We start from the raw sequence: 112692 nt of genomic DNA on the forward strand, positions 1-112692 counted from the left end.
GACCTATCCTCTTCCAACCCCATCAGGTGGCGGCCCTGCGCCGACCCCGTACAGAAGCAAGACCCCGGCGGGCGGACAACGCAAAGGGATTGACTAATCGAGGCCCGTTACAGAAGGGTGGGCAAAGCGCAAGCGTCCCACCATTCGGTCCGCAAGAAAGGTGGGCACGGCGCAATGCGTCTTTGCCCACCCTACGGCATCACGAAACACTCAAACCACTTCCAGCACCAGTTCCATCGTCATCAGCACCGGATTATCGCCGCGCATCAGTTGGCCCTCGGCGATGCCGCCGAGATAATCGACCAGTGCGATATCGATCTCCGCGTGCAGCGTGCCGTCGGCGCCGGGCGCGATCGTGCCGGCCTTGATGGCAAGCTCGGTCGCAAACGGCACCACCGTTCGGCCGTCGGTGAAATGCGCACCGATGGTGGAGCCGACGCCGCCGTGAATCCGCGCGCGCAGGATGCCGTGCCGCCGGCAGAAGGTTTCCAGCGCCGCGGCAAAATCCTGATTCGGCCGCAGCCGCAGCGCAAACGCGCGGCTCTCGGCTTTCACATCCGTGCTCGCTTGCGCCACCGGACCGAACAATTTGAAATTGGTCTCGGGGTCTGGCTCGGCCGTGAAGACAGCGCCGTCGATGCCGAACGCTTCCGCCGCGAACGGTTCGGCGACGATGCTCTCCTCGGGAAGAATGTGGCCGCCGTGCAGATGGCCGTCGGTCTCGGTCCACAGCCCATGGCAATGGAAGAACGGCGCGCCGTCGCGCTCGCCGAGCGTCATCGCCCCACACTTCAGCCGCGTGATGCCGGAGGGCCGATACGTATCGCTGTAGAACGCTGCATTGGCGCCGGTCTTCGACAGCGCCGGCATCACATAGGCGAACGGGCCGAGCGCCCCTCCCCGCATACTCAACACACCGCCGGAAAAACCGGCCGCCGCAAAGCCGCGGCGTGCGGCTTCCAGCAGCGGCAGACCGGCCTCAAGTGTAAATGAAAACGCCCGTCCCCGCGCCGCGACCCATTGGATGCGTTCGGGCGCGGGCGGCCCGGGCTGCTCGATGCTTCGCATCGGCTCAGCTACCCGTCTTGGAAATGAGCTCAAGCAGTCCTCGCGCTTCCAGTTCATCGCGGACCAGCCGCTTCGGAATCTTGCCGTAGCCGGATTTCGGCAGCGCTTCCCAGAAGAAGAAGCGCTTCGGCATCTTGTAGCGCGGCACCTTCGGCGTCAGGAATGCGGCGAGCTCCGCTTCGCTCACGGCGGCAGCGCCTTCTCGCGCGACGCAGACCGCGACGCCGACCTCGCCCCAGAACGGGTCGGGCACGCCGAGCACTGCGACCTCGCCGATCGCGGGATGGGTGAGAATCTTCTCCTCGACCTCGCGCGGATAGATGTTGGAGCCGCCGGAGATGTACATGTCGGAGGCGCGGCCGGTGATGTAGACAAAACCCTCCTCGTCCATGTGGCCGAGATCGCCGGTACGAAACCAGCCGTCGCGGAACGCTTTCGCGTTGGCTTCGGGGTTGTCGTAATACCCGGCAAACACCGCGGGCCCGATTACGCAGATCTCGCCGGTCTCGAACGGTTTGAGCTCACGGCCGTCATCGCCCTGGATCGAGACCTGCATCCCCGTGCGCTCGAAGCCGCAGGTGCCGATGCGGGCCTGCGGGCCGTCCTCGATGTCGTGCAGATTGGCCGGCATGACAGTGATATTGCCGGTGACCTCGCCGAGCCCGAAATATTGCACCAGCACCTTGCCGAGCTTGCCTAGCGCGGCCTTCTGGTCCTCGCGATACATCGGCGCGCCGGCATAGATCACGAAGCGCAGCGAGGAGTGATCGAACTTGTCGACCGCGGGATGCTCGACCATCATCTTCAAAATGGTCGGCACGGTAAAAATGTTGCTGACGCGGTGCGCCTCGATCAGCCGGAACGCCTCGGCGATGTCGAATTTTTCGGTGGGTAGCAGGATGGTCGGCACCCCGCGCGCGGCCTGCACGAGCTGGTGCACGCCGGCGCCATGCGACAGCGGCGCGACCACCAGCGAGGCATCCGTCTCCGTCGTGCCCGGCATCAGATCGGCGAGATGGTTTGTCACCACAAAAGCCATCTGGCCGTGGGTGAGCACGGCTGCCTTGGAGCGTCCCGTGGTGCCGGAGGTGAAGAAGAACCAGCAGGGATCGTCGTAATCGACCGCGGCGTTCTCGATCCTTGCGCCAGCCTGCGCCGCGATCACGTCGCTCACCGCCCGCTCGCCGAGGGTGCCCTCGCCGATCCGCCAGATGAATTCGAGCGCGGGATTGGCAGCCGCCGTGGCATGATCGGGAAAATCGCCATGGCACAAAAACGCCTTGGCGCCGGAGGCGCTGGCGAGATAGGCGACCTCGTCCGGCATCAGGCGAAAATTCGTGGGCACCCAGACCGCACCAAGGCGAAAGGCCGCGAACATCGACCAGAACATCTCGTCGCAATTCTTGGAATGGACCAGGATGCGGTCGCCCTTGACGACCCCACGCGCGGCGAGGCCTGCCGCCAGCGCCGATACGGCGGAATCGATCTCGCGCCAGGTCCAGGATTTCTCACCCCAGATGAAGCCCGTGCGGTTGCCGTGGCGTCGGGCATTCTGGGTCAGCAGATGCGCAAGGTTCATCACCCGGCGCGACATCCGCGCCAGTCCGCCTCGCGGATTGGCCATGGTCTCGGCCCCGGTCATCGGAGGACTGCCCCAGCAGCCCCCTTCGGGCCGCGCCAGCAAACGGTTACGCATCGCAACGCGGACATCGAACACCTCATTCGAACGATAACAGACGGCCAGGCGACCAATGGTCTGCCGCCGGCGTCATGCTCAGCATGGTCCAGCCAGGCTCTCCCGTCCATAACCCGCCCCAACGATTTGAGGAACCAAATGGTTACCCGCCGAAACCTGATCGTATCGGGCGCAGTCCTCGTGCTGGCCGGTGCCCTGCCGCATCACGCGCGCGCCGCCGACGATCCCGCCGGCATTCTCACCGCGGTCTATACCCGCGTGGCCAAGGGCAAGGGCGATGGCGGCGGCACGTTCGTCATCGAGAACAAGGCGGCGAAAGCAAAATACCTGTCGAAATCGCTGATTGCGCTGTGGGCCAAGGCGGACGCCCGCACGAAGAAGGGCGACGGCGGACCGGTGGGGTTCGACCCCGTCACCAATTCACAGGATCCGGACGTGAAATCGTTCAAGGTGGCTGCCGAGAAGCAGGACGGCGACAAGGCGACCATGGCCGTCACGATCGAAGCCCATCAGCGGGATGCACGCGCCAATCCAGCGGACAAAACCATCCGCTACGATTTCGTCCGTGAAGCCGGCCAATGGAAGATCAACGACATCACGGGCGCCGTCGACGGCACCCCATGGTCGGTTCGCGCCCTGCTCCTCGACTCATTCAAATATTAGGTTGAAATCGAGGGCCCGCCGGCCGTGTGTGAGGCCGGCAGGCCCTCCCTCGGAATTTTACTGCGGATGGTTGGCCAGGTCCTGGTCACTCAGGCGCCAGTCCTGCCAGAGCTGGAGCGCACCGAGCAGGGCAACGATTCCGCCGAGCGTAGCGTGCCAGATCCGGAGCATCTCATCGCCGGAATAGCCAAAGATGAAGGGCGAGGCGATCAGCCAGAGGCCAAGCGCGATCTCACCCACCTCCTCCCAGCGCTGCAGCGCGACATATTCGAGCTGGGCCAGTCCGAAGATCAGCATGCCGACCACGAATGTATTGAGGATCATGGTGCTGCGTTCAGAGTCCATCACGTCATGATTGGAGAACGGAAACCACGGGGACACCACGATCAGCACGCCAAGCAGCATGCCGAGCCAGTCTTCCCACGTGCGGTGTTTACTGAAGAAATGAATGCCCGACATTGTAGACCTCCCCTTGAAAAAAGAGGCATACGTCGGCGGCCGCGATCACAGTATTTTCGATATCGATCCAGACCCGGCCACTTCGGCGGCGTATGTCATCCAAAAGACGTAGGAACGCTGCCCACCGCTGCAAGGTCCGCCTGCAGAGATCTTGCGGGCGGGAACCGTATCCGACCGCTATTGCGCCGCACCCAACCGTTGCAGGCTCTCGCTGGCGGTGCGCAGGTTTGGGCTGATTTCCAGCGCCTTGCGGAAATCCGCAATCGCGCCTGCCTTGTCGCCGAGCCGCATCCTGGCCTGACCGCGGTTGTTCCAGGAGTAGGCGTCGGCCGGGTCGTATTGCAGCGCCTTGTCATAGTCGGCCAGGCCGCCCTTGGTATCGCCCTGGAACAGCCTGATCATGCCGCGGTTGCGCCAGCCGCGCGCGTCCGTCGGCGCCATCTTGATGGCCTCGCCGTAATCGGCGGCAGCACGGTCGAGCTGTTCGCTGTCGCGATGGACATTGCCGCGGTTGATGTAGGCCAGCACGGTAGGTCTGAACTTGATCTCCGTGGTGTAGTCCGCCAGCGCGCGGGTCATGTCGCGCTTGCGGTGATAGGCATAGCCGCGATTGCCGTAGGCTGTCGCAAACGTCGGATTGTGCTTGATGGCGGCGCTGAAATCGGCGATCGCGCGATCGAGTTCACCCTTGTTGAACCAGGCGTCGCCGCGGTTGTTGTAGGCCAGCGCGAACGCGGGATCGATGCGGAGCGCTTCGTCGTAATCGGCCATTGCACGGTCGAGATCGCGCTTGAAGGCGTAGACACGGCCGCGGTTGGTGAGTGCACAGGCCGACGTCGGATCGAGCCGGTTCGATTCATTGAGGTCGGCAAGCGCGGCGTCGAGTTGCCGCTTCTCGGTCAGCCCATGGCCGCGGAAACAGTACGCGGCCGCAAGCCTCTTGCCGGTCTCGCGCTTGGCATCGATGACAGCGCCGCACGCGGCCACTTTGTCGTCCAGCGTCGTGGTGATGCTGACGCAAGCCTGCCAGGTCTGGTCATCTTCTGCGGACGCGGCGGATGATTGCGCCAACGTCACGACTGCGCCCAGCAGCGAAGCGGTCAGGCAGGTCAGAATACGCATATCAGCCAATCCCCGGCGAGCCAGTTCCTCCTTCGTCGCCGGTTTGCATCGGCGGGTTCATGCCCTACATAAAAGGGTGACTCATCCGGGAATCGCGCATGGCCGCCGTCCGCGACAACAAGACCCAAAACCGCTTCGAACTCGACGTCGACGGCGCCGTGGCGTTTGCCAACTATCGCGTCACGCCCTCGGCGGTCGTCATCACCCACACCGAAACGCCCCGCGCACTGCGGGGCCGCGGCATCGCTTCCGAACTAATCAAGGGCGCGCTCGAATTGATCCGCGCCGACGGGCGCAAGGTCATCGCCGGCTGCGGTTTTGTCGTCGATTACCTGCGCAGAAATCCGGAATTCGCTGATCTGACGGCGTGACGTCGTCATAGCCCAGATGGAGCGAAGCACAGCCCGGGATAAGTCCATCCGGGCTTCCCGTGCGTCCTACGTAATCCGGATCGACATATCAGGCAGGCCATCGAGCTTGCACAGGATCACGTCGCCCTTCACCACCGGGCCGACATTTTCCGGCGTGCCGGAATAGATGATGTCGCCGGCCTTGAGCTCAAAAGCTTCCGAAAGCTTGGAGATCTGCTCGGCCACGTTCCAGATCATGTTCTGCAGGTTGGAGTTCTGCTTGACCGTGCCGTTCACCGCCAGCGAGATCGCGCCCTTGGTGAAGTGGCCGGTCTTGGCTGCGGGATGAATAGGCCCAAGTACCGCGGAGCGATCAAAGCTCTTGCCGATTTCCCACGGCTTCTTCTCGTCGCCCATCGCCCGCTGCAGATCCCGCCGCGTCATGTCGAGGCCAAGCGCATAGCCGTAGACATGGTCGAGCGCCTGCTCCGGTGAAATGCTGGTGCCGCCGGATTTCAGCGCCGCCACCAGTTCGACCTCGTAGTGATAGTTCTTGGTCAGCGTGGGATAGGGATGATCGCCGACCGTTCCGATCGCGACATTCTGGATCGCATCGGTCGGTTTCTGGAAAAAGAACGGCGGCTCGCGATTGGGGTCTGAGCCCATTTCGCGGGCATGCGCGGCATAGTTGCGGCCGATGCAATAAATGCGCCGCACCGGAAACACGTCGGTCTCGCCCACGATCGGGATGGTCGTCGTACCCACTGGGAAAATCGATTTGGGGCCGGCCTGCGCATCGGCCGCGCCGCTCTGCACCGCAGTGCCCGCCAGCACCAGCGCACCCGTTGCCAAAATGGTCCTGCGATCGACGTTGCTCATCGGCGTCCTCCTTGTATTTTGTATTTTTCTCTTGTTGCCGGATGCGTATCTACCGCCTTTTCGAGCCGAGGTGGACATATTTTGCGCGTTGTACATTGCAAAGCTGGAATGCACCGCGTTCGATGATCGGTGCCGCCATCCGCAAACAAAAAGGCCCGCGTCACCGCGGGCCTTTCGGGTCGGTCTGGACGAAGCTCAGTGCTTGATATCAGGCGGCAGCTTGCCGCCATTGGCAGCCAGCTTGGCCATGACCTGCTTGTGCAGCCAGATATTCATACTGGCGGAATCGTTGCTGTCGCCGGTGTAGCCGAGCTCTTTCGCGAGATCCTTGCGCGCGGCAAAGCTGGAATCGATGTCGAGCGCCTTCATCAGGTCGACGATCGAGGTGCGCCACGCCAGCTTCTCTCCCTTGGCAGCGACCGCCTTGTCCAGGATGGGCGCTACGTCGACAGTCGCGGCAGCCGGTGCAGCGGCGGCCCCACCGGACGATCCGGTCCCCGCGGCCGCGCCGCCGCCCGCCGGCGCGGCGTCTGCTTTGCTGCCGAAGATCGCGCTCATGATTTTTCCGAAAATGCTCATCGTTCACTCCCAATGACTTGAGGATGGGCTTAAGTCGCCGCCGACTTTTCGACCGGCAGCACCACGCCGGATCACCGGCAAGTCTAGCCAGACCGAAGAAGCTTGCCAATGAAACATTCACCTAAGCGTGAGTGCCTTTGTCGCTGTTTGAGAGTACGCTGATGACTCGGTTCGCGACATGCCAGTTCCATCCCTCTGTCTTCGCGGCTGGCCTGATCGCGATCATTTTTATGAAACGGCGCATTGCGTCTTTCGACAGGCGCACCATGCGACCGCCAGGGAGACAGCGACCATGGCCACCTTTCACGGCAATGTCACATCAATGGCGCAGGGCGTAACCGATAGTGCTGCCGCGCCAGTCATCCGAACCATCGGCTTGTCAGACCTCCATCGCGCCCTGCAGCGTGGCTGGGAAGATTTCAAAGCGATACCAACTCACGCCATCATCCTGTGCGTCATCTATCCCGTGCTCGGACTGATGCTGGCGCGCGCCGTGCTCGGCTATTCCGTGCTGCCACTGCTGTTTCCGCTCACCGCCGGCTTTGCCCTAATCGGCCCGTTTGCCGCGCTCGGCCTTTATGAGATGAGCCGCCGCCGCGAACGCGGTGAACAGGCAACCGCCTGGGATGCGCTCGAAGTCGTTCGCTCGCCGTCGTTCGGCGCGATGCTCGGGCTCGGCGTCCTGCTGCTGGCCCTGTTCGTGACCTGGGTGGCCACCGCACAAGCGATCTACATCGCCGCGTTCGGCTATGCGGGAGCGACTGGCATTTCCGATTTCGTCACGCGCGTGCTGACTACGTCACAAGGCTGGTGGCTGATCGTGGTTGGCTGCGGCGTGGGCTTCCTGTTCGCGCTCGTCGCGCTTTGCATCAGCGTGGTCTCCTTCCCGCTGATGCTCGACCGCCATGCCGGCGCCGGCGACGCGATGGTGACTTCGCTGCGCGCGGTAGCACGCAATCCCGCGCCGATGGCGGCATGGGGATTGATCGTCGCGGCGCTGCTGGTCGTGGGAACGTTGCCGTGCTTCCTCGGCCTGGCTGTCGTCATCCCGCTGCTCGGTCACGCCACCTGGCATCTCTATCGAGAGACGATCGAGCCGGAACTCAATCCACAGCCGCTTCCGCCCCGCGCGCACCGCGAACGCAAGCCGGCCGCCGATTTCCCGGCCAACCTGTTCCCCTGGCGGCGCAAGGACGGCGCCTAGGCTGCAGGGAACCTGATCAATCAAACCGCCGGCCGGATACGACCGGCGTTTTGGCTGTTCACCGCTCACTAACGATGAATTGAGCATGTTCAACGGAATAGCATCCAGGGCCACGATTTGAGCCTTGTTTTGGCCGATCTTGCTTCGAACATTCGGCGTGACGTTGACACTAACCTCGATGACGCATCGATCGTGGAGCGAACGGCACGATGACCTCTCGCCTGTCTCTGCGCGCTCTCGCCTTGGGCGCCCTGTTACTGAGTTCTGCGGCGCCTGCACTCGCCGCGCCCTGCGGCACGGGCTCGTTCGAAACCTGGCTGGAAGACTTCAAGAAGGAAGCGGCCGCCAAGGGAATATCGGCGTCCGCCATTCAGGCCGGCCTGTCCGGCGTTACGCTCGACAAGAGCGTGCTGGCCCGCGATCAATCGCAGAAGGTTTTCAGCCAGAGTTTTGAGGAATTCTCCGGCCGCATGGTTCCGCCTCGGCTCACCCGCGGCTCCAACATGCTCAAGCAATACGGATCGGTGCTCGGGCGTATCGAACAGGCCTATGGCGTATCAGGCGAAGTGCTGGTGGCGATCTGGGGCCTGGAAACCGATTTCGGCGTCAACATCGGAAAGTTTCAGACGCTGCGCGCGCTGGCGACGCTGGCCTATGACTGCCGGCGCACCGAGTTATTCAAGGCAGAGTTGATGGATGCGCTGCGCATTGTCGAGCGCGGCGATATCGCGCCACAGGATCTGCGCGGCGCCTGGGCCGGCGAAATCGGCCAGACCCAATTCATGCCCTCGTCCTACATCAAATTCGCGGTCGATTTCGACGGCAATGGCCGCCGCGATCTCATGCGCAGCCCGCCGGACGTGCTGGCCTCGACCGCCAACTTCCTCGCCAACCATGGCTGGCAGCGCGGGAAAGAGTGGGAGCCCGGCAGCGCCAATTTCGCTGCGATCAAGGAGTGGAACAAGAGCGAGGTCTACGCCAAGACTATCGCCGCTTTCGCGACGCAGCTTTCGCGCGCGCCCTAGCAAAACTCAAAGGGCCGGCCGCAATGACCGGCCCTTTGCCACGCTCTATTTCACGCGCTCGCTTGCATCGCCCTGCTCAGATGAGCCGCACAGGCGCCAGCCTTGCCGCTCAGCATCGCATCCTGGGCAGCCGCGATTTCCTTCTGCGCGGCGATCTTCCCTTCGCCGTCCGCCATGTTCTCGATCATCGTTTCGGTCCTGCTCAGATTATCGCCGCTGCAACTCGCTTTGACTCGCGCGGCGTCGGCTGGAGAGACGGCACAGGTGCTACCGCAGTAGCCGCGAGTAGTTTGTTGAGCATCGAAATTCCCCTTTTTGATTTTTTTCACAGGCGGGCCCATCGCCGCCTGCAACAGCAATTGTTCGCCGAAGCGGGAAAACTTCGGAATGAACTTCGCGCGAGGTCATGAGCGCGGCGCGCAAGGACAAGAGAAGATTCGCGAAGGAGCGACACCTTTGCTTGCGTGAAGGCCTCAGCGCCAGGAGACCGGCGCCTGCGGTCCGATTGGCGCCGACCATGCTGACACGGCAGCTCCGTCAGACAGGTCGGTTATCTATGGGCAGGCTGGGAAGCCGCTCCCAAGCAACACTGTAATAATGAATTTATATTCATTTGCGGTCATTCAACGCATGCGATTCGCGCATAAGAAAATTCTAAGAATCAGGAGTTTTCCGCCATTTTTGTCCGCCTCGGATCGTTCTATGGCGACGTTGGCTAACAGTTCGGCAGCAAACAAGGGTTACTCGTCTTTTACGGAAAACCCGCAAATTTACGGCATTAGTTGTATAGTTTGAGACCGCCCTCGCACGCTTCGAACGGTCGATCCGCAAGCCATGCCGAAAGGTTAAGCGGACCTTATCGCAGTTATGCGTTTGACGATTAGCTGCACCGCAACATCGGAACTTCTGCACTGCAAAATCTAAGCTATATTCATTTCAACGATGAAGCTGTCCTCCAAGAGCTGAATCGTAACTGCAAGGAGACTACCATGTTGCTCTCGCTCATCCGCATGATCCAGGCTTTCCGGGATTATCAGCGCAATGTCAGCGAACTGTCCCAGCTCAGCGATCGCGAGCTGGCCGATATCGGCCTCGATCGTTCGGACATTCCGCGCGTTGCCGCCGGGACCTATAACGGCTGATCGCTGGTTCAGCCGCCTGATGAACGGATAACGCCCGCCTCCGCTGCGGGCGTTGTCGTTTGAACCTCGATCTTGACGCGTTTCTTCACGCGAACCGGTTATCCACCCACGGATCAAGTCCGAGGGCATGCTTCGCTTGAAAACGCTATTGCAGGTGCGCTTTGCGTGAAAACGCGCTAACCCTGCGCGCATGATTTCCTCTACCTCCCAAACTGACACCGTCCATGTGATTGGCGGCGGCCTCGCCGGCTCTGAAGCGGCCTGGCAAGTCGCCAATGCGGGCGTTCGCGTCGTGCTGCACGAGATGCGGCCGTTACGGATGACCGAGGCGCACCGCACCGAGGGCCTGGCCGAACTGGTCTGTTCCAACTCGTTCCGGTCAGACGATGCGGCCAACAACGCCGTAGGTCTGCTCCATGCCGAGATGCGCCGGCTGGGATCGCTGATCATGCGCTCCGCCGATGCCAACCAGGTGCCCGCCGGCGGGGCACTGGCGGTCGACCGCGATGGGTTTTCCGCGGCTGTCACGCGCGCCCTGCACGACCACCCGCTGATCGCGATCGACCGGAGCGAGATCGCCGGGCTGCCGCCTGCCGAATGGGGCAATGTGATCGTCGCGACCGGCCCCCTCACCTCGGCGCCGCTGGCAGACGCCATTCGCGAGTTGACGGATGAGAACGCGCTGGCGTTCTTCGATGCGATCGCGCCGATCGTGCACAAGGATTCCATCGACATGTCGGTGGCGTGGTTTCAGTCGCGCTACGACAAGGTCGGACCCGGCGGCACCGGCGCCGACTACATCAACTGTCCGATGACCAAGGAACAGTATGACGCGTTCGTCGCGGCACTGTTGGCCGGCGACAAGGTCGACTTCAAGGAATGGGAGACCAACACGCCCTATTTCGACGGCTGCCTGCCCGTCGAGGTGATGGCCGAGCGCGGCCACGAGACGCTGCGGCACGGGCCGATGAAGCCGGTCGGGCTCACCAATCCGCACAATCCGACGGTCAAGCCCTATGCCATCGTCCAGCTCCGGCAGGACAACAAGCTCGGCACGCTCTACAACATCGTCGGCTTCCAGACCAAGCTGAACTACGGCGCGCAGCAGCGCGTGTTCCGCACCATTCCCGGGCTCGAGAACGCCGAATTCGCCAGGCTCGGCGGCCTGCATCGCAACACCTTCCTCAACTCGCCGAAGCTGCTGGATGGCCAGTTGCGGCTGCGTGCGCAGCCACGGCTGCGCTTTGCAGGGCAGATGACCGGCTGCGAGGGCTATGTGGAATCCGCCAGCATCGGGCTCATCGCAGGCCTTTACGCTGCGGCCAATGCGCGGGCGCAATCGCTTGAACCGCCACCTCCGACCACGGCGCTGGGCTCGCTGCTCGGCCATATCACCGGCGGCCATATCGAAACCATCGAGGCGGGCACGCGCTCGTTCCAGCCGATGAACATCAACTTCGGACTATTCCCGCCGCTTGCCAGCCTGCCGACCAAAAAGGCGGACGGCACGCGGCTGCGCGGCAACGAGAAGACGGTCGCCAAGAAGCAAGCGCTCAGCGCGCGGGCGCTAACCGATCTCGATCGCTGGATCGCCGAGCATCTCGGCGTAGCGGCGGCGGCGTAATCCCATGGCTCTGCCGAAAGACGACGCCGCCACGCTGTCGGCGCGATGGACCGAAGGCGTGCTGCTCAAGCGCGACGTGTTCTCCACGGTCGAACGTGGCCGTTTTCGCGACGAAGCCGCCGAGGTCGATGCCGTGCTGCGCCGGCTCGATCAGGTGCCGCTGTGGTCCTATCCCCTCGCACGCCATCTGTTCGCCCGCGAGCGCCGCGCGCTGGCGCTGGCGCGTGATCTCGACGTCGGCCCGAAGCTGCTCTGGGCGGGACGGAAGGCACTGGTGCGCGGCTTCATCGACGGCGTCGCGCTGCATCTGGCCAAACCCCATGGCGACCTCGCCTATTTCCGCTCCGCCAAATCAGCGCTTCGCAAGCTGCACCGCGCCGGCATCTGCCACAACGATCTCGCCAAAGAGCAGAACTGGCTGGTGAGCCGCGACGGCCGGGCCTACCTCACCGATTTTCAACTGGCCGCCTGCTTTTCGACCCGCAGCCGCCTGTTCCGGATCGCCGCCTATGAGGACCTGCGGCATCTGCTGAAGCACAAGCGCAGCTATGCGCCGGCGGCGCTAACGCCGATGGAGCGCAAGATTCTCGCGCGCAAATCCTTTGTCGCCAGCCTCTGGCTCAAGACCGGCAAGAAGGTCTATCAGGCCATCACCCGCGGCCTGTTCAACTTCACCGATCGCGAAGGCGGCGGGCGCCGGCTGGTCAACGACGCGCCTGTCCTGATCGAGCTGATCCGGAAGAATCCCGATGTGCGCGATACCGCCATCGTCGCATTCGCCGACCGGCGCAGCGGCGTCGGGCTGTATGCCTTTGTCGAGGCCGACAAGGTCGAGTTGGAAAAGCAGTTGCGCAGCGAGCTTGCCGCCGCCAAGGGCATCAAGCCGCCGGAGCATATTCAAGTCGTCCACGCCCTGCCGCGCGATGCTGCCGGCAAGCCGCGCACGGAGATCCTGCAACTCGTCGCCATGAACCAGGTCGACCTGATCGAGCCGCTGATCAACAACGAAGTCGATCGTGCGTTCCTGAAGGACATTCTCGAGAGCCGAAAGAATTTGCGCGACCGGTTCAATTTCGAGAGCAGCGAGTTGAATTCGCGGTAGACGCTCCGACGTCATTGCGAGCGCAGCGAAGCAATCCGTAGTGCAGCAAGTGAGGGTTGCTTCGCTCGCAGCGACGATGCGGCGGCTTACCCGCCAAACTCCCGCGATCGCGACGCGCGCCACGATGTCCACAGAATCCGCAGTCGCGACGTCGCCTGCGGGACGAATGGATCGGCGTCGGCCCGTGACATGCGCTTCAGATCGCGGCGGATCAACGCCAAAGGCAGGAAGACTGGCCGCACCTGCGGCGGCACATGCGTGAGGAGCTCGAAGGCCGTCTCAAGATGTTTTCGGGCCTCGCCAATCAGATGATCGATCGCAGCACGCGCCTGTGGCGTCTGCTTGCCCGCAAATACCTGCTCCATGCCGCTGCCATGTTGCTGCAGCAATTGCAGCGGCACGAAAAGCTGCCGCCGCGCGGCATCGTGGGGCAACGCGATGAGTACCTGGGCTATTCCCTGCGCCAGCCCGCCATGGCGCGCAAGATGGTCGATCGCCGCCGACGGCGGCGCCGCGATCCGCGCAGCCAGCGAGAACAGCGCTGACGAGGTGTCGGTGACATACCCCTCCAGCGCGGCCATCGACGGCATGGGATCGTTGTAGAGGTCGAACTGGTGCTCCTCGATCAGCCGCAACAGCGGCTCGATCGGCAGGCGAAATTCGCCAATCGTTTGCCGGAGTTCGGCAGCGACCGGATTGCCCTCGACGCCGCCATGGCCGGCGCCTTCGAGCATGTCGGTCCACCACTGCATCCGCATCTCGCCAGGCAATGGCTGGCTGACCTGCTCGCGCACGCGCAAGATCTCGACATTGAAGGCATAAATCGACAGCAGGGCGCGGCGCTGGACCGCCGGCAGGAACAATGTCGAGGCATAGCGGACGAAGTCGTGCGTGCGCACCAGATCGGCGCAGAACGCGGCGGAATCCTTCGACGTCGCGGCCTCGCTCATGGCACTGCAATCAACGCCGCCGCGACGCGTCGCCGCTCACCCAGCATGATGTTGTAGGTGCGGATCGCAGGCCCCGTCTGCATCGCATCGAGCACCACGCGCACGGCGCGCAGCGCCTCGCGCAGGCCGCGTGGCGGTACCCACACTTCCGTGCCGGTGCCGACGATCAGCGTATCGATGGAATTGGCGGCCTTGAACACGCGCGCCAGCGAATATTCATCGATCTCGGCAGGTTTCGTCACCGGCCAGGCCCAGATCGCATCCGGCAGGCACAACAGCGACCCGCGATGCGACATGTCGGCGAAAGCGAAGCCGCCCTTGCCGTAGGCTTCGATCGGCGCCGACCTCGGAAGATGCGGAGCGTCCGAGGATGTGGCCATAGAATTACTTCTTCGCAGGCGTATCCGGCGCGTCGCGGTGCTCGCCAACACCGAGATAGATCAGGATCGGCGCGGCAATGAAGATCGAGGTGTAGGTGCCGACCAGCACCACGCCGAACATCATGACCGCCGTGAAGCTGTGGATCGCGTGGCCGCCGAACAAGAGCAGCGCAAGCAACGCCAGCGTCACCGTGACGTGGGTGATGATCGAGCGCGACAATGTCGAATTGATGGACTCGTTCAGAAGCTGCGGCATCGGCATCTTCTTGTAGCGCCGCAGCATTTCCCGGATGCGGTCGTAGATGACGACGGTGTCGTTCAGGGAGTAGCCGAGAATCGTCAACAGCGCCGCGATACTGGTGAGGTCGAAATCGACCTGCGAGATCGACATGAAGCCGATCGTCAGCACGATGTCGTGGACGTTGGCAATCATGGCGCCGAGCGCGAACTGCCATTCGAACCGGAACCAGAGATAGATCAGGATCCCGACGATCGCGACCATCAGGCCGACCATGCCGAAGGCCAGCAATTCGCCTGATACGCGGGGGCCAACGACTTCGACGCGGCGATATTCGACGGAATCGCCGAGAGCACCGCGGACCTTCTGCACCGCAGCCTGCTGCGCAGCGTCGCCGCCGGGTTGCTCGGCCACCCGTATCAGCACGTTGGCTTGACCTTCACCGAACTGCTGCAGCTGGATGTCGCCGAGCCCAAGCGTACTCAGCGTCCCGCGCATCGCGCCGATATCGGCCGCGCCGGACTTGGATTGCACTTCCAGCAGCGTGCCGCCCTTGAAATCGATGCCGAAATTCAGCCCATGGGTGAAAAACAGCACGATCGCGACGATCGAAAGCGCTGCCGATATCGGAAAGCTGATGCGGCGAAAGCGCGTGAAATCGAAGTGCGTATCGTCAGGGACGATGCGCAGCGGCGGCAACAGATCGAAGATGGCGACGATGGTCAGGATGACGACCAGAACGCCCAGCGCAATGAGAACGTATTGAGTCACGGTGGGGTTCCTAGATCGGCACGGTCTTCGGCCGCTTCCACCGTACCCAGCCGGCAACGATCAGGCTGGTGAGCGTAAACGCTGTAAAGACCGTGGTGATAATGCCGATGCCGAGCGTAACGGCGAAGCCGCGGACCGGGCCGGTGCCGATGTAGAACAGCACCGCAGCGGCGATGAAGGTGGTGATGTTGGAGTCCAGAATAGTCGCCAATGCGCGCCGGAATCCCGCGTCGATCGCCGAAATCGCGTTGCGGCCGTGGCGGAGCTCTTCCCGGATGCGCTCATAGATCAGCACGTTGGAGTCGACCGCGATGCCGACTGTCAGCACGACACCGGCGATGCCGGGCAGCGTCAGGGTGGCGTTGAGCAGCGAAAGGATGCCGAAGATCATCGCGACGTTGATGGCGACCGCGATGTTGGCGAACACACCGAACAGTCGGTAGGTCACCAGCATGAACACGATGACCATGATGGAGCCGACATAGGCCGCCAGTTTGCCCTTCTCGATCGAGTCCTGGCCGAGGCCCGGGCCCACGGTACGCTCTTCGACGACGGTGAGCGGCGCAGGCAGTGCGCCGGCCCGCAGGAGCAGCGCGAGTTCGTTGGCGGCCTGGACGGTGAAACTGCCGGAAATCTGCCCCTGCCCGCCGGTGATCGGCTCGCGGATTACGGGCGCAGAGATCACCTTGTTATCGAGGACAATGGCAAACGGCTGCCCGACATTCTCCGACGTCGCCTGAGCGAACTTGCGCGAGCCCGAAGTGTTAAACTTGAAGCTCACGATCGGCTCGTTGGTGCGCTGGTCGAAGCCCGGCTGCGCATCGGTCAGGTCGCCGCCGGAAACCAGAACCTGTCGCTTGATGACGTAAGGCACCTTCGGCGGTTGCTCGCTCATCAGGACTTCCGAATCGGCCGGCACCCGTCCCGCCTGCGCCTGATCCGGCGAGACCGACGAATCGACCATGCGGAATTCCATCTTGGCGGTCTGGCCAAGGATGCGCTTCAGCTCGGTCGGGTCCTGCAGACCCGGCACCTGAACCAGAATGCGGTCGGTGCCCTGCCGCTGGATCAACGGCTCCACCGTACCCAACTGGTTGATACGGCGTTCGACGATCTGGATCGACTGCTCGTTCGTTTGCCGTATGCGTTCGGTGATCGCCGCTTGCGGCACCACAAGGCGGATCAAGCCACCGCCGGCGTCTGAAACCTCGAGGCTTCGCTGCCCGCTGGAGCCGAGCAGCCCGCCGAGCGGCTGCGATAGCTCACGCAACTTGGGGAGTGCCGCCTGAAGGTCGCTCTCCTTGATGCGGACTTCGACGGCGTCGCCGCGCACAGCAAGACCGGTGTAACCGATCTTGGCTTCGCGCAGCACGCGGCGGGCTTCGTCGCGAACCTGATCCAGTCTTTCCTTCTTGATGTAATTGGTATCGAGTTCGAGTAGCAGGTACGAGCCGCCCTGCAAATCGAGGCCGAGCACGATGTGGCGTTGCGCCCAGACCGGCCAGGTCTTCACCCGCTCCTGGGGAAAGAAGTTCGGAACCGCGAACAGGCAGACGATCAGCGCCGTCAGAATGATCGCCAGCGCCTTCCACCGCGAGAAATACAGCATCGAGTAGACCCGTCACTTCCAGGAAAATGCGCCGCTACGAGCAGCGCGCAAAACTCAGCTCGCGGACGTCTCGTCCTTGGCCTCACTCTTTTCCTTGGCCGGCTCGCCCTTGGTGCGGACGCCCGAGATCATCTGCCGCATCTGCCGAACCCGGACGCCGTCCGAAATTTCGAACTCGATCTGGTCGTCGTCCACCACCTTGGTCACCTTGCCTACCAGGCCGCCCGAGGTGACGACCGTGTCGCCGCGGCGGATGTTTTTGACCAGCTCCTGGTGATCCTTGATCTTCTTCTGCTGCGGCCGCAGAATCAGGAAGTACATGATCACGAAGATCAGCGCGAACGGCAGCAGCGACATCAACATGCTGTTGGCATCGCCGCCGGCTGCAGCCTGGGCGTACGCAGGGGTAATCAGCATTCGAACAATCCTCGTGAGACGGAAAAGAACCGGCCATGCCTGGGCTTAGCGCCTTGGGCAAATCGCCGGTCCGGGCAAATTCGCGCGGACTATAGCGGCGGCGGGCCCAATTGCAACGTGGCCGGCCCTCTCATTTAGGCCGCTTGCGGGACCTTCCAAGGCCCGTTAAGGCTGCGCGGTCAGGAACTCCAAAAATGTCGAAAAAAGCCAAGAAAACAGCGGCTCGCGCCGCCCCCAGGGCGGCCTCGCGAGCCCTTGCAAAAACCGCGACAAAACGTCCGGCAAACAGCCTTAACGGCGCCACGGCCGAGCGGATCGCGACCGCGCTGGAGGCCATCGCCGGTCACCTTTCCGCGGCCTCTCCGGCGGCCGGAAGCCTTGAGTCGTTCGGATCTGCCGACGCCTTCGTCTGGCATCCGGACGGACGCCTTTCGCCGGTGCCGCGCGTCAGCCGCGTCGACCTCGGCCTGCTGAAGGGTATCGACCGGATGCGCGACATCCTGATCGAAAATACCGAGCGCTTTGCCGATGGACTGCCCGCGAACAACGCCCTGCTCTGGGGCGCGCGTGGCATGGGCAAGTCATCGCTGGTGAAGGCAACTCACGCCAATATCAATATCGACCGCAAGCCGGCCGACCGGCTCAAGCTGATCGAGATCCACCGCGAGGACATCGAGAGCCTGCCCGGCCTGATGGACCTCCTGCGCAGTTCCGATTTCCGCTTCATCGTGTTTTGCGACGACCTCTCCTTTGACGGTAACGACGCCTCCTACAAGTCACTCAAGGCGGTGCTGGAAGGCGGCATCGAGGGTCGTCCCGACAACGTCATCCTCTACGCCACCTCGAACCGGCGGCACCTGCTGGCGCGCGAGATGATCGAGAACGAGCGCTCGACCGCGATCAATCCGGGCGAAGCGGTCGAGGAAAAGGTATCGCTGTCGGATCGCTTTGGCCTGTGGCTCGGCTTTCACCGCTGCAGCCAGGACGAATACCTCGCCATGGTCCGCGGCTATTGCGGCCATTTCGGCATCAAGATCGCCGACGACGAGCTGGAGCGCGAGGCGCTGGAATGGTCGACCACCCGCGGCTCCCGCTCGGGCCGCGTGGCCTGGCAGTTCACGCAGGAGCTGGCGGGACGGCTGGGTGTGAGGTTGATGGGGAAGTAGGCGCTGCGAGCCCGTAGCCAGGATGGAGCGCAGCGCAATCCGGGATCAGTCTGGGCCGTTGAGAGACCGGTCCCGGATTTCGCGGAGCCTGTCATCGGGCGCGCATTCGCGCGACCCGTTGGCTCCAACCGGGCTACGCGTACACGGCTAGCCGCTCACGCCCCGTTCAGGAATTGAAGCGGGTCAACCGGCGAAGATCCCTTGCGGATCTCGAAGTGGAGCTGCGGCGACCCCACCTCGCCCGATTGACCCGACTTGGCAATGATCTGGCCGCGCTTGATCGTGTCGCCGCGCTTCACCAGCAGTTCACTCGCATGGGCATATGCGGTGACGTAACCGTTGGAGTGCCGCACTAGAACCAGATTGCCGTAACCCTTCAGCTCGTTGCCGGAATAGGCGACCACGCCGTCTTCCGCGGCCTTCACCGGCGTGCCTTCCGGCACCGCCAGGTTGATGCCGTCATTGGCCTTGCCGTTGGTCTTGGCGCCGTAGCTGGTGATCACCTTGCCGCGCACCGGCCAGCGGAAGGTCGGCAGCGCGCCGGTGGCTTCGCTGGGCTTGACCGAAGCCTGCTCGACGACGGGCTTTTCTTCCGTGACATTGGTGGTGGCGGAAGCCAGCCGCGCGCTCTGCGGCGGGCCACCGACCGAGGCCATCTTGGTGGCCGGCGCCGCAACCGGCGCGGCCGGCTGGGCGGCGGCTGCAGCGAGGACGGGCTGCGCCACGGGAGCCGCGGCCGCGGACTTCGAACCGGGCACGGTAAGCTTCATGCCAAGGCTGAGCTTGGCGGATTGATCGAGATTGTTGGCTCTGGCGAGTTCGGTCACCGGCACATTGTTCCGGCGCGCGATGCTCATCAGCGTATCGCCGCGATTGACGACATGAACGCTCGGCGCGGTCGCCGCAGCGGCAACCGGCTTGCTGGCCGGGGCTGCAGGTGCCGGCGCGGGTGTTGCCGCCGCCGTCTGCCGCGGAATGATCAGTTGCTGGCCGGGCGACAGCACGCGCGGGCCCTTGTAGCCGTTGGCCTGCAGGATCGCGGCGGCGGAAACATTGTAGCGCTTCGCCAGAATGTCGAGCGTGTCGCTGGTGCCGACGATGATCGTCGTGCCGCCCTGCTGCGCCGCAGCCGGACGGGCGGCCGCGACCGAGCGCGGCGGCACCGTGGCGGTGGTCTCGATCGGCGGATTGGACGGTGGCGCATAGGAGGAAACCCCGCGCCCTCCTCCCGACACGCCGCTCGGGCTCGCCGGATAGGCGGGCGGTGCAGCGACGGCAGGCGGCGGCAGGGCCTGGGACTGGAATTGCGGCGCCGACGACTGCGGCGGCCGGGCATATTGCGGCAGATCGCGGCGTTCAGCGGCGGGCGCGCGTACCGAACCGGTCGCTTCGGGCTGAGAGGCAAAGGGATTGGAGAACGAGCTATCGGAAAAGCGCGTCTGCATATCGGCGCTGCAGCCGGCAAAGCCGACCGACATCAGCGTCAGCACCGCGGCCTGCGGCACCCGACGCGAGCGAAGCAACTCGGCGAGACGGGACATGGTTACTCACTCGTACGCAACAAAATACTGTTTTGAGTAAACACGTACCGAGTAAATAACCGCTTAACCCTTGGAATAAGATGTTGGCGGGAACCGCCAATCCGGGATTCTACAGCTCGCGGGCTATTCCCGGCAGCGCCGGCACGAAGCGGACATCAACCAATTCCTTGCGATCAAAACCGCTGTCCGTCCTGGTCATCCGGACCAGCGTCTGGGTGCCGTGATGGGGCCCGACCGGAGCGATCAGGATGCCGCCCGGCACCAGCCGCTCCAGCAGCTTTTCGGGAATCTGTTCCATCGCCGCCGTCACGATGATGCGGTCGAAGTCACCGGCGCCCGGCGGAATGTCAAAACCGTCGCCGAGCATCACCTCGATATTGAAATAGCCGAGCGCTTCAAGCCGGTCGCGCGCCGTATCCGCCAGCGTCCGGTAGCGTTCGATTGTCAGGACATGCGTGCACAACCGCGACAGCACCGCGGCCTGGTAGCCGGAGCCGGTACCAATCTCGAGCACCTTGTGGCTCTTCTGCAGTTGCAACTGCTCGGTCATGTAGGCGACCACGAAGGGCTGGCTGATCGTTTGCCCGCAGGCGATGCCGAGCGCGCTGTCGCGGTAGGCATGATCGCGATCGCCCGCCGTCACGAAAGCCTCACGGGGCACCGCCTCCATGGCTCGCAGCACCGCCTGGTCGCTGATCCCCCGCCGCCGCAGGGTGAGCTGAAACATCATCTTCTCGGGCGGTTCTTGCGACATTGCGGTCTCGTGGCGGGACTCAGCCGCTAATCCAATGCATCAGCTTCGCCGAGATGTAATAGCGTCCGCGCATTTAAGGAACGATTTCCTCAAGATTGTGGTTCCGGCGCCGGAACCACGGGTCGCCTCCCGGCGTTAGGGCACGGAAAATTCCCTCGCAAGAAGTCCATTCGCGGGGCCACCCGTCCATGTCGACATTGCAACCAAGGACGTTTTTTGCGAACCTCGACGCTGGGAAGGGCAAGGAATCCATCATGGTAATGACACGGCCGGCGGGCTGTTCTGTTTTCCTCGTCGAGGATGAGGTCATGATCCGGATGATGGTCGCCGACATGCTGGAAGAGCTGGGCCATACCGTCGCTGCCGAGGCCGGCGAAATCGGCGAAGCGGTCAAGCTGGTGCAATCGACCGAATTCGATCTCGCGATTCTCGACGTCAACGTCAACGGCAAGGTTATCACGCCGGTGGCGGAGTTGATTACCGCGCGCAACCGCCCCTTCATCTTTGCAACCGGCTACGGCTCCTCCGGCCTGCCCCAGGAATATCGCGACCGCCCCGCGCTGCAGAAGCCTTTCCAACTGGAAACGCTGGCCCAGGTGATCGCCTCCACGCTGAAGAGTGCGCCAGTTTAGGCCGCTTCGCGTAGCCCGGATGGAGCGCAGCGCAATCCGGGATAGTTCGTCAGCTTGCGGCACCATCCCCGGATCTCGCTTCGCTCCATCCGGGCTACCGTTCATCACTTCAGCGTCGTCATCAGCTCTTCTGAAAACGCTTCATCCGTGCGGTCCAGCCGCAGCGGCGTGACCGAGACGTAGCGCGCCGCAAGCGCCGCGAGATCAGTGCCTTCGGCCGGCGTATCCATCATCGCGGCGCGCTCGAAACCGATCCAGAAATAGGGATTGCCGCGGCCATCGTGGCGCTTGTCGACCTTGAGGAAGCCGAGGTTGCGCTTGCCCTGCCGCGTCACGCGCACGCCCTTGACCTGATCGGGCGTGCAGGCAGGAAAATTGACGTTGATCACCGTGTTCTTCGGCACCCCCGCATCGATCACCTTGCGAATAATGTCAGGACCGAATTTCAGTGCGGTTTCCCACAGCGGCGCGTGACGGGTCTCGATGGAAAACTCCTGGCTCAGTGCAAACGACGGAAAGCCCAGAATCGTGCCCTCCAGCGCTCCCGCGATAGTACCGGAATAGACGACGTCCTCCGCGACATTGCGGCCCTTGTTGACGCCCGACAGCACGAGATCGGGCATCTTCTCGCCGAGGATGTGGCGCGAGCCCATGATCACGCAATCGGTCGGCGTGCCCCGTACCGCGAAATGGCGCGGACCGACTTCGCGCAAGCGCAGCGGATCGTTCAGCGACAGCGAATGCGATACGCCGGACTGATCGAGCTCCGGCGCCACGATCCAGACGTCGTCGGACAGCGCGCGGGCGATCTCCTCGACGATCTTCAGACCCGGCGCATGGATGCCGTCGTCGTTGGTGCAGAGAATTCGCATCCGTCAAAATGCCTTCTGTTTCAGATTGGGGCGGGCTCTTGCCTTTGGGCGTCGTCTTATCCGGCTATCGCGGCCGAGGCAAACCGGCCCGATTCCTCATGTTTTCTTCATCCAGACCCGCCATGGGCGCGCGAACCTGGCACCGCCATCGATTTTCATCTGCAGATCTGGCGATGCCGGTTGCGCCAATTCGACGGGCGCAGGCGGCGGTATCGCCGGCAGCGCCGGCGCCGCTTGCTCAGGATCACTGATAGCCGGCAGCTCCAGCTTCAGCGTCAGCGGTAGTGCGACGGGATCGATCGCCGGGATCGGCGCAGCTATCGGCTCCGACCCCGGGTCCGGCTGCTTGTGCCGCGTCCGCGCAACCGCCAGCCCCTTGTCGAAATCCGCAGCGTTGAGCCACTCCTTGGCACGCATCCGATCGATCAGATCGTCGTCCCACAGGCGCGCCACTTCGATGTCGAAGGCGCCCATCAGCCGCTGGTCGATCAATTGCATCCCGTGGCCAGTGACAGCCCATTGCCTCCCGATCCAAAGGATGTCGCGATGCAATGCCATTCGTGCCTTGCGCTATTTGTCCCGCTCGATGGTTTTGAGCCCGCCCATATAGGGCTGCAGCACCGCCGGCACCGCGATGGAGCCGTCTTCCTGCTGATAGGTTTCCATCACCGCAATCAGCGCGCGGCCGACGGCTGTGCCGGAGCCGTTGAGCGTATGCACGAAGCGCGGCTTGCCATCGGGCCCGCGCGAGCGTGCATCCATCCGCCGCGCCTGAAAGTCACCGCACACCGAGCAGCTCGAGATTTCGCGGTAGGCTCCGCCCTCACCCTGCCCCGGCATCCAGACCTCGATGTCATAGGTCTTCTGCGCGGAGAAGCCCATGTCGCCGGAGCACAGCGTCATCACGCGGTAATGCAGGTCGAGTTTTTGCAGTACCTGCTCGGCACACGAAAGCATCCGTTCGTGCTCATCGCGGCTGGTCTCGGGCGTTGCGATCGAGACCAGTTCGACTTTGGTAAATTGATGCTGGCGGATCATGCCGCGAGTATCGCGGCCCGCCGCTCCCGCCTCGGCGCGGAAACATGGCGTCAGCGCGGTGAGCCGCATCGGCAATTCTTTTTCGTCGACGATGGATTCACGGACGAGATTGGTCAGCGAGACTTCGGCGGTGGGAATGAGGCCGAGACGTTCGGTCTTCAATCGTTCGTCGGGCGCGACAAGCAGTTCGCCCTTGATCGCCCAGAACTGGTCGTCCTCGAATTTCGGCAATTGTCCCGTGCCGAACATGACGTCGTTGCGCACCAACAGTGGCGGATTGACCTCGGTGTAGCCGTGCTCGTTGGTATGGAGATCGAGCATGAACTGGCCGATCGCACGCTCCAGCCGCGCCAGGCCCTTCTTCAGCACGACGAAGCGCGCGCCCGACAATTTCGCGGCCGCCTCGAAATCCATGTAGCCGAGCGCGCCGCCGAGATCGTCATGCGGTTTCGGCGTGAAGGCGTAGTTGCGGATCTTGCCGTAGACGTGACGCTGTACATTGCCGTGCTCGTCCGCGCCTTCGGGGACGTCGTCGAGCGGCAGGTTCGGAAGCGCAGCAAGTTCTTTCGCCAGTTCCTCATCCGCCGTCTTCGCCGCCAGCTCGAGCTCCGGCATCGTAGTCTTGAGTTCGGCAACTTCCGCCATCAGCTTGCTGGCGCGCGCGTCGTCCTTGGCCTTCTTCGCCTCGCCGATTTCCTTCGAAGCCGCATTGCGCCGCGCCTGAGCCTGTTCGGACGCCAGGATGGCCGCCCGGCGCCTCTCGTCGATCGCAAGCAGCGACGCCGACAGCGGCGCCAGCCCCCGGCGCTTCAGGCCGGCGTCGAAGGCTTGCGGGTTGTCGCGGATCGATTTGATGTCGTGCATGGCCACAATTCCTGCGTCATGGCCGGCTTGTCCCGGCCATCCACGTATTAACCGCAAGGTCTGTAAAAGACGTGGATGCCCGGGACAAGCCCGGGCATGACGAATAACCCCTACTCGGCCGGATTGGCTTCCGGGGGCGGGCTGGCGGGCGGTGTGCCTGACGCGGCCTGCGCCGCGGCGGCGGCCTTCTTTTCCACCATGCGGACCGCGACGATCGCGCCCTCATAGAGCGCCATCAGCGGGATCGCGAGCGAGGCCTGGCTGATGACGTCTGGCGGCGTCAGCACGGCGGCGATGACGAAGGCGATGACGATGAAATAGCGCCGTTTCTCGCGCAGCATCTGGGAGGTGACGATGCCGATCCGCCCCAGCAGCGTCAGAATCACCGGCAGTTGAAACGCGACGCCGAAGGCGAAGATCAGCGACATCATCAGCGACAGATATTCGCCGACCTTGGGCAGCAACTGGATCTGCGCGCTCTCCTCGCCGCCCATCTGCTGCATGCCGAGCGAGAAACGCACCAGCATCGGCAGCACCACGAAATAGACCAGCAGCGAGCCGAGCACGAAGAAGAACGGGGTTGCGATCAGGTATGGCAGGAACGCGCCGCGCTCGTGCTTGTAGAGGCCCGGTGCCACGAACTTGTAGATCTGCGTCGCCACGATCGGGAACGAGATGAAGGCGGCGCCGAACAGCGCGAGCTTCAACTGCGTGAGGAAGTATTCCAACAGCGCGGTATAGATGAATTTCGAATTCTCGGCACCCGCGACCCAGACGAACGGCCAGACCAGCACGTTGTAGATCTGCTTGGCGAAGAAGAAGCAGAAGATGAACGCAATGCCGAAGCCGAGCAGCGCCTTGATCAGCCGCGAGCGCAGCTCGATCAGATGATCCATCAAGGGGGCCTTGCTGGCCTCGATGTCTTCGATGGTCATGACGCTTTGGCGTCCTTGAGGATGTCGGGCGCCGGCGGTGCAACGTCCTGTGGCGTGGGCTGAACTTCGCGCGTGATTGCCAGCGGCTCGGACACCGCCGCATGCGCTTCCGCCTCGACAAAGGTCTCAGGCGTTGGCGCGGCCGGTGTTGTCGGGGTGACGGGTTCGCTGATCGCACCGGCCACCTGCGCGTCGTTGGTCGTGGCCGGCTTGTCGATGTCGCCGATCTGCAGGGCGTCGTTGACGTCCTTTTGCAGCGAGGTCATGACGCTGGCCGGGGAAAGCGCGGTTGCGGTGTCCTTGACCTCGTCAAAGCTCTTCTTCAGGTCGGCCATTTCGGCCTCGCGCATGGCTTCCTGGAACTGACCCTGGAATTCGGACGCCATCTTGCGCGCCTTGCCCATCCATTGCCCGACCATGCGCAGCACGCCCGGCAGCTCTTTCGGGCCGATGGCAATCAGCGCGACGACCGCGATGACGACCAGTTCACTCCACCCGATGTCGAACATGAATTCTTCCGCTCGCGCGAGACGTCCGCGCCCCAATCCTACTTAGCAAGATTTGGGACCGCCTGCGCCTTTTCTCAACCGGCGTCTATCAGCCAAGCCCGGTTCAAGATGCCCGGTTAGACGGCCTTGCTGCCGACGTCCGTCCGCGCCGCGGTCGGCGCCGGCGTCGCATTATGATCGATGGTCTTCACCGGTTCAGCGGGCTTTTCGGCTTCCTTGGTGTCGTCCTGCATGCCCTTCTTGAAGGCCTTGATGCCCTGCGCGACATCGCCCATCAGGTCCGAAATCTTGCCGCGGCCGAACAGTAGCAGGACCACTGCGATCACGACGATCCAGTGCCAAATGCTAAGAGAACCCATCCTGCAACCCTCCAAAAGAGACGGCCGGCTTCCGGCCAAGCTTTGGCGGAAGGTAGGCCCGAGAGGTGTCAAAAACAAGGACCCCTGCCGCGGCAAATCGCTGTCGCGGCTACGTATTATGGCTACCGTTAACCCGCCTTCCGGGACAAAACGGCGCCTGCCTGGGACCGGAACATGCCCGGAAACAAAATCGCGAAAACAACCCCATGCAAAGTAGAAAGCGCCGCTCCTAGCCTTCGTCCGATGCCTCGGGCTCGGCCGCCGGCGCCAGCAAGAGTTCCAGATTGTCTCCGGCCTCCAGCGGGTCTTCGTCCTCGCGCAGCGCCACATCGTCCGACGGCGTTGGAACGCTGAAGCCGGAGGGCAGCCGCGAATCCAGTAGCCCCGTGCCCTTCAGCTCTTCCAGGCCCGGCAGGTCGCCCAGCGCCTCCAGACTAAACTGCGAGAGGAACGCCTCCGTGGTACCGAAGGTCAGCGGCCGGCCCGGCGTCTTGCGGCGGCCGCGGGGGCGGATCCAGCCGGTTTCAAGCAGCACATCCAGCGTTCCCTTTGACGTGATCACACCGCGGATCTCCTCGATCTCGGCGCGCGTCACGGGCTGGTGATAGGCAATGATCGCGAGCACCTCGATCGCCGCCCGCGACAGGCGCCGCGTCTCCGTGCTCTCGCGCGTCATCAGCCACGACAGATCGCCGGCGGTGCGGAACGTCCACTTATTCGCCACGCGCACCAGATTGACACCGCGCGGGGCATATTCGGCCTGCAACTGCGCCAGCGCCGCCTTGACGTCGACGCCATCGGGCATGCGCTTGGCCAAGGCCGCCTGATCGATCGGTTCGGCAGAGGCAAACAGCAACGCTTCGAGCAGCCGCAATTCCTCGGGCCGCGCGGCCTGATCGGTGTTCTGGTCGATGGGATGATCCTCGGCATCTTCCATGCGTTTTTCCGCCAGGCTTGCCATGGCTAGGTCTCCTTCCACTTACTCGACCGTCATATCCGGAGCGGGCATTGCTGCCTGCGGCGGACGCTTGCGAAAATACAGCGGCGCGAACGCCTCTTTCTGGTTCAGCTCCATCTCTCCTTCGCGCACCAATTCGAGCGCTGCGGCAAAGCTCGAGGCAAACACCGTCGCCCGTTGCGAGGGATCGACCACATAGCTGAGCAGGTAATCGTCGAGGCAGTTCCACTCCTCGGACTCGGCCATGCCGACCAGCCGCTCCAGCGAGGCGCGCGCTTCCGCCAGCGACCACACCGTGCGCTTGGCCAGATGTACGGTCGCCAGCACCCGCTGCTGACGCTGCGTGGCATAGGCCGTGAGCAGATCGAACAGCGTCGCGGTGAATTTTGGATGCTTGATTTCGGCGATGGTTTCCGGATTGCCGCGCGGAAAGATATCGCGCTGGAACTGGGGCCGGTTCATCAGCCGGTTGGCGGCTTCGCGGATGGCCTCCAGCCGGCGCAGCCGGTTGGCCAGCGCGGTCGCCATTTCCTCGGCGCTCGGCCCGTCAGGCGTCGGCGGTTCAGGCAGCAGCAGCCGTGATTTCAGGAACGCCAGCCAGGCGGCCATCACGAGGTAATCGGCCGCGAGCTCAAGGCGGATCTTTCGCGCTGCCTCGATGAACGTCAGATACTGATCGGCCAGCGCCAGGATCGAAATCTTGGCGAGGTCGACTTTCTGTTGGCGCGCCAGCGTCAGGAGCAGGTCGAGCGGGCCTTCATAACCCTCGACGTCGACGACCAGCGCCGCCTCGCCGTCGGTGATTTCGGCGGGCCGTCCGGTTTCAAACGATAGAATCTCAGCCGTCATGCCGTTCCTACCCGATCCATCAACGCTTCAAGTTCTGCCCGTGCCGCCTGCCGGTCGAAGGGCTCCGGCTGCTTTCGCGCGGCCAGCGCCCGCTTGGCGCGTCCCAAGGCCTCGCCTGCCAGCTCCGGCGTCTCGCGCGCCACGTCGCGCATCTCGTCGAGCTTGCCGTTGCAATGCAGGACCATGTCGCAGCCGGCGGTGACGATGGCGCGGGTCCGATCAGCGATCGATCCGGCCAACGCATTCATCGACACGTCATCACTCATCAACAAACCCTGGAACCCAATTCCGCCGCGAATCACCTGCCGGATGATTGTCGCAGAAGTCGTCGCGGGTTGGGCGGGGTCTAACGCGCTAAACACAACATGTGCGGTCATCGCCATGGGCAGGTCCGCCAACGGCTGAAAAGCCGCGAAATCGGTCCGTTCCAGCTCTTCTCGCGCCGTATCAACGGTCGGGAGCCGGAAATGGCTATCGGCAGTAGCCCGACCGTGGCCGGGAATGTGCTTCAACACGGGCAGCACGCCGCCCTGCTCCAGCCCCTCGGTTACCGCGCGAGCGATCGCTGCGACCTTGGCGGGCTGGGTTCCATAGGCCCGGTTGCCGATCACGGCGTCGGCGCCAGCCACCGGAACGTCCGCCAGTGGCAGGCAGTCGACGGTAATGCCGAGGTCGATCAGGTCGGCCGCGATCAGCCGCGAGCTCAGGCGCGCGGCTTTCAGGCCGAGTGCCGGGTCCAGGTCGTAGAGCGCGCCGAACACGGCGCCGGGCGGATAGACCGGCCAATGCGGCGGCCCGAGCCTCGCCACCCGCCCGCCTTCCTGATCGATCAGGATCGGCGCATCCACCTCGCCCACAAGGCTACGGAATTCATCAACGAGCGCAGATACTTGATCCGGCGCTTCGATATTGCGTTTGAACAGGATCAAGCCCCATGGCAGCTCGCCGCGGATGAATTCCCGCTCCGCAGCGGTCAATTCCAGTCCTGATACGCCCGTGATGAATGCGCGGCTTGTCATGGGGGCCGATTAGGCCCCTCATAGCCCCTGGGTCAAGGAAACCGCCGTTAATTCCTTTGGACGAAGCACTGCCCGCCGGCCGATTTCAGGTTGCTGCAGACCTGCGCCGCCTCCTCGGACGAGCCGAACGGGCCGGCGAAGGCGCGGTAGTAGACGCCTTTCTCGCCGAGATCGACCCGCTTCACCAGCGATGAGTGCGGGCCCAATACGCTCGGGAACTTGCCCTGCAGCGCCCGGTAGGAGGCCTGCGCATCGGCCTCGTTCTTCTGCGAGGAGACCTGCACCAGATAGCCACCGCCGGCCGCAGGGGCCGGTTGCGTCGGATTGACGGCGGCAACACGCGCAGGCGCTGCCGGAGCAGGATCGGCCCCGCTCTGGGGCGACAGAGACATCGGCGGATTGGCGCTGGCATTGGCGGATGCCGGATTACGCCCGGCCGGCGCTGCGGGCGGCGCAGTCGGGCCTGGCCCTGGAGCGGCCGCGCTTCGCGTCGTCGGTGCCGGCCGCGGAGGCGGCGCGCTGGCCCCCGCCGGGACCCCACCATTGTCGGCCGGGTCACCCTTGACGGCAAGCGTCCTGATCCGGCGCGGCTCGTTGTTCGGCATCGTGCCATTCGCCCCGCTCTGCGGCGGCAGGCCGGACGAAGAAACGCTCGAGACCGGCGGCGGGCTGTTGTTCTGGTTCAGCGGCGGAAACACCACGCGCGGCGCGCCGGACCGCGTGACATCGACCGGGGTCTCCTCGCGCGATACCAGCTTCTCGCCGCCATCGCCCGACAGCATCCGGTCAGGGTTCTTGGCGGCGCCCGCATCTGACGGCGCCGGTACCACCTTGGTCGGGCTGTTGTCGGCCCGGATGATCGGCGGCTCGCCTGAGCGGGGCGAACCGACATAGGTGCGATAGGCAAAGGCAGCGCCGGTCCCGACCACAGCCAGCGCCACCACCGCCGCGACCGTCATCAGGCCGCTCGAACGCTTCTTGGGCTCAGGCTCTTCCTCGTATTCGCTCTGGTAGGCGTAGGGATCGTCCGGATAGGCCGGATCGCGCTGATAGTCGTGCTCGCCGTTCTCCAACCGCCCGTACAGCGCATCGTCATAGCGCGATGGGTCCTGCTGCGGCTCGTCGGCATATTGCTGGTGTTGCGGAGCCTCGTAATAGTCGTCCCGCACGGGTGCTTCATGGGCAGGCACCTGCGGCGGCTGGGCCGAATAGCGATGCAACGGATGCACCGGCGATGGCTGCTGGTATTCCGGCTCGTCGTCGTAGTTGTTCTCCGGCAGCGGCGACGGAAGTGGCGGCGGCGGGGTCGTCTCCTGCCGTGCACGCTGCATCCATGCCGGCAGCGCCGGCGGCGCACTGGGCTCTTCTTCCGGCGGATCATACGCCGGCGGATCGTACTGCGGTGGACGCACATTGGCCCGCGACTGCAGCGGGCGCGGCGCCGGCTTGGCCGGCGCGTTCCCGAACTGGTCGTTTTGTCCGATCAGCCGCGCGAGCTCGGCAAGTGGATCACCCTCGCCGCGCGCTTCGTCGGCGGAGGGAAAAGGTCGGTTCTGATATCGTTCAGCCATCGTGATGATGCATCCCCTACGGGACAGCGCCAACCCGCCATGTCAAACAAGCCATGGCGAGCGAATGAGCCCCTGCCAGATACCCCCACGAACCCCCATTCGTGAGGCCTTAGCCCCTGCCTACCGCATCTCGGTTGGAGCGTGGACGCCGAGTACGGCTAAGCCCGATGCCAGAACCGAGACAACGCCCTGAACCATCGCCAGACGCGCCATCGTAATCTCTGCATCATTAGTCATAATGAAGCGTAAATAGGGCAAATCCCGCCCCTTGGTCCACAACGCATGAAATTCACTGGCCAAATCATATAGATAAAAAGCGATTCGGTGTGGCTCATGTGCGACCGCCGCCGCCTCGATTATTCGGGGATAGAGCGCCAGCCGTTTCAAAAGGTCCATTTCGGCCGGATCTGTCAGTCGCTCGACCGGGGCGGAAGCCAGCCAGGCGGACCGTGCGACATCATCCTCGGGCAGCTCGGGAACTACCTCGCGGGCGTTCTTGAAAATCGAATGTCCACGTGCATGTCCGTACTGCACGTAGAAGACAGGATTGTCCTTCGACTGTTCGAGCACCTTTGCAAGATCGAAATCGAGCACGGCGTCGTTCTTGCGGAACAGCATCATGAACCGCACCGCGTCGGAGCCGACTTCGTCGACCACTTCGCGCAGCGTGACGAAATCGCCCGAGCGCTTCGACATTCGCACCTGCTCACCGGCGCGCAACAGCCGCACGAGCTGCACGACCTTGACGTCAAGCGCGGCCTTGCCGTCGCTGACGCCCTTCACCGCCGCCTGCATGCGCTTGATGTAGCCGCCATGATCGGCGCCAAACACGTCGATCATGTCAAGGAAGCCGCGATCGACCTTGTTCTTGTGGTAGGCGATGTCGGAGGCGAAGTAAGTGTAGGCGCCGTCCGATTTGATCAGCGGACGATCGACGTCGTCGCCATAGGCGGTGGCGCGGAACAGCGTCTGGATACGATCTTCGTAGTCCTCGACCGGTTTGCCCTTCGGCGGCGCCAACCTGCCCTCGTAGATGTCGCCCTTGGCGCGCAGGAAATCGATGGTCTCGGTGACCTTGTTGTTGCCGGTCTCGACCAGCGAGCGCTCCGAGAAGAACACGTCGTGCTTGATGTTGAGCGCGGCGAGATCGCCCTTGATCATGTCCATCATCATGGCGATCGCCTTGGCGCGTACGATCGGCAGCCATGACGTGTCAGGCATCGCCTTCAATTTGTCGCCATGCTCGGCGGCAAGCGCCTGCCCGACCGGGACCAGATAATCGCCGGGGTAAAGCCCTTCGGGGATTTCGCCGATGTCTTCGCCGAGCGCCTCGCGATAGCGCAGGAACGCCGAGCGCGCGAGCACGTCGACCTGCGCGCCGGCATCGTTGATGTAATATTCGCGCGTGACGTCGTAGCCTGCGAATTGCAGCAGGCCGCACAGCGCGTCGCCGAACACCGCGCCCCGGCAATGGCCGACATGCATCGGTCCGGTCGGATTAGCCGAGACGTATTCGACATTGACCTTTGCGCCGTGGCCGACCGCGCTTTTGCCATAGGACGCGCCTTCGCGCAGCATGGTGAGCAGTTCGTTCGCCCAGACCTCTGGCTTCAGGGTGAGATTGATGAATCCCGGGCCGGCGACCTCGACGGCGGCGACCAGATCGTCAGCGCGCAATTTTTCCGCGATTTTATCGGCGAGATCGCGCGGTTTTACCTTCGCGTCCTTGGCCAGCACCATCGCGGCGTTGGTCGCCATGTCGCCATGGCTGGCGTCGCGCGGCGGCTCGACCACGACGCGGGAGAAATCGATGCCGGCGGGCCACTGGCCCTCGGCCGCGAGCGCGGCGCAGATCGCCTGCACGCGCGCCAGCGCGTCGGCGAACAGGTGTTGTGAAACTGGCTTGTCGGACATGGGCGCCGCCTAACGCAAATCCGGGGTCGAGTCAAAAAGCCTTTGGTGCTCGATTAAGGCAAAACGGTCGGTCATTCCGGCGATGAAATTACCGATCCGGCGGGCCCTTTCGCCCTCCGTTTCGCGCTCGGTGCCCTCGATCCACTCCGCCGGCAGGTCGCCGGGCGAACTCTGATAGCGTGCGAACAGATCGAACAGGATGCCTTCCGCCTCGCCCATCACCCGCATGACGCGGCGGTGGCGGTACATGTGCTGTTTCAGGAACGCCTTGATAGCAGCCTCCTCCTCCGCGACATCGGGTGGAAAGGCGACCAGCGGCTGACGGTAGTGGCGGACATCATGGGCCGATTGCGGCTTCGCCGCGGCAAGGCGCCTGCCCGCTTCCGACATCACCGCTCCGATCATGTAGGAAATCAGCTCACGCACCAGTTCCGCGCCGCGCCTGGCGTGATCGAGATTGGGATAGTGACGGTCGATCTCGCCAATGATGGCTTCGGTGAGCGGCATCACCTTGAGGTCGTCGACGGCAAACAGGCCGGCACGCAAGCCGTCATCGATGTCGTGGGCGTCGTAGGCGATATCGTCGGCAAAGGCTGCGACCTGCGCTTCCAGCGAGGCGTAGCTCCACAGCTCCAAATCGAATTTCTGGTTGAACTCGGCAATGCCGACGGGAATCCCGCTTTCGGCCGCGGCCTCGCTACGCCCGGTCAGCGGGCCGTTATGCTTGACGATACCCTCCAGCGATTCCCAGGTCAGGTTCAGCCCGTCGAAATCAGGGTAGCGGTGCTCCAGCGAAGTTACGACCCGCAGCGCCTGCGCGTTGTGATCGAAGCCGCCATGGGCCGCGAGGCATTTGTCGAGCGCCCGTTCGCCCGCGTGGCCGAACGGGGGATGACCGAGGTCATGGGCCAGCGCCAGGGTTTCCGTGAGGTCCTCGTCGAGGCCGAGCTGGCGGGCCAGCGCGCGGGCGATCTGAGCCACTTCCAGCGAATGGGTCAGCCGCGTGCGGTAGTGATCGCCCTCGTGGAACACGAAAACTTGCGTCTTGTGCTTCAGCCGCCGGAATGCGGTGGAATGGATCACCCGGTCGCAATCGCGCCGGAATGGGCTGCGGGTCCGGCTCGGCGGCTCCGCGAACAACCGCCCGCGGCTGGAATCGGGGTCGCAGCCATAAGGCGCACGGGGGGCAGCCATTCCGACCGACACGATTTTTTAGTCCTTATCCATTTGATTCCGCGAGATTACGCACTTAACTATGTCTGAGGCGCCATACCAAATGAATTGGGTATGACGCCTCTGGAGACCATGCCATGACCACTGCCATCACCGTCAGCGAGCGGGCTGCCCGCCGCATCGGCGAAATCCTCAAGGGCGAAGGCGACGGCGCGATGCTGCGCATATCCGTCGAGGGGGGCGGCTGTTCCGGCTTCCAGTACAAGTTCGATGTCGACCATGCCAAGGCCGAAGACGATTTGGTGATCGCACGCGAAGGCGCAGTGGTGCTGGTCGATCCTGCCTCGGTGCCGTTCCTCGCCGGCTCCGAAGTCGATTTCGTCGACGACCTGATCGGCGCCTCCTTCCGTGTGGTCAATCCAAACGCCACAGCGTCGTGCGGTTGCGGGACCAGCTTTTCGATCTGAAGCAAAGGCGGCGGCCCCAATCAAGATCCTCATGCCGTGCAGGCGGCTATCCAGCACGCCGCGCCCCATCCTCGTTATTGCGAGCGCAGCGAAGCAATCCATAGCACCGCAAGTGGAGGCGTTGATTGCTTCGCTGCGCTCGCAATGACAGGTGGATGCGGTTGGCGCAGCGGCCATCGGACAGGCACGCGCCCTACGCTTCCCGCGCGTAGCGCGGCAGACCGGCTTTCAGCATCTCCAACACCTCGTCCCTCACGGGATCGCGGGTGCCGCGGGTGAAGGCGGCGGCGAGCGGCAGCTTGTTCATGTCGGAGCCGGCAAGGCGGATGAAGCGAACGCCACGGGTTGCCATGCGCGACGTCCAGCGCGGGACAATCGCAACGCCAAGGCCTGTGGAGACCAGGTTGACGATGGTCTGCTTCTCGTCGGCTATTTGCGCGACGCGCGCCTCGCGCCCGGCTTCGGCGAACAGCTTCATGGTCAGGTCATGGCTGTGCGGGCGCGACCGGCGTTCGGGTACGATCAGCGGCTCATCTTCGAGGTCGGCGATGGTCAGGCGCTTGCGCTGTGACAGCGGATGACGCTCGGCGACCGCGACGACGGCGGTCTCCCGCAGCAGGAAGAGAAACTCCAATCGCTTGTCGGGCCTCTCCGGTGGGCGCACGAAGGCGAGATCGAGCCGGCCGGACAACAGCCGCGGCAGCAGGCGCACGGTCTTGTCCTCGACCAGTTGCACGGTGACATCGGGCCGAAGCTTTCGGAAATCATGCAACAGCCGCGGCAACAATCCCGCGGCGGCGCTATCGATCGCGCCAACGCGGATGATCGCGGCCCGCTTGCGGCCGCGCATGCGGAATTTTCCGGCGAGCGTATCGGCCTGCGCCAATAGCGCCCTCGCCTCCCTCAGCAGCACCGCGCCATCCTCCGTCAGCGCGACGCTGCGCGTCGTGCGCGTCATCAGCCGCGTGCCGAGGTCGTCTTCGAGCAGGCGGATAAAGCGGCCGAGCGCCGACGGCAGCATGTCGAGCCGCTGCGCGGCGCGGCCAAAATGCAGTTCCTCGGCCGCCGCCACGAAACAGCGCAATTGATGCAGGTCCATCGGTCCTCCGGGCGGGATTATATCAATTTTTTGTATAAATGGGAGGCGGTTGCTGATCAACGGCGGCGGCCGCAGGATGCGCCGAGAGCAAGGCTCGGCAAGCCGTCATTGCGAGCGCAGCGAAGCAATCCACGCCGCCGCTTGCGGTGAGATGGATTGCTTCGTCGCTTCGCTCCTCGCAATGACGGCACGATCAACGATGGCCGTTCCCAAGGAGATTTCGATGCGTGAATATTCAATCGCGGCCATCCCCGCCGATGGTATCGGCCCGGAAGTGATCGCCGCCGGCGTGCAGGCGCTGGAGAGCCTGCAGAAACGTCTCGGCGACGTGAAATTCAATGTCGAGACCTTCGATTGGGGCTCCGATTACTACCGCAAGCACGGCGTGATGATGCCGGCCGACGGCCTCGCGAGCTTGAAAAAGTTCGACGCGATCTATTTTGGCGCGGTCGGCGCGCCCGACGTTCCCGATCACATCACGCTGTGGGGGCTGCGCCTGCCGATCTGCCAGGGGTTTGATCAATATGCCAATGTGCGCCCAACCCGGATCCTGCCCGGCATCACATCGCCGCTGCGCCATGCCGGCCCCGGCGACCTCGACTGGGTGATCGTGCGCGAAAATTCCGAAGGCGAATATGCCGGCTGCGGCGGCCGCGTCCATCGCGGGCTGCCGGAGGAGGTCGGCACGGAAGTGGCCGTTTTCACCCGCGTCGGCGTCCAGCGCATCATGCGCTACGCCTTCCGCCTGGCGCAGTCGCGCCCGCGAAAACTGCTCACCGTTGTGACAAAATCGAACGCGCAGCGTCATGGCATGGTGATGTGGGACGAGATCGCCGACGAGGTCTCGAAAGAATTTTCCGATGTCACCTGGGACAAGATGCTGGTCGATGCGATGACAGTGCGGATGACGCTGAAGCCGCAGAGCCTCGACACCATCGTCGCGACCAACCTCCATGCTGATATTCTGTCAGACCTGGCCGGCGCGCTGGCCGGCAGCCTCGGTGTGGCGCCGACCGCGAACATCGATCCCGAGCGGCGCTTTCCTTCGATGTTCGAGCCGATCCACGGCTCGGCGTTCGACATCACCGGCAAGGGCATCGCCAATCCGGTGGCGAGTTTCTGGACCGCGTCGCAGATGCTCGATCATCTCGGCGAGTCCGAGGCGTCGGCACGGTTGATGCGCGCCGTGGAAAAGGTCACGGGCGACGGCATCACCACGCCCGATGTCGGCGGCACCGCGACGACAAAGGATGTCACCCAGGCCGTCGTGGATGCCATCCATAGCTCCAACGTGTGACGCCACGTCACCGGCGTGGCGGACCGTGCGCGAGGCAAAAATGCCCGTGCAATAAATCAGAACAAGAATTTGGGAGGTGCAGATGCAAATGAGAAAGACGGCCGCCATTGCGCTGGCATTCGCCATGGTCAGTTCTGCAAGCCAGGCGCAGAACTACCCGAGCCGGCCGATCACGCTGCTGGTCCCGTTCGCCGCCGGCGGCGCCACCGACACGGTGGCGCGGGTGACCGCGCAGTCGATGTCGAAACTGCTCGGACAGACGATTGTTGTCGAGAACGCCACAGGCGCCGGCGGCACCATCGCGGCGACGCGGGCCTCGCGCGCAGAACCGGACGGCTATACGATCCTGATCCACCACATCGGCATCTCCACGGCGGCGACGCTCTATCGCAAGCTCGCCTACGACACCAAGACGGCGTTCGCGCCGATCGGCCTCGTCACCAACGCGCCGATGACGATCATCGGCCGTCCCGATCTGCCGCCCAATACGCTCGCCGAGCTCGTCACCTACATCAAGGCCAATGGCGACAAGATGACCTTTGGCAATGCCGGCTTAGGGGCCGCGTCGCATCTCTGCGGCATGCTGTTCATGACGGCAGTCGGCAAGGAAATCCTCACCGTGCCCTACAAGGGTAATGCGCCGGTCATGAACGATCTGATCGCCAAGCAGATCGACCTTTCCTGCGACCAGACCACCAACACCACTGGCCCGATCGCGTCCAAGCTGATCAAGGCCTACGCCATCACCACGAAGACGCGGCTCGCGTCGATGCCCGATCTTCCGGCGGCCGACGAATCCGGGCTGAAGGGGTTTGAAGTCGCCGCCTGGCACGGCATCTATGCGCCCAAGGGCACGCCCGACGACATCATTCAAAAGCTCGCCAAGACGCTGCAAGAGGCACTGCGCGACCCCGATCTCGTGAAGCGCTTCAACGACATCAACACCGAGCCTGTGCCGCAGAACGAAGCGACGCCCGAAGCCCTGAAGGCGAAACTGATCAGCGAGGTCGATCGCTGGGCGCCGATCATCAAGGCGGCCAATCAGTTCGCGGGTTGAGGAAAGCACCTGAAAAGTTTCAGCGCTCGCCGCCGAACAGCGCGGCGTTGCGCAGCGTGAACAGAGGCGCATGAGCAAAGCCGCGCCTCACGGCACTAAATTTAGAGTGGCGGAGGCGCGGCTGTGCATAGGCCGCTTACGTACCGGGCGTTTTGACGACCAGTTTTATGTTGAAGAGGCTGACGTCCTTGAACGGGTTCGGCGCGCCTTCGATGGTGCCCGTGCCCTTGGCGTTCGCATACGCACCCGTGCCCGAGAGGATCGTATACTCGCCGTTTGACCGGCCGTCTTTGAGCGTGCCGGTGTAACGCGCCGTTATCGAGCCCTCCTCGAACGTGTAGGTGCTGTAGCCGTAGTAGGGTCCCGAGCCTTTAAGCAAGTCTGCGGAATGGACGAACTCTTTCACCCCGAGACGGCCGTCCTTGAAGACGGTGACGCCAAAAAATTTGCCGGACATGACCGCCTGTCCTTCGACGTTGGCGGCCTCTGTGACCTTGACATCGATAGGCTTGACGATGAGCTTGAACTCTAGCACCTGTTCTCCGGCTACAGCGGTCGACGCCGAAATGGCCAGAGCCACGCCAGAAAGGAAAACGGCGAGAGACTTGCGCATGTGCTCCTCCTGCGTTTGCTGATGTGGAATGCTGCCGTGCCTCGCCAGCGGCTGACGTTCCTGGGATTGTCCAGCATGCAGGCTCGGACACAACTATAGGTCCGAGCGACGGAGGAAAGGTTCAGCGCTTGATCTCGTGATCCTCACCACCAGCGGGGCGGTCCCAAAGAAGCAATTCCACGCCAACTCCGAGCGCACGGCAGCGCAAATTCTGGTGCTTTGTCGGAAACCGGAGCTTGATCGATGTCAAAGGCCCGGGAAATCTCCGGGAACCTCGTCCTCCCATTTTTCGGCGATGAAACGCCTATACAGCGTGGAACCACCAGGCCCATCGGCGCGCGTCAGATCATCTCGGAAATTAGCTTCGACGATATCGCCGGATGCGAGCTTTTGGCTGCGAGTTCATGGATTGAGGCGACCTTCGCGCCTCGCGCTCAGCGCTCGCCGCCGAACAGCGCGCGCGCATTGCCGTGCGCGACCTGCGCCGCGACCTTCGGCGGTAATTGCGTGAGCCAGGCGCGATAGCCGGCCATGATCTCGCCGTAGCTGTCCCAACGCTCGTTGATCCAGGTGTCGGAGCCGAGCAGGAAACGGTCCGGGAAACTCTCGAATAGCGCGCGCCATTCGGCGGTCAGCTTGCCGCCGCCGTCGGTGATGCCGCCGCGATAGGACAGTTCGCCCCACAGCTTCGGATATTTCGTCAGCATCTCCGCAACGCGGTCGGTCGAAAGGCTGAAGCCGGTATGGGCCCAGATGATGCGGGCGCGCGGATTGTGGCGCATCAGGATCTCGACGGCCACGTCGTCGGCATGGGCATGCAGATAGAGGTCGTGCTCTACCGCGAAATCGACGGTTTTCTTCACCCATTCGGTGTCGGCGGCCTTGCCCGAGATATGGAATTCGCCGATGCCACGGTAATAGCCGCGTTTGAACTCGTCCTGCACGAGGTCGAATATGAAGGGATCGCCGAACCAGGTCTGGATGTCGGCGCGCACCCGGTACGGCCGGATGAATGGAACGATCTGCAGGCCCTGCGGCTTCGCGTCCATCAGCGCATGCGTGCCGGTGTTGGGACGGCTGGTGGCGAGGATGCCGGTAACCCGGTGTTTTCTGAACAGCGCCAGCACCTCGTCGATGCTATAATGGGGCTTTGGCTCCCAATTGTAGTGCAGGTGGGCGTCGAAGATTTCGATCGCCTCGTCAGCCCTCGCCTGCCCGACCGTACCCGCCATCCATGCGAGCGCCATGACGGCGGCGCATCGCAATGCGGATAGAACCAGTTGCCCGATGGCGCTCATTCGGCGGCGACCACGTGCGGCCGCTCCTCGCCCGGCTCTTCCAGTTGCGGTTCGAGCTTGCGCCGCAGGCGGCGGTCAACGCGGTCGAGATAGATGTAGATCACCGGCGTGATGTAAAGCGTCAGGAGCTGGGACAGGCAGAGGCCGCCGACCACGGCGATGCCGAGCGGCTGGCGCAGTTCGGCGCCGGCGCCCGCACCCAGGGCAATCGGCAGCGTGCCGAAGATCGCGGCAAACGTCGTCATCATGATCGGGCGGAAGCGCAGCAGCGCCGCCTCGCGGATCGCGTGTTCGGCGCTCAAGCCGACGCGGCGGCGCTCCAGCGCGAAGTCGACCATCATGATGGCGTTCTTCTTGACGATGCCGACCAGCATCACGATGCCGATCATGGCAATCACCGACATCTCCATCCCGAACAGCATCAACGTCAGGATCGCGCCGATGCCGGCCGACGGCAGGCCGGAGATGATCGTGATCGGATGGATGAAGCTTTCATACAGGATGCCGAGGATGACGAAGGCGGCAAACACCGCCGCAAGAATCAGGACGCCCTGCCCGCGCAGCGAATCCTGGAACACCTGCGCGGTGCCTGAGAAGCCGGTCGCAATCGTCGCCGGCAAGTTGGACGCCTGCTCGAGTTCGGTGATCTTGTCGACCGCATAGCCCAGTGAATAGCCGGGCGCGAGGTTGAAGGAGATCGTCACCGCCGGCTGCTGGGCCTGGTGGTTGATCTGCAGCGGACCTACCGTCGGAACCAGCTTCGCCACCGCCGACAGCGGGATGGTCTGGTTGTTCTGCGTCTTCATATAGAGCTTGGAGAGGTCCGACGGATCGACCCGGAACTGCGGCTGGACTTCCAGGATGATCTGGTAGTCGTTCGACGGCATATAGATCGTGCCGACCTGGCGCGAGCCGTAGGCGTTATAGAGTTGGTTGCGAACCTGATCGACAGTGACGCCGTAGACCGCCGCCTTCTCGCGATCGATATCGACCGTCATCTGCGGGTTCTTGATGTAGAGGTCGGTGGTGACGTCGAGCAGGCCCGGCAGCTTCTCGATCTTCTCGCGCATCTCGGGCGCCAGCCGGTACAGCGACTCGGTGTCGCCGCTCTGCATCACGTACTGATACTGACTCTTGGAAATCCGGCCGCCGATATTGAGGTTCTGGATCGGCTGGAAGAACGCCTGCATGCCGGGAATCTGGCGCGCCTGAAGCCTCAGCCGGCCGATGATCGTGCTGAGATTGTCACGCTCCTTTTTCGGCTTCAGCGCGATGAACAGGCGTCCGTAATTCGCCGTGGCGTTGGGACCGCCGGCACCGACGGTGGAGTTGATATATTCGATCGCGGGATCGGATCTCAGCACGTCGACCAGCGCCTGCTGCCGCTCCTTCATCGCATCAAAGGAGGTGTCGGTGGCAGCCTCGGTCACGCCAATCAAAAAGCCGGTGTCCTCCTGCGGGAAGAAGCCCTTCGGCACGATCATGTAGAGGTAGATGGTGCCGCCCAGTGTGCCCAGCGTCACCAATAGCATCAGGAATTTGCGGGCCAGCACCCAGTCGAGCGTCCACTCATAGGCACGCAGCCAGGATTCGAACATCCTTTCGAAGACGCGGAGCACGATGTTCGGCCGCCGGGTCGCGTCATGGGCGCGCAGTACCCGGGCGCACAGCATCGGCGTCAGCGTCAGCGAGACAAATCCGGACACCACGATCGCGACCGAAATCGTCACGGCGAATTCACGGAACACGCGGCCGACGATACCGCCCATCAGCAGCACCGGAATGAACACGGCGATCAGCGAGAACGTGATCGAGATGATGGTAAAGCCGATCTCGCGGGCGCCCTTCAGCGCTGCCTCGAACGGCCGCATGCCGTGCTCGATATGGCGGACAATGTTTTCCAGCATGACGATGGCATCGTCGACCACGAAGCCGACCGATAGCGTCAGCGCCAGCAGCGTCATGTTGTTGATGGAGTAGTCGAGCGCGTACATCACCGCGCAGGTGCCGAACAGCGAGATCGGAACCGCCAGCGCTGGAATGAAGGTCGCGGATGCCGAGCGCAGGAACAGGAAGATGACCAGAATCACCAGCCCGATCGCGATCAAAAGCGTTTCCTCGACGTCGGCCACCGCCTGACGGATAGAAATGGAGCGGTCCATCAGCACGTTGATCGAAACCGACGGCGGGATCTGCGCGCGCAGCACCGGGAATTTCGCCAGAATGGAATCGACAACCGCCACGGTGTTGGCGTCCGGCTGTTTCTGGATGCCGAGCACGATGGCACGCTCGTTGTTGAGCCAGCTCGCGACCCGCTCGTTCTCGACGCTGTCGTAGATCCGCGCCACCTCGTCGAGCTTTACCGGGGAACCGTTGCGCCAGGCCACCACGATCTGGCGATAGTCTATCGCCTTGTCCATCTGGCCCGAGGCCTGCAACGCCACGTCCTGTTTCGGTCCGTTCAGCGTGCCGACCGGGGTCGAGGAATTGGCGCGCGACACCGCCGTGCGGATATCCTCGAGCGACAGCCCGCGGGCCGCGGCAGCCTCGGGATCGGCCTGGACGCGAATGGCGAATTTCTGCGCGCCGTAGACGCTGACCTGGGCGACGCCCGGAATCTGCGAGAGCGTCTGGCCGATGGTGATGTCGGCATATTCGTGGACCGCCGACAGTGGCAGCGTCGACGAGTTGAGCACGACGAACAGAACGGGGAAATCGGCCGGGTTCACTTTGCGGAAGCTCGGCGGGATGATCATCTCGACCGGCAGCCTTCGCTGCGCGATCGTCAGCGCGGTCTGAACGTCCAGCGCCGCGGCATCGATGTTGCGATTGAGATCGAACTGGATGGTGATCGTGCTGGTGCCCTGCGACGAGTTCGACGACATCGAGGAGATGCCGGCGACCGTGGAGAGCTGGCGTTCAATGACGCCAGCGACCGACGCCGCCATGGTATCCGCGCTGGCGCCCGGCAGCGTCGCGGTAACGGCAATGGTCGGAAAATCGACCCGCGGCAGCGCCGAGACCGGCAACAGGCGGAAGCCGAAGATGCCGAACGCGATGATCGACGCCGTGATCAGCGTCGTCATGACCGGCCGGCGGATGCAAAGTTCGGACAGGGTCATTGGCTAAGCCCCGGCCTTCTTGGCTCGCGGCTCGACCCGCGATCCGTCCGACAGCAGTAATTGCCCGTCGACCACCACGCTCTCGTCGCCGGCGAGCCCTTCCGAGATCACCGACAAGCCCTGCGCGGTGCGGTCGACCGTGACCGGCTGGACCTTGGCTGTGCCGTCCTTGACCACGAAGACGAAATTGCCGCTCTGGCTGCGCTGCACGGCGACCGTCGGCACCACGACCGAATCTTCGCTGCGGATGATGAGCTTGGCCGCGACCAACGTGCCCGGCCACAAGGTCTCGTTCTCGTTGTTCATGATGCCGCGCACGGTGACCATTCCGGTGGCCATATCCACGGTGTTTTCAACCATCGCGACCTTGCCGCTCTCGGAGCGCTGATGGCCGGGGATGGTGGCGGTGACGCCGGAGACGCCTTTCGCCATCGATTCACGCAAGTCCGCCAGCACGCGCTGCGGGACCGAGAAGGTCACGTAGACCGGCGCCATCTGGTTGATGACCGCAAGCGGGGTGGTATCGGCCGGACGCACGAAATTGCCGACCTTCACGTTGGCGACGCCGATCCGTCCGGAGAACGGCGCGCGGATCGTGGTGTAGCTCTTCTGGACCTTCAGATTGTCGAGCGCGGCTTGATCGGCCTTGATGGTGCCGGTCAGGATGTCGGACTGGGTCCTGGCATTGTCGACATTGACCTGTGTTGTGGCGCCCTTGCCGACGAGGTCGTTGAAGCGGCGGAGGTCGCGCTGCGCGCCCTCGAGCTGCGCCTGGTCCTTGGCGAGCACGCCCTCGGCCTGCTCGATCTGGGCGTCGATCTGGCGGCTGTCCAGCGTGAACAGCAGATCGCCTTCGTTGACCTTGGCGCCGTCCTCGAAATGAACCGCGACGATGGTGGTCTCCAGCCGCGACTTCAGCGCCACGCTGGAGATCGGCGTCACCATCCCGATGGCGTCGACATCGACCGGCATCGATTTGCGCTCCGCCTTGGCGAGTTCGACGGAAACCATCCGCGGACGCTGCGGGCCCTGGGCGTTGCTGCTGCCGCCCATCCACGAGGAGCGGGTGATAAAACCGGCCGCCGTGGCGATGGCGATAGCGCCGACGAGAAGGATTACGGAACGCTTTTTCATATTTTTTCACGCCCGCCTGTCCCGGATAAGGACGGGCAGGTCTTCTCCTAGCCCCTTGACGGCGATCTTCGCGCCTTATTTCTAAACGGTTATCACAGCCTCGCTGCACATGGTATGCCACTGCCGGAACAATGTGTAGTTACAATCCCGAGCCATTTTATGCGCGTTGCAACCTGGAACGTTAATTCGATCCGCCAGCGGCTCGAGCACCTCCTGACCTGGCTCAGGGAATGCTCGCCCGACATCGTCTGCCTGCAGGAAATCAAATGCGTGGACGATGCGTTCCCGCGGCTGGAGATCGAGGCGCTCGGCTACAACGTCGTCACCCATGGCCAAAAGACCTTCAACGGTGTCGCGCTACTGTCGAAACTGCCGTTCGACGAGACCAAATCCGGCCTGGCCGGCGACGACGAGGACGCCCACGCCAGATTTCTCGAAGGCGTGGTGACGCTCAAGACCGGGGTCATGCGGATCGCCTGCCTCTATCTGCCCAACGGAAACCCGCCGGACACCGAAAAATACCCCTACAAACTCAAATGGATGTCGCGACTTCTTGAGTATTCGAAGGAGCGGCTTAAGGCGGAAGAGCCGCTGGTGCTCGCAGGCGACTTTAACGTCATTCCAGCGGCAGCCGACGTCTATAACCCCGCCGCCTGGGGCAACGACGCGCTGTTCCGTCCGCAAACCCGCGAGGCCTTCCAGTCCCTCCTCGGCCTTGGCCTCACCGATGCGCTGCGCGCGGTGACCGACGAGCCAGGCCTCTACACCTTCTGGGACTATCAGGCGGGCGCCTGGCAGAAGAACTGGGGCCTGCGAATCGATCACCTCCTGCTGTCGCCGCAGGCGAGCGACCTGCTGACCAATGTCGGGATCGACAGCTATGTGCGCGCCTGGGAGAAGCCGTCCGACCACGTCCCGGTATGGGCGGATTTCGATCTGGAGACGGCGTGAGCGCATCAGGCGCGAAGGTTGCGATTAGGGACGCAGTGCCCGAAGATGCCGCTGCCGCCTGCCACGTCCTCAGAGAATCGATCTCGCAATTATGCATTGCCGACCACGGCAACGATCCGGTGATCTTGAACGCATGGCTGGCCAACAAGACGCCGGAAATCGTGGCGGGATGGACAAGGCAGGAGGGAAACTCGCTTCTCGTTGCCGTCGAGGGCGATGCCGTCCTGGCTGTCGGGGCCGTAACCGACGCCGGCGAGATCAGGCTGAACTATGTCGCACCCGATGCGCGGTTTCGCGGCGTCAGCCGTGCGCTGCTGAGGGCGCTCGAAGCCAGAGCCGCCGAGCGAGGCAATCGCCGTTGCACCTTGACCAGCACCGAGACCGCGCATCGCTTCTATCAGTCGGCGGGGTATATCGATGACGGCGCACCGACCAGAAAGTTCGGCACGGCTGGCGGCTATCCGATGTCGAAGGATATCGGCGCGGAGCCGTAGGGCGGGCAAAGCCAACGGATCGCACGAATGCGCGCCCGATGTTAGAATCGCAGGGTGAGCAAAGCGCGGCGTGCCCCCATTCACGCCAGCGATGTCGGAGAGATGGTGGGCACGGCGCAAAGCGCCTTTGCCCACCCAACAATCGCCCGTCAGTCCCGCTTGCCCTGCACCCAGTGCTCGAGCATCTGTAGCGCCGTGGCGCGGTCGTCGTCGGAGGCCTTGGCGAAAGCGCGGTTGTAGCTTTCGCGAATCCAGGTCTCTTCGGGCGCGGCGTTGTCGCGCGCCAGCGTCAGCCACATCAGGCCGCGGGCAGCCTGCCGCGGCAGCCGGTCGCCGTTGAACAGCATCTGGCCGAGCATGGCTTGCGCCTGATGCTGGCCCTTCTGGGCGGCCAGACCAAGCCAGCGCGCGCCATAGCGGAAGTCGTCCCGCGAGGCGTCCGGGGTCTTCAGGTAGAGCCGCGCCAGATCGTATTGCGCGTCGGCGTTGCCGAAATAGGACGCGGCATAGGAGAACATCTCCCTGGCGCGATCAGTGTCGGGCTTGATCTTGGAATTGGGAATGCCGTTGAGGTAGTAGCGGCCCAGCGCGACGAAGGCATTGGCGACGATCGCCGCCTGCGGCGCCGAAGGGCTGTCCTCGGCATGCGCGTTGGCGATGCGGCTGAAATATTCGAAAGCGCGCAGGTCGTCCTGGATGACGCCATTGCCATCGGCATACATCCGGCCGAGCTTCCACTGCGCGACGGGATGGCCACCCTCGGCGGCGTATTGCAGCGAAGTCAGCGAGGATGCGGCAACCGCCGTTGCCGTCGCGGGCGCCGGCGGAGCCTTCTTCAGGGCCTGCGCAGTGACGGCCTGCGCGGCGGGCTGATTCATCACGGGCAGCGTTGCGTCCGGCTTCACCGGCGCGCCGTCAAATGCGAATCCGGGAGCCGCCACCGGCGCGGCCCCTAGCATCAACGCAAATATGATACGCCTAGATATCCGCATAACATTGTTTCTCGTGCGCACCGCCAGGATGGGTCACAGCCCCGTCCACCGCCGGCCCAACCTGTTGGGCATATTTCCACAGCGCACCCGACGTATGGTTAGTCTGTCGAGGTGCCCATTTGGTTTTACGTTCGGCGAGTTCGGCGTCGGTCAATTTTACGTTAAGAGTCCCGACCTCGGCGTCGATCTCGATAATGTCACCATTTTGCAACAGGGCGATCGGACCGCCCACCGCCGCTTCCGGTCCGACATGGCCGATGCAGAAGCCGCGGGTGGCGCCGGAGAACCGGCCGTCGGTGATCAGAGCGACCTTGCCGCCCATCCCCTGCCCGGTCAGCGCCGCCGTGGTCGAGAGCATCTCCCGCATGCCGGGACCGCCGCGCGGCCCCTCGTAGCGGATCACGATGACCTCGCCTTCCTTGTAGGTTCGCTTCTGGACGGAATCGAAGGCGTCCTCTTCCCGATCAAAGCAGCGGGCAGGACCGGCAAATTTCAACTTCGACATGCCCGCGACCTTCACGATCGCACCCTCCGGCGCGAGATTACCCTTCAGCCCGACAACGCCTCCCGTGACGGTGATCGGGTTGTCGGCGGACCGCACTACATCCTGGTGCGGATTCCATTTCACGCTCTTGAGGTTTTCGGCGATCGTCCGGCCCGTGACGGTTAGGCAGTCTCCGTGCAGGTGGCCATTGTCGAGCAGCGTCTTCATCAGAAGCGGTATGCCGCCAACCTCGAACATGTCTTTGGCAACATAACGGCCCCCTGGCTTCAAATCCGCGACATAAGGAGTCTTTTTGAAGATTTCGGCGACATCAAATAAGTCAAACTTGATCCCGCACTCATGCGCGATCGCCGGCAGGTGCAGCGCAGCATTGGTCGAGCCGCCGGAGGCAGCCACGACGGCCGCGGCGTTCTCCAGCGAGCGGCGGGTGACGATATCGCGCGGCCGGATGTTGGCTGCAATCAGCTCCAGAATCTTCTCGCCGGCGGCGGCGCAAAACGCGTCCCGAATCTCGTAAGGCGCTGGCGCTCCTGCCGAATACGGCAGCGCCAGGCCGATCGCCTCGGACACCGTCGCCATGGTGTTGGCGGTGAATTGTGCGCCGCACGCACCGGCTGAGGGGCAGGCCACCCGCTCGATTTCGTCGAGATCGGCATCGGACATTTCGCCGACCGAGTGCTTGCCGACGGCCTCGAACATGTCCTGCACCGTGACCTGCTGGCCACGGAAATTGCCCGGCAGAATCGAGCCGCCATAGATGAAGATCGAGGGCACGTTGAGCCGGACCATTGCCATCATCATGCCCGGCAGCGACTTGTCACAACCGGCCAGCCCGACCAAGGCGTCATAGGCGTGGCCGCGGACGGTGAGCTCGACCGAATCGGCGATGCACTCCCTCGACGGCAGCGACGAGCGCATGCCGTCATGGCCCATGGCGATGCCGTCGGTCACGGTGATGGTGCAGAATTCGCGCGGGGTGCCGCCGGCGGCCGCAACGCCCTTCTTGACCGCCTGGGCCTGGCGCATCAGCGAGATGTTGCAGGGTGCGGCCTCATTCCAGCAGGACGCGACGCCAACGAAAGGCTGGTGGATCTGCTGGGTGGTCAGCCCCATCGCGTAGAGATAGGACCGATGGGGAGCGCGCTCCGGCCCCTCCGTCACGTGACGGCTCGGCAACCTCTTCTTGATGTCGGTCTTGGCGTCCATCCGTGGAACCTGTTTCCTAGCTATCTCCTTGTCGGTCTCGGGAGCAATTTCCCGTCGCCTTCGGGCCAATCAGCTTTGAAAGAAATGGTTTCATGGAGGGGTGTGGCTAAATAGCGGCGCAGGCAAGAGCCGGACGGGGTGGTTAACCAAATGTTCCCTCACTGTTGCGGCCACGCAACAATCGTGGCGCGGCGGCAACCATTATTCGGGCTTATCAGGCCCACCGTGTTGCCACTTTCGCCGGATCACCCGATTTCGAGCGCTAGACCAAGCGCCCGAGTGGACGGGTCGCAACCTGGGGGACGATCGTGGCAGAGGTCTCCGCTGCATCTCGCCTCGCCCGCTCATGCGACCAAATTGGATTCGGCGACACGACTGTGCGTCGCCGGGGAATCGCAAAGCGCAACCCGATCGACATCGCTGCAGCCGATTCCTTGATCGCCTGCCGCAGCTGCAGCGCTCCGAAAGTTACAGAGCCTGACATCAATCGCGTTCGAAGCGATCGCGTCAATTTTGTGCGGCCGATACTTTTTCCGTCAGTTTTTCGTCACGCATGATGCTTGCCGCGACAGGCGGCAGCAGCGGATTGATCCGATCATTGCCTAGACGAAACAACGTCGTACGCGATTTGTCGCGGAGGTTTGATCGCCGACACAATCGACGGATGCGCGCAAGCGCGCGGTCGCAGAGATGCCTTTCGCGTCACCATATTGCCCCTGCGAAACGCAAATCCGCCGCGCGCACGTCCAGCCACCGGCCCGTTTTCCTGCTCTTCCTTCGATGCGGGTGAAGGATCCTGCCTCACGTCCTTCCCGCGCGCATCACGCGAGGCTTTCCCAAAGTCCGTGGTCGTTTTTAGTACGTGAGGCCTCTGAGTAAGAGGTTTGAATAATGGCACGCTTCAATCTGAACAGCTTGTTCGGCAACGACCGCTTCGAAGATTTTTTCGCCAGGTTCGGCGGCGGCAGCTCCGACCACGATCATCTGAACGGGACAACGGGCAACAACACGTTGTTCGGGGGTGCCAAGGAAGACACCCTCGCCGGCATGGCCGGTAGCGACACGCTCAACGGCGGCTCCGGCGCCGACAAGGTGTGGGGCGGCTCGGGCAACGACAACCTGTCAGGCGGCTCCGGCGCTGACCTTCTCGTCGGCGGCTTCGGCGCCGACCGGATGGATGGCGGCACCGGCAACGACGTGTTGCTCAGCCGGTCGGATGCCGGCGAGATGGTCGCGGCGCAGGATGGCAAGACGCAGATCTTCGCGACTGAAACCGCTGCGTTCAAGGCCGTCAACGATACGCTGACCGGCGGCGCCGGCGGCGATACCTTCCGCTTCGAAGGCATGGTGAACGCCAAGGACGAGATCGTCGCAAAGCACGTCAATGCCGACGGCACCATCGACTGGGTTGGCGTGACCGGCGAGAACGGCGCCACTCACGATCACTGGGTCGACGGCTTCGGCAACGACGTGATCCGCGACTTCAATCGCGCCCAGGGCGACAAGATCGAAATCTCGGCGCACACCGCCGAGGTCAAGTCGATCCAGCACAAGGACAGCAATGGCGACGGCAAGAACGACTACAGCGTAATCACCGTCATCAGCCAGCAGGGCAATGCCGGCGCGCATGACGAGGATCTGCTCGGCACCATCACCGTCTACGGCAATCTGGTGAAGCAAAGCGATATCGCCGTTACCCAGACGGTGTACGGCGCTTACGAGAAGGTCGGCGAACTCGGCGGCGCGCACTTCGACCTGGAGGACGACGGCGTGCTCGCCGGTGGCGGCACCGACGGCGGCCACCACAACGAGGCCACCGCGATGGCCAACATGGCGATGTACGGCTAAGCCGAAAACAACAAGACACAATCACGGACAAGGGCCGCCTCCCGGCCCTTGTCCTCCAGCGTCCGGTGTCGATTGCAGCGTCGCCGGGCGCTGGACTGCGTCGAGAGCGTGTAGCCCGCATGAGCACAGCGATATGCGGGGCATCGTTTCCCGCATTCGCTGCGCTCATGCGGGCTACGAAGCAACGACTACGTCTCAATCCACCTTCACATTGGCGGCCTTGATCATCGGCCACCATTTTGCGCCCTCGGCCTTCTGCGAGGTGCCGATCGCTTGCGGCATTGAGCCCGTGAAGTGACGAACGGAAAGCAGCTGCGCGGCGCTTCGCTTGGGAACCTTTGAGTTCCATTCGGCCTTATTTTGCGCGCATTTGTTGCATTGACGTGACAATTGCGCTCAAGCGTTGTGGTAATCTTTCGAACAGTTCGGGGCCAAGCGCATCACGCGATCTCTTGGTTTCGACAGTGTTTGTGACGTGGCTTTCGCAGGGGGACCATGGAATGAACCGATGCTTACGCTCGTTGTCTTGTTTTTTCACGCTAGCTGGACTCGCTCTCTTCTCGACGGATGCGACCGCGCGGGCCAGCCATAAACCACACGCCAAGGCGCACGAAGCGAGCAAGAAGTCGCACGTGGCCAAGCAGGCTCGCTCCCATCGCAGCGCTGCGCACGGAAAACGCCGGCACGCCAAGCACGCTTCCTCACAACACAAGGCGAAGCGGCCGGAGGCTCCGCCTGCTCCCAAGGAGGCCGTCGCTCCGCTGACGGGCGATCTTGCGCTGGTAAAGGAAGCCATCGATCTCGCTCGCAAGGCAAAGACCGAAGAGGCAACGGAGATCAGGAACAGGATCGCGGATCCGGCGGCGCAAAAGCTCGTCGAGTGGTTCATTCTGCGCCACCCGGCGACGACAGCGACTTTCAGCCGTTACGCGTCGTTCATCGCCGCCAATCCGGAATGGCCGAGCGCAGCGTTGCTTCGCCGGCGCGCAGAGGCGCGGCTGTGGGAGCAGCGCAGCGATGCGGCGACGGTTCGCGGCTTCACCGGCGATCGGCCGACCTATGCCAAGGGCAAGTTGGCGCTGGCGCGCGTGCTGCTGGCAGAGGGCGATCGGGACGGCGCGGCCAGGCTGGCGCGCGACGCATGGCGATCGGACGAATTGTCGGAGCGCCTGGAGACCGACACGCTCGAGACGTTCCGCGACCTTCTCAATCGCGACGATCACCGAGCGCGCATGAACAAGCGCATCGGCGTCAAGGATCTCGCCGGCGCGAAGCGCGCCGCGCGGCGTCTTGGCGACGACGAGCTTGCGATCGTGAAGGCTTGTGCCCTGGTCAGGGGAAAATCGGACAAGGCGAAGGATGCACTCGACGATGTCGCAGTCGAGGCCCGGCAGGATCTCGGGTACACCCTTTGCCGCATTCAGTGGATGCTCGCCCAAAACCGCATTGACGATGCAGCCGGCCTGATGCTGGCCGCGGCACCCGAGACCATGGCGCTGCAGGACACTGATCAATGGTGGCGCGAGCGCCGTATGCTCGCCCGCAAGCTGCTCGATGACGGCAAGTTCCAGACCGCCTACCAGGTGATCCGCCACGCCGCGCTGCCGGCCAATGAATACTACCGGTCCGACTTCCACTTCATGTGCGGCTGGATTGCCCTGCGCTACCTCGACGACCCCGCCACCGCGGCCCGGCATTTCGCCCGGATCGACGAGGGACAGGTCAATCCGACCGTGCTGGCGCGGGCGAACTACTGGCGCGGGCGCGCCGCCGAAGCCCTCGGCGAGAAAGACGCGATGCGCTCAAACTACGAAGCGGCCGCGCGCTATCCGACCGCCTATTACGGGCAGCTCGCGCGCGCCAGGCTTGGCCGCGACCGGATCGAACTGCGGGCCCCCTCGCCCGTTCTCGCCTCCGCCGATGTGCCGGCCACCGACGAACGCGTACGCGCCGCCGAGATGCTCTACGAGATCGGCGAACGCGATGTCGTACTCTATTTTGCCGCCGATCTCGGCGAACAAAGCTCCGACGTAACCTTGCTCGAAGCGCTCGGCGAGCTCACCGGCCGCCGCAACGACGCCCGCGCGATGCTGCAGATCGGAAAGCCTTCGCTCGGCCGCGGACTGCCGCTCGATCATTACGCCTTTCCCACCATCGGGATTCCGCCGCACCGTCAGCACGCCCCCGAAATTGAGCTCAGCATGATTTATTCGGTGGCGCGCACGGAGAGCGCGTTCGACCAGCGCGACAAGTCTGCGGCAAATGCCGTCGGCCTGATGCAGGTGACGCCGGAAGCGGGACGCGATACCGCGAAGCGATTCAAGGTCAGCTACGACTGGGACCGCATGGTTTCCGATCCCGTCTACAACACGCAGATGGGCGCCGCAGAACTGAGCGCGCTACTGAGCGAATACAAGGGCAATCACATCATGACCTTTGCCGGCTACAATGCCGGCCGGGGCCGGGTGCGGGACTGGGTCAAGGCCTATGGCGATCCGCGGGACCCCAAGGTTGATCCGGTTGACTGGGTCGAGCGCATTCCGTTTTCGGAGACGCGAAACTATGTCCAGCGCGTGATGGAAAATTTGGCGGTCTACCGCGTGCGGTTTGACAACGACACCGTCGTGGCGTCGAAGCCCAACCAGCGCGTCAATACGCAGGAGGTGAATGCGGCACCGCCGACGGGCTCGCAGTGAGCGTACTTGGACGGCAGATTAGCGCAGCGCGCAATCCACCGCGTCACGGTGAATAAACCGCGGGTTGCGCCTTCCGCTTCGAGCCGTGCCACATCCGCCGCCGGTTTACGGAGGTGACATCAATCCACCTTCACATTGGCGGCCTTGATCATCGGCCACCATTTCGCGATCTCGGCCTTCTGCCAGGCACCGAGCGCTTCGGGTGTCAATTTGTCCTTGGGCGGCATTTGCAGTCCGAGATTTTCGAGCTGCTTGCGCACCGCCGGATCGCCCAACGCATCCACCGTCGCTGCATTCAGCTTGGCGACGACGTCCTTCGGCGTGTCCCTGGGCACCCAGAGGCCGGACCACAGCGTCATGTGGAAACCCGGCAGCCCCGCTTCGTCCACGGTCGGGATGTCGGAGGCGGATTCGACGCGCTTGGAGTCGGTGATGGCATAAGCGCGGATGTTGCCGGCGCGCACCTGTCCGATCGAGTTCGAGGTCTGGTCGACGATCATGTCGATCTGGCCGGCGACGAGATCGTTCATCGCGGGGCCGGTGCCGCGGTATGGCACATATTGCAGCTTGATGCCGGAGACGTTCTCGAAATAGAGCCCGGCGATATGGCTGCCGGAGCCGGCGCCTGCCGTGCCCGCGGTCACCGGCGTCGGCTGCGCCTTCAGCCACGCCAGAAATTCCTTCAGCGACGTTGCGGGAACCGCCTTCTTGCTGACGATGATCATCGGATTGCTCGGCAGCAGCGCAACCGGTTCAAGATCGGTGACGAGGTCATAGCCGAGCTTGTAGATCGCGCCATTGGCGACGTGGGTGCCGAGATGCCCGAAGCTGACCGTGTAGCCGTCAGGCGGGGAGCGCACCGCGCGGCCGACGCCGACCGAACCGCCCGCCCCCGTCACATTCTCGACCAGAACCTGCTCGCCGAGCGAGACCTTCATGCGCTCGGCGAGAATTCTCGTCATCGCATCCGACGGGCCGCCGGCGGAGAACGGCACGATGATGGTGATGGGGCGGGAAGGAAAGCTTTGCGCCGCCGCCGCACCGCTGAACGCCAACGCTGCAATCGCGGCCAGAATGATCTTTCGCATCTCGTGCTCCCATCACATTCCGCCGCGTGACAGTCAGAGCCTCGCGTAGTCGATCGGTTTGTGGCGATCGAGCGTGCGCGTAACCGGCGGCAGCGGATATTTAAGCCCCGTCGCGCAATTGAACAGCATGACGCGATCGTTTTTCGTCACGCGGCCCTCGGCGAGGCTTTGCTGATAGGCAGCATATGTCGCCGCCCCTTCCGGACACAACAGCAGCCCCTCCTCGCGCGCAACTTCGTTGAGCGCAGCAGAAATCTTCTCATCCGGCACCGCAATGGCGAAACCCTTGCTCTCGCGGACCGCGCGCAGGATCAGAAAATCTCCGACCGCCTGCGGCACGCGAATGCCCGACGCGATGGTGTGGGCATCCTCCCAGCGCGGCGCGTGCTCGGTGCCTGCTTCAAAAGCACGCACCATCGGCGCGCAGCCGGACGCCTGCACCGCAACCATCCGCGGGCGCTTCGATCCGATGAAGCCGATGGCTTCGAGTTCGGCGAACGCCTTCCACATGCCGATCAGGCCGGTACCGCCGCCGGTCGGATAGAAGATCACGTCGGGCATCTCCCAGCCGAGCTGCTCGGCGAGCTCCAGGCCCATCGTCTTCTTGCCTTCGATCCGGTACGGCTCCTTCAGCGTCGAGGTATCGAACCACCCTGCCTTGGCTTTGCCCTCGCCGACGATCTTGCCGCAATCGTCGATCAGGCCGTTGACGCGATAGACGGTAGCGCCCTGCAGCTCGATCTCGCTGACGTTCACCTCTGGCGTATCGGCGGGGCAGAAGATCGTGGTCTTGATGCCGCAGGAGGTGGCGTAGGCCGCGAGCGCAGCGCCCGCATTGCCGTTGGTCGGCATCGCCATGTGCTTGATGCCGAGCGCCTTGCCCATCGACACCGCCATCACGAGGCCGCGGGCCTTGAACGAGCCGGTCGGCAGACGGCCCTCGTCCTTGACGATGATCTCGCCGCCGCCGAGCTTCTTCGCAAGCTTCGGCAGCCGGATCAGCGGCGTCATGACTTCGCCGAGGCTGACGATGTCGGAGACTTTTCGCACCGGCAGCAGCTCGCGGTAGCGCCACATGTCGGCTGGGCGTTGTGCCAGAGCTTCCTTGGTCAGCGCCTTCTTCACGCCCGCGAGATCGTAGCGCACCAAGAGCGGCTTGCCGGCCTTGGAGAGATTGTGGATCTGGTCGGCTTCGTACCGATCGCCTTCCATCGCGCATTCGAGATGGGTCACGAACGTCGGTCGTTCGATGGTGAGATTGTCGTTGTCTTTCACGCTTGGTTTTCTTTCTAGTTGAGCGATCTATATCCGCGTCATTGCGAGCGAAGCAATCCATAGCGCCGCAAGCGGATAGCTGGATTGCTTCGCTCGCAATGACGGCAGAGTCACATATTCAGCACGCGGCCGTAGGCGTCGAGCACGGCTTCCTTCATCATCTCCGACAGCGTCGGATGCGGGAAAACCGTGTGCATCAGCTCTTCTTCCGTGGTCTCCAGGTTCATGGCGACGACATAGCCCTGGATCAATTCGGTCACTTCCGCGCCGATCATGTGCGCACCGAGCAACTGCCCGGTCTTCTTGTCGAAGATCACCTTGACGAGGCCCTGATCCTCGCCGAGCGCGATCGCCTTGCCGTTGCCGACGAAGGGGAAACGGCCGACGCGGATTTCACGGCCGCCTTCTTTCGCCTTCGCCTCCGTCAGCCCGACCGAGGCTATCTGCGGGTGGCAGTAGGTGCAGCCGGGAATGAGGTTCTTGTCCATGGCATGCGGATGCAGGCCCTTGATCGCCTCGATGCAGACCACGCCCTCGTGCTCGGCCTTGTGTGCCAGCATCGGCGGGCCGGCGACGTCGCCGATGGCGTAGATGCCGGGGACATTGGTCTTGCCGTAGCCGTCGATCACGACAACGCCACGATCCGTCTTGACGCCGACCTTCTCCAGCCCGAGGCCTTCGACATTGCCGACCACGCCGACCGCCGAGATCACCCGCTCGAACTCGACCGTCTGCGGCTTCTTGCCGTCGTCGATGGTGGCGACGACGCTGTCGGCCTTCTTCTCCAGCTTCGTCACCTTGGTGTCGGAGAGAATCTTGATGCCCTGCTTCTCGAACCGCTTACGCGCGAGCCCCGCGATTTCCGCATCCTCGACGGGAAGAATCTGCGGCAGCACCTCGACCACGGTGACGTCGGCGCCCATGGTGTGGAAGAACGAGGCGAACTCGATGCCGATCGCGCCGGAGCCGACCACCAGCAGCGATTTCGGCATCCGATCCGGCACCATCGCCTCGAAATAGGTCCAGACCAGCTTCTTGTCGGGCTCGAGCCCCGGCAGCACGCGCGGTCGGGCGCCAGTGGCAATGATGATGTGCTTGGCCTGGTAGGCGCCCTCGCCCAGCGCCCCCTTCGGCGCCTCGACGGCGGACTTCTTCACCGTGACCTTGCCGGGTGCGTCGATCGAGGCGTCGCCCCAGATCACCGTCACCTTGTTCTTCTTCATCAGGAAGCCGACGCCGTCGTTGAGCCGCTTCGAGACGCCACGCGAGCGCTGCACCACCGCCTTCGGATCGAACGAGACTTTTTCGGCGGAAAGCCCGTAATCCTTGGCGTGCTGCATGTAGTGGTAGATTTCCGCCGAGCGCAGCAGCGCCTTGGTCGGGATGCAGCCCCAGTTCAGGCAGATGCCGCCGAGATAGGACTTTTCGATGATCGCGGTCTTGAAACCAAGCTGCGCCGCGCGGATCGCGGTGACATAGCCGCCGGGACCGGAGCCGATGATGATGACGTCGAAGGATGTATCGGCCATTGGCTACTCGCTCGCTATCGTGCGACCATCACTATTCTTCGTCATTGCGAGGAGCCCTTGCGACGAAGCAATCCATCTTGTCGCCGGTGAGATGGACTGCTTCGCTGCGCTCGCAATGACGGTGCGGGTTACCTCGCCTCACACCATCATCATCACTGGGTTTTCGATCAATTGCTTGAACGCGCCGATTAGTTCGGCGCCGAGCGCGCCGTCGATGGCGCGGTGATCGCAGGACAGCGTCACGCTCATCATCTGCGCGATCTCGATCTTGCCATCGCGCACCACGGGGCGCTCCTCGCTGGTGCCGACGGCGAGGATCGTCGCATGCGGCGGGTTGATCACGGCGGTGAAGTGGTTGATGCCGTACATGCCGAGGTTCGACACCGCCGTGGTGCCGCCCTGATATTCTTCCGGCTTCAGCTTGCGCGCCCGCGCGCGCGCCGCAAAATCCTTCATCTCGGACGAGATGGTCGACAGTGTCTTGGTCTCCGCCTTGCGGATGATCGGCGTGATCAGGCCGCCGGGCATCGCCACGGCAACGCCGATGTCGGAATGCTTGTGCTTGAGCATGCCGCCTTCGGTCCAGCTCACGTTGCAGTTCGGAATCTTCTGCAGCGCGACCGCCATCGCCTTGATGACGAAGTCGTTGACCGAGAGCTTGTAGGCCGGCTTCTTTTCCTTGTCCTTCGGTGCGGCAGCGTTGATCTCCTCACGCGCCACCAGCAGCTTGCCGATGTCGCAGTCCATCGTCAGATAAAACACCGGCACGGTCTGCACCGAGGCGGTGAGCCGCTGCGCGATGGTGCGGCGCATGCCGTCATGCGGCACGATCTCGTAGGAGCCCTCTTCGAACAGCGCGAGAATCTGCTTGTCCGACATTGACGGCGCGAGGCCAGGACCCGCGGCGGGCGCGGCTGCCGGGGCCTTCAGGCCCTTGCCGGATTTCGCGTCCTCGACGTCGCGCGCGACGACGCGGCCATGCGGGCCGGAGCCGGTGATGCGCGAAAGATCGATCCCGGCGTCCTTGGCGAGACGGCGCGCCAAAGGCGATGAGAAGATGCGCGCGTGGCCGTTGCCCTTGGCAGGCGCTACCGCAGCCTGAGCCGCCGGCGCGGCAGCCTGTGTCGGCCCAGTTGCTGCAGGTTTTGGCGCGGGTGCCGGTGCCGATGTAGCGGCAGCGGGCTTGGGCGCCTCAGAGGCTTTCGGTGCCTCAGCGGGCTTCGGTGCGGACGCTGCTCCGGCACTAGCTGCCTTCACATCCTCGCCGTCGCCGGCCATGACCGCGATGACGTCATTGACCGGCACGTCCTGCGTGCCCTCTGGAACCAGGATCTTTGCAATCGTGCCCTCGTCGACCGCCTCGACTTCCATGGTCGCCTTGTCGGTCTCGATCTCCGCGATCACGTCGCCGGATTTGACCTTGTCGCCCTCTTTCTTGAGCCACTTGGCAAGGTTGCCCTTTTCCATCGTGGGCGACAGCGCGGGCATCAAAATGTTGATCGGCATTGTCAGTGACCTTGTTGCGACCGCGGCGTGGTGGAGCCCATGTCGGTCGGCCGGTTGATTTCGGCTTCGAACATATCGACGATGCGCGCGAGCGCTTCGTCCTCGGTGTAGCCGCTCTCGCGCGCATAGGCGCGGGCGGCATGGCGGGCGATATCGACCAGCATCAGGCCCCACATGTCAGGCTCCTCGAAAGCACGCTGGAACGCGATCGAGAGCCCGCCATCGACGACGAAGGCCCGCAGGACCTCGACGGCATCGTCCCGGCCGATGACGTCGGGCGGCAACGGCTGTTCGCTGGGGCCGGCCATCTGGACCTACCGATACGAAACGGCCTTGGCGGCCGCGACCACCTCGGCGACGGACGGCAATGCCAGCTTTTCGAGATTGGCCGCATAGGGCATCGGCACGTCCTTGCCGGACACCCGCGCGACCGGCGCGTCGAGATAATCGAAGGCGTGCTCCATGATGCGGGCGGCGATTTCGGCGCCGACGCCGGACTGCTGCCAGCCCTCCTCCACCGTCACCGCGCGGCCGGTCTTCTGCACGGAGGCGATGATCGTTTCGGTATCCATCGGACGCAGCGTGCGCAGGTCGATCACCTCGGCCTCGATGCCTTCCTTGGCGAGTTCTTCCGCGGCCTTGAGTGCATAGGTCATGCCCATCGACCAGGAGACAATGGTGACGTCCTTGCCCTTGCGCACCACGCGCGCCTTGCCGATCGGCACGACGTAGTCGTCGAGCTTCGGCACCTCGCCGGTGTGGCCGTACAGGACTTCGTTTTCGAGGAAGATGACCGGGTTGGGATCGCGGATCGCGGCCTTGAGCAGGCCCTTGTAGTCGGCGGCCGAGAACGGCGCGATCACCTTCAGACCGGGTATTTGCGAGTACCAGGCCGAATAGTCCTGGCTGTGCTGGGCGGCGACGCGGGCGGCGGCGCCGTTCGGCCCGCGGAACACGATCGAGCAGCCCATCTGGCCGCCCGACATGTACAGCGTCTTGGCCGCGGAGTTGATGATCTGGTCGATCGCCTGCATGGCGAAGTTGAAGGTCATGAACTCCACGATCGGCTTCAGCCCCGTCATCGCCGCACCGACGCCGACGCCAGCAAAGCCGTGCTCGGTGATTGGCGTATCGATCACGCGCCGCGCACCAAACTCCTGAAGGAGGCCCTGGGTGACCTTGTAGGCACCCTGATATTCAGCGACTTCCTCGCCCATGATGAAGACGTCGCCGTCGCGGCGCATCTCTTCGGCCATCGCATCGCGCAGCGCTTCGCGGATGGTCTGGGTGATGAATTCGGTTCCGGCGGGCACTTCCGGCTCCGGCTCGCTGACGGTCGTCGGCGCTGTCGGATGTTGTGCGGCCTTGGGCTGCGGCGCTTCCGCCTTGGCTTCTGCGGGAGGCGCTGATTCCGTGGCCTTGGCAGCGGGCGCCGGCGCCTTCGCGAGCTCGGCCGCGTTCTCGCCGTCAGCGAGGATCATCGCGATCGGCGTATTCACCGCGACGTCGGCGGTGCCTTCCGGGATCAAAATCTTGCCGAGCGTGCCCTCGTCGGTTGCCTCGACCTCCATCGTCGCCTTGTCGGTCTCGATCTCGGCGATGACATCGCCCGACTTGATGGTCTCGCCTTCCTTTTTCAGCCATTTGGCGAGGTTGCCCTTCTCCATCGTGGGCGACAGCGCAGGCATCAGAACTTGAATCGGCATGGTAGCTCCGGATACTTTTGGGGCTTGCGCTTAGCGGTAGATGTCGGTCCAGAGTTCGGACACATCGGGCTCGGGATCGCGCTGGGCGAAATCGGCGGACGCGTTGACGATCTCGCGGACCTCGGCGTCGATCTTCTTCAATTCCTCCTCGGTGACCTTGGCGGCCAGGAGGCGACTGCGTACCTGCTCGATCGGGTCGGAGTCGTGGCGGACCTTTTCCACCTCCTCGCGGGTGCGATACTTCGCAGGATCCGACATCGAGTGGCCGCGGTAACGGTAGGTCTGCATCTCCAGGATAAAGGGACCGTTGCCGGCGCGGCACCAGGCGACGGCCTCATCCGCGGCGGCCTTGACCGCGCGGACGTCCATACCGTCGACCTGCTTGCCGGGGATGTTGAAGGAGGCGCCACGCTTGGAGAAATCGGACTGCGCGGAAGCGCGCGACACCGAGGTACCCATAGCGTAGCGGTTGTTCTCGATCACAAAGATCACCGGGAGCTTCCACAGCTCCGCCATGTTGAAGCTTTCGTACACCTGGCCTTGGTTGGCGGCGCCATCGCCGAAATAGGCGAGCGCGACATTGTCATTGCCGCGGTAGCGGTTGGCAAACGCAAGGCCGGTGCCGAGCGAGACCTGGGCGCCGACGATGCCGTGGCCGCCGTAGAAATTCTTCTCCATGCTGAACATGTGCATGGAGCCGCCCTTGCCCTTGGAGTAGCCGCCGCGGCGGCCGGTGAGTTCGGCCATAACGCCGTTGGCGGACATCCCGCAGGCCAGCATGTGACCGTGGTCACGGTATCCAGTTATGACCTGATCGCCCTGCTTCAGGGCCATCTGCATCCCCACCACCACGGCTTCCTGGCCAATATAGAGATGGCAGAACCCGCCGATCGCACCCATGCCGTAGAGCTGGCCGGCCTTCTCCTCGAAGCGGCGGATCAGCAGCATGTCCCGCAGCGCGGCCAGCTCCTGCGCCTTGGTGAATTCCGGTGGGGACCCGCTTGCCTTCTCCTGCCCTAATTCCTTCGCGACAACGCTTTTCTTGGGTGCAGCCATGGCAATTCCGGGGTGAGAAAGAAAGACGGGATCAGCCCTCTCTATCCCAACTCAAACCGCCGTGAAAGGATTGCGTGCGCTGAAGAAAATATTGCTATGCCGCACTGCAACGTGGCGGGACATTTTCGAAATTGATTTTGCAGTTTTTTGAAATTTGCGGACCGGCAGAAAGCATCGTCCCGACAACGACGTTGTCGATGACATCGGCTTGAAAATCAGTTCGGCTTGATGGTCCGGATCAGGTCGCGCGGATTGGCGTAGTCGAGTTGGAAGCGCGCGCGCTCATCCAGCATGTCGGGGTCGACCCGGTCGGAGCGCAGTAGCGATACCCGCTGTTCGCCCTCTGCCCGCTCCCGCTTCAACCGCGCCAGCTCCGAGGTGAGCGCGATGATCTCCTGATCGAGCTCCTGGCGCGCATTCAGGCCGTATTTGCCGGTATAGGCGTTGACACCGAAATAGCTGACCATCAGCGCCGCCACCGTGTAAAGGGCGAGGCCGGTCAGGATGGACTTCAATCGGGTACGGGAGACCATGCGCCCAAGATGCGACGGCTGGGTTAATGGATTCCTAAGGCCACGGGCTTGACTGACCCCCCGTCATTGCGAGCCAACGGGTCGCGCGAACGCGCGCCCGATGACAGGCTCCGCGAAGCAATCCATCCCGCCGCGGAAAGAAAGACTGGATTGCTTCGTTGCTTCAGCGCAAAATTGCTTTGCAATTTTGTCGCGAGCTCCTCGCAATGACGGCGGGAGAGTTCGCACCTCGCAATGACGGGGATAGAAAGCGGTTACTTGTTCTGCTTCTCGATGAACGCCGCAAAGGCGTCGATATATTGCTGCAGCACCTTCTGCACCGCTTCCTTGGTGAGCTGGCCCTTGTCGTCAAAGGCGTCGCCGACGCCGTTCAAATAGATTTCGGGCTGGCCGAGGATCGGGCCGGAAATACCGGGCAGGATGTTCTGCAGATGCTTGGCCGCGCTGACGCCGCCGAGCGCGCCGGGCGAGTTGCTGACGATGCCGGTCGGCTTGCCGAGGAACGAGCTCTTGCCGTAGGGGCGCGAGCCGACGTCGATGGCGTTCTTCAACACGCCGGGGATCGAGCGGTTATATTCGGGCGTCACGAACAGCACGCCGTTCGACTTCTGCAGCTTTTCGCGGAATGCCAGCCAGTCGGCCGGCGGATTGGCTTCCAGATCCTGGTTGAAGAACGAAATGCCTTCGAGCGTGGTCACGTCGAGCTTGAGCGAAGCCGGCGCCAGCTTGGCGAGCGCATTGGCAACCTTGAGCGAAAAGCTTTCCTTGCGCAGAGAGCCGACGATGGTGACGATGGTATGGGTAGCCATTGGGTATCCCTTTTGAGAGCGAACGCGCCTGCTCTCCCTTACGCCAGATCACCAGAAAGATGCAAGTGCATGAAATGCCCTTTTTGTGGGTTTGGCCGCGCCCTTTCGGCTTGGCTCACGGCGTCATCTTCAGGGCGGCGCCATTGCTTCAAGTTCACAAATTCGAAACATGGAACCAGCAGTTCTACGGTCTAGATCGTCCCAACAACAGTGTTAGCGTGCGCCTCACTACGGAGGGACTGTCATGCGAAATCGAATGTCGGCGCAAACGCCAAGGTCACGATTTGACGTTGCGAAGGCCTATCTGGAACTGCAAAGGATCAGGCGCGCCGTCGAACTCGAGGAAGCAGCGGTGCATCTGACGCGAACGCTCCATCCAAAAAGAAAACCAACGAACGCCGGATCGAAATCACAGCGATAATTTAGGTGATACTTGCCGGGCGCGTGGACGCGCGCGCATGACATATCTCGCCGCCAGAAAATCCTTCCCTAATGCAGAACAGGCCGTCCCATCGGGCGGCCTGTTCTGTCGATGGCCGGATAAACGCGGCGTGCCGTCAGCTCTTGTTCGGGTTGATCAGGAATTTCTCGCCGGTGGAGCGCTTGTTGTAGACGGCGATATTGGAGAGCTGCAACGTCTCCTGCAGCGACACCACTCGCGTGTAGTGGCTGGCAAACGTGGTCTTTAGTTCGGAGGCCACGCGCTGGCGCAGGCGGCCGATTTCGGCGGGGCCGATCTTCTGCAGGAACGGCGTCAACAGCCAGCCACCGACGCCCCAGGTCAGGCCAAAGGCACGGCTCAGTTCGGTCGGGCGGTTGTCGAGGCTGCCGTAGATGTAGACCTGCTTGTACACGTTGGAGCCGTAGCGGCTGTACTCCTTGGCGGTCTTGTTGGCCGCCATCTCCATGCTGGTGAGGATCTGGCTTGCCAGCTTGCCGCCGCCAATGGCGTCGAAGGCGATGGTCGCGCCGGTTTCCACCAGCGCATTGGTGAGATCGTCCATGAAGGTCGGCGCGGTGGAATCGACGATATATTTGGCGCCGATATTATGCAGGATGTCGGCCTGCTCCTTGCTGCGCACGATGTTGACGAGGCCGATGCCGTCCTTGATGCAGATCTTGTTGAGCATCTGGCCGAGGTTCGATGCGGCGGCGGTGTGCACCAGCGCCTTGTGATTTTCGCGCCGCATCGTCTCGGTCATGCCGAGCGCGGTCAGCGGATTGACGAACCATGACGCGCCGTCGGCGGGCGTGGTGCCCTCAGGCAATTCCATCACGTCCCGCACCTTGATGGTGCGATACTGCGTGTACATCGCGCCGCCGATCATCGAGACGGTCTTGCCCATCAGCGCTTTGGCGGCGTCCGAGGAGCCGGTCCGGATCACGACGCCGGCGCCTTCATTGCCCGCGGGAAGCGACTGATCGAGCCGCGCCGCCATCATCCGCATCGCTGCATCCGGCATCTTCGCCGTGATGACAGGCGCATCGGTGCTACCGGACTCCTTGGCGGTCGACATGTCGGCCGGGCCGATCAGGAGCCCGAGATCGGACGGGTTGATCGGTGTCGCCTCGACCCGGACCACGACCTCGTCGTCGGCCGGGTCAGGGGTCGGGACGTTCACCAGCGACAGTTCGAGTTCGCCGCTCTTCTTGAGCAGCGTACGCAGTTGAAGCCCGCTGTTGCCGTCACTCATCGCAATCCCTCCCCTGGTGCTCGTTCTATCTGGATGCGCCGGCGCGTTACGCCAAGGCCTTCAGCGCCGATTTCCCGGCATATTTCGCCTGCTTGCCGAGCTGCTGCTCGATGCGCAGGAGCTGGTTGTACTTGGCGGTGCGGTCGGAGCGCGCCAGCGAGCCGGTTTTGATCTGGCCGCAATTGGTGGCGACCGCGAGGTCGGCGATGGTGGAGTCCTCGGTCTCGCCGGAACGGTGCGACATCACCGAGGTGTAGCCGTATTTGTGGGCCAGTTCGACGGCGGCGAGCGTCTCGGTCAGCGTGCCGATCTGGTTGACCTTGATCAGGATCGAGTTGGCGCGGCCGTTCTTGATACCGTCGGCCAGACGGGTGACGTTGGTGACGAACAAGTCGTCGCCGACGAGCTGGCACTTCTTGCCGATCAGGTCGGTCAACTCCTTCCAGCCTTCCATGTCGTCTTCGGACATGCCGTCCTCGATGGTGACGATCGGATAGCGAGAGACGAGATCGGCGAGGTATTTCGCCTGTTCGGAGCGCGAGCGGGTCTTGTTCTCGCCGCCATAGACGTAAGCGCCGTCCTTGAAGAATTCGGTCGCGGCGCAATCGAGCCCGAGCATCACGTCGCTGCCCGCCTTGTATCCCGCCTTGCCGATGGCGCTGACGACGAATTCAAGGGCTGCATCCGCCGACGGTAGGTTCGGCGCAAAGCCGCCCTCGTCGCCGACATTGGTATTGTGCCCTGCCTTCTTCAGTTCGCTCTTCAGCGTGTGGAAGATTTCCGCGCCACAGCGCAGCGCCTCGCCGAAACTCGCAGCGCCGACCGGCAGGATCATGAATTCCTGGAAGTCGATCGGGTTGTCGGCATGCACGCCGCCATTGATGATGTTCATCATCGGCACTGGCAGCGTCCGCGCCGAGGTGCCGCCGACATAGCGATAGAGCGGCATGTCGAAGGATTCGGCTGCCGCCTTGGCGCAGGCGAGCGAGACGCCGAGGATGGCGTTGGCGCCGAGCCGGCTCTTGTTCGGCGTACCGTCGAGATCGATCATGATCTGGTCGATATGGACCTGATCCTCGACGGCCTGATCACTGAGGGCTTCGAAGATTTCACCATTGACGGCCTCAACCGCCTTCTGCACGCCCTTGCCGAGATAGCGCTTCTTGTCGCCGTCCCGAAGTTCAACCGCCTCATGCGCGCCGGTAGAGGCGCCCGACGGCACCGCAGCGCGGCCGATCGAGCCGTCTTCCAGCACCACATCGACTTCAACGGTAGGGTTGCCACGGCTATCGAGAATTTCACGGCCAATGATGTCGACGATGGCGGTCATATCTGAACTTTCCTGGAATGTTGGTCCGGTTTCGGGGGCGTCTTACACGGCAAGCAAGCAAATGTGAACGCTTGACCGATGGCCTTTTCCGGACGGCCAAAACCCGTCAGGATAGACTGATTCAAGGTTGATATCGGCGTCCAAACCTTCACGTTCACAAGCCGGGGTAACGCAATGAATCGCCGCCAGTTTCTTGGAACCGCCGCCATTGGAATCCTCGCCGCGCCCGCCCTCACGCGAAGGACCGCCGCCCAGGAAGGCCCGTTCCGCGTCAAATATTTTCCGGTCGCCGCAGGCATGGGCTCGCGCGACACCACCCCTGCCCCCGACGGCACGATCTGGTTCTGCGGCCAGCGCAACGGCACGCTGGGGCGCCTCGATCCACGCGACGGCTCCTACAAACTGGTCGACCTCGGCAAGGGTGCCGCGCCACATGGCGTCATCATCGGCCCGGATGGCGCCCCCTGGGTGACCGACGGCGGCCAGAACGCCATCGCCCGCGTCGACCCCGGGGATCACAAGGTGACGCTGTTCCGCCTGCCCGAAAAGGAGGCATACGCCAATCTCAACACGGCGGTGTTCGACAAAAATGGCATCTATTGGTTCACCGGCCAGACCGGCATCTATGGCCGGCTCGACCCGAAATCAGGCGACATGACCGTGTTCAAATCGCCGCGCGGCCGCGGCACTTACGGCATCACGATCACTCCGAAGGGTGACATCTGGTACGCCTCGCTCGCCGGCAATCACATCGCCAAAATCGATCCGGCGACCGGCAACGCGACGGTGGTCGAGCCGCCGACGCCGAACCAGGGCGCGCGCCGGGTGTGGTCGGATTCTAAGGGCCGCATCTGGGTCAGCGAGTGGAACAGCGGCAATGTGTCGATGCACGATCCCGCCGACGACTCCTGGAAGGCGTGGAAGCTGCCGGGCAATAATCCCCGGACCTATGCGGTCTATGTCGACGACAAGGACAAGGTCTGGCTCACCGATTTCGGAGCGAACGCGATCGTGCGCTTCGATCCCGTGACGGAAAAGTTCAACGCATTCCCGAGCGACAAAGCGGGCGCCAACGTACGCCAGCTCGACGGCCGGCCCGGCGAAACCTGGGGCGGCGAGTCCGGCAACGACCGCCTTGTGATGATCCAGACGGTCGCGCCTGCGTGAAGTCACTCGGCGTTCTGCTGCTGTCTCTCCTGCTGCCCGCTTCCACCCATGCGGCAGAAGATGGCGCGCAGGCGTTCACCCCCTGCCGCGCCTGCCATAGCCTCGATCCGGCCGAGCGCAACCTGCCCGGCCCCAATCTCTCAGGCCTGATCGGTCGCTCGGTCGGCAGCGATGCCGGCTTCGACTACTCGCCGGTGCTGCGCAAGGCACGCGACGAAGGCTTGCGCTGGGATGCGAAACGGCTGGAGACCTTTCTAGCCGATCCCGCTGCGATGTTTCCGGGATTATGGATGTCGATGCGTGGCATCGAGAACGCCGCCGAACGGCAGGCGCTGGTGAAGTTTCTCGCCGACCCCGCCTCGCGCTGACAGTTGACGGCCGCGCCACTTGCGTCCATGTCAGCCGTCGCAACAGGACGATCATGATGGCCAAGAAATCATTGCCGACATCATTGCAACTCGGTCGCGCCGTGGAATGGCCGGATAGCCCGGAAAAGGCAAAGCTCGACCGCGTGCCCAACCCGCAAACGGGCACCAATTATCTGGTTCGCTTCACCGCGCCGGAATTCACCTCGATCTGCCCGGTCACGAGCCAGCCGGACTTCGCACATCTCGTGATCGACTACGTGCCCGGGCAATGGCTGCTGGAGTCCAAATCGCTGAAGCTCTATGTGGCGAGCTTTCGCAATCACGGCGCCTTTCACGAGGATTGCACCGTCATGATCGGCAAGCGCATCGCGGCCGAGATCAAGCCGAAGTGGCTTCGCATCGGCGGCTACTGGTATCCGCGCGGCGGCATCCCGATCGACGTGTTCTGGCAAACCGGCAAACTACCCAAGGACGTGTGGGTGCCGGATCAAGGCGTCGCGCCGTATCGCGGGCGGGGTTGATCCATCGCATGTCCTCCCCTCAGATCCTGCAGGCACTTCGCAAGAACGCCACTGGCGGATCAGAGATCAGGATCGAACCAGAAGTCGTGAGGCAAATCGGTTAGATCATCCGTGACGCCGGTTGCACCCGTGAAATCTTCGTCTCGAAAGTACAGGCTGCGAGTAATCAGGACTGGGGCGCCGGCAGAGGCCGCTGCAACCAGACCGTTGCGAGAGTCCTCGATGGCCAGGCAAGACATGGCAGGCAGGCCAAGAGCGTCGATCGCCGCGTGATAGGCGTCCGGTGCCGGCTTTTTGTTGGGCACGTCTTCCCCGGAAACGATCACGTCGAAATTCCGCTTCCAATGCGATCCCAGATTTTGGGTCAGTAGTGCGCCAATGTTGTCCCGCGACGTGGTCGTAACGATCGCCAACCGCAGCCGCCCGTCGCGGGCTCGAACGACCAGGTCGGCTACTCCCGGTCGCAGTCCGCAGGCGCCGCTGCCAACCAGTTCCGCATATCGGCGCGTCTTGAAGCGGTGCAGCTCGTTGATGTGTCTATCTGACAGATCGAAGCGATCCTCGGAGAGCGTCTCCCAAAAATACCTGATACGCTCTCTTCCGCCTGCGATCCGCAGCAGCTTGCCGTACGTTGCCACATCCCAGCTCCACGGCAGGTCGAAATGGCTGAACGCTTCATTGAATGCACGTCGATGAAATTCCTCCGTCTCCGCCATGGTTCCGTCGACGTCGAACATGATGGCCCTGAACCTGTTCAACTTGGCCCTCGCTCCCAGTTGTGGCGTGGCATCCGGCGAAGCGCCGACGCCCCCGTTCGAGATCACGAAGCACAATTGGCCCGCGCGGCTCGGAATTGCGACTTTGAAATTCTGATGGGCAGCCAAATTTTTGCTGATAGCGCCGAAGCCTCACCCCCGGCTGCTTGAACCGGAAGGCCGGTACGGCCGACCACCGCACATGAATACTGCCCGCTCTGCCGTCCTCCGGCTTCTCGTCCCTCTCTGTCTCGCCGCAACGATCTCGCACGCATCAGCCGCGCCGCCGGCAAAATCGGCAGAGGATCGCTACATCGCCGCGCGCGATGCCGCGATCGAGAAGATCACGGCCATGTACGATGCCGGTAACGCGCACGATGCCGCGCGCAAGGCAGAGGAAGCGGCAAGCGCCGATCTCGGGGCGCAGATGCGTGCCATTCTCAATGAGCCCGCCCGCGCTGATTTTGGCCCGGCCAAGCTGAACATCGACGCGTTCGCTAAAGGCGATGAAGGTTTTGGCATGCTCGACGGGTTGCGCTTCGACGCCTTGCTAGGAAGCAATGGCGAGAAAGCAGGTCAAGACGGCGCCGACGGCAAATATGTCGGACCGAAAGCGCATATCGTCGTCACGACACAGACGCTGTTCGAACGATGGCTGCGCGCCCACAAGAACTGGTGGGACAAAGGCGCCAAGAACGTGCCGCAGCAGATTGGCGCCGCGCTAAGGGACGAGAGCTTCTACACGCAGGCGGTATCGAGCGGCGCTGCCGTAGTGAACTTCAACTCGCTACCTGTTGCGAAGCCGGAAGGCGCGAGCTTTGCCTATGCCATGCTGGCCGGGCGAACCCAAGACGAGTTCCCCGACGAGGCCGACAACGTCTTCGTCTCTGCCATCGCGAACGGCAAAGTCTACATCGCCTATGGGGCGATTGATCCCCAGGTGAAAATCCCCGCCTGTATCGCTATCCGGACCGGCTACAAAAGGAAGGCCGACCAGGCCGATGACGATTTCCGCTCCGGAAAGATCGACCGGAAGGCTTACGACAGGCTGGGTAATCTGCGTCAGCAGGGTGAAGATACCTACAAGCGTTGCTTCACGCAGAATGCGCCGAAGCAGGCTTCCTTTGCGGAAGCGACCCGGCAGGCCGAGAGGCTGTTGTCAGCGGCCTTGAACGCACGCTGAGGCAGGCTAGGTCGTCGGCGCATCCGCCGGCCGCGTCTGGCGCAGCAGTTTGGCACAGACGAAGCCCAGCGCGATCATCACGGCGCCTGCGATAAGCAGGGTCGGCACCTTGCCGGCGTGCTGGATGCCAAAGCCATAGGCGATCGGGCCGACGGTCTGGCCCATGAAGAAGAAGAAGGCGTGCAACGACAGCGCAGTTGCGCGCGCTTCCGCCGACAATTCGCTGGCGAATACCTGCAGGCTGCCGTGGATCATGTAGAAACCCCAGCCCATGAAGATCAGATTGAGTAGCTGCAATCTCCATTCCAGCCCCAACGCGACCGCCATGAGCTGCACGCCGACCAGCGCCGCTCCGCCGATGATCATCCCGTTGACGCCGATCTTCGGCAGAAGCCGCGATACCGTCATGGTGTAGAGGAGGCCGCCGACCGCAAAGCCAGCGATGACGACACCTGCGATCGACAGCGAGGTTTGTCCGAGGTCGAACAGGAACGAGGCAATGAACGGAAACAGGCCGAGCACGCAGCAGCCTTCGATAAAGACCGCCGAGTAGCAGATGCGTGCGTTCGGATTGGTGAAAATCGTGCGATAGCCCTGCTTGAGGGCCGACAGGCTGGTGCGCGGCGGATGGGTCAGCGCAGCACCACGAAATCCGATCGCGACCACGATCGAAGCCACCACGACAATCGCCCCGAGCACGGCCAGCACGCCGCGCCAGCCGAGGAAATCGCCGATCAGGCCGGACACGGTGGCGCCCAGCAGATTGCCGGTCATGGCGCCGGCCAGCGTACGCCCGATCGCGACCTGACGCTTTTCGGCGCCGACGAGATCGCTGGTCAGCCCCAGCGCGATCGGAAACACGCCGCCTGAACCGATGCCGGCCAGAATGCGGCTCGCAAACAACAGCGGAAACGAGGTTGCCATCGCGCCGAGAATGTTGGCGAAGCCGAGCAGCGTCAGGGCGACAATCATCAGCCTCGCCTTGCCGAAAACGTCGGCGAAGGCGCCGAGCACCGGCTGGATGATGGCAAAGGTGAAGGCGAACGCGGCGGCGAAACTGGCGGCGGTGGCGATGCTGACAGAAAAATCCTCGGCCACGTGTGGCAAGACCGGATCGAGCGCGCGGGCGGACAGGGCCGCCGAAAAGGTTGCGAGCGCAATGATATTGAGCGCCGGCGGCATGCCGCTGGCGGCGGTCACGACGAAGCGTTCTTGGAAAGCGCGTCGAACGCCATCAGCCGCTTCACCAACGCCTCGAACTCGCGCAGCGGCACCATGTTGGGTCCGTCCGACGGGGCGCGATCGGGATCGGGATGGGTCTCGATGAACAGACCGGCGACGCCGACCGCGACCGCCGCGCGCGCCAGAACGGGGACAAATTCACGTTGGCCGCCGGATGAGGTGCCCTTCCCGCCCGGCTGCTGCACCGAATGGGTGGCGTCGAAAATAACGGGCGCCCCTGTCGTCTGCGCCATGATCGGCAGCGCGCGCATGTCGGATACCAGCGTGTTGTAGCCGAACGAGGCGCCGCGTTCGGTCACCAGCACGTTCGGATTGCCGCCGCCGGTGATCTTGGTGACGACGTTGGTCATTTCCCACGGCGCGAGGAACTGGCCCTTCTTGACGTTGACGACCTTGCCGGTCGCTGCGGCCGCAAGCAGCAGGTCCGTCTGCCGGCACAGGAAGGCCGGGATCTGCAGCACGTCCACCGCCTGTGCGGCTTCCGCGCACTGGCCGGCCTCGTGCACGTCGGTCAGCACGGGCAAACCGAGCGAGGAGCGTATCTCGGCGAAGATCGGCAAGGCCTGCGCCAAGCCAACTCCGCGCGCGGCCGAGCCCGAGGTGCGGTTGGCCTTGTCGAAGGAGGTCTTGTAGACGAGGCCAATGCCGAGGCGGCCCGCGATCTCCTTCAGCGCGCTCGCCACTTCGAGCGCATGCGCCCGGCTTTCGAGCTGGCAGGGACCTGCAATGATCGAAATCGGCAGGTCGTTGCCGAATTTGACCGGACCGACCGAGACGACCGAGGCTGCATCGAGGTTCGCGTTCAAGGGATTTTCCTTCTGTTGGCGCGGACCATGCCGGTCCGCGACTTCAGGATCAACCCCGTTTAACCCCTAAAATATCAGGGTTGCGCGAGCGGCTATTTCACCGCCGAAAAGCCCGTCGGCACCAGCAACTGGCTGACGATGTTGTCGATGATCTGACCGTCCTCTTCGCTCTTGGCACGGCCGGCGATCCAGTCCGGATCGGACTGGAATGCGGTCCATTTCTTTTCGCGGTCGGCGAGCGAGTCCCAGGCGACGAAATAGGTCAGTTCCTGATTGGAGGTGCCGATCAGCGTGGTGTAGAAGCCGGCCTGCTTGATGCCGTGCTTGTCCCACAGTTTCAGCGTCAGCGTATCGAAGCGCTTCATCAGCGCCGGCAGGCGGCCCGGCAGACAGCGATAGACGCGCATTTCCATGATCATCGGCTTTGCTCCCTTTATTGTTTTTGCGGTTCAGGGAGCGGTTTGTCGCAACAATTGGCGCGTTCGTCAAAGGCGGAGGCGCGCAGCGGTAGGGTGGGCAAAGCGCAGCGTGCCCACCATTCAGTCCAAACACGGGGCGAGGCGGTGGGCACGCTTCGCTCTGCCCACCCTACAGAATTCTACACCAGCCGCGACTGCGCCATCGCCGCCTGGATGAAGGACGCGAACAGCGGGTGCGGCTCGAACGGCCGCGACTTCAGCTCGGGATGGAATTGCACGCCGATGAACCAGGGATGGTCCTCGTATTCGACGATCTCCGGCAGCACGCCGTCGGGCGACAGGCCGGAGAACCGCAGGCCGTGCTGTTCGAGCCGGTCCTTGTAGGCGGTGTTGACCTCGTAGCGGTGGCGGTGGCGTTCCGAAATCTCAGTGGCGCCGCCATAGACTTCGGACACGCGGCTGCCGCGCTTGAGCGTCGCCGGGTATGCGCCAAGCCGCATGGTGCCGCCGAGGTCGCCCGACTGCGATCGCTTCTCCAACTCGTTGCCGCGCAGCCATTCCGTCATCAGGCCAACGAGCGGTTCCTTGGTCGGGCCGAACTCAGTGGAGTTCGCTTCCTCGATGCCGACGAGGTTGCGCGCGGCTTCGATGACCGCCATCTGCATGCCGAAGCAGATGCCGAAATACGGCACGTCGCGCTCACGCGCGAACCGCGCCGCGCGAATCTTGCCCTCTGCACCGCGCTGGCCGAAGCCGCCAGGCACCAGGATGCCGTTGACGTGTTCGAGGAACGGCGTCGGATCCTCGTTCTCGAACACCTCGCTCTCGATCCAGTCGAGATTGACCTTCACCTTGTTGGCGATGCCGCCATGGGAGAGCGCCTCGATCAATGATTTGTAGGCGTCCTTCATCCCCGTGTACTTGCCGACGATGGCAATGGTCACCGCGCCTTCCGGGTTACGCACGCGCTCGTTGATGACATTCCAGCTCTGCAGCGCCGGCGGAATTTTAGGGCTGATGCCAAACGCCGCCAAAACTTCGTCGTCGAGGCCGGCGGCGTGATACGCCTCCGGCACGGCGTAGATGTTGTCGACGTCCCTCGCCTCGATCACGGCGCTTTCGCGCACGTTGCAGAACAGACCGAGCTTGCGCCGCTCTTCCTTCGGGATTTCGCGGTCGGTGCGGCACAACAGGATATCCGGCTGGATGCCGATCGAACGCAGCTCCTTCACCGAGTGCTGGGTCGGCTTTGTCTTGAGTTCACCGGCGCTTGGAATGTAGGGCAGCAGCGTCAGGTGAATGTAGACGGCGTGATCGCGGGGCAACTCGTTCTTGAGCTGGCGGATCGCCTCGAAGAACGGCAGGCCCTCGATGTCACCGACGGTGCCGCCGATCTCGACCAGCACGAAATCGTATTCGTCATTGCCGGAGAGGACGAATTCCTTGATCGCGTTGGTGACGTGCGGAACGACCTGGATGGTCGCGCCGAGATAGTCGCCGCGGCGTTCCTTGGTGATGATGTCCTGATAGATGCGCCCCGTGGTGATGTTGTCGGCCTTGGTGGCCGGACGCCCGGTGAAACGCTCGTAATGGCCGAGATCGAGATCGGTCTCGGCGCCGTCATCGGTCACGAACACTTCGCCGTGCTGATACGGCGACATCGTTCCGGGATCGAGGTTGAGATAGGGGTCGAGTTTGCGGAGACGGACCTTGTACCCGCGAGCCTGCAGCAGGGCACCGAGTGCCGCCGAAGCCAGACCCTTTCCGAGCGAGGAAACCACGCCGCCGGTGATGAATATGTACCGCGCCATGGGATTCTACCTTTAAGGCCACTGCCCCGATTCTCCAAAACGAATCGCGTGCACGAGCAAACATTTTGCCGGGCTGTGGGTGACGTTAAATTTGAAGCGATTTCAGAGCATTGATGGGAAATTCTGATGCAGGACGGTAGACGCCGTCCTGCATGGCCACCCTGCTTTATTGCGAACGCGGTGCCTGCGGGCCCGACGGTGCCTGCTGTTCATCCACCTTCTTGAGCGTATCGAGCACGCCACCGGAAGTCGGCGGAGCAACCGGCGTTGCGCCACCCGGCTGGGACTGAGTCGCCGGCGAGGTGCCGAGAATCGATGCCGGCTTGCGATCGACGCCTGCGAGCCAGGCCAGCGTCATGCTGGTCAGAAAGAAAAGCCCCGCCAGAATCGCGGTCGTCCGCGTCAACAGATTGGCGGTGCCGCGGCTCGACATGAAGCCGGCGCCGCCGCCCATGCCGAGGCCGCCGCCTTCGGATTTCTGCAGCAGCACGGCGCCGATCAACACGGCGACGATCATGAGGTGAACGACGATAATGACGGTCTGCATCTTAAAAACCTTCCGTCACAAGCGAAGAGCGCCGGGCTTCGGCTGCACCAAGAGCTTGCGGGTTTTCCTGAAGTTGCGCGGTGTTACACGATCGGACGGGGCATTGTCACCCCCAACCGCCGCCGTGGAGATAATTGCCGCAGGCGCTGCGGCAAGGCTGTCCACATATCCCGCCGGGCACTTCTGATCAGGCTTGAGCTCGCCGCAATTTCTCATATAATAGACGAATGGACACTATAGTAGACGATCTGAGCATCCGCCTCGCCCAGCGCCTGCGGCTTGAGCGCGACAGCCGCGGCTGGTCGCTGGCCGATCTAGCCGAACGCTCCGGGGTGTCCAAAGCCACCATCAGCAAGATCGAGCGCGCCGAGGTCAGCCCGACCGCGGTGGTGCTGGTCCGGCTCGCCAGCGCCTTCGATCTCACGCTCGCAGGCCTGATGCTGCGTGCCGAAGGCCAAGGCGGGCGTCTTTCGCGCGCCGCCGAGCAGCCGGTGTGGCGCGATCCCGAGACCGGTTATTTGCGCCAGCAAGTATTCAACCGGCCCGATCACCCCATCGAGATCATCAAGGTCGAGATGCCTGCAAAGCAGCGCGTGACGCTGCCCGCTTCGTCCTACGCCCACATCCGTCAGGTGCTCTGGGTGTTGTCGGGCGCGCTCGTCCTAATCGATGGCGGCGAGCGCCACGAACTCGGCGCCGGCGACTGCCTCGGATTCGGTCCGCCGGCGGAAGTGACGTTTGCCAACGAGAGCGCCGCGCCTTGCACCTACGTCGTCGCTCTTGCGCGGAGCTAGGCTTGCGATGGCGGAGGTCGATATAAGAAGTTTTCCGGACGACCTCGCCGCCCCCGCCGGCCACAATCGCGGCCCGCCGCTTGAGGAGGAGCACACGCCGGAATGGGGCAACGGCGGAATCGGCAATTACTTCTACTGGAAGGCGGCGCATCACGCGGCCTGGAAAAACCCTTCGCCCGGCATTGTCACCTTTCGGATCAGAAAAGCCGAACGGCTGGGGCTGACTTACGAAGAATACACGCTCGAAATTCTCGAACGCGGCCGTCACCTGCAAGTCGAGGATGTCGAGCGGATTGCAGAGATCAAGCGGACGCGTGTCTTGCGCATCGCCAATCATCGAAGCTGAACGTCGCGGAAACTCATCCTCATGTCGAACATCAAGATCAAAGCCTTGAAACCGTCGCCCGAAGTTTGCGCGGCGCTTGGTGAAATACTGATCGAGACGGTGGCGAATGGCGGCTCGGTCAGCTTCATGCATCCGCTGTCACGGGAAACGGCTGAAACGTTCTGGTCCAATTCGCTGAGCGCTGCGGACCGCGGCGAGCGGATCGTCCTCGGCGCCTTTGACGGCGACGAGCTGATCGGTACCGTCACGCTGCTGCTCGATCTGCCGCCGAACCAGCCGCACCGGGCCGACATCGCGAAGATGATGACGCGCGTCAGTCACCGCCACCGCGGGATCGCGACGGCACTGCTGCGCGAGGCGGAGCGGCTGGCGATCGCACGCGGGCGCTGGCTGCTCGTGCTCGACACTGCCGAGGACGAGGGCGCGGCGGGATTGTATGAGCGCGTAGGCTTCAGGCTGACCGGCGTGATTCCGGACTACGCACTCAAGCCCCACGGCGGCCTCACCGGCACGCTGATCTACTGGAAGAAGCTGCAGGAAGGCGTGCCAGCCTGAGGAGTTAGCAAGCCTCCGCGATCGCCAGGAAATCCGTCGCCTTCAGGCTGGCGCCACCGACCAGCGCGCCGTTGACATCGGTGACCGCCATCAACTCCGCTGCGTTGGAGGGCTTGACCGACCCGCCGTAGAGAATCCGGATCTTGCCACCTTCCGCCTTAAATCGGCTGGTGAGAACACCGCGAATAAAGCGATGAACCTGCTCGACATCTTTTGGCGTCGGCGTCAGCCCGGTCCCGATCGCCCAAACCGGCTCATAGGCGACCACCAGATTGGCCGCCGTCGCACCATCCGGCAATGAGCCCGCGAGCTGCCCGCCGCAGATATCCAGTGTCTGGCCGGCATCGCGCTGCTTCTGCGTCTCCCCGATACAGACGATTGCCACAAGGCCCGCCCGCCAGGCCGCGTCCGCCTTCTGCCGGACCACCGCATCGCTCTCGCCATGGTCGGCGCGCCGCTCCGAATGGCCGACAATGATGGCGCTGGCGCCGGCATCCGCCAGCATTTCCGCCGAGAGATCGCCGGTATGGGCGCCCGTGGCCTTGGCGTGGCAATCCTGAGCACCGACAGCGAGCTTTGAGCCGAGCGCTTTGTCGGCGAAACCGGCGATCAGGGTCGCCGGGGGGCAGACCAGCAGGTCGGCCTTGCCGGCCAATGCACCCGCGCCCGCAATCATTGCCTCGAATTCACCCAAGGCGGATTTCAGGCCGTTCATTTTCCAGTTGCCGGCGATCAGCGGCCGGATGGCTTCGGTCATGTCAATTTCCCGCAAAAATGTCAGACTTTGTGGCTTGCAGATGCGCTAGCAGAGGCGCGCCGTCAGTTCCAGATACCGGTCAGACGATCTCCCGACCGTTAACCGCTTCAATTGGCCCATATGGCCGAGGTTGCGAGGGGGCTGCGGCCACTTTATGATGCTTTATCAACTCGGTGACGCCCTGTTGCGGAATTCGGTCCCGGATCGAATTCCCTTGGGCACGACCCGGTTCCCCTCTCCTGCAAAAAACAAGTTGGACCCATGCTTCGAGGAATTCGGAAAGCCTCATCAAACTGGCTCGGCAAGATTGTCATGGCCACCGTGATGGGCGTTTTGATTGTCAGTTTCGCAGTTTGGGGCATTGCCGACATCTTCAAGGGATTTGGCCAGTCGTCGCTCGCCAAGGTTGGCGGGACCGAGATTTCGACCGACCAATTCCGCCAGATCTACACCGAAAAGCTGCAGCAACTCGGCCGCACGTTCGGCCGTCCGCTGACCACCGAACAGGCCCGCGCGTTCGGCATCGACCGGCAGGTTCTGCAACAGACCATCGCCGAAGCCGCGCTGGATGAGGAAGCCCGGCGGATGGGGCTCGCCCAGTCGCAGGATGAGACCATGCGGCTGATCTACAACGACCCGAATTTCAAGGGATTGGGCGGCAAGTTCGATCCGGCACGCTTCCAGGCCACTATCCGCCAGTTCGGATACACCGAGCAGCGCTATCTCAACGAACAGCGGCGCGTCGGACTGCGCCGCCAGATCGCCGGCACCGTCTCGGCTGGCCTCGAGCCGCCGAAGGTCCTGATCGAGGCGCTCGCCCGCTTCCAGAACGAACAGCGCTCGATCGAGTTCGTCAAACTCGACGCCGCGCAGGCGGGCACCATCGACCCGCCCTCACCCGAGGCCCTGGCCGCCTATTTCGAGGACCGCAAGACCCAGTTCCGCGCCCCCGAATATCGCAAACTGTCCTTTGTCGTGATCAGCCCGGAAGAGATCGGCAAATGGATCGAGATTTCCGACGAGGACGCGAAGAAGGTCTTCGAGCAGCGCCGCGACCAGCTCGGCACGCCGGAAAAGCGCGAAGTGTCGCAGATGTTTTTTCCGAACGAAGGCGAAGCGCAGGCCGCGCGCAGCCGCATCACGTCGGGAACGTCGTTCGACGACGTCGCCAAGGAGCGCAATCTCAACCTGGCCGACGTCGATCTCGGCCTGATCGCAAAGACCGCGATCATCGATCCGGCGATTGCGGATGCGGCGTTTTCGCTTGCATCGGGCGAAGTCAGCCAGCCGGTGCAGGGCCGTTTCGGCGTGGCGCTGGTCAAGGTCGGCAAGATCGAGCCGGGCACAACGCCGACTTTTGAAAGCGTGGCGGCGCAAGTGAAGAAGGAGATCGCGACCGAACGCGCGCGCGTCAAGGTCAACGAGATCCAGAACAAGATGGAAGACGAGCGCAGCGGCGGCGCCAACATCGTCGAGGCCGCGCAGAAGCTCGGCCTGAGCCCGGTCACGATCGAAGCCGTCGACCGCTCCGGCCGCACGCCCGACGGCCAGCCGGTGGCTAACATTCCGCGCGGTCTCGACGTGGTCTCACAGGCTTTCAACAGCGATATCGGCGTCGACAGCGAACCGATCCAGTTTGCCGGCGGCTATGTCTGGTACGACGTGCTCGGCATCACGCCCTCGCGCGAGCGGCCGCTCGACGAGGTCCGCAGCCAGGTCGAGGCGAAATGGCGCGAGGACCAGATTTCGAACCGGCTGCGCGCGAAGGCGACCGAGATGGTCCAGAAGGTCGAGCAAGGCGGCGCGCTTGCCGAGGTCGCGGCTTCGGTCGGATCAAAGGTCGAGACTGCTGCCGGCTTCCGCCGCGACGCCTCGCTTTCCGGCGTACCCTCCGCCGTCATCACGGCTGCATTCCGGACGCCCAAGGACGGCGTCGGGCAGACGCCGGGCGCCGGCGGCAGCGAGTGGATCGTCTTCCGCGTCACCGACGTGACCGTGCCGCCGATCGACGTCGCCTCGGACGAACTGAAGAAGCTCAAGGAGACGCTGCAACGCGGGATGAACGACGAACAGGTCGCGCAATACATCACGAAGATCGAATCGATAATCGGCACCTCCATCAACCAGGCCGCCTTCGCGCAGGTGACGGGCGCTAACAACTGAGCACGATCGGCCTCGGGAAGGCCGGTCGCACTCCACGACGACACCCAATCCTGAAAGCCAAGCGATGGACGACCTCAAATCTATCATCGGAAAAGTCGCCACCGGCGCCACGCTGTCGCGTGACGAAGCGGCCTCCGCCTTCGACGCCATGATGTCCGGCGAGGCGACGCCCTCGCAGATGGGCGGCCTATTGATGGCGCTCAGGGTCCGCGGTGAAACCGTCGACGAGATCACCGGCGCAGTGTCGGCGATGCGCGGCAAGATGCTGCGGGTCAAGGCGCCCGCGGATGCGGTCGACGTGGTCGGCACCGGCGGCGACGGCTCCGGTTCGGTCAACGTCTCGACTTGCGCTTCCTTCATCGTCGCAGGCGTCGGCGTGCCTGTCGCCAAGCATGGCAACCGCGCGCTGTCCTCGCGCTCGGGCGCGGCCGACGTGCTGGCTTCGCTTGGCGTCAAGATCGACCTCACGCCCGACCAGGTCGGCCGCTGCGTGGCCGAGGCCGGCATCGGCTTCATGTTCGCGCCCGCGCACCACCCGGCCATGAAGAACGTCGGCCCGACCCGGGTCGAGCTCGCCACCCGCACGATCTTCAACCTGCTCGGCCCGCTCTCCAACCCGGCCGGCGTCAAGCGGCAGATGGTCGGCGTATTCTCCCGGCAATGGGTTCAGCCTCTGGCGCAGGTGCTGAAAAACCTCGGCTCCGAATCCGTCTGGGTCGTGCACGGCTCCGACGGGCTCGACGAGATTACCCTCACCGGCCCGAGCTTTGTGGCGAGCCTCGACAACGGCAAGATCACCACCTTCGAGATCAAGCCGGAAGATGCCGGCCTCGTCTGTTGCAACACCGACGCGCTCAGGGGCGGTGACGCCGACGCCAATGCCGAGGCGCTGCAAGGCGTCCTCAACGGCAAGCCCAGCCCCTATCGCGACGTCGCGCTGCTGAACGCCGCGGCGGCGCTGATCGTGGCCGGGCGCGCCAGGGATTTGAAAGAAGGCGTGGCGCTCGGCGCCAAGTCGATCGACAGTGGTGCGGCAGCGGCGCGGCTGAAGCACCTGGTCGCAGTCTCGCGCGGCTGATCCGGGGGGCGGGAAGAGATGTCCGATATCCTGACCAAGATCGAGACCTACAAGCGCGAAGAGATTGCCGCGGCCAAGCGCGCGCATCCGCTTGCCGAGATCGAGGCCCGCGCCAGGACCGCGCCGCCGCCGCGCGGTTTTGTGCGCGCAATCCGCGACAAGCTCGCCGGCGGCGACTATGCGCTGATTGCCGAAGTGAAGAAGGCTTCGCCGTCCAAGGGACTCATTCGCGCCGATTTCGATCCGCCGGTACTGGCAAAAGCCTACGAGGCCGGTGGCGCGGCGTGCCTCTCCGTGTTGACGGATGCGCCCTCGTTCCAGGGCCATCTCGATTTCATGGTGGCTGCGCGCGCGGCAACCAACTTGCCGGTGCTGCGCAAGGATTTCCTGTTCGACACCTACCAGGTGGTGGAAGCCCGCGCCCATGGCGCGGACTGCGTCCTGATCATCATGGCCGCGCTCGACGACGCCGCGGCCAAGGATATCGAGGACGCGGCGATTGCGCTCGGCATGGACGTGCTGATCGAAATCCATGACCACGCTGAGCTTGATCGCGCGCTAAAACTTCGCTCGCCGATGATCGGCGTCAACAACCGTAACCTGCGCACCTTCGAGACCACGCTGGCGACCAGCGAGGCGCTGGCGCCGCTGATCCCGCCCGACCGCCTGATGGTCGGCGAGAGCGGCATCTTCACGCCTGACGATCTTGCCCGCCTCGAGCGCGTCGGCATGTCGACCTTCCTGGTCGGCGAAAGCCTGATGCGGCAGGCCGATGTGACCTCTGCGACACGTGCGCTGTTGACGCGCGTCACCACACCGCGTGCGACCGGGACCGGCTGAGAGATGGCGCGGAAGGCTTCCAAAGGCGGCGCCCTCACCCATATTGATGCGTCGGGCGAAGCGCGGATGGTCGACGTCTCGGACAAGGCCGCAACCGAGCGCACGGCGGTGGCCGAAGGGCGCGTCGTCATGGCCAAGGCGACGCTTGACCTGATTGTTTCCGGCAATGCCAAGAAGGGTGACGTGCTGGGCACGGCGCGCATCGCCGGCATCATGGCGGCCAAGCGCACGTCGGAACTGATCCCGCTGTGCCACCCGCTGGCGCTGTCCAAGGTGACGCTCGACATCACGCCCGACAAAAAACTGCCCGGCTGCATCGTCCGCGCCACGGTCAAGGTCACCGGTCCGACCGGGGTGGAGATGGAAGCGCTGACGGCGGTGTCGGTCGCGTGTCTGACGATCTACGACATGATCAAGGCGGTCGAGCGCGGCGTTCGCATCGAAGGCATCCATCTCGTCGAGAAGATCGGCGGCAAGTCCGGCCATTATCGCGCGGAGCGCTGAGCCGGGCGACGGTTTTACCCTTGTCACGCGCGTGTGACCGGCGCTGCGGGGAATGCCTTCCAAGCCGGCGGGGTTGTTCGCTTCGGGACCTTCACGAGGAGGAATCCGATGTCGAGATACAGGCTTGTGGGCGCGGCGGCTGCGTTGGCCGTGATGACGGCACCCGCCAAGACACCTGCCATGGCACAACAGGTCATGGGCGAACCCGGCTATTGCGCGTTCTACTATCCGAACGCCAATTGCCAGAACAAGGGTCCCGGCAATCCATATACCGACCCGCGGCGGTTCAGCCAGGGATATGTCGCGCCGGACGGCACTCAAGCCGTCGTTGTGAAGAAGCGGACGCGCACGTCCGCGACACGCATGTAACGTCCCCGCAAATCTCGCCATCGAGCGGAGGATCGGTCATTTCCGGTCCACCGCTTCTGCGCGAACAGCTCGGCCGGTTCCATCGTCACGGGATGGTTCCCTGTGGTTGCCGGATTGCCGCTTCGCCACTCGGCTAACCCTTCATTAACCAGGCTTGCTAACGTCAATTCCATCTCGGCGCGATATCGACGTCATGGGTCGGGATTGGGAGAACGCCGCTTCCGGCTGTTCATTCCCGGCAGCGATCGTGTTCCATGGCTTCAACCGGCACCGCACGATTCAGGATCACGTCCGCCTTTCGCGGCGGCCCGATCCGCTGGCTGATCTTCGGCGGCTTGCTCCTGATCGCCACCATTGCGATCGGCGCGACCGTCATGGCCGGGAATTTCCGCGAGCGCGCACTGCGCAACAGCGAGCGCGAGCTGGAAAACACCGTGCTGCTGCTGGCCCGCCATTTCGACCAGCAGCTCGAAGATTTTCAGGTCGTCCAGAAAGACCTGATCGCCTTCATGCGCTCCAGCGGGATCGCCACGCCCGAGAACTACAAGCCGCGGATGTCCGGCCACGACATTCATCTGATGCTGAAATCCAAGATCGACGCGGTGTCCTATGTCGGTGGCATCAACGTCTTCGACGCCGACGGCAATCTGATCAACGCCTCGGTCGCCTGGCCGCCACCATCGGTCAACTCGGCGGACCGCGCTTTCTTCAGAACCTTCAAGTCCAGCCCGCAATCGCCGGATATGCTCATGGAGCCGGTCTACAGCCGCGTCACGGGCGCCTGGACCACCGTGATCGCCCGCAAGGTGATGGGACCGAACGGCGAATTCCTCGGCGTCATCGGCCGAGGCATCGAACCCATCAATTTCGAAAGATTCTTCGCCACCGTGACGCTCGGACCTGGCGCCTCCATCACCATGCTGCACAGCGACGGCACGCTGCTCGCCCGTTACCCGCATGTGGCTGACATGATCGGCCAGAACTTGAAGACCGGTCCGGCCTCCCAGCGGCAGATCTTCGAGCTGCCCCGCAGCACCTCGCGCCTCACCAGCCCGATCGACGGCGAGGACCGGCTGATCTCGTCCCGCGCGCTGACGAATTTCCCGATCGTGATCGTCGCCTCGACCACGATGTCGGCCGCGCTCGCCGACTGGCGCGAACAGATCGGCATCCTGGTCACGGTCACCGGATTGTCCGTGCTGGCGATCGCCGCCCTGCTGTTCCTTGTCGTGCGCAAGCTTTACCATCAGCACCGCGCGTCGAAGCAGCGGCTGACGCTGGAAAAGCAGCGTCTCGACACCGCCGTCAACAACATGACGCAAGGTCTGCTGCTGTTCGATTCGAAGCAGCATCTCGTCATCTGCAACAAGCGATATCTCGAAATGTACGGCCTGTCGGCCGAAATCGTGAAGCCGGGCTGCAGCTTCCGCGAGGTGATCGCCCACCGCAAGGACACCGGATCGTTCGTCGGCGACATCGATCATTACGTCGAGGTGGTGCTGCGCGACGTCGCAAACCGTAACGCCATGGTGATCTCGACGCCCGACGGGCGTTCGATCCAGGTCGTCAACGAGCCGGTTGCGGACGGCGGATGGCTGGCGACGCATGAAGACATCACCGAGCGGCGGCGCGCCGAGGAACGCATTACCCACCTCGCCCATTACGACGCGCTGACCGAGCTGCCGAACCGCACGCTGTTCCACGAACGGCTCAAGCGCGAATTGTCCTTTGCCGCGCCGAACCGGCCGTTGGCGGTGCTCTATATCGACATCGACGAATTCAAGAGCGTCAACGATTCGCTCGGCCACATGATCGGCGACGAGCTCCTGAAGTCGGTCGGTACCAGCCTCGCTGCTTGCGTGCGGAAATCCGATTTTGTCGCCCGGCTCGGCGGCGACGAGTTCGCCATTGTGCAGACCGGGATCGAAGACACCGACGACGTGATGAAGCTCGTCAGCCGCATCTTTGAGGCGATCCGCGCACCCTATCAATGCCTCGGCCATCAGGTGACTACCGACGCCAGCATCGGTATTGCGCTGGCACCGCAGGACGGCTCCGATATCGACCAGATCCTGAAGAATGCGGATCTGGCGATGTACGCCGCCAAGGCCGCCGGCCGCCGCACCTATCGCTTCTTCGAACCTGATATGGAAGCCGAGGTTCGCGCCCGCCGCAGCCTGGAAATGGACCTGCGAAAGGCGCTGGTCGACGGCGGCTTCGAGGTCTATTACCAGCCCTGCCTCGGTCTGCAGACCAACGCAGTCACCGGCTGCGAGGCGCTGGTGCGCTGGCGCCATCCGCAACGCGGCATGATTTCGCCGGCCGAGTTCGTGCCGCTCGCCGAGGACACCGGCCTGATCAACCAGCTCGGCGAATGGGTGCTGACCACCGCTTGCAAGGAAGCAGTGAGCTGGCCCGACAATGTCAGGCTTGCGGTCAACGTCTCGCCGATCCAATTCAAGAGCGGCACGCTGGCGCTGAAGGTGATGGCGGCGCTGGCTGCATCGGGCCTCGCCGCCGACCGGCTGGAGCTCGAGATCACCGAGGCGGTCCTTATCAGGGATGACGAGGCGGCGCTCGCCGTCCTTCACGACCTCCGCGCCATCGGGGTCCGCATCGCGCTCGACGATTTCGGCACCGGCTATTCCTCGCTGAGCTATCTGCAGCGTTTTCCGTTCGACAAGATCAAGATCGACCGCTGCTTCATCACCGACATTGCCGAGCCGGAAGGTTCGATCTCTATCGTTCAGGCGGTGGTCAACATCGCCGCCGATCGCCACATGACGACAACAGCCGAAGGCGTCGAGACCGAAGCGCAGCGCGAATTGCTGCGCGAACTCGGCTGCTCGGAAATTCAGGGCTACCTGTTCAGCCCGCCGAAGCCGGCGGCGGAGCTGAGGCCGCTGTTGCTGGCGGATCGGGAGCGGCCGGGCGAGGCGTCGACGAGCCGGGCTCGCAAGCGCAAGCCGGTTGCGCGCACAGCGTAACGTTACGACACTGCCTGCCACCGTCATTGCGAGCCATCGGGCCGCGACCCGTTGGCTCGCAATGACGTGGAGACACATGTTCGCATTCTCGCAGCATGATTTGCCCGAGTTGTACTGTATCGTTTCGCCCCAGAAGTGAGAGGGCGCAGGGAATGCCGGGTGCTTTGCTGCACCCGCGGTCCCGTGTGCAAATGCACTTAAGGAAATGCGCACACGAGCATACAGGTACAGCCGGAGCATCCCGGCATTCCCTGCGCAGTGGGTTTACGGCTTATGCCGCGCTCTCCCTGGAGACGAATTCCTCTTGCCTCCATCGCCGGCGGATTGACGGCTCGCAGTGGCCCGGTTGGGCATTGCAAACCTCCGCCGGTTTAACGCCAGCCACGGGCGCCAGGACCACACGGTTTTGCCGTACGCAGCTTCCCCTGCCAAAGACTTCGACCAGACAGTGCGCGCCGGCCGAAATTCTGACGGAGGCGTTTAAGCGCCGTTCATCTGCGCGATGTGTTCGCTCACGGAAACCGCCCTGCAAACACCTTTCGCGCCGACGCTGCCGCGTCCACCGCAACCCGTCCCAACGTCAGTGACGATGGCCAACGCCCCTCTCTCGGAACGGGATGGCCGGATTTGTAGTGGTGATTTGGGGCGGGCGAGAAGTGGATTATTTTTGCGTGCGGGGCTGGACGGGGCAAATCACCTTGAAGTTGCTGCGGAAAATCGCACAATCGCGCACGGCAAAAGCCTCCGACCGTCCACTAGTCCAGGCCCTGTCGCGTTTTAAACGACGCTGGCGCCCGCGTCGAACCGACGAGAATTGAATGCAGTGTCACCGTAACCCTAGACCGAATTAGCTTCGTTCTTCAGTTGCGCAGAGCGCTCTTCCGCCGTCTTAACGGCCGACTCAATGGCATTGAGCGACATCTCAGTGGGATGTTTTCGAAGGATATCCAAACCAAGGGAGATGCCCGCGAGAGCCTGGAGCGATGTGGCGTTGGCCGTCATGTCAAGCAGCAACTCCAAGGCGCGTTCTGGTGAGGCAACGCGCGCAATGAAGTCGCCTATCGCGAATGCCAAATTTTCGTCGGCCAAATGACCGAAGCGGTTTGCCAAGCAACCGAAGAAACGTTCCAGCTGACTTTCCGACAGTTTCTCTCGATCAATTATAAAGTGCCAAGATCAGCTCATCCAAGCCTGGTCGCCTTGTCACGACAGGATCTAAGAGCACGCGACAGATGAAGTCCACGTGCTCTTCCGAAACGAATTCGGCGGTCAAAAGCGAATCCCCAAACTCACGAGCGACTGCCTGCCCAACCTGCAGCGACTGAAGCTGTGTCGCAGCACCCAACCGACGGTATGCGAGTTCGAAATCCAACGGAACCTCCCTCCGGAATCGCCGCATTTCCCGGAATGGTCCACCAAGCGGCGGGAGCAATGAAGGAAGCATCCTCGGTCAACGGCTTTCCAGATCGGCAAACGAACTCACTACCTCGCCAATTTTGTAGTACGCCTTGCGATTCGACCTTTCCCACCCCGCCGGCGCGCGCTTGTCGGCGGGCTTTCTTATCAAAGAGCAAGTAACTTGCTAGAGCCGCGCCTTCTGCGCGAGCGGCACCCGAAACGTCCTGAAGCCTTCGATATCGGGAAACCCCTCGGCTGCTTCGCGCGAAGCCAGTGTCAGGACCGCGGCCGGGACTTCGCCGCTGATCAGGCGGTCGATCGCGCCTCGCGTTCCCTCGCTGAACTGGACTTCGGCGGCGCCCGCCGCCATGAACGCGGCGCTGACACGGCCGCTGGACGCGGATTGCTTCTCCTCGATTGCGATGTTCTTGTTGTTGAGGTCGGACAATGAACCGATCTCTGGACGTGCGAGGACAAGCGCGACCAGATTGTCCGGCTCGTCCGGCGATGCGGATGTCGTCTTTGCGGTGTCTTGGACCGGCTCTATTTCCGGATTGTCCAAATTGCTGGCCGCTTCCCGGCCCGTTCCGATGGCCGTGACGAGGTCGGCCCTTCCCGTCGCTTCCACCAGCTGCTGCTGCAGGGTTCGTGTCGCGGGAGCGCCGGCGACCGCGGCAGGCGTTGCGGGGGGAGCCGCGGCGAGTTCGAGCGTGGCCGGCGGCGGCAGGGTGACCTCGGATTTGGCTTCCGACTTGGCCTCGGTCTTAGCTTCAGACTTCGCCTCAGACTCGGGCTCGGGCTTCACCTCAGACTTCACTTCAGACTTCACCTCAGATTTGGGAGCCTCCGCGGGCTGTGACGCGGCGATGGCGGCTGGCTGGCTGGGCGCCGGCTTCTGAGGGATTTCCACTTTGCGCTCCGGCGTCTGGCCGCCGGCGACGGCCTTTTCGCGGGGCACGGGCGGCGTAGCCGATGGAATATTCTTGCCGGTCGCGGCGAGACTGGGAGCTGCCTTTTTGGCATTCGACGGCTTGGACTTCGATGCCGCCATGTGACTACGCGGCGCGGAGCGGGACGCCGGCGCGGCCTGCCTTGTCACGCGCGCGGAACTGGCGTGGTCCGGTCCGACCGGGTCCGCCTCAACCGGAACGACGACATCAGTCTCGCGTCCCCCGTGCTGCCGGGCGGACAAGGCCCGATCGGACCAGGCCATGTAGGATTGGCACGCGCGATTGCACGGCAGCCCGTCGATATAAACGATGTCGGGCGAATCCAGCGGATTGGCCTGCAGGGCTCCGCTTGGACAAAGGGAAAAAATCAGGGCCAGCAAGGTCCACTTTTTCGACATGACCACTCCATTCAACGCGCCTGGTTTGCCGCGAGGTACGATTGGATGGAGATGAGGTTTCAAAAAAGTGGTCGTGTTCCGGATCGCCACGCGCCAATATCTCGGCGGCACGAAGTAGCCAGCATGAGCGCAGCGATATACGGGACGATCAACCCGGATATCGCTTCGCTGGGCTACGAGCGCGCAAATTGCTTGCGGCAATGACGCGGTGGGTTCTGAACCTAGTTCGGCACCGCGCGCTTCGCAGCGGTCACCGCGTTCGCGTTCACGCTGCCGCCGCGCAAAAGGTTGAAGGCGGCGTTCAGCGCCTTGTCGTCCTTTTCGTTCGGCGGGACGTAGGCCTGCGAGCCGGCCTGCTCGGCGCCGTCGGCGGCGAGATGGCCGCGCATCGAGGCTTCGCCTTTCAAATCGGCGCGGCCCTTGAGTTCATCCGGCACGTCCTGCAGCACCTCGATGTCAGGCGCGATGCCCTGGGCCTGGATCGAGCGGCCGGACGGCGTGAAGTAGCGCGCCGTGGTCAGTGCGAGTGCGCCATTGCCTGATCCGAGCGGGATGATGGTCTGCACCGAGCCCTTGCCGAAGGAGCGCGTGCCGATCAGCGTGGCGCGCTTGTGGTCGCGCAGTGCGCCGGCCACGATCTCGGAGGCGGAAGCCGAGCCGCCATTGATCAGCACGACCAGCGGCTTGCCCTTGGTGATGTCGCCGCCGCGCGCGGTAAAGCGCTGGGTTTCCTCCGAGGTGCGGCCGCGGGTCGAGACCACCTCGCCCCGGTTCATGAAGGCGCTCGACACCGAAACGGCCTGGTCGAGCAACCCGCCGGGATTATTGCGGAGGTCGACGACATAGCCAGCGAGTTTTTCCGGCGGAATTTCCTTGGAGATGCTGGCGATCGCCTTCTTCAGGCCGTCGGTGGTCTGCTCGTTGAATCGGGTGATCCTGATGTAGCCGATATCGCCGCCGTCGGTCTTGTGGCGGACCGGCCGCACCCGGATGATCTCGCGCACGATGGCGACATCGATCGGCGCGGCGGAACCCTTGCGCACGACCTTGAGCCGGATCTTGCTGTTGGCGGGGCCCTTCATCCGGGCGACCGCCTGTTCGAGCGTCATGCCCTGAATCTGCTCGTCGTCGATCTGGGTGATCACGTCGCCCGACAGCATGCCGGCTTTCGCCGCGGGCGTCTCGTCGATCGGCGTCACCACCTTGACGAGGCCCTCTTCCATCGTGACCTCGATGCCGAGCCCGCCGAACTCGCCATGCGTGGTCTCCTGCATGTCGCTCCAGCCTTTCTCATTCATGTATCGCGAATGAGGATCGAGCGCGGAGATCATGCCGTTGATGGCGCCTTCCATCAGCTTGGAATCGTCAGGCTTCTCGACGTAGCTGGTCTTGATCCGCTCGAACACGTTGCCGAACAGATTGAGCTGGTTATAGGTGTCGGAACGGGCCGCGGCCTTTGCCGCCGCGACCAGATTTGTCCCCTGCGGTCCGACCACGAGAACGGTCAGACACGCGCCCGTCACGGTGCCGAGAAGAAAAGCAAGATTCCTGCGCATCGTGGGGCGTCCCTCTATCTCTACGGACGCCCACCATCCCTTGTGAATCGGCGCCCCTGTCCCGGCCCCGCCAACTCACAATGGCTTTTTGGTCGGATCAAGGCACGCCGGCCCAGGGCAATACGGTCGTTTACAGGTGTGTCGTTTGCGTTCAGGCGGGCTTACGGATTTGAGATCGCTACGAATTCGAGGCCGCTTGATCGGCCTCCCGCAGGCCGTTTTGCCAGGTGGAGGGCCGGGTTCCAAAGCCGCGCTTGGCGCGGGTGCCGAGCCAATAGCCGAATTGCGGGGGAACGTTGCGGAACGGGCCCTCGACGCCGAGTTTGAGCGCGGCGTCCATCGGCCAGTTGGGATTGTTGAGGATTTCCCGCCCGACCGCGATCAGATCGGCCTGGCCATCGCGCAGCGTTCATCAGATGCCAGTCAGTCGGAAAGCCCTTCTCGGCCGAATATTGATGCATCGGCGGCACCACGATGCGGTTCTTTAAGCTGACGCCGCGGATCGTCATCGGGGAAAACAGCAGCGTCTCCGTCTTGCCTGCCTGCCTCGCGGACATCATTGTCCCGGCACGGCGCCGGGATGTGTCTTCTACTTTGCGCTGGTGCCGGTTTTGGTATCGGCGGACTTGGCCTTCGGTTTCGCTGCCGCCTTGTCGGCCTTTGGTGCGCTGTTGTCGCCGCGCATGGTTCCCCAGGGATCGCTGCCCTTCTGTTGTTCCGGAATATTGCCAAGCGACCGCTTGTAGGCCCGCTCGGCGTCCTTCTCGGCCGCGATCTCCGCCCCCGTCTTGGGCTTGTCCTCCTCGCCATATCTGGCGGGACCTTTTTGTTGGGCCAAGGCGGGCCCTGCCAGCAACGAGACCACGGCCGCAGCGCCCAAAATTCTACCCAGGATTTTCATGCCACCACTCCCTGTTTGACCCCACGCTTAGCACAGCTCGCGCAGCGGCTTAAGCGCCGGATTGGGCTCGGACGCAAATCGCCGTGGCCGTTGCCGAGGCCGGTCCAGTTTTGTAAACGACTGCCATGAATTTGCCGCCAGCGCCCCATTCCGTCGACGCCTTGCTGTTCGACCTCGGCCGTGTCGTGCTCGATATCAGCTTTGATCAGGTAATGACCTGCTGGGCGGGGCATGCGGGCTGCGCGCCCGCCGACCTCACCAGCCGCTTCGTCGTCAACGACAGTTTCAAGCATCACGAGACCGGCCGGATCGACGACGCCGCGTTCTTTGCGAACCTGCGGCAATCGCTCGGCATCGGCATTACCGACGCCCAGTTCCTCGAAGGCTGGAACGCGATCTTCACCGGCGAGATGCCGGGCATCGCACCGCTGTTGGCCGGCGCGGCCAAGCGCCTGCCGCTTTATGCCTTTTCCAACACCAATCCGGCTCATGTCGCGCATTTTTCGCAGGCCTATGCCGGCGTGCTCGGCCATTTCCGCGAGATCTTCCTGTCCTCCAGCATCGGTTTGCGCAAACCCGACGCGGAGGCCTATGATCACGTGATAAAGGCGATCGGCGTGCCGGCGTCGCGGATTCTGTTCTTCGACGACTCGGCCGCCAATATCGAAGGTGCGCGGGCGCGCGGCCTTTCTGCCATCCACGTGACATCGACGGATGACGTGGCCAGGGCACTGACTGCGCTTGGAATCTAGCGCTGGAATTTGACGGAGGTCTGCCCGTGGCCTTGATGCCTGTCGCCGATGCGCTTGCTGCGATCCTTGCCGGCGCTATAGCGCTGCCCGAAGAAATGGTGGCCCTCGATGCCGCACATCATCGCATCCTCGCCCGCGACGTCGCCGCGCGGCGGACGCAGCCGCCGCTGGCGATGTCGGCAATGGACGGCTATGCGGTGCGTGCGGCTGATGCCGCCGACGCCAGCGCGCGGCTGAAGGTGATCGGCGAGGTCGCCGCCGGCCGGCCGTTCGAGCGCAAGGTCGGCCAGGGCGAGGCGGTACGGATATTCACCGGCGGCGTGATCCCCGACGGCGCCGACGCCGTCATCATCCAGGAAGACACGGCAGCCGACGGCGATCATATCACCATCACGGAAGCCGCCGTTCGGGGACGGCACATCCGTGCCGCCGGCGTCGACTTTCGCGAGGGTGACGTCCTGCTCAAACGCAGACGCCGCCTCTCTGACCGCGACCTGTCGCTCGCCGCCGGCATGAACTATCCGGAGCTAGCGGTGCAACGCCGCCCGAAGGTCGCTGTGCTCGCGACCGGCGACGAGCTGGTGATGCCGGGGGCAAGCCCCGGTCCTGGCCAGATCGTCTATTCCAACGGCTATGGCCTGCGGGCGCTGGCGCGGGCCGAGGGGGCCGACGTCGTCGATCTCGGCATCGCCGCCGACACTGTCGCCGCGACCACGCAAGGCATCCGCCGCGCCCGCGAGGCTGGCGCGGACATCCTGATCACCATGGGCGGCGCCTCGGTCGGGGACCACGACCTCGTCAAGCACTCGCTGGAGGCCGAGGGCGTCGCCATGGCGTTCTGGCGGATCGCGATGCGGCCGGGCAAGCCGATGATGCACGGGCGGCTCGGCGCGATGCGGGTGATCGGCCTGCCCGGCAATCCTGTCTCCTCCTATGTCTGCGGCTTCCTGTTTCTGGTGCCGCTGATTCGCGCATTGTCGGGCCGCGACCACGTTCATCACGTCAGAGAAAGCGCCCTGCTCGGCCGCGACCTCGCCGCCAACGACCAGCGCGAGGACTATCTACGCGCACGCCTCGAAGCGCGCGAAGACGGCACGCTGGTCGCCGTGCCGGTGAACCATCAGGACTCTTCGCTATTGGGGAATCTCGCTGCGGCACAGGCATTAGTGATACGTCCGCCGTTCGCGCCGGCGGCCGCCAAGGGGGCGCCTTGCGAGCTGCTGCGGCTGCCGGAATGACGCCCCAAGACGCGCCTCAAGACACGTCTTGGACAGAAACCCTGACGCGTTCACCTGAAATTAAGTGGTTGCGGAACACATATCGAACATATAGTGTCCGTTCATGATTTGTTTCGACTGCTGGTGTCTCTGCCTGGGATTTGGGGACTCCCGCCATCCGAGCGCTGAAGATTCGAAACGACGACGCCAACCGGGGGATTGCTCGCGATGCTTACGCGCAAACAGTACGAACTTCTGCGTTTCATCAATGAACGGCTGAAAGAGGCTGGCGTACCGCCCTCCTTCGACGAAATGAAGGACGCGCTCGACCTGCGCTCGAAATCCGGAATCCACCGCCTCATTACGGCGCTGGAGGAGCGCGGCTTCATCCGCCGGCTGCCCAACCGCGCCCGCGCCATCGAGGTCATCAAGCTGCCGGAGCTTGCGGCTGCCGGCAACGGCCGCCGCGGCTTCACGCCGAGCGTCATTGAAGGCACGCTCGGCAAGCGCACGGTGAGCGTGCCCGCCGCCGAGGATGACGGCAATCGCCCGGTCGCGGTGCCCGTGATGGGCCGGATCGCCGCCGGTACGCCGATCGAGGCGCTGCAGACTCGCAGCCACACCATCAGCGTGCCGCCCGACATGCTCGGCTCCGGCGAGCACTACGCGCTCGAAGTACGCGGCGATTCCATGGTCGAGGCCGGCATCCTCGACGGCGACATGGCGCTGATCCAGCGCAACGAGACCGCCGACACCGGCGACATCGTGGTGGCACTGATCGACGAGGAGGAAGCTACGCTAAAACGCTTCCGCCGCCGCGGCGCCTCGATCGCGCTGGAGCCCGCCAACGCCGCCTATGAAGTCCGCATCCTGCCGCCGAACCGGGTCCGGATTCAGGGCAAGCTGATCGGCCTTTACCGCAAATACTGACCGGTGTGCCGTCCGTGGACATGACGGAAAAGAGCCCCGGCCCTTCGCCGGGGTTTTTTGTTGAACGATTGGAACCAAGGCACGTTAGCGCGTTTGTGAATGTGGCGCAGCGCGCCAGTCGCAGAATTGCCCAGAAAAAAGAAAAGGCTCTGCGCCATGTCCACTCTGATAGGGGCCTGTGCCTCCTTGAAGACACGGGTCAGCTATCTCAAATGAGGGAGCCATCCGATGTGTGACTATAGCCTGCATGCTGTGGCTACCCGGCCTGCCCAGGTCGGCGAGACGCTGATCACCACGACGTTCCGCGGTACATCGACCCGCGGCTTTGCGTCGGAACGCGAACCAGCAGTGGCGGTCTGCATGCTTCCCGGCACCGAACTGGCGTTCGCCGAGGACGTCAAATACGACAACCGCTGGATCTGGACGCGAACCACCGACTGGCGGGTCGGCAAATTCAATCAGATCGAACCCGAAGTCGCCGACCGTCATCATGACGCGATCGAATTTCCTGATGGAAGCCATGTGCTGGTGACGCAGCTTTGCGAAGGCCAGCGCGCAACCGTGCTGCAATTGCCGGTGGTTCAGACCGGTGGCGAGCGCGCACCGAAGGTGACGGAAGCACGTCCGGCCGCTTCGATCGTGACCGGATAGACGCCACGTGGATGCGATCCGCCGGTCCAGGCCGGCGGATCATGGTGATGCGTTTTTCAAAATTCGGCACCGAGGGGGCAACCGGTGGTCAACAAAGTCACATGGCAAAGGGCTGGACGCGTCACCGAGCCCGGACGTTACATGTTCAGATATGGCTGGCTCACCATCACGGCCGAAGACCTCGCGATCTGGCAGCAATTCCCCGAAGCGTCTTTCACGCTGGTCAACCTGCCGTCATCCCCCGACGCGCCGGAGGAATTCCACCTCGGCGCGTTCGAGATACCGGCCCATCCGTCCAGCCCCCCAATCGACGAGCATTGAAATCCGCCTACTCTTCCGCCTGAAGGTCCGCCTCGGCTGGCGTCGCATCGACGGCGCGAGGCGGCACGACGCGCGGGGCCAGAACGTTGGCGTCGACCTCTCCCGCGTCGGCAACGGCCGGCGACCAGGGGCGGTCGATCCCTCGCGGCTTCACCGCCTCGACGACAAATCCCTCGCGGCCTCGTCGCAGCGTCATGGCGCCCTGCCGCCGCAGCCGCTCGGCATCGATCACGGAAGCCGCGCAGGAAGCGGGCGCCTGCCGCAGGGTCACAATGAGCGCCGCGCGCTCGCAGTCGTCCGCCAGCGCCTCGGGCCTGAACGCCTGCGCGACCAGGCCGCCGCCGACGGACGGCATCACGCAGCCGAATTCATCGCAGGAGACGCCTGACGTGAGCGATGCATCGGTTGCCGTGCGCGCGTCGGCATCCGCCGCCAGCCACTCCTTCAGCAGGAAGACGTCCCGGGACCCCTTGGCCGCGTGCATCAGATGCAGCCTCCCATCCTGGCCGCGGACGCCGACATGGCGGCCGTCGGCGGAGATCAGGATATCCGGCTGCGGCGCCCTCGCCGCCCACAATGCCGCCGCCAGCACCAGCGCCGCGCCCGACCAGCGCAGCGGCGTGCGCAACAGGCCGAGCAGGATGATGCCGAGGCTCGCCGCGATCAGCGGGCCGATGCCGAACGCCGGCACCCGGCCGACCGCGCCGGGCAGCGCTGCGACCCATTGCGTCACCGCGATCATCCAGTCGATGCCGACGCCCATGATCGCCCAGAACGGGCGATCGAACCCGAATGGCATCGCGACGAGGCCGAGCAGGCCTGCCGGCATCACCAGCGCCGACACCACCGGCATCGCCGCGAGATTGGCGAGCACGCCATAGGGCGTGACCCGGTGGAAGTGGAAGGCGGCGTAGGGCGTGGTCGCGAGCCCCGCCACCAGCGAGGCCAGCAACAGCATGGCGATCTCGCGGCCGCCCCACAGCGCCGCGCGGGCGGTTGCGGTATGATCGGCGGTCGCGAACAGGCGCGGCATGCCGATCTGCACCAGCGCCACCAGCCCGAGCGTCGCCGCAAACGACATCTGGAAACTCGGATGCACCAGCGCTTCCGGCGCGACCGTCAGCACGATCAGGGCGGCGACCGCGAGCGTGCGAAACGTGATCGCGCGGCGATCGACAATGACGGCGATGAGCACCACGGCCGTCATGAAGAACGAGCGCTGCGTCGCGACCTCGGCGCCCGACAGCAACAGATAAAACGCGGCGGCGACGAGCGCGGCCGCGGCCGACCATTTCTTGATGGCATAGCCGACCGTGAGCACAGGGAACAGGGCGAGCAGCGCCCGCACGGCAAAGAACACGACGCCGGCTACGACGGCCATGTGGTAGCCGGAGATCGACAGCACGTGGCCGAGGCCGGAGATGAACATCGCATCGTTCACCGGCGGCGAGATCGCATCGCGCCGCCCGGTCAACAACGCGGTGGCAATGGCGCGCTGGTCGCCTTCCAGCGTGGTCCTGATCCGCGCATCGATCGTGTCGCGCAGACCCTGCATGAACGCCGAATAGCGCAGGCGCAGCCCGCCGGCTTCCGGCGGCTCGGTAGTCTTGATCGCGCCCATCACGAAGCCGGAGGCGCCGATGCCGGCGAAAAACATGTCGCGGCTGAAATCGTAGCTGCCCGGCCGCACCGGCGAAAGCGGCGGCAACAGCCGCGCCTTCAGCTCGACAAAGCTGCCGACCGGCGGCGCCGTCCCCTTCTTCACCGACAGCCGCACGCGCTCGAGTCTTGTTTGTCCCCGCGCGCTTTCCATGGTGACCACGCGAAGCACAAAACGGTCGGTGCGCTCGCGGATGTCACGCGTCTCGACAAAACCGGTCAGCGAGACCGAAAACATCGGCCGCGCCAGCACGCCATGCGCGACCCGCGCGGTCTTCCAGGTCGCGATCGCAAAGCCCGCCGCGACGGCTGCGATCATGACCGCGACCGGAAAGAATTTTTGCCGCCGCAACAGCACCGCCGCCGCGCACAGGGCGATCGCCACGACGGCGGCCGCCGACAGCAACGGCTCATGATCGGCGGCGAAGTAGAATGCGATCCCGGTCCCGAACGCCACCGGCACCCAGGGCAGCAACCGCCCGGCACCAGCCTCCGCGCGCGCCCAGGCGCGCAGGGCCTCGATCAGCGGCGGCCAGAATGCCGGACGCGATGGCAGAACGCCGCCGGCCGCTACTGCGGCGCGCGGCGGCCAGGTGCCGGTATAGCCCCGCTTCCGGCCCGACGTGTCGCCCTGCTCCGCCACGCGTGCTTACACCCTACGATCTCGTGGAGACCGCAAGACTACCGGACGCTGTATTCGGACGGCTAGCAGAACGGATGCAGAATCCTGAAAGAGCGGGGACCCGCGAAGCTCCGGGCCCCCCAACCGGCCGACGCCCGAAAAGGCAATTCATCCACGTGGAAAACCACCGTTAAGTCAGGCCAACTGCATTTTCCGACTCGGCAGACCGTGCTCTCTAGATCGAGGCTGGTGGCGGGGTACGAGGTGAGCCAGTTTTACTGCACGCTTCTGCTTGTGACGGCTCTGATGCTCACGGCATGCTTCGGAGTAGCGGCTTGGCGCCTCTCCGATGACACATCGGAGGTAACCGGAAGCTTTTTGCCGCCGTTGATCGAGCCGCGCTAAAAATCCCCATCATTGGGCGGTTTATTGAACCTGTCAGCGGTGCCGGATGCACAAACCGGAAGAATGCATGTCGGCCAGGTTACAGTTGCATCCAGTGAAATCGAACATCAGGACAAGTGACATGAAGCGTGCGGCCTGGATTTTATTTGCGGTGGTCCTGACCTCCGCCCCTGCCGATGCCGCCCCTCCAGAGCAATGCCGCTTCATCGAGGCGCGAGCCGAGCGCGAGGCGTGCTACCAGCGCCAGGAGGCCGCGCGGGCCGCCCGGCAAAAGGCGAACGAGGTCCGGCAGGCCGAGCAGCAAAAGCCCTACGAGCCCATGACGGCGGACGACGCCCAGCTCGCAAAATCCCTGCGCAGCATTTGCCGGGGTTGCTAGGCGGCCGGCGCTACAATCCAATCCCGGCGGCCCACCGCCCTGAAACCGCTCTTGCAAGTGCGCCGCAGCAGGATGCACACTGTGCGCGCATGACCAGGTGTCAACGTCTACGGCTCTCGGCTCGACTGGAATTCACAGTTGCGCTCAAAACGAGAGGAGCATGACCCCATGCGAGAAATCGAAATCCACGACTATGCACGGCAGTTGCTGGAAGCGCATGGCCCCAAGGCCATTGCGGAAGCGGCCCAGAACGCCATCGAACTCGAGGCAAAAGGCGAGGCCGAACTGGCCAGAACCTGGCGGCATATCGAAGACGCGATGAAGCTCATGCGCGGGCCGCACCAAAGCTGAGGCTGCCGGCGCGCAACGCAGAACGTGGTCCCAAAACCCGTCGCAAGCCGCTTCGCCACGGCTGAATGGCGGCACGACCTCCACGATGCGCCTCTCCATGACAGGAGTGAAGCCATGTTTCCGAAGTGTGCGACAGCCGAAGACCTCGTGAAGGCGATCAGCGACGAGAAGGTGCAGATGATCGATCTGCGCTTCACCGACTTGCCTGGGGTGTGGCAGCATTTTTCCGTCCCGCCGGGTGCAGCTAGTATCGATGCTCTCAGCGAAGGCATTGGATTCGACGGCTCATCCATCCGCGGCTTCCAGGAAATTCAGGAAAGCGACATGCTGGTCGTGCCGGACCCGGCCACGGCCTTTCTCGACCCGTACTCGCCTGCCTCGACCCTGGTCCTGATCTGCAACATCAGGGACCCCGTGACCGGTCAACCCTATAGCCGTGACGCCCGTTACATCGCCCAGAAGGCGGAAACCAACCTGAAGGGCACTGGCCTCGCCGATACGAGTTACTTCGGCCCGGAGGCGGAGTTCTTCGTGTTCGACGACGTGCGGTACGGACAAGGGATCAACTACGCCTTCCACGAAATCGATTCCAGCGAAGGCAGTTGGAATACCGGCAAGGAGGAAGACCCGAATCTGGGCCACAAGCCGCGCCCGAAGGAAGGATATTTTCCCGTTCCCCCGACCGACAGCATGCAGGCTCTCCGCACCGACATGGTGCTGACGATGGAACAACTCGGCATCCAGATCGAAGCCCATCACCATGAAGTCGCGACCGGCGGCCAGAACGAGATCGACATGCGCTTCACTACGCTCACCCGCATGGCGGACAATCTGATGATCTACAAATACGTGGTGAAGAACACCGCCCGCGAGCACGGTATGACCGCAACGTTCATGCCGAAGCCGCTGTTCGAGGACAACGCCTCGGGGATGCACGTTCACCAGTCTCTTTGGAAGGGCGAGACCAATCTGTTCTACGACAAGGGCGACTATGCCGAGTTGAGCCAGCTCGGCCGCTACTACATCGGCGGCCTGCTGACCCACGCCTGGGCGTTGTGCGGGCTTTGCGCCCCCACCACGAACTCCTATCGGCGTCTGGTGCCAGGCTATGAGGCTCCGATCAATCTGGTCTATTCGCAGCGCAACCGCTCAGCCTGCTGCCGGATTCCGATGTATTCGCCGAACCCGCGGGCAAAGCGCGTCGAGTTTCGCTCGCCCGATCCCTCCTGCAATCCCTATCTAGCCTTTGCCGCGATGCTGATGGCCGGCCTTGACGGCATCAACAGCCGGATCGATCCGGGCAGCCCGATCGACAAGAACCTTTATGACCTGCCGCCCGCCGAGGCGAAGGACGTGAAGTCGACACCCGGATCGCTGGATCAGGCGCTCGACGCGCTCGAGCGCGATCACGCCTTCCTGCTCCGCGGCGATGTGTTCACCGGCGACGTGATCGAGACCTGGCTCGACTACAAGCGCAAGAAAGAGATCGATCCTATCCGGCTGCGTCCTCATCCTTACGAGTTTCATTTGTATTACGACATCTAGAGTATGATGATTTTTGGTTAGATGAGTTTAGCCGCAACGCGCTTTACCTCTCCCGCTTGCGGGGGAGGTCGGCGCGAAGCGCCGGGTGGGGGCTCTCTCCACTCGGGTAGTATCGCCCGCGGAGACACCCCCACCCCAACCCTCCCCAGCAAGCGGGAGAGGGAGCGCACCTTCTTCGTGGTCGCAATCAAATCTAATTTCATCATGCTTTAGAATGGGATGACGCAGGAAGCGTCTTCGACGCACAACCGCCCTACGGCTCAATCAGCGGGGTCCTGGACGAGACGTGGTGGCTGACGATTTTCCAATCGCCGTCCTCGCGAACGATTACCCAGGTGATTTTCACCACCAGCGGCTCGGCATCTTTCTCGACGACAAAGGACGCCGTGCCGGCGACATTGATCAGGTCGATAGCCGCTTGCTCCGTCCTGACATCGGTGAATTGAACGGATGGCGACTGCCATCGCGGCAGCCCCTCGAAATAGGCCTGCACGCCGTCACGGCCGCTGTACAAGTTCGGGTTCGAGCCGAAGAAGAACGCGTTCCTCGAATAGAGCGCGGCGAGGGCCGTGGCATCCAACGTGCTGAACGCCGTCGCCCATCTTTTCATGATGCCGGAGACGATGTCGTCGGTCGCGTTCTGCATCGATGATCCAATTTTGTAGTAGCCCTTCATGGTGAGGAGGCGTTTTAGCGCCGTCTCCGGACGATGCTCCGCATCGCCGGGAGAACCACGAGGCCCCACTGGTGCCATTCATCCTTCGAGACGCGGCGCTTCGCGCTCCTCAGGATGAGGTCCGACATACCACCGGCAGAAACGCAGCTTCAGCCCTTCCCGCCGACTTCCTTTGCAAAGGTGTCGCGCAGGCCGATGGTGCGGTTGAATACCGGCTTGCCCGGCGCAGAATCCTTGTCGCGCACGAAGTAGCCCTGCCGTTCGAACTGCATCACCTCGCCGGAATTGTCCGACGTGACCGACGGCTCGATCCGGGCGTCAGGCAAAACTTCGAGGGACTCCGGATTGAGGTCGGCGGCGAAATTTGCAGCGCTCGGGCTCGGGTTCGAAAAGAGCTGATTGTAGACGCGGATCTCCGCCGGCACTGAATCCTTGGCTGACAGCCAGTGCATGGTGGCCTTGACCTTGCGGCCATCGGGCGCGTTGCCGCCCTTGGTCACGGGATCGTAGGTGCAGCGCAATTCGACCACCTCGCCCGCGTCGTTCTTGATGACGCCGGTGCATTTGACGAAATAGGCATAGCGCAGCCGCACCTCGTTGCCCGGTGACAGGCGGAAGAATTTTTTGGGTGGATTTTCCATGAAGTCGTCGCGCTCGATGTAAAGCTCGCGGCCGAACGAAATTTTTCGCGTGCCGGCGCCCGCGTCGTCGGGATGGTTGACGGCCTCGAGCTCCTCGACCTGCCCTTCCGGATAATTCTCGATCACCACCTTCAGCGGCCGCAACACCGCCATCCGCCGCTGCGCTGACTTGTTGAGATGCTCACGAATGCAGAATTCCAGCATGCCGACATCGACGACGCTGTTGGCCTTCGCCACGCCGATGCGCTTGACGAATTCGCGCACGGCGGCCGGTGGCACGCCGCGCCGCTTCAACCCCGCAATGGTCGGCATGCGCGGGTCATCCCAGCCGGAGACGTGGCCGTCGCGGACGAGCTGCGTCAGCACGCGCTTGGACAGCAGCGTGTAGGTCAGGTTCAGCCGGGCGAATTCGTACTGGCGCGGCTTTGACGGCACCGGCAGCTTGTCGAGCAGCCATTCATAAAGCGGCCGGTGGTCCTCGAATTCCAGCGTGCAGATCGAATGCGTGATGCCTTCGATGGCGTCCGACTGGCCGTGCGCGTAGTCGTAGCTCGGATAGATCGACCATTTGTTGCCGGTGCGCGGATGCTCGGCATGCAGGATGCGGTAGAGCACGGGGTCGCGCAGGTTGATGTTGCCGGCGGCCATGTCGATCTTCGCCCGCAGCACCCGCGTGCCGTTCGGAAACTCGCCGGCCTTCATGCGGCGGAAGAGGTCGAGATTTTCCTCCACCGGGCGGTCGCGGAACGGCGAGTTCTTGCCGGGCTCCGTCAGCGTGCCGCGGTTGACCCTGATTTCCTCCTGCGACTGGTCGTCGACATAGGCATCACCAGCCTTGATCAGGCCCTCCGCCCAATCGTACAGGCGCTCGAAATAGTCGGAGGCGTAATAGAGATCGGTTCCCCAGTCATAGCCGAGCCAGTGCACGTCGGCCTGGATGGAATCGATATATTCCTGCTCTTCCTTGGTCGGGTTGGTGTCGTCGAAGCGCAGATGGCACTTGCCGGCGAACTCCTGCGCGATGCCGAAATTAAGGGCAATCGACTTGGCGTGGCCGATGTGCAGGTAGCCGTTCGGCTCCGGCGGAAATCGGGTCACGATCCGGCTATGTTTCTTCGAGGAGAGATCGGCCTGTACGATGTCGCGGATGAAATCGCGCCCCGCCTCTGCCGCTACCGGTTCTGTGGTCATCAACGAGTTCCTGTTAGGGATTGGCGAACCTTCTGCCAAATTCGCCCTTGCGAGCCAAGCCTACTTTGCCAATGGCTAAGGCTTTAGTTATGCACCGTTCCTGCTATACACCACCGCCAATTCCAAACCTCACCCGCCCGGTAAATGACAGATCCCGTCGTCACACGCTTCGCCCCCTCGCCCACCGGCTTCCTCCACATCGGGGGCGCCCGCACCGCGCTGTTCAACTGGCTCTACGCCAAGAAGACTGGCGGCAAGATGCTGCTGCGGATCGAGGATACCGATCGCGAGCGGTCGACCGAACCTGCCATTGCGGCCATTCTCGACGGCCTGAAATGGCTCGAGCTCGATTGGGACGGCGACGTCATCTACCAGTTCAGCCGCGCCGCGCGCCATCGCGAGGTGGCAGAGCAGTTGCTCGCCAGCGGCAAAGCCTACCGCTGCTACGCCACCGGGCAGGAACTGGCAGCGATGCGCGAGAAGGCACGCGCCGAGGGCAGGACGCGCCTCTATGATGGGATGTGGCGGGACCGCGACCCCTCGGAGGCGCCCGCGGGCATGAAGCCCACGATCCGCCTCAAGGCGCCGCAGACCGGCGAGACCGTGATCGAGGACCAGGTGCAGGGCCGCGTGGTCTGGCAGAACGAGAACCTCGACGATCTCGTGCTTTTGCGCGGCGACGGCAACCCGACCTACATGCTGGCTGTCGTGGTCGACGACCACGACATGGGCGTCACGCACGTGATCCGGGGCGACGACCATCTGATCAACGCCGCGCGCCAGAAGCAGATCTACGACGCGCTCGGCTGGGACATCCCCAACATGTCCCACATCCCCCTAATCCATGGGCCCGACGGCTCAAAACTCTCGAAGCGCCATGGCGCGCTCGGCGTCGATGCCTATCGCGCCATGGGATATCTGCCGGCGGCGCTCCGCAATTACCTGGTCCGGCTCGGCTGGAGCCATGGTGACCAGGAAATCTTCTCGACACAGGAAATGATCGACGCGTTCGATCTGCCCGCGATCGGTCGCTCGGCGGCGCGGTTCGATTTCGCCAAGCTGGAGAACCTCAACGGCCACTACATCCGCCATGCTGATGACCGCGAGCTGGTCGCGCAGTTCGAAAGCGTATTGGATTACGTCCCCAACGGCGCCGAGCTGAAGGCAAAACTCAACGACACGACGCGCGGCCAACTGCTTCGCGCTATGCCGAGCCTGAAGGAGCGCGCCAAGACCCTGATCGAGCTGATATCGGGCGCCTACTTCATCTTTGCCGACCGTCCGCTTGAGATCGAGCCGAAGGCGGCCGCCCTGCTGACGCCGGAGACGCGCGCGCTGATCGGCCAACTCCGGACCGCGCTCGAGACCGTCACCGACTGGCGCGCCGAGACCGCGGAAGCCGCCATGCGGAATTTCGCAGAGCAGAACAATCTCAAGCTCGGCGCCGTCGCCCAGCCACTCCGGGTGGCACTGACCGGACGTACGACTTCACCGGGCATTTTTGACGTTTTGGCGGTACTAGGGCGGGACGAATGCCTGGCCCGCTTGGGCGATCAGGCGGCCAACTAAGCCCCTACCATATGGGGGGCCGCGGCCATCTTGCAGTGCACAGGGCAATAAGCTACGCCTTTGGCGCCGCTTCTAGACACGCCGGCTTCCCTTGCTGCTGCCTTGCGAATGGCACCAAGGTCGGCGCGGTTTTTTCGTAACGATTTCATCGGGGATCCACGATGGACGCAAAATCCAGCAACAAGACTGCAACGCTCACGGTAGGTAACAAGACCTACGATTTCCCGATCCTCAGCGGCACGGTGGGGCCCGATGTCATCGACATCGCCAAGCTCTACGCCCAGGCCGGGATGTTCACCTACGACCCGGGTTTTACCTCGACCGGTAGCTGCCAGTCGAAGATCACCTATATCGACGGCGATGCCGGCGTGCTGGAATACCGCGGCTACCCGATCGAGCAACTCGCCGAAAAGGGCGACTTCCTCGAGACCTGCTACCTGCTGCTCTACGGGGAGCTTCCGACCCCGGCGCAGAAGAAAGACTTCGACCATCGCGTGATCCATCACACCATGGTTCACGAGCAGATGGCCCGCTTCTTCCAGGGTTTCCGCCGCGACGCCCATCCGATGGCGATCATGGTCGCCGCCGTCGGCGCGCTCGCCGCGTTCTATCACGACAGCACCGACATCAACGATCCGAAGCAGCGCATGATCGCCTCGATGCGCATGATCGCGAAGGTCCCGACGCTGGCCGCAATGGCCTTCAAATACACCGTCGGCCAGCCCTTCATGTATCCGAAGAACTCGCTCTCCTTTGCCGAGAACTTCCTGCACATGTGCTTCGCGGTGCCTTGCGAGGATTACAAGATCAACCCGGTGCTGGCTGACGCGCTCGACAAGATCTTCATCCTGCACGCCGACCACGAGCAGAACGCCTCGACCTCGACGGTGCGTATCGCCGGCTCCTCCGGCGCCAACCCGTTCGCCTGCATCGCCGCCGGCATCGCCTGCCTCTGGGGCCCCGCGCATGGCGGCGCCAACGAAGCCGCGCTCGCAATGCTCGCCGACATCGGCACGGTCGACAAGATTCCGGAATTCATTGCCAAGGTGAAGGACAAGAACTCTGAAGTCCGCCTGATGGGCTTTGGCCACCGCGTCTACAAGAACTACGACCCGCGCGCCAAGATCATGCAGAAGATGTGTCACGCCGTGCTGGCCGAGACCGGCCATGGCGACGACCCGATGCTGAAGGTCGCACTGGAGCTGGAAAAGATCGCGCTCTCCGACCAGTACTTCATCGACCGCAAGCTCTATCCGAACGTGGACTTCTATTCGGGCATCACGCTGAAGGCGATGGGCTTCCCGACCTCGATGTTCACCGTGCTGTTCGCGGTCGCCCGCACCGTCGGCTGGATCAGCCAGTGGAGCGAGATGATCGAGGATCCGCAGCAGAAGATCGGCCGTCCGCGCCAGCTCTACACCGGCGTCGCCCGCCGCGACTACGTCGAGATGGACAAGCGCAAGTAAGCTGCCTCATAGGGACAAGTCGGAAAAGCCGGATGCGATCATCGCGTCCGGCTTTTCTCTTGTGGGGTGGGCAAAGCGGAGCGTGCCCACGATGGCCGATGCCCGAAGAGATGTGGGCACGCTTCGCTTGCCACCCTACGCCGCGCTAACCCCGCCGCGCCCTTCTTGGCCGTGTCGCCGACCGCCTCGCCAGCCGCGTTGTCGCAGGCCCTAGGCAGCTGCAAAAACCAATACCATGTGCAAAGGGAGACTTGCGCGAAGGAGGTGAGCTTCATGCGCATTCGACATTGGCAAGACGTTGCCAGCCTGGTGATGGGCGTCTGGCTGGTTTTGTCGCCGTTCGTCCTCGGCTTCACCGGGGCGGCCACCTGGATCACCGTCGTGCTTGGGTTATGCGTTATCTTGTTTGCCTTGGAGGGGTTCATCATTCCGTCCTATCTGGAGGAATGGGGAGAAATTCTCCTCGGCCTGGCCCTGCTGGCGGCGCCCTGGACGGTTGGCTACGAGACAACCTTGGCTACGGTCAACAGTGTGGTGTCAGGTCTGGTCGTGATCCTGTTTGCAGTCTGGGAATTGGCGACCGATCGCGACTTCGCCACATGGTGGCACGATCACTGGCATCGGACAGCCAACTGACAACACGGAGGTTGTCTGAAGCCTGACTTGGAAGGCCTCGCTACGACCGTCCATCGGTGACGTCGGGAGCGACGGGTTGTTTCGGCGTGCTGTTTCGAACCCGTTCGCATCATCCTCGATGCCGTGGCAACGGCCGCGCAAATGCGCGCCGTTCGTTGAAGCGACGCCGGCGGGTGCGTGCCGGACGGCGCCATTCGCCGCGATCCCCTCTTACCGCCCGACTGAGCCAAAAGTCTTATGAGGCCGTGGCTACTACACCGGCTGGCTTCAGACCTCGCCTACGCTCGGGATCGTGGTGTCACTGGCCGTAATCATCGCAACCCGCACCTACTTCGGCAATGAGGCCTTCGACGCGTGGGCCTGGCGCGTCCCGTTCCTGGTGTCCTTCCTGCTGGTGGGTATTGCGATCTACATCCGGCTTCAGTTGCAGGAGACGCCGATCTTCCAGGAGATAAAGGCCAAGGGCCAGATGACCAGAAATCCCTGGAAGGAGGCCTTCGTCAGTTCGAACATCAAATACGTCGGGATCGCCACCATCGTGCTGATCGGGCAAGGCGTGGTTTGGTACAGCGGCCAGTTCTGGGCGCTGTATTTCCTGCAGCAGGTCTCCAAGGTGGACCCGCTGACCTCGGCCTACATCGTGGGAGCAGCGCTGCTGATTGCAACGCCAAGCTTGATCTTTTTTGGCTGGCTGTCCGACATCATCGGCCGCAAGCCGGTGCCTAAAGCGTGATGACGTTTCTTCGAATCGTCATCCCGCTTTATCTTTTTGTTTGAGCATGATCCTTTCGGAAAACCGCTACACACACTTTTCCGGATCATGCTCTAGTTTGGCCGTCTAGCCTTGTGCATCGTCGCAAGCACGATATCGGCCGCCCGCACGCTGGGCGGCTGGTTGCCGGTCGACATGATGTCGTCGATCTTGGCGAAGCCTTCGAGTTGCTTCCGGCGCAGGTCGCTGTCGCTCATCACCTCGCGTAGCGCCTGCGAAAGCTTTTCCGGCGTGCAGTCTTCCTGCAGGAATTCGGGAATGACGTTCTCGCCGATCACGAGATTGGCAAGGATCACCGAGTTCACCTTGATCGCGCGGCGCAGGATCCACGCTTCCATCGCGCCGGTGCGGTAGGCCGTGACCATCGGCACGCCCGCCAGCGCCAGTTCGAGCGTCACGGTGCCTGACTTGGCCAGCGCCGCGTGCGCGATCCGAAACTTCGCGCGCTTCTCCTGCTCGCCGATGACGACCTGGGGCTGCACTGGCCAGCCCTTCACGGCCTCCACCACCGTCTCCTGCAGATGCGGCATGGTCGGCAGCACCAGTTCGAACGTGGTGCCCTGCTCCTGCAGCCGCGCCACCGCCTGGCCGAACACCGCCATGTGGTGGCGGATTTCGCTGCGGCGGCTTCCCGGCAGCACCAAGAGCACCGGCGGCGATTCCGCCCGCCGCGCAGCCTCCTCGGCATTCGGGCGCAGCGAGGCCAGTTGCTCGGTCAGGGGATGGCCGACATAGCTGCAGGGCGGCCCGTGCAGCCGTTGATAGGCCTCGGGCTCGAACGGCAGCAGCGCCAGCACGTGATCGACATATTTCAGCATCGCCCGCGCCCTGCCCGGCCGCCACGCCCAGACGGAGGGCGATACATAGTCGACGATCGGCAGCCCGGGATCCTTGGCGCGGACGCGCTTGGCGACGCGGTGGGTGAAGTCGGGGCTGTCGATGATGACGAGAATATCGGGTGCGGCTTCCGTCACCGCGATCGCGGTTTCCTTGATCAGGCCGAGTATCTTCGGCAGGTCCTTGACGACGGCGGCGAGCCCGATGATCGAGAGCTCCTCGATCGGAAACAGCGACTCCAAGCCTTCGCGCGCCATCGCGCGACCGCCGACGCCTTCGAACTGCACCCCGTCGCCAAGGCGCTGGCGCAGCACCTTCATCAAATTGGCGCCGAGACGATCGCCGGACTCTTCCGTCGCGATCAGAAAGATCCTCCGCTCCATCCCCGCGGTTGCGCGAGACGGTGTCACGCTGCTAACCCCTGGATGAACAGACCGGCTTTGTCCGCGGCCTCGATCATGGCTTGCGAGTCGGCGGCAATCGTGTGGCCCGCGATCACGGCGATGCCGGCGAGCCCGGCCTTGGCCGCGCCGTCGATGGTTTTGGCGCCCACCGTCGGCAGGTCGAAGCGCAAATCCTGGCCGCTCTTCGGCGCCTTGACCAGCACGCCGCGGCCGGATTTGGCTCTGATACGCCCAGCCTCCCGCAGCCGCGCCACGCGTGCGAGCAGCCCATCGGTGCCCTCAATGTCCTCGACCGCCACCACGTGCCCGTCGATCACGACCACGGCCTGGCCGATGTCGAAGGGACCGAGCGCGCCGAGCACCTCCCGCCCTCTGGCGATATCGGCCAGGGCGGCCGGATCGGGCGTGGCGCGGGCAATGTTTCCTTCCGGCATCAGAATATCGGGCGCGACATCCCTGATGCCGACCATTCGAAAACCGTCCTGTTCGAGGATGCGGCCGATGCCCGACAGCAGATGATCGTCGCCGCCGCGAAATGCCGCCAGGACATGGCCGATGACGCGCAGCGTTCCCCAGTCCAGGCGGATTTCCGACAGCGCCGGGCGCAGCAGCGTGCCGATGAAGATCAGATCGCGGCAGCCCTCGCTGCGGAACAACTTTGTCGCGCGGCCGAGTTGTCCGACCGAAATCCAGTGATGACGGTAGCGTTCGACCCCACCCGGATCGCAGGCGCCGCGCAGCGCGAACAGCACCGGCGCGATCCCCCGCGCGGCAAGCGAATCCGCCACCGCGAACGGCATTGCGCCGCCGCCTGCGATGACGCCGACCGGCGATGAAATGTCGGAGGCCGCTGAGATCATGGCTGCGGCGATCCCGTCATCACTGCCTGTGGCCGTCGTCGGCGGGAAGGCAAAGCGCGCGATGCTTGCCCTGCTCGATGAAGGCGAGGATTTCGGCGATCGCCGGGTCCTCGCCGGCCAACGGCTGCACCGCGCTCAGCCGCTCGGCAAAGATGCCGGGGCCGTGAAACAGCTTCTGGTAGAACGAGCGCACTTTCGCCAGCCGCTCCTTGGTGAACTTGCGGCGCTTCATGCCGATGATGTTGAGGCCTTCGAGAGCGGCATACTGGCCGTTGACGAGGCCGAATGGAATGACGTCGCCGCGCACGCCGCAGACGCCGCCGACCATCACCTGCGGCCCGATCCGCGTGAACTGGTGCACGGCCGATAACCCGCCGATGAAGACGAAATCGCCGATCTCGCAATGGCCGCCGAGCGTCGCCGAGGTCGCGAAAATCACGTCATTGCCGACCTGGCAATCGTGCCCGACATGGCTGCAGTTCATGAAGTAGCCGCGCTCGCCGACCCGCGTCACGCCGCCGCCGGCGACCGTGCCGGCGTTCATGGTCGAGGACTCGCGGATGGTGCAGCCCGCACCGATCTCGAGCCTCGTCAGTTCGCCCTTGTAACTCAGCGATTGCGGCGGCGTGCCGAGCGAGACGAACGGATAGATCGTGCAGCCGTCGCCGATCGTGGTCTGCGCAGTGACGTGCACATGCGCGATCAACTTGCACTTGGCGCCGATGATGACATGGGGCCCGATGATGCAATAGGGACCGATCGTCGTCCCCTCGCCGATCACAGCGCCATCCTCAACCCGCGCGGTTGGATCGATCGTACCCATCAACTAAGCCCAGCCCATCCGTTGCACGCGAATATCTCGCGTTTTCCGGTGGTTAGCGCGGCATCCCAAGGCTGTCTAGTGACGTATGGTTACGGCGTGTTGCGAATCGTCCGGTCCGCAATGTCCGCGGTCGGCCGGTCCTCGCCGGACGTCAGAGCGATCCTGCGGCGTCAGGTCATGCTGCCGGGCATGAAGCAGCGAATCGAAATTCCGGCCGTGCCCTTGATCGGCCAGACCATCGTCCTGCCCACGCGATTCGGCACCGTGATGAGGGCGTCGTCGGGGACGTCGATCCACTGGCCCTCGAGGCGCACGCGATAGTGACCGTCCTTCGATTCCCAATCGACGTCGGCAACCGCTGAGCCGTCGGCATCGGAGCAGCACGGCCCCTTGCCGCTTCTCAAGCTATCGAACCAGGATTTGAGCGGAGAATTGGCGTAACGGCCGTCGTCGCGTGCCATTGCGCTACCAGCGAAAACAGCGGCCGAGCCTATCAGCACAACGGCAGTTGTCAGGCGTTTCATGCGGCAATCTCAACAGTGACCTGCCACCGGAAATCACGAGTCAGTCGATTGGACCGAAGTTCCAATGCGCCATGCTCACGCTGACGGCATGGCCACACGGAGTGACAGGCACATGCTCCGTCAACGTCCCGAAATTGTCGAGTATACCCGCGTATAGTCACGCCTGACTGTTGCAGACAGTGCGCGGTGACAGTTCACACCAACGGCGCTCCTCACGCGCAGGCAACTGCCGACCTCGCAATATTCTCTCTAGCTGCCTGCCTGCGCGATCCACTCGCTTGCCTGCACCCGCGTGAAGAGGACGGCCGGGCCCGAGGCGCTGGTCTTGTACACCAGTGCCTCGCCTTCGCGGATATCGGCAAATTCCTTGCCGAAGGCATCGGCGACGTTGGTCTTGTGCGTCACCGCCAGATTGTTGACGCCGGCTTTCGGAGCCACGTTGACGAGGTCGCGCACGGCGCGTCCCGCCTTGGCGTTCTTGCCGTCGGGGTTAGCCATCGCCGACGAACTGCCGGCGCCGCTGTCGGTCAATTCGTCCACCGCAGCCACGTCCTTGCCGCCAATCAGCTTACCAGTCTCCACTGCACGGTTGAGCCGGCTGGTGTAGACTTCGCCGACCGGCACCCCCAGTTTCGCAAGCGCCGCCCCAAGCTCGCGTGCCATGGCGCGGCCCTTCTCGCTCAGTTGCCGCTGCGCGCTCATGTCGTCGAACTTGAAGGGATAGATGTCCTTCTGGCTATCGTCGGTGGCGCCGTGCCGAAACACGATGACGTAGCCACCGCCCTTCAGCGACGATACCAGACCGTTCAGATCAGCCGCGTAACTTGGCGGCGACGTCAGCAGAAAAATGACCAAACACGAAATAATGGACGCAAGCCTGTTCACGGGAAGCCTCCGTTGAAAAAGCGTGGTCCCAAACCGGACTTATGCGGAAAATTTCATCAATCGCCTCGGCGTGGGTTCCACTACCAACGATTGAGCAGAGATATCAGGAAGACGTCGGTTGTGTGACGGATAAATTCAATTCGGCTCAATCCGTCAGCATCGCGCCGACGTCAGCCTCGGCGACCACGCTGCCATTCACCTTGGCGTCGCCGTGAAACCACCACATCGCCTTGCGGCGGCCGATCGAGCGCATGTGATACTCGATGGTATCGCCGGGCATCACGGGTTTTCGGAATTTGCACTTGTCGATGGTCAGGAAGTAGACCGCCCGCGGCTTCTCGGTGCCTTCGACCGACTTGATGCCGATGACGCCGGCGGTCTGCGCCATGGCCTCGATCATCATCACGCCGGGGTAGACCGGACGCTCGGGAAAATGGCCGAGAAACGGCGGCTCGTTGAAGGTGACGTTCTTGATACCGATCCCACTGTAATCGGTCCGGATTTTGATCACCCGGTCGATCAGCAGCATCGGATAGCGGTGCGGGAGCGTCTTGAGGATCTCGTTGATATCCACGAGCTCGAACCTGACCGGTGCCTCCTCCATCACTCCTGTCCTTCGCCTTTCGGATCGGTCGTGCCGCCCTGTGCCAGCCGCTCCACTGCAACGATCTCTCTAAACCACTGCTTGGTTGGTTTGGCAAAATGACCGCCCCAGCGGCCGTTCGGCGGAATGTCGTCCTTGACCGCGCTCATGGCCGTGACCTGGGCGCCGTCGCCGATCTTGAGGTGATTGTTGATACCCACCTTCGCCCCCAGCGCGACGTTGTCACCGATCGTCAGGCTGCCCGCGAGCCCGATCTGGGCCGCGAGCAGGCAGTGCCTGCCGATCGTCACATTGTGGCCGATCTGGACCTGATTGTCGATTTTGGTCCCCTCGCCGATCACCGTATCCCGGAGGCTGCCGCGGTCGATGCAGGTGCCGGCACCGATCTCGACATCGTTCTGGATCAGGACGCGGCCGGTCTGAGGCACCTTCAGGTGGCCCTCGGGGCCGAAGAAGATGAAGCCATAGCCGTCCTGGCCGATGCTGCAAGCGGGATGGATCAGGACGTTGTTGCCGATCAGGGCGAACTGAATCGCGGTCCGCGCGCCGACATTGCAGTCGCGGCCGATCTTGACGTCGGCGCCGATCACCGCGCCGGCGCCGATCACCGTACCGGTGCCGATCTCGACCCGCGGGCCGATCACCGCCAGCGGATCGACGATGACACCGTCCTCGAGATGGGCGGACGGGTCGATGATCGCCGACGGCGCGATGCCGTCATTGTCGAACCAGGATTGCGGACGAAGCGCGTCGGCGTGCCATTCGCGCGCCAGCTTCACGAAGGCGCGGAACGGCTGGGCCGCCCGCAGCACCGCCACATGGGCTGGCACCTGGGCTTCGAAACGCAGGCTGACCAGGCAGGCGCCGGCCTTGGTCGCCTTGAGCTGATCGGCATATTTGAGGTTGTCGAAGAACGCCAGATGCATGGGACCGGCTTCGTCGAGCGAAGCGAGGCCCTTGATCACATGACCGCCCCGCGCGGGATCGGCCAATACCGCTCCCGTCAGCGCGGCCAGCTCGGCCAGCGTCGAGGAAGGAGGTTGCTTGAAGAATATCGGCTGCGCCATTCCATCCGCCGCAGTCCGGCCGGCCTTCACACCGGAGTGCCGGCTCCGAAGCAACGGAGCCGACCCCTCCTCTTATTCCGTGGTGCTCTCGTCTCCCGGACCTTACGTCCGGTCGCTTCAAGCCACCTTAGAACGATGTGCCACCGCCAAACTTGAATTGCTGCACGCGGTCAAACTGACCCTTCGTAAGCGGAACTGCATAGTCGAAGCGCAGCGGACCGAACGGCGAAGCCCAGATGATGCCGACACCCACCGAGGTGCGCACCAAGTTGCCGTCGTCATACTGCAATCCCAAACAGGTTCCGGCGTTGGCATTCGGGGATTGCGTCGGCGGGACGCAGCCAGGCACGTTGACCTCACCCGTTGCCGCCCACGAAGTCGGGCCCTTGTAGTCCCAAAGTCCGCCGGCGTCGGCATAGACCGAGCCCTTGAGCCCGACTTCCTTCGGCAGGAACCAGAACGGCATCTGCAATTCGAACGAAGCGCCCCAATACTTGGTGCCGCCGAGCGCGTCACGCGTACCGAACGGGTTGAGATCGCGCGGACCGATGCCGTTCGGCGCAAAACCGCGAACCAGATTCGGACCCATCTGGAAGTGATCGAGCATGCGCAGCTCGCTGCCGCCGAACTGGTTCAGCATGCCGCCCTGGAGGTGGATCAGGCCGACGATATCGGCGACCAGCGGGGTGTAGTACTTCGCGTCGATCGCGGACTTGATGTACTTCACGTCGCCGCCGAGGCCGGCGAAGTCCTGTTTCCAGTCAATCAGCAAGCCGTCGGTCGGATTCTTGTTATTGTCCAGCGTGTTGTAGTTCAGCGAATAGCCGACCGACGACGTCAGCGCCTTGCCGCTCTGCAACTCCCGGCGAATGGGCAGCGAAGCTTCGCCATCGCTGTAGCACCACAGGCCGGCACCGGAAGTGTCCGTGGCGGTTTGGCCTCCCGACGTGATCGATCCGCCGTTAGGCGCGCCCACCAGATTCGCAAAGGCCGGCGATGGGTTGAACGCGAGCAACGAGTTCGACGAGTTGTTGTTGCAGTTCGCGAGCGTGCTCGGCAGCTGGATTTCCTGCTGGTAGATCGAGTAGCGCAACTGCAGCGCGAGGTCTTCACGCAGGGTGAAGCCGAGCCGCGGGCTGAAGCCAAGCGTCTTGGTGCCGTAGGCGATGTAGCTGTTGGCCAATTGCTCGCGATAGAACAGGTCGAGGCCGAGTGCGACGCGATAGTCAAACAGATAGGGGTCGACGAACGACAGCGAACCGCCGCGCGCGTACTGGCCATAGGTCACGGCTGCCTTCGCATACAGGCCCCGGCCGAGGAAGTTGCGCTCGGAGATGCTGACTTCGGCCAGCGCACCGTCCGTGGTCGAGTAACCGCCCGACACCGAGAAGTCGCCGGTCGACTTCTCTTCGAGGTCGACGACCAGGATCACGCGGTCGGTCGACGAGCCGGGCTCGGTCAGGATCTTCACGGCCTTGAAGAAGTCGAGGTTCTTCAGCCGGCGCTCGGCACGGTCGACCAGCGCGCGGTTGTAGGCGTCGCCTTCGGACAGATCAAACTCGCGACGGATCACGTAATCGCGGGTGCGGGTGTTGCCGCGGATATTGATGCGCTCGATATAGGTTCGAGGGCCTTCATCGACGGCGAACACGATCGAAACGGTGTGCTGCTCGAAATTGCGATCGCCGCGCGGGCGCACCACGGCGAACGCGTAGCCGCGCCGTGAGGCCTCGATCTGCATTTCCTCCACGGA

General features: G+C 63.5%; 109 protein-coding genes and 1 pseudogene (1 of these 110 only partly in view). 42 read left to right on the top strand and 68 right to left on the bottom strand.

Annotated features, from left to right (window positions below; all coding sequences use genetic code 11):
• Positions 1–210 precede the first annotated feature (210 nt).
• The gene (locus AC0QUY_RS00005; protein WP_475385273.1) at positions 211–1068 is read right to left on the bottom strand and encodes a PCC domain-containing protein; all 858 of its coding nucleotides are present in this window, start codon (positions 1066–1068) and stop codon (positions 211–213) included.
• Between the two features lie 4 nt (positions 1069–1072).
• A complete protein-coding gene (locus AC0QUY_RS00010) occupies positions 1073–2710 on the bottom strand; it encodes an acyl-CoA synthetase (RefSeq protein WP_475385274.1) in 1638 nt (545 codons plus the stop codon).
• 192 nt (positions 2711–2902) lie between these two features.
• Here AC0QUY_RS00010 and AC0QUY_RS00015 point away from each other — a divergent pair, with 192 nt between their 5' ends.
• Complete coding sequence (locus AC0QUY_RS00015; protein WP_475385275.1) at positions 2903–3427, top strand: DUF3828 domain-containing protein; 525 nt, start codon at positions 2903–2905, stop codon at positions 3425–3427.
• A gap of 57 nt (positions 3428–3484) precedes the next feature.
• On the opposite strand, the gene AC0QUY_RS00020 is transcribed toward AC0QUY_RS00015, so the two are convergent.
• Complete coding sequence (locus AC0QUY_RS00020) at positions 3485–3886, bottom strand: SPW repeat protein (RefSeq protein ID WP_475385276.1); 402 nt, start codon at positions 3884–3886, stop codon at positions 3485–3487.
• Between AC0QUY_RS00020 and AC0QUY_RS00025 the strand changes: the two genes are divergently transcribed.
• Entirely contained in the window at positions 3876–3998 is a 123-nt protein-coding gene (locus tag AC0QUY_RS00025) for a hypothetical protein (protein ID WP_475385277.1), read from the top strand. The two genes, AC0QUY_RS00020 and AC0QUY_RS00025, sit on opposite strands and share 11 nt — an antisense overlap.
• A gap of 65 nt (positions 3999–4063) precedes the next feature.
• Here the strand turns inward: AC0QUY_RS00025 and AC0QUY_RS00030 are convergent, their stop codons facing one another.
• Positions 4064–5008 (bottom strand): tetratricopeptide repeat protein, encoded by a 945-nt coding sequence (locus AC0QUY_RS00030; protein ID WP_475385278.1) that lies wholly within the window; start codon positions 5006–5008, stop codon positions 4064–4066.
• A gap of 98 nt (positions 5009–5106) precedes the next feature.
• Here AC0QUY_RS00030 and AC0QUY_RS00035 point away from each other — a divergent pair, with 98 nt between their 5' ends.
• Positions 5107–5379, top strand: a complete 273-nt coding sequence (locus AC0QUY_RS00035) for a GNAT family N-acetyltransferase (RefSeq protein ID WP_161854779.1) — start codon at positions 5107–5109, stop codon at positions 5377–5379.
• Positions 5380–5445: 66 nt separating this feature from the next.
• Here the strand turns inward: AC0QUY_RS00035 and AC0QUY_RS00040 are convergent, their stop codons facing one another.
• Both AC0QUY_RS00040 and AC0QUY_RS00045 read right to left on the bottom strand, forming a co-directional pair.
• The gene (locus tag AC0QUY_RS00040) at positions 5446–6237 is read right to left on the bottom strand and encodes a fumarylacetoacetate hydrolase family protein (protein WP_475385279.1); all 792 of its coding nucleotides are present in this window, start codon (positions 6235–6237) and stop codon (positions 5446–5448) included.
• A gap of 195 nt (positions 6238–6432) precedes the next feature.
• Positions 6433–6816, bottom strand: a complete 384-nt coding sequence (locus tag AC0QUY_RS00045; RefSeq protein ID WP_475385280.1) for a DUF3597 domain-containing protein — start codon at positions 6814–6816, stop codon at positions 6433–6435.
• A 292-nt stretch (positions 6817–7108) separates the two neighbouring features.
• Here AC0QUY_RS00045 and AC0QUY_RS00050 point away from each other — a divergent pair, with 292 nt between their 5' ends.
• Both AC0QUY_RS00050 and AC0QUY_RS00055 read left to right on the top strand, forming a co-directional pair.
• Positions 7109–8020: a DUF2189 domain-containing protein gene (locus AC0QUY_RS00050; protein WP_475385281.1), complete on the top strand. Its 912-nt coding sequence runs from the start codon at positions 7109–7111 to the stop codon at positions 8018–8020.
• Between the two features lie 209 nt (positions 8021–8229).
• Positions 8230–9045, top strand: coding sequence for a lytic murein transglycosylase (locus AC0QUY_RS00055; RefSeq protein WP_475385282.1), 816 nt, complete (start codon positions 8230–8232; stop codon positions 9043–9045).
• 50 nt (positions 9046–9095) lie between these two features.
• Here AC0QUY_RS00055 and AC0QUY_RS00060 read toward each other — a convergent pair whose 3' ends face one another.
• Positions 9096–9404, bottom strand: a complete 309-nt coding sequence (locus tag AC0QUY_RS00060) for a hypothetical protein (protein WP_475385283.1) — start codon at positions 9402–9404, stop codon at positions 9096–9098.
• Between the two features lie 630 nt (positions 9405–10034).
• On the opposite strand from AC0QUY_RS00060, the gene AC0QUY_RS00065 reads away from it, so the two are divergent.
• The 3 genes from AC0QUY_RS00065 (at position 10035) to AC0QUY_RS00075 (ending at position 12913) form a co-directional block, all read left to right on the top strand.
• Entirely contained in the window at positions 10035–10187 is a 153-nt protein-coding gene (locus AC0QUY_RS00065; RefSeq protein ID WP_016846063.1) for a DUF1127 domain-containing protein, read from the top strand.
• A gap of 190 nt (positions 10188–10377) precedes the next feature.
• Positions 10378–11811 (top strand): methylenetetrahydrofolate--tRNA-(uracil(54)-C(5))-methyltransferase (FADH(2)-oxidizing) TrmFO, encoded by a 1434-nt coding sequence (gene trmFO, locus AC0QUY_RS00070; protein ID WP_475385284.1) that lies wholly within the window; start codon positions 10378–10380, stop codon positions 11809–11811.
• Positions 11812–11815: 4 nt separating this feature from the next.
• Positions 11816–12913: a serine/threonine protein kinase gene (locus AC0QUY_RS00075; protein WP_475385285.1), complete on the top strand. Its 1098-nt coding sequence runs from the start codon at positions 11816–11818 to the stop codon at positions 12911–12913.
• Between the two features lie 86 nt (positions 12914–12999).
• Here AC0QUY_RS00075 and AC0QUY_RS00080 read toward each other — a convergent pair whose 3' ends face one another.
• Genes AC0QUY_RS00080 through yajC form a run of 5 tightly spaced genes read right to left on the bottom strand, consistent with a single transcriptional unit; the run spans position 13000 to position 17278 of the window.
• The gene (locus AC0QUY_RS00080) at positions 13000–13863 is read right to left on the bottom strand and encodes a phytoene/squalene synthase family protein (protein WP_475385286.1); all 864 of its coding nucleotides are present in this window, start codon (positions 13861–13863) and stop codon (positions 13000–13002) included.
• Complete coding sequence (locus AC0QUY_RS00085) at positions 13860–14243, bottom strand: Mth938-like domain-containing protein (RefSeq protein WP_065756478.1); 384 nt, start codon at positions 14241–14243, stop codon at positions 13860–13862. Before AC0QUY_RS00085 ends, AC0QUY_RS00080 begins: the two co-directional genes overlap by 4 nt.
• A gap of 4 nt (positions 14244–14247) precedes the next feature.
• Positions 14248–15252: a protein translocase subunit SecF gene (secF, locus tag AC0QUY_RS00090; RefSeq protein ID WP_161854789.1), complete on the bottom strand. Its 1005-nt coding sequence runs from the start codon at positions 15250–15252 to the stop codon at positions 14248–14250.
• A 10-nt stretch (positions 15253–15262) separates the two neighbouring features.
• Positions 15263–16861: a protein translocase subunit SecD gene (secD, locus tag AC0QUY_RS00095; protein WP_475385288.1), complete on the bottom strand. Its 1599-nt coding sequence runs from the start codon at positions 16859–16861 to the stop codon at positions 15263–15265.
• A 54-nt stretch (positions 16862–16915) separates the two neighbouring features.
• Positions 16916–17278 (bottom strand): preprotein translocase subunit YajC, encoded by a 363-nt coding sequence (gene yajC, locus AC0QUY_RS00100; protein WP_161854791.1) that lies wholly within the window; start codon positions 17276–17278, stop codon positions 16916–16918.
• 194 nt (positions 17279–17472) lie between these two features.
• Here yajC and AC0QUY_RS00105 point away from each other — a divergent pair, with 194 nt between their 5' ends.
• Positions 17473–18444 (top strand): ATP-binding protein, encoded by a 972-nt coding sequence (locus AC0QUY_RS00105; RefSeq protein ID WP_475385290.1) that lies wholly within the window; start codon positions 17473–17475, stop codon positions 18442–18444.
• Positions 18445–18599: 155 nt separating this feature from the next.
• Here the strand turns inward: AC0QUY_RS00105 and AC0QUY_RS00110 are convergent, their stop codons facing one another.
• Both AC0QUY_RS00110 and AC0QUY_RS00115 read right to left on the bottom strand, forming a co-directional pair.
• On the bottom strand, positions 18600–19985 hold the full coding sequence (locus AC0QUY_RS00110) for a peptidoglycan DD-metalloendopeptidase family protein (protein ID WP_475385291.1): 1386 nt from the start codon (positions 19983–19985) through the stop codon (positions 18600–18602).
• A 109-nt stretch (positions 19986–20094) separates the two neighbouring features.
• Positions 20095–20739 carry a protein-L-isoaspartate(D-aspartate) O-methyltransferase gene (locus AC0QUY_RS00115; RefSeq protein ID WP_474416917.1) on the bottom strand — a complete coding sequence of 215 codons (645 nt, stop codon included), beginning with the start codon at positions 20737–20739 and terminating at the stop codon, positions 20095–20097.
• Between the two features lie 254 nt (positions 20740–20993).
• Here AC0QUY_RS00115 and AC0QUY_RS00120 point away from each other — a divergent pair, with 254 nt between their 5' ends.
• Complete coding sequence (locus tag AC0QUY_RS00120; RefSeq protein ID WP_161854794.1) at positions 20994–21371, top strand: response regulator; 378 nt, start codon at positions 20994–20996, stop codon at positions 21369–21371.
• 104 nt (positions 21372–21475) lie between these two features.
• Here AC0QUY_RS00120 and surE read toward each other — a convergent pair whose 3' ends face one another.
• From surE to AC0QUY_RS00180, 12 genes are all read right to left on the bottom strand, one after another.
• Complete coding sequence (surE, locus tag AC0QUY_RS00125) at positions 21476–22243, bottom strand: 5'/3'-nucleotidase SurE (RefSeq protein ID WP_475385292.1); 768 nt, start codon at positions 22241–22243, stop codon at positions 21476–21478.
• 96 nt (positions 22244–22339) lie between these two features.
• Complete coding sequence (locus tag AC0QUY_RS00130; RefSeq protein WP_475385293.1) at positions 22340–22801, bottom strand: hypothetical protein; 462 nt, start codon at positions 22799–22801, stop codon at positions 22340–22342.
• A gap of 12 nt (positions 22802–22813) precedes the next feature.
• Positions 22814–24145, bottom strand: coding sequence for a serine--tRNA ligase (gene serS / locus AC0QUY_RS00135; protein ID WP_475385294.1), 1332 nt, complete (start codon positions 24143–24145; stop codon positions 22814–22816).
• A 110-nt stretch (positions 24146–24255) separates the two neighbouring features.
• Positions 24256–25080 (bottom strand): twin-arginine translocase subunit TatC, encoded by an 825-nt coding sequence (gene tatC, locus AC0QUY_RS00140; protein WP_161854797.1) that lies wholly within the window; start codon positions 25078–25080, stop codon positions 24256–24258.
• Positions 25077–25589: a Sec-independent protein translocase protein TatB gene (gene tatB, locus AC0QUY_RS00145; RefSeq protein ID WP_475385295.1), complete on the bottom strand. Its 513-nt coding sequence runs from the start codon at positions 25587–25589 to the stop codon at positions 25077–25079. The genes tatC and tatB overlap by 4 nt, the downstream gene beginning before the upstream one ends.
• Before the next feature lie 116 nt (positions 25590–25705).
• Complete coding sequence (locus AC0QUY_RS00150) at positions 25706–25948, bottom strand: twin-arginine translocase TatA/TatE family subunit (RefSeq protein WP_057834624.1); 243 nt, start codon at positions 25946–25948, stop codon at positions 25706–25708.
• 229 nt (positions 25949–26177) lie between these two features.
• Positions 26178–26909, bottom strand: a complete 732-nt coding sequence (gene scpB / locus AC0QUY_RS00155) for an SMC-Scp complex subunit ScpB (RefSeq protein ID WP_475385296.1) — start codon at positions 26907–26909, stop codon at positions 26178–26180.
• 18 nt (positions 26910–26927) lie between these two features.
• Positions 26928–27755: a segregation and condensation protein A gene (locus AC0QUY_RS00160; protein WP_161854800.1), complete on the bottom strand. Its 828-nt coding sequence runs from the start codon at positions 27753–27755 to the stop codon at positions 26928–26930.
• On the bottom strand, positions 27752–28774 hold the full coding sequence (gene nagZ / locus AC0QUY_RS00165) for a beta-N-acetylhexosaminidase (RefSeq protein ID WP_475385297.1): 1023 nt from the start codon (positions 28772–28774) through the stop codon (positions 27752–27754). Before nagZ ends, AC0QUY_RS00160 begins: the two co-directional genes overlap by 4 nt.
• Positions 28775–28821: 47 nt before the next feature.
• The gene (locus AC0QUY_RS00170; RefSeq protein WP_475385298.1) at positions 28822–30345 is read right to left on the bottom strand and encodes an SPOR domain-containing protein; all 1524 of its coding nucleotides are present in this window, start codon (positions 30343–30345) and stop codon (positions 28822–28824) included.
• A gap of 120 nt (positions 30346–30465) precedes the next feature.
• Positions 30466–32259 carry an arginine--tRNA ligase gene (argS, locus tag AC0QUY_RS00175; protein WP_475385299.1) on the bottom strand — a complete coding sequence of 598 codons (1794 nt, stop codon included), beginning with the start codon at positions 32257–32259 and terminating at the stop codon, positions 30466–30468.
• Positions 32260–32268: 9 nt separating this feature from the next.
• Complete coding sequence (locus AC0QUY_RS00180) at positions 32269–33465, bottom strand: deoxyguanosinetriphosphate triphosphohydrolase (protein ID WP_475385300.1); 1197 nt, start codon at positions 33463–33465, stop codon at positions 32269–32271.
• A gap of 104 nt (positions 33466–33569) precedes the next feature.
• On the opposite strand from AC0QUY_RS00180, the gene erpA reads away from it, so the two are divergent.
• Complete coding sequence (gene erpA / locus AC0QUY_RS00185; protein WP_057861732.1) at positions 33570–33899, top strand: iron-sulfur cluster insertion protein ErpA; 330 nt, start codon at positions 33570–33572, stop codon at positions 33897–33899.
• A 193-nt stretch (positions 33900–34092) separates the two neighbouring features.
• On the opposite strand, the gene AC0QUY_RS00190 is transcribed toward erpA, so the two are convergent.
• Positions 34093–34998 (bottom strand): LysR family transcriptional regulator, encoded by a 906-nt coding sequence (locus tag AC0QUY_RS00190; protein ID WP_475385301.1) that lies wholly within the window; start codon positions 34996–34998, stop codon positions 34093–34095.
• Positions 34999–35221: 223 nt separating this feature from the next.
• Here AC0QUY_RS00190 and AC0QUY_RS00195 point away from each other — a divergent pair, with 223 nt between their 5' ends.
• The gene (locus tag AC0QUY_RS00195; protein WP_475385302.1) at positions 35222–36295 is read left to right on the top strand and encodes a tartrate dehydrogenase; all 1074 of its coding nucleotides are present in this window, start codon (positions 35222–35224) and stop codon (positions 36293–36295) included.
• A gap of 82 nt (positions 36296–36377) precedes the next feature.
• Complete coding sequence (locus AC0QUY_RS00200) at positions 36378–37352, top strand: tripartite tricarboxylate transporter substrate binding protein BugD (RefSeq protein WP_475385303.1); 975 nt, start codon at positions 36378–36380, stop codon at positions 37350–37352.
• Positions 37353–37488: 136 nt separating this feature from the next.
• Here AC0QUY_RS00200 and AC0QUY_RS00205 read toward each other — a convergent pair whose 3' ends face one another.
• From AC0QUY_RS00205 to AC0QUY_RS00220, 4 genes are all read right to left on the bottom strand, one after another.
• Positions 37489–37965 (bottom strand): hypothetical protein, encoded by a 477-nt coding sequence (locus AC0QUY_RS00205; protein WP_475385304.1) that lies wholly within the window; start codon positions 37963–37965, stop codon positions 37489–37491.
• Between the two features lie 434 nt (positions 37966–38399).
• Positions 38400–39263, bottom strand: coding sequence for an amidohydrolase family protein (locus AC0QUY_RS00210; RefSeq protein WP_161854808.1), 864 nt, complete (start codon positions 39261–39263; stop codon positions 38400–38402).
• On the bottom strand, positions 39260–42385 hold the full coding sequence (locus tag AC0QUY_RS00215) for an efflux RND transporter permease subunit (protein ID WP_475385305.1): 3126 nt from the start codon (positions 42383–42385) through the stop codon (positions 39260–39262). The genes AC0QUY_RS00210 and AC0QUY_RS00215 overlap by 4 nt, the downstream gene beginning before the upstream one ends.
• 3 nt (positions 42386–42388) lie before the next feature.
• On the bottom strand, positions 42389–43519 hold the full coding sequence (locus AC0QUY_RS00220; RefSeq protein ID WP_475385306.1) for an efflux RND transporter periplasmic adaptor subunit: 1131 nt from the start codon (positions 43517–43519) through the stop codon (positions 42389–42391).
• Positions 43520–43678: 159 nt separating this feature from the next.
• Between AC0QUY_RS00220 and xth the strand changes: the two genes are divergently transcribed.
• Together xth and AC0QUY_RS00230 are read left to right on the top strand one after the other, a co-directional pair.
• Positions 43679–44470: an exodeoxyribonuclease III gene (xth, locus tag AC0QUY_RS00225; RefSeq protein ID WP_161854811.1), complete on the top strand. Its 792-nt coding sequence runs from the start codon at positions 43679–43681 to the stop codon at positions 44468–44470.
• Positions 44467–44964 carry a GNAT family N-acetyltransferase gene (locus tag AC0QUY_RS00230; RefSeq protein ID WP_246738236.1) on the top strand — a complete coding sequence of 166 codons (498 nt, stop codon included), beginning with the start codon at positions 44467–44469 and terminating at the stop codon, positions 44962–44964. The genes xth and AC0QUY_RS00230 overlap by 4 nt, the downstream gene beginning before the upstream one ends.
• Positions 44965–45113: 149 nt before the next feature.
• On the opposite strand, the gene AC0QUY_RS00235 is transcribed toward AC0QUY_RS00230, so the two are convergent.
• Together AC0QUY_RS00235 and ilvD are read right to left on the bottom strand one after the other, a co-directional pair.
• Positions 45114–45956 (bottom strand): tetratricopeptide repeat protein, encoded by an 843-nt coding sequence (locus AC0QUY_RS00235; protein ID WP_475385307.1) that lies wholly within the window; start codon positions 45954–45956, stop codon positions 45114–45116.
• A complete protein-coding gene (gene ilvD / locus AC0QUY_RS00240; protein WP_161854814.1) occupies positions 45943–47667 on the bottom strand; it encodes a dihydroxy-acid dehydratase in 1725 nt (574 codons plus the stop codon). The genes AC0QUY_RS00235 and ilvD overlap by 14 nt, the downstream gene beginning before the upstream one ends.
• An 891-nt stretch (positions 47668–48558) precedes the next feature.
• Here ilvD and AC0QUY_RS00245 point away from each other — a divergent pair.
• Both AC0QUY_RS00245 and AC0QUY_RS00250 read left to right on the top strand, forming a co-directional pair.
• Positions 48559–49515, top strand: coding sequence for a calcium-binding protein (locus AC0QUY_RS00245; RefSeq protein ID WP_161854815.1), 957 nt, complete (start codon positions 48559–48561; stop codon positions 49513–49515).
• A 500-nt stretch (positions 49516–50015) separates the two neighbouring features.
• Positions 50016–52211, top strand: coding sequence for a lytic transglycosylase domain-containing protein (locus tag AC0QUY_RS00250; protein ID WP_475385308.1), 2196 nt, complete (start codon positions 50016–50018; stop codon positions 52209–52211).
• A 119-nt stretch (positions 52212–52330) separates the two neighbouring features.
• Here the strand turns inward: AC0QUY_RS00250 and AC0QUY_RS00255 are convergent, their stop codons facing one another.
• The 11 genes from AC0QUY_RS00255 to eno form a co-directional block, all read right to left on the bottom strand.
• The gene (locus tag AC0QUY_RS00255) at positions 52331–53299 is read right to left on the bottom strand and encodes a tripartite tricarboxylate transporter substrate binding protein BugD (RefSeq protein ID WP_161854817.1); all 969 of its coding nucleotides are present in this window, start codon (positions 53297–53299) and stop codon (positions 52331–52333) included.
• 33 nt (positions 53300–53332) lie between these two features.
• Entirely contained in the window at positions 53333–54574 is a 1242-nt protein-coding gene (locus AC0QUY_RS00260) for a threonine synthase (RefSeq protein WP_161854818.1), read from the bottom strand.
• 110 nt (positions 54575–54684) lie between these two features.
• The gene (gene lpdA / locus AC0QUY_RS00265) at positions 54685–56103 is read right to left on the bottom strand and encodes a dihydrolipoyl dehydrogenase (protein ID WP_161854819.1); all 1419 of its coding nucleotides are present in this window, start codon (positions 56101–56103) and stop codon (positions 54685–54687) included.
• 138 nt (positions 56104–56241) lie between these two features.
• A complete protein-coding gene (locus tag AC0QUY_RS00270) occupies positions 56242–57609 on the bottom strand; it encodes a pyruvate dehydrogenase complex dihydrolipoamide acetyltransferase (protein ID WP_475385309.1) in 1368 nt (455 codons plus the stop codon).
• Positions 57610–57611: 2 nt separating this feature from the next.
• Complete coding sequence (locus tag AC0QUY_RS00275; protein WP_161854821.1) at positions 57612–57917, bottom strand: DUF5076 domain-containing protein; 306 nt, start codon at positions 57915–57917, stop codon at positions 57612–57614.
• Between the two features lie 6 nt (positions 57918–57923).
• Positions 57924–59315, bottom strand: a complete 1392-nt coding sequence (locus AC0QUY_RS00280) for a pyruvate dehydrogenase complex E1 component subunit beta (RefSeq protein ID WP_475385310.1) — start codon at positions 59313–59315, stop codon at positions 57924–57926.
• Positions 59316–59345: 30 nt separating this feature from the next.
• A complete protein-coding gene (pdhA, locus tag AC0QUY_RS00285; RefSeq protein ID WP_161854823.1) occupies positions 59346–60371 on the bottom strand; it encodes a pyruvate dehydrogenase (acetyl-transferring) E1 component subunit alpha in 1026 nt (341 codons plus the stop codon).
• Positions 60372–60586: 215 nt separating this feature from the next.
• Positions 60587–60904 carry an FtsB family cell division protein gene (locus tag AC0QUY_RS00290; protein WP_161854824.1) on the bottom strand — a complete coding sequence of 106 codons (318 nt, stop codon included), beginning with the start codon at positions 60902–60904 and terminating at the stop codon, positions 60587–60589.
• Between the two features lie 254 nt (positions 60905–61158).
• Positions 61159–61713 (bottom strand): NADPH-dependent FMN reductase, encoded by a 555-nt coding sequence (locus AC0QUY_RS00295; protein ID WP_161854825.1) that lies wholly within the window; start codon positions 61711–61713, stop codon positions 61159–61161.
• A gap of 557 nt (positions 61714–62270) precedes the next feature.
• Positions 62271–63407, bottom strand: coding sequence for a zinc-binding dehydrogenase (locus AC0QUY_RS00300; protein ID WP_475385311.1), 1137 nt, complete (start codon positions 63405–63407; stop codon positions 62271–62273).
• Between the two features lie 46 nt (positions 63408–63453).
• Positions 63454–64737 (bottom strand): phosphopyruvate hydratase, encoded by a 1284-nt coding sequence (gene eno, locus AC0QUY_RS00305; protein ID WP_475385312.1) that lies wholly within the window; start codon positions 64735–64737, stop codon positions 63454–63456.
• A gap of 174 nt (positions 64738–64911) precedes the next feature.
• Between eno and AC0QUY_RS00310 the strand changes: the two genes are divergently transcribed.
• From AC0QUY_RS00310 to queF, 3 genes are read left to right on the top strand one after another with little or no spacing between them, the layout of a single operon-like run.
• Complete coding sequence (locus tag AC0QUY_RS00310) at positions 64912–65904, top strand: Vgb family protein (protein ID WP_475385313.1); 993 nt, start codon at positions 64912–64914, stop codon at positions 65902–65904.
• Positions 65901–66272 carry a c-type cytochrome gene (locus tag AC0QUY_RS00315; RefSeq protein WP_475385314.1) on the top strand — a complete coding sequence of 124 codons (372 nt, stop codon included), beginning with the start codon at positions 65901–65903 and terminating at the stop codon, positions 66270–66272. Before AC0QUY_RS00310 ends, AC0QUY_RS00315 begins: the two co-directional genes overlap by 4 nt.
• 56 nt (positions 66273–66328) lie before the next feature.
• A complete protein-coding gene (queF, locus tag AC0QUY_RS00320) occupies positions 66329–66793 on the top strand; it encodes a preQ(1) synthase (protein WP_475385315.1) in 465 nt (154 codons plus the stop codon).
• Between the two features lie 59 nt (positions 66794–66852).
• Here the strand turns inward: queF and AC0QUY_RS00325 are convergent, their stop codons facing one another.
• Complete coding sequence (locus tag AC0QUY_RS00325; protein ID WP_475385316.1) at positions 66853–67530, bottom strand: HAD-IA family hydrolase; 678 nt, start codon at positions 67528–67530, stop codon at positions 66853–66855.
• A 220-nt stretch (positions 67531–67750) separates the two neighbouring features.
• Between AC0QUY_RS00325 and AC0QUY_RS00330 the strand changes: the two genes are divergently transcribed.
• Positions 67751–68731 (top strand): hypothetical protein, encoded by a 981-nt coding sequence (locus tag AC0QUY_RS00330; RefSeq protein WP_475385317.1) that lies wholly within the window; start codon positions 67751–67753, stop codon positions 68729–68731.
• A 6-nt stretch (positions 68732–68737) separates the two neighbouring features.
• Here AC0QUY_RS00330 and AC0QUY_RS00335 read toward each other — a convergent pair whose 3' ends face one another.
• From AC0QUY_RS00335 to secG, 5 genes are all read right to left on the bottom strand, one after another.
• On the bottom strand, positions 68738–69913 hold the full coding sequence (locus tag AC0QUY_RS00335; RefSeq protein WP_475385513.1) for an MFS transporter: 1176 nt from the start codon (positions 69911–69913) through the stop codon (positions 68738–68740).
• A gap of 14 nt (positions 69914–69927) precedes the next feature.
• Entirely contained in the window at positions 69928–70779 is an 852-nt protein-coding gene (kdsA, locus tag AC0QUY_RS00340) for a 3-deoxy-8-phosphooctulonate synthase (protein WP_475385318.1), read from the bottom strand.
• A gap of 92 nt (positions 70780–70871) precedes the next feature.
• Positions 70872–71198 carry an NIPSNAP family protein gene (locus AC0QUY_RS00345; protein WP_475385319.1) on the bottom strand — a complete coding sequence of 109 codons (327 nt, stop codon included), beginning with the start codon at positions 71196–71198 and terminating at the stop codon, positions 70872–70874.
• 179 nt (positions 71199–71377) lie between these two features.
• On the bottom strand, positions 71378–73009 hold the full coding sequence (locus tag AC0QUY_RS00350) for a CTP synthase (protein ID WP_161854833.1): 1632 nt from the start codon (positions 73007–73009) through the stop codon (positions 71378–71380).
• Positions 73010–73175: 166 nt separating this feature from the next.
• Complete coding sequence (gene secG, locus AC0QUY_RS00355) at positions 73176–73556, bottom strand: preprotein translocase subunit SecG (protein ID WP_161854834.1); 381 nt, start codon at positions 73554–73556, stop codon at positions 73176–73178.
• Between the two features lie 227 nt (positions 73557–73783).
• Between secG and AC0QUY_RS00360 the strand changes: the two genes are divergently transcribed.
• From AC0QUY_RS00360 to AC0QUY_RS00370, 3 genes are read left to right on the top strand one after another with little or no spacing between them, the layout of a single operon-like run.
• The gene (locus tag AC0QUY_RS00360) at positions 73784–74350 is read left to right on the top strand and encodes a helix-turn-helix domain-containing protein (RefSeq protein ID WP_475385320.1); all 567 of its coding nucleotides are present in this window, start codon (positions 73784–73786) and stop codon (positions 74348–74350) included.
• Between the two features lie 7 nt (positions 74351–74357).
• On the top strand, positions 74358–74696 hold the full coding sequence (locus tag AC0QUY_RS00365) for a hypothetical protein (protein WP_475385321.1): 339 nt from the start codon (positions 74358–74360) through the stop codon (positions 74694–74696).
• A 21-nt stretch (positions 74697–74717) separates the two neighbouring features.
• The gene (locus AC0QUY_RS00370; RefSeq protein WP_475385322.1) at positions 74718–75251 is read left to right on the top strand and encodes an N-acetyltransferase family protein; all 534 of its coding nucleotides are present in this window, start codon (positions 74718–74720) and stop codon (positions 75249–75251) included.
• A gap of 4 nt (positions 75252–75255) precedes the next feature.
• Here the strand turns inward: AC0QUY_RS00370 and tpiA are convergent, their stop codons facing one another.
• A complete protein-coding gene (gene tpiA / locus AC0QUY_RS00375) occupies positions 75256–76008 on the bottom strand; it encodes a triose-phosphate isomerase (protein ID WP_475385323.1) in 753 nt (250 codons plus the stop codon).
• A gap of 261 nt (positions 76009–76269) precedes the next feature.
• On the opposite strand from tpiA, the gene AC0QUY_RS00380 reads away from it, so the two are divergent.
• The 6 genes from AC0QUY_RS00380 (at position 76270) to AC0QUY_RS00405 (ending at position 83949) form a co-directional block, all read left to right on the top strand.
• Positions 76270–78171 carry a peptidylprolyl isomerase gene (locus tag AC0QUY_RS00380; RefSeq protein ID WP_475385324.1) on the top strand — a complete coding sequence of 634 codons (1902 nt, stop codon included), beginning with the start codon at positions 76270–76272 and terminating at the stop codon, positions 78169–78171.
• 64 nt (positions 78172–78235) lie between these two features.
• Positions 78236–79249, top strand: a complete 1014-nt coding sequence (gene trpD / locus AC0QUY_RS00385) for an anthranilate phosphoribosyltransferase (protein ID WP_475385325.1) — start codon at positions 78236–78238, stop codon at positions 79247–79249.
• Between the two features lie 18 nt (positions 79250–79267).
• Positions 79268–80089, top strand: a complete 822-nt coding sequence (gene trpC, locus AC0QUY_RS00390; RefSeq protein WP_475385326.1) for an indole-3-glycerol phosphate synthase TrpC — start codon at positions 79268–79270, stop codon at positions 80087–80089.
• Positions 80090–80092: 3 nt separating this feature from the next.
• Positions 80093–80593: a cyclic pyranopterin monophosphate synthase MoaC gene (gene moaC / locus AC0QUY_RS00395; protein ID WP_475385327.1), complete on the top strand. Its 501-nt coding sequence runs from the start codon at positions 80093–80095 to the stop codon at positions 80591–80593.
• Between the two features lie 108 nt (positions 80594–80701).
• Positions 80702–80962 (top strand): hypothetical protein, encoded by a 261-nt coding sequence (locus AC0QUY_RS00400; protein ID WP_475385328.1) that lies wholly within the window; start codon positions 80702–80704, stop codon positions 80960–80962.
• Positions 80963–81216: 254 nt separating this feature from the next.
• A complete protein-coding gene (locus AC0QUY_RS00405; RefSeq protein WP_475385329.1) occupies positions 81217–83949 on the top strand; it encodes a bifunctional diguanylate cyclase/phosphodiesterase in 2733 nt (910 codons plus the stop codon).
• A gap of 837 nt (positions 83950–84786) precedes the next feature.
• Here the strand turns inward: AC0QUY_RS00405 and AC0QUY_RS00410 are convergent.
• The 6 genes from AC0QUY_RS00410 to AC0QUY_RS00435 form a co-directional block, all read right to left on the bottom strand.
• On the bottom strand, positions 84787–85059 hold the full coding sequence (locus tag AC0QUY_RS00410) for a hypothetical protein (protein ID WP_475385330.1): 273 nt from the start codon (positions 85057–85059) through the stop codon (positions 84787–84789).
• A 46-nt stretch (positions 85060–85105) separates the two neighbouring features.
• Positions 85106–85321, bottom strand: a complete 216-nt coding sequence (locus AC0QUY_RS00415; protein ID WP_475385331.1) for a hypothetical protein — start codon at positions 85319–85321, stop codon at positions 85106–85108.
• A 210-nt stretch (positions 85322–85531) separates the two neighbouring features.
• Positions 85532–86695, bottom strand: coding sequence for a hypothetical protein (locus AC0QUY_RS00420; RefSeq protein WP_475385332.1), 1164 nt, complete (start codon positions 86693–86695; stop codon positions 85532–85534).
• 221 nt (positions 86696–86916) lie between these two features.
• Entirely contained in the window at positions 86917–88251 is a 1335-nt protein-coding gene (locus AC0QUY_RS00425) for a S41 family peptidase (RefSeq protein ID WP_475385333.1), read from the bottom strand.
• A gap of 178 nt (positions 88252–88429) precedes the next feature.
• Positions 88430–88591, bottom strand: a complete 162-nt coding sequence (locus AC0QUY_RS00430) for a hypothetical protein (RefSeq protein ID WP_475385334.1) — start codon at positions 88589–88591, stop codon at positions 88430–88432.
• Positions 88592–88840: 249 nt separating this feature from the next.
• Positions 88841–89152, bottom strand: a complete 312-nt coding sequence (locus AC0QUY_RS00435) for a hypothetical protein (RefSeq protein WP_475385335.1) — start codon at positions 89150–89152, stop codon at positions 88841–88843.
• 125 nt (positions 89153–89277) lie between these two features.
• On the opposite strand from AC0QUY_RS00435, the gene AC0QUY_RS00440 reads away from it, so the two are divergent.
• The 5 genes from AC0QUY_RS00440 (at position 89278) to AC0QUY_RS00460 (ending at position 93023) form a co-directional block, all read left to right on the top strand.
• The gene (locus AC0QUY_RS00440; protein ID WP_161854850.1) at positions 89278–89904 is read left to right on the top strand and encodes an HAD family hydrolase; all 627 of its coding nucleotides are present in this window, start codon (positions 89278–89280) and stop codon (positions 89902–89904) included.
• 26 nt (positions 89905–89930) lie between these two features.
• A complete protein-coding gene (locus AC0QUY_RS00445; protein ID WP_475385336.1) occupies positions 89931–91142 on the top strand; it encodes a molybdopterin molybdotransferase MoeA in 1212 nt (403 codons plus the stop codon).
• A 207-nt stretch (positions 91143–91349) separates the two neighbouring features.
• On the top strand, positions 91350–92051 hold the full coding sequence (gene lexA / locus AC0QUY_RS00450; protein ID WP_057838115.1) for a transcriptional repressor LexA: 702 nt from the start codon (positions 91350–91352) through the stop codon (positions 92049–92051).
• A 228-nt stretch (positions 92052–92279) separates the two neighbouring features.
• A complete protein-coding gene (locus AC0QUY_RS00455; protein ID WP_057838114.1) occupies positions 92280–92702 on the top strand; it encodes a hypothetical protein in 423 nt (140 codons plus the stop codon).
• 84 nt (positions 92703–92786) lie between these two features.
• Positions 92787–93023, top strand: coding sequence for a hypothetical protein (locus tag AC0QUY_RS00460; RefSeq protein ID WP_161854853.1), 237 nt, complete (start codon positions 92787–92789; stop codon positions 93021–93023).
• Positions 93024–93030: 7 nt separating this feature from the next.
• Here the strand turns inward: AC0QUY_RS00460 and AC0QUY_RS00465 are convergent, their stop codons facing one another.
• Positions 93031–95325, bottom strand: coding sequence for a ComEC/Rec2 family competence protein (locus tag AC0QUY_RS00465; protein WP_475385337.1), 2295 nt, complete (start codon positions 95323–95325; stop codon positions 93031–93033).
• Positions 95326–95830: 505 nt separating this feature from the next.
• Here AC0QUY_RS00465 and AC0QUY_RS00470 point away from each other — a divergent pair.
• The 3 genes from AC0QUY_RS00470 (at position 95831) to glnA (ending at position 97984) form a co-directional block, all read left to right on the top strand.
• The gene (locus AC0QUY_RS00470; protein ID WP_475385338.1) at positions 95831–96088 is read left to right on the top strand and encodes a hypothetical protein; all 258 of its coding nucleotides are present in this window, start codon (positions 95831–95833) and stop codon (positions 96086–96088) included.
• Positions 96089–96256: 168 nt separating this feature from the next.
• On the top strand, positions 96257–96439 hold the full coding sequence (locus AC0QUY_RS00475; RefSeq protein WP_057848834.1) for a hypothetical protein: 183 nt from the start codon (positions 96257–96259) through the stop codon (positions 96437–96439).
• Positions 96440–96553: 114 nt separating this feature from the next.
• On the top strand, positions 96554–97984 hold the full coding sequence (glnA, locus tag AC0QUY_RS00480) for a type I glutamate--ammonia ligase (protein WP_475385339.1): 1431 nt from the start codon (positions 96554–96556) through the stop codon (positions 97982–97984).
• 253 nt (positions 97985–98237) lie between these two features.
• On the opposite strand, the gene AC0QUY_RS00485 is transcribed toward glnA, so the two are convergent.
• A complete protein-coding gene (locus tag AC0QUY_RS00485; RefSeq protein ID WP_475385340.1) occupies positions 98238–98630 on the bottom strand; it encodes a nuclear transport factor 2 family protein in 393 nt (130 codons plus the stop codon).
• A 179-nt stretch (positions 98631–98809) separates the two neighbouring features.
• A complete protein-coding gene (locus AC0QUY_RS00490) occupies positions 98810–100492 on the bottom strand; it encodes a glutamine--tRNA ligase/YqeY domain fusion protein (protein ID WP_475385341.1) in 1683 nt (560 codons plus the stop codon).
• Positions 100493–100636: 144 nt separating this feature from the next.
• On the opposite strand from AC0QUY_RS00490, the gene gltX reads away from it, so the two are divergent.
• The 4 genes and pseudogenes from gltX to AC0QUY_RS00510 form a co-directional block, all read left to right on the top strand.
• Positions 100637–102061, top strand: coding sequence for a glutamate--tRNA ligase (gltX, locus tag AC0QUY_RS00495; protein ID WP_475385342.1), 1425 nt, complete (start codon positions 100637–100639; stop codon positions 102059–102061).
• 161 nt (positions 102062–102222) lie between these two features.
• Positions 102223–103527: a citrate synthase gene (gene gltA / locus AC0QUY_RS00500; protein WP_475385343.1), complete on the top strand. Its 1305-nt coding sequence runs from the start codon at positions 102223–102225 to the stop codon at positions 103525–103527.
• Positions 103528–103800: 273 nt separating this feature from the next.
• Positions 103801–104163, top strand: a complete 363-nt coding sequence (locus AC0QUY_RS00505; protein ID WP_475385344.1) for an SPW repeat domain-containing protein — start codon at positions 103801–103803, stop codon at positions 104161–104163.
• 244 nt (positions 104164–104407) lie between these two features.
• Positions 104408–104884, top strand: a pseudogene (locus tag AC0QUY_RS00510) (MFS transporter); the annotation flags it as partial.
• 104 nt (positions 104885–104988) lie between these two features.
• On the opposite strand, the gene lpxB reads toward AC0QUY_RS00510, so the two are convergent.
• The 8 genes from lpxB to bamA all read right to left on the bottom strand — a co-directional run.
• Positions 104989–106155, bottom strand: a complete 1167-nt coding sequence (gene lpxB, locus AC0QUY_RS00515; RefSeq protein WP_161856695.1) for a lipid-A-disaccharide synthase — start codon at positions 106153–106155, stop codon at positions 104989–104991.
• A gap of 23 nt (positions 106156–106178) precedes the next feature.
• Positions 106179–107036 (bottom strand): LpxI family protein, encoded by an 858-nt coding sequence (locus AC0QUY_RS00520; protein ID WP_161854862.1) that lies wholly within the window; start codon positions 107034–107036, stop codon positions 106179–106181.
• Between the two features lie 19 nt (positions 107037–107055).
• Positions 107056–107859 (bottom strand): acyl-ACP--UDP-N-acetylglucosamine O-acyltransferase, encoded by an 804-nt coding sequence (gene lpxA / locus AC0QUY_RS00525; protein ID WP_475385345.1) that lies wholly within the window; start codon positions 107857–107859, stop codon positions 107056–107058.
• Between the two features lie 170 nt (positions 107860–108029).
• On the bottom strand, positions 108030–108383 hold the full coding sequence (locus AC0QUY_RS00530) for a hypothetical protein (RefSeq protein ID WP_246738239.1): 354 nt from the start codon (positions 108381–108383) through the stop codon (positions 108030–108032).
• 249 nt (positions 108384–108632) lie between these two features.
• Positions 108633–109268: a histidine phosphatase family protein gene (locus tag AC0QUY_RS00535; protein WP_475385346.1), complete on the bottom strand. Its 636-nt coding sequence runs from the start codon at positions 109266–109268 to the stop codon at positions 108633–108635.
• 145 nt (positions 109269–109413) lie between these two features.
• Positions 109414–109872 (bottom strand): 3-hydroxyacyl-ACP dehydratase FabZ, encoded by a 459-nt coding sequence (fabZ, locus tag AC0QUY_RS00540; protein WP_057859038.1) that lies wholly within the window; start codon positions 109870–109872, stop codon positions 109414–109416.
• Entirely contained in the window at positions 109872–110939 is a 1068-nt protein-coding gene (gene lpxD / locus AC0QUY_RS00545; RefSeq protein WP_475385347.1) for a UDP-3-O-(3-hydroxymyristoyl)glucosamine N-acyltransferase, read from the bottom strand. The genes fabZ and lpxD overlap by 1 nt, the downstream gene beginning before the upstream one ends.
• A gap of 127 nt (positions 110940–111066) precedes the next feature.
• Positions 111067–112692 carry the 3' portion of an outer membrane protein assembly factor BamA gene (gene bamA, locus AC0QUY_RS00550; protein ID WP_475385348.1) on the bottom strand. Its footprint extends 933 nt past the window's final position, so 1626 of the gene's 2559 nt are visible here — the last part of the coding sequence; the start codon falls outside the window, past its right edge; the stop codon is at positions 111067–111069.

The organism is Bradyrhizobium sp. WYCCWR15520, from assembly GCF_056174665.1.

Bases quoted from the DNA above. Each gene is read 5' to 3' on its own strand.
- AC0QUY_RS00005 (WP_475385273.1), bottom strand. From the start codon at position 1,068: ATGCGAAGCATCGAGCAGCCCGGGCCGCCCGCGCCCGAACGCATCCAA.
- AC0QUY_RS00010 (WP_475385274.1), bottom strand. From the start codon at position 2,710: ATGACCGGGGCCGAGACCATGGCCAATCCGCGAGGCGGACTGGCGCGG.
- AC0QUY_RS00015 (WP_475385275.1), top strand. From the start codon at position 2,903: ATGGTTACCCGCCGAAACCTGATCGTATCGGGCGCAGTCCTCGTGCTG.
- AC0QUY_RS00025 (WP_475385277.1), top strand. From the start codon at position 3,876: ATGCCCGACATTGTAGACCTCCCCTTGAAAAAAGAGGCATACGTCGGC.
- AC0QUY_RS00020 (WP_475385276.1), bottom strand. From the start codon at position 3,886: ATGTCGGGCATTCATTTCTTCAGTAAACACCGCACGTGGGAAGACTGG.
- AC0QUY_RS00030 (WP_475385278.1), bottom strand. From the start codon at position 5,008: ATGCGTATTCTGACCTGCCTGACCGCTTCGCTGCTGGGCGCAGTCGTG.
- AC0QUY_RS00035 (WP_161854779.1), top strand. From the start codon at position 5,107: ATGGCCGCCGTCCGCGACAACAAGACCCAAAACCGCTTCGAACTCGAC.
- AC0QUY_RS00040 (WP_475385279.1), bottom strand. From the start codon at position 6,237: ATGAGCAACGTCGATCGCAGGACCATTTTGGCAACGGGTGCGCTGGTG.
- AC0QUY_RS00045 (WP_475385280.1), bottom strand. From the start codon at position 6,816: ATGAGCATTTTCGGAAAAATCATGAGCGCGATCTTCGGCAGCAAAGCA.
- AC0QUY_RS00050 (WP_475385281.1), top strand. From the start codon at position 7,109: ATGGCCACCTTTCACGGCAATGTCACATCAATGGCGCAGGGCGTAACC.
- AC0QUY_RS00055 (WP_475385282.1), top strand. From the start codon at position 8,230: ATGACCTCTCGCCTGTCTCTGCGCGCTCTCGCCTTGGGCGCCCTGTTA.
- AC0QUY_RS00065 (WP_016846063.1), top strand. From the start codon at position 10,035: ATGTTGCTCTCGCTCATCCGCATGATCCAGGCTTTCCGGGATTATCAG.
- trmFO (WP_475385284.1), top strand. From the start codon at position 10,378: ATGATTTCCTCTACCTCCCAAACTGACACCGTCCATGTGATTGGCGGC.
- AC0QUY_RS00075 (WP_475385285.1), top strand. From the start codon at position 11,816: ATGGCTCTGCCGAAAGACGACGCCGCCACGCTGTCGGCGCGATGGACC.
- AC0QUY_RS00080 (WP_475385286.1), bottom strand. From the start codon at position 13,863: ATGAGCGAGGCCGCGACGTCGAAGGATTCCGCCGCGTTCTGCGCCGAT.
- AC0QUY_RS00085 (WP_065756478.1), bottom strand. From the start codon at position 14,243: ATGGCCACATCCTCGGACGCTCCGCATCTTCCGAGGTCGGCGCCGATC.
- secD (WP_475385288.1), bottom strand. From the start codon at position 16,861: ATGCTGTATTTCTCGCGGTGGAAGGCGCTGGCGATCATTCTGACGGCG.
- yajC (WP_161854791.1), bottom strand. From the start codon at position 17,278: ATGCTGATTACCCCTGCGTACGCCCAGGCTGCAGCCGGCGGCGATGCC.
- AC0QUY_RS00105 (WP_475385290.1), top strand. From the start codon at position 17,473: ATGTCGAAAAAAGCCAAGAAAACAGCGGCTCGCGCCGCCCCCAGGGCG.
- AC0QUY_RS00110 (WP_475385291.1), bottom strand. From the start codon at position 19,985: ATGTCCCGTCTCGCCGAGTTGCTTCGCTCGCGTCGGGTGCCGCAGGCC.
- AC0QUY_RS00115 (WP_474416917.1), bottom strand. From the start codon at position 20,739: ATGTCGCAAGAACCGCCCGAGAAGATGATGTTTCAGCTCACCCTGCGG.
- AC0QUY_RS00120 (WP_161854794.1), top strand. From the start codon at position 20,994: ATGGTAATGACACGGCCGGCGGGCTGTTCTGTTTTCCTCGTCGAGGAT.
- surE (WP_475385292.1), bottom strand. From the start codon at position 22,243: ATGCGAATTCTCTGCACCAACGACGACGGCATCCATGCGCCGGGTCTG.
- AC0QUY_RS00130 (WP_475385293.1), bottom strand. From the start codon at position 22,801: ATGGCATTGCATCGCGACATCCTTTGGATCGGGAGGCAATGGGCTGTC.
- serS (WP_475385294.1), bottom strand. From the start codon at position 24,145: ATGCACGACATCAAATCGATCCGCGACAACCCGCAAGCCTTCGACGCC.
- tatC (WP_161854797.1), bottom strand. From the start codon at position 25,080: ATGACCATCGAAGACATCGAGGCCAGCAAGGCCCCCTTGATGGATCAT.
- tatB (WP_475385295.1), bottom strand. From the start codon at position 25,589: ATGTTCGACATCGGGTGGAGTGAACTGGTCGTCATCGCGGTCGTCGCG.
- AC0QUY_RS00150 (WP_057834624.1), bottom strand. From the start codon at position 25,948: ATGGGTTCTCTTAGCATTTGGCACTGGATCGTCGTGATCGCAGTGGTC.
- scpB (WP_475385296.1), bottom strand. From the start codon at position 26,909: ATGGCAAGCCTGGCGGAAAAACGCATGGAAGATGCCGAGGATCATCCC.
- AC0QUY_RS00160 (WP_161854800.1), bottom strand. From the start codon at position 27,755: ATGACGGCTGAGATTCTATCGTTTGAAACCGGACGGCCCGCCGAAATC.
- nagZ (WP_475385297.1), bottom strand. From the start codon at position 28,774: ATGACAAGCCGCGCATTCATCACGGGCGTATCAGGACTGGAATTGACC.
- AC0QUY_RS00170 (WP_475385298.1), bottom strand. From the start codon at position 30,345: ATGGCTGAACGATATCAGAACCGACCTTTTCCCTCCGCCGACGAAGCG.
- argS (WP_475385299.1), bottom strand. From the start codon at position 32,259: ATGTCCGACAAGCCAGTTTCACAACACCTGTTCGCCGACGCGCTGGCG.
- erpA (WP_057861732.1), top strand. From the start codon at position 33,570: ATGACCACTGCCATCACCGTCAGCGAGCGGGCTGCCCGCCGCATCGGC.
- AC0QUY_RS00190 (WP_475385301.1), bottom strand. From the start codon at position 34,998: ATGGACCTGCATCAATTGCGCTGTTTCGTGGCGGCGGCCGAGGAACTG.
- AC0QUY_RS00195 (WP_475385302.1), top strand. From the start codon at position 35,222: ATGCGTGAATATTCAATCGCGGCCATCCCCGCCGATGGTATCGGCCCG.
- AC0QUY_RS00200 (WP_475385303.1), top strand. From the start codon at position 36,378: ATGCAAATGAGAAAGACGGCCGCCATTGCGCTGGCATTCGCCATGGTC.
- AC0QUY_RS00205 (WP_475385304.1), bottom strand. From the start codon at position 37,965: ATGCGCAAGTCTCTCGCCGTTTTCCTTTCTGGCGTGGCTCTGGCCATT.
- AC0QUY_RS00210 (WP_161854808.1), bottom strand. From the start codon at position 39,263: ATGAGCGCCATCGGGCAACTGGTTCTATCCGCATTGCGATGCGCCGCC.
- AC0QUY_RS00215 (WP_475385305.1), bottom strand. From the start codon at position 42,385: ATGACCCTGTCCGAACTTTGCATCCGCCGGCCGGTCATGACGACGCTG.
- AC0QUY_RS00220 (WP_475385306.1), bottom strand. From the start codon at position 43,519: ATGAAAAAGCGTTCCGTAATCCTTCTCGTCGGCGCTATCGCCATCGCC.
- xth (WP_161854811.1), top strand. From the start codon at position 43,679: ATGCGCGTTGCAACCTGGAACGTTAATTCGATCCGCCAGCGGCTCGAG.
- AC0QUY_RS00235 (WP_475385307.1), bottom strand. From the start codon at position 45,956: ATGCGGATATCTAGGCGTATCATATTTGCGTTGATGCTAGGGGCCGCG.
- ilvD (WP_161854814.1), bottom strand. From the start codon at position 47,667: ATGGACGCCAAGACCGACATCAAGAAGAGGTTGCCGAGCCGTCACGTG.
- AC0QUY_RS00245 (WP_161854815.1), top strand. From the start codon at position 48,559: ATGGCACGCTTCAATCTGAACAGCTTGTTCGGCAACGACCGCTTCGAA.
- AC0QUY_RS00250 (WP_475385308.1), top strand. From the start codon at position 50,016: ATGAACCGATGCTTACGCTCGTTGTCTTGTTTTTTCACGCTAGCTGGA.
- AC0QUY_RS00255 (WP_161854817.1), bottom strand. From the start codon at position 53,299: ATGCGAAAGATCATTCTGGCCGCGATTGCAGCGTTGGCGTTCAGCGGT.
- lpdA (WP_161854819.1), bottom strand. From the start codon at position 56,103: ATGGCCGATACATCCTTCGACGTCATCATCATCGGCTCCGGTCCCGGC.
- AC0QUY_RS00270 (WP_475385309.1), bottom strand. From the start codon at position 57,609: ATGCCGATCAACATTTTGATGCCCGCGCTGTCGCCCACGATGGAAAAG.
- AC0QUY_RS00275 (WP_161854821.1), bottom strand. From the start codon at position 57,917: ATGGCCGGCCCCAGCGAACAGCCGTTGCCGCCCGACGTCATCGGCCGG.
- AC0QUY_RS00280 (WP_475385310.1), bottom strand. From the start codon at position 59,315: ATGCCGATTCAAGTTCTGATGCCTGCGCTGTCGCCCACGATGGAGAAG.
- pdhA (WP_161854823.1), bottom strand. From the start codon at position 60,371: ATGGCTGCACCCAAGAAAAGCGTTGTCGCGAAGGAATTAGGGCAGGAG.
- AC0QUY_RS00290 (WP_161854824.1), bottom strand. From the start codon at position 60,904: ATGGTCTCCCGTACCCGATTGAAGTCCATCCTGACCGGCCTCGCCCTT.
- AC0QUY_RS00295 (WP_161854825.1), bottom strand. From the start codon at position 61,713: ATGGCTACCCATACCATCGTCACCATCGTCGGCTCTCTGCGCAAGGAA.
- AC0QUY_RS00300 (WP_475385311.1), bottom strand. From the start codon at position 63,407: ATGAGTGACGGCAACAGCGGGCTTCAACTGCGTACGCTGCTCAAGAAG.
- eno (WP_475385312.1), bottom strand. From the start codon at position 64,737: ATGACCGCCATCGTCGACATCATTGGCCGTGAAATTCTCGATAGCCGT.
- AC0QUY_RS00310 (WP_475385313.1), top strand. From the start codon at position 64,912: ATGAATCGCCGCCAGTTTCTTGGAACCGCCGCCATTGGAATCCTCGCC.
- queF (WP_475385315.1), top strand. From the start codon at position 66,329: ATGGCCAAGAAATCATTGCCGACATCATTGCAACTCGGTCGCGCCGTG.
- AC0QUY_RS00325 (WP_475385316.1), bottom strand. From the start codon at position 67,530: ATGTTCGACGTCGACGGAACCATGGCGGAGACGGAGGAATTTCATCGA.
- AC0QUY_RS00330 (WP_475385317.1), top strand. From the start codon at position 67,751: ATGAATACTGCCCGCTCTGCCGTCCTCCGGCTTCTCGTCCCTCTCTGT.
- AC0QUY_RS00335 (WP_475385513.1), bottom strand. From the start codon at position 69,913: ATGCCGCCGGCGCTCAATATCATTGCGCTCGCAACCTTTTCGGCGGCC.
- AC0QUY_RS00345 (WP_475385319.1), bottom strand. From the start codon at position 71,198: ATGATCATGGAAATGCGCGTCTATCGCTGTCTGCCGGGCCGCCTGCCG.
- AC0QUY_RS00350 (WP_161854833.1), bottom strand. From the start codon at position 73,009: ATGGCGCGGTACATATTCATCACCGGCGGCGTGGTTTCCTCGCTCGGA.
- secG (WP_161854834.1), bottom strand. From the start codon at position 73,556: ATGCAGACCGTCATTATCGTCGTTCACCTCATGATCGTCGCCGTGTTG.
- AC0QUY_RS00360 (WP_475385320.1), top strand. From the start codon at position 73,784: ATGGACACTATAGTAGACGATCTGAGCATCCGCCTCGCCCAGCGCCTG.
- AC0QUY_RS00365 (WP_475385321.1), top strand. From the start codon at position 74,358: ATGGCGGAGGTCGATATAAGAAGTTTTCCGGACGACCTCGCCGCCCCC.
- AC0QUY_RS00370 (WP_475385322.1), top strand. From the start codon at position 74,718: ATGTCGAACATCAAGATCAAAGCCTTGAAACCGTCGCCCGAAGTTTGC.
- tpiA (WP_475385323.1), bottom strand. From the start codon at position 76,008: ATGACCGAAGCCATCCGGCCGCTGATCGCCGGCAACTGGAAAATGAAC.
- AC0QUY_RS00380 (WP_475385324.1), top strand. From the start codon at position 76,270: ATGCTTCGAGGAATTCGGAAAGCCTCATCAAACTGGCTCGGCAAGATT.
- trpD (WP_475385325.1), top strand. From the start codon at position 78,236: ATGGACGACCTCAAATCTATCATCGGAAAAGTCGCCACCGGCGCCACG.
- trpC (WP_475385326.1), top strand. From the start codon at position 79,268: ATGTCCGATATCCTGACCAAGATCGAGACCTACAAGCGCGAAGAGATT.
- moaC (WP_475385327.1), top strand. From the start codon at position 80,093: ATGGCGCGGAAGGCTTCCAAAGGCGGCGCCCTCACCCATATTGATGCG.
- AC0QUY_RS00400 (WP_475385328.1), top strand. From the start codon at position 80,702: ATGTCGAGATACAGGCTTGTGGGCGCGGCGGCTGCGTTGGCCGTGATG.
- AC0QUY_RS00405 (WP_475385329.1), top strand. From the start codon at position 81,217: ATGGCTTCAACCGGCACCGCACGATTCAGGATCACGTCCGCCTTTCGC.
- AC0QUY_RS00420 (WP_475385332.1), bottom strand. From the start codon at position 86,695: ATGTCGAAAAAGTGGACCTTGCTGGCCCTGATTTTTTCCCTTTGTCCA.
- AC0QUY_RS00425 (WP_475385333.1), bottom strand. From the start codon at position 88,251: ATGCGCAGGAATCTTGCTTTTCTTCTCGGCACCGTGACGGGCGCGTGT.
- AC0QUY_RS00430 (WP_475385334.1), bottom strand. From the start codon at position 88,591: ATGGACGCCGCGCTCAAACTCGGCGTCGAGGGCCCGTTCCGCAACGTT.
- AC0QUY_RS00435 (WP_475385335.1), bottom strand. From the start codon at position 89,152: ATGAAAATCCTGGGTAGAATTTTGGGCGCTGCGGCCGTGGTCTCGTTG.
- AC0QUY_RS00440 (WP_161854850.1), top strand. From the start codon at position 89,278: ATGAATTTGCCGCCAGCGCCCCATTCCGTCGACGCCTTGCTGTTCGAC.
- lexA (WP_057838115.1), top strand. From the start codon at position 91,350: ATGCTTACGCGCAAACAGTACGAACTTCTGCGTTTCATCAATGAACGG.
- AC0QUY_RS00455 (WP_057838114.1), top strand. From the start codon at position 92,280: ATGTGTGACTATAGCCTGCATGCTGTGGCTACCCGGCCTGCCCAGGTC.
- AC0QUY_RS00470 (WP_475385338.1), top strand. From the start codon at position 95,831: ATGAAGCGTGCGGCCTGGATTTTATTTGCGGTGGTCCTGACCTCCGCC.
- AC0QUY_RS00475 (WP_057848834.1), top strand. From the start codon at position 96,257: ATGCGAGAAATCGAAATCCACGACTATGCACGGCAGTTGCTGGAAGCG.
- glnA (WP_475385339.1), top strand. From the start codon at position 96,554: ATGTTTCCGAAGTGTGCGACAGCCGAAGACCTCGTGAAGGCGATCAGC.
- AC0QUY_RS00485 (WP_475385340.1), bottom strand. From the start codon at position 98,630: ATGCAGAACGCGACCGACGACATCGTCTCCGGCATCATGAAAAGATGG.
- AC0QUY_RS00490 (WP_475385341.1), bottom strand. From the start codon at position 100,492: ATGACCACAGAACCGGTAGCGGCAGAGGCGGGGCGCGATTTCATCCGC.
- gltX (WP_475385342.1), top strand. From the start codon at position 100,637: ATGACAGATCCCGTCGTCACACGCTTCGCCCCCTCGCCCACCGGCTTC.
- gltA (WP_475385343.1), top strand. From the start codon at position 102,223: ATGGACGCAAAATCCAGCAACAAGACTGCAACGCTCACGGTAGGTAAC.
- AC0QUY_RS00505 (WP_475385344.1), top strand. From the start codon at position 103,801: ATGCGCATTCGACATTGGCAAGACGTTGCCAGCCTGGTGATGGGCGTC.
- lpxB (WP_161856695.1), bottom strand. From the start codon at position 106,155: ATGGAGCGGAGGATCTTTCTGATCGCGACGGAAGAGTCCGGCGATCGT.
- AC0QUY_RS00520 (WP_161854862.1), bottom strand. From the start codon at position 107,036: ATGATCTCAGCGGCCTCCGACATTTCATCGCCGGTCGGCGTCATCGCA.
- lpxA (WP_475385345.1), bottom strand. From the start codon at position 107,859: ATGGGTACGATCGATCCAACCGCGCGGGTTGAGGATGGCGCTGTGATC.
- AC0QUY_RS00530 (WP_246738239.1), bottom strand. From the start codon at position 108,383: ATGAAACGCCTGACAACTGCCGTTGTGCTGATAGGCTCGGCCGCTGTT.
- fabZ (WP_057859038.1), bottom strand. From the start codon at position 109,872: ATGGAGGAGGCACCGGTCAGGTTCGAGCTCGTGGATATCAACGAGATC.
- lpxD (WP_475385347.1), bottom strand. From the start codon at position 110,939: ATGGCGCAGCCGATATTCTTCAAGCAACCTCCTTCCTCGACGCTGGCC.